The organism is Bacteroides sp. ET489 (assembly GCF_030518095.1).
In the GTDB taxonomy this organism is placed as follows: Bacteria; Bacteroidota; Bacteroidia; order Bacteroidales; family Bacteroidaceae; genus Bacteroides; species Bacteroides ndongoniae.
The window spans coordinates 57,672-173,014 of record NZ_JAULLJ010000002.1 but is presented as its reverse complement, the minus strand read 5'-3'; the positions used below and the strand labels follow the sequence as shown (position 1 = coordinate 173,014).

General features: G+C 49.7%; 89 protein-coding genes and 1 pseudogene (2 of these 90 cut by a window edge). 46 read left to right on the top strand and 44 right to left on the bottom strand.

All coding sequences use genetic code 11. The features are described 5' to 3' along the window. A protein-coding gene (locus Q3C19_RS02160) for a tRNA-dihydrouridine synthase family protein (protein ID WP_071148303.1) crosses the window boundary here: on the top strand, window positions 1–756 show its 3' portion. It extends 189 nt beyond the left edge of the window; 756 of the gene's 945 nt are visible here — the last part of the coding sequence; the start codon falls outside the window, past its left edge; it ends in the stop codon at window positions 754–756. A 291-nt stretch (window positions 757–1,047) separates the two neighbouring features. On the opposite strand, the gene Q3C19_RS02155 is transcribed toward Q3C19_RS02160, so the two are convergent. The 7 genes from Q3C19_RS02155 to Q3C19_RS02125 form a co-directional block, all read right to left on the bottom strand. Continuing rightward, complete coding sequence (locus Q3C19_RS02155) at window positions 1,048–2,592, bottom strand: alpha-L-fucosidase (RefSeq protein WP_302726899.1); 1,545 nt, start codon at window positions 2,590–2,592, stop codon at window positions 1,048–1,050. 10 nt (window positions 2,593–2,602) lie between these two features. After that, window positions 2,603–5,692, bottom strand: coding sequence for a chondroitinase family polysaccharide lyase (locus Q3C19_RS02150; RefSeq protein WP_302726897.1), 3,090 nt, complete (start codon window positions 5,690–5,692; stop codon window positions 2,603–2,605). Between the two features lie 24 nt (window positions 5,693–5,716). Further along, the gene (locus Q3C19_RS02145) at window positions 5,717–6,400 is read right to left on the bottom strand and encodes a DUF6250 domain-containing protein (RefSeq protein ID WP_302726895.1); all 684 of its coding nucleotides are present in this window, start codon (window positions 6,398–6,400) and stop codon (window positions 5,717–5,719) included. A 129-nt stretch (window positions 6,401–6,529) separates the two neighbouring features. Further along, window positions 6,530–7,039, bottom strand: a complete 510-nt coding sequence (locus Q3C19_RS02140) for a DUF4348 domain-containing protein (protein ID WP_071148300.1) — start codon at window positions 7,037–7,039, stop codon at window positions 6,530–6,532. A gap of 167 nt (window positions 7,040–7,206) precedes the next feature. Beyond that, window positions 7,207–8,460, bottom strand: a complete 1,254-nt coding sequence (locus Q3C19_RS02135) for a lipase family protein (protein ID WP_302726893.1) — start codon at window positions 8,458–8,460, stop codon at window positions 7,207–7,209. Window positions 8,461–8,861: 401 nt separating this feature from the next. Then, window positions 8,862–10,169 (bottom strand): DUF2851 family protein, encoded by a 1,308-nt coding sequence (locus Q3C19_RS02130; RefSeq protein ID WP_302726891.1) that lies wholly within the window; start codon window positions 10,167–10,169, stop codon window positions 8,862–8,864. Between the two features lie 111 nt (window positions 10,170–10,280). Beyond that, window positions 10,281–11,528: a sensor histidine kinase KdpD gene (locus tag Q3C19_RS02125; protein WP_277120362.1), complete on the bottom strand. Its 1,248-nt coding sequence runs from the start codon at window positions 11,526–11,528 to the stop codon at window positions 10,281–10,283. Window positions 11,529–11,760: 232 nt separating this feature from the next. On the opposite strand from Q3C19_RS02125, the gene Q3C19_RS02120 reads away from it, so the two are divergent. The 9 genes from Q3C19_RS02120 (at window position 11,761) to Q3C19_RS02080 (ending at window position 19,961) form a co-directional block, all read left to right on the top strand. Beyond that, window positions 11,761–11,937: a hypothetical protein gene (locus Q3C19_RS02120; protein WP_302726888.1), complete on the top strand. Its 177-nt coding sequence runs from the start codon at window positions 11,761–11,763 to the stop codon at window positions 11,935–11,937. A 19-nt stretch (window positions 11,938–11,956) separates the two neighbouring features. Next, window positions 11,957–12,550 (top strand): hypothetical protein, encoded by a 594-nt coding sequence (locus tag Q3C19_RS02115; RefSeq protein WP_302726886.1) that lies wholly within the window; start codon window positions 11,957–11,959, stop codon window positions 12,548–12,550. Between the two features lie 385 nt (window positions 12,551–12,935). Continuing rightward, window positions 12,936–13,697, top strand: a complete 762-nt coding sequence (gene dapB, locus Q3C19_RS02110; RefSeq protein ID WP_302726884.1) for a 4-hydroxy-tetrahydrodipicolinate reductase — start codon at window positions 12,936–12,938, stop codon at window positions 13,695–13,697. Window positions 13,698–13,712: 15 nt separating this feature from the next. Then, complete coding sequence (locus Q3C19_RS02105; protein WP_302726882.1) at window positions 13,713–15,203, top strand: S26 family signal peptidase; 1,491 nt, start codon at window positions 13,713–13,715, stop codon at window positions 15,201–15,203. A gap of 78 nt (window positions 15,204–15,281) precedes the next feature. After that, window positions 15,282–16,214, top strand: coding sequence for a signal peptidase I (lepB, locus tag Q3C19_RS02100; RefSeq protein WP_302726880.1), 933 nt, complete (start codon window positions 15,282–15,284; stop codon window positions 16,212–16,214). A gap of 45 nt (window positions 16,215–16,259) precedes the next feature. Continuing rightward, the gene (locus Q3C19_RS02095) at window positions 16,260–16,901 is read left to right on the top strand and encodes a WbqC family protein (protein WP_287640678.1); all 642 of its coding nucleotides are present in this window, start codon (window positions 16,260–16,262) and stop codon (window positions 16,899–16,901) included. Window positions 16,902–17,056: 155 nt separating this feature from the next. Continuing rightward, on the top strand, window positions 17,057–17,869 hold the full coding sequence (locus Q3C19_RS02090; RefSeq protein WP_022162339.1) for an SDR family oxidoreductase: 813 nt from the start codon (window positions 17,057–17,059) through the stop codon (window positions 17,867–17,869). Between the two features lie 133 nt (window positions 17,870–18,002). Beyond that, entirely contained in the window at window positions 18,003–19,175 is a 1,173-nt protein-coding gene (gene uxuA, locus Q3C19_RS02085; protein ID WP_302726876.1) for a mannonate dehydratase, read from the top strand. A 201-nt stretch (window positions 19,176–19,376) separates the two neighbouring features. Further along, on the top strand, window positions 19,377–19,961 hold the full coding sequence (locus Q3C19_RS02080; protein WP_071148290.1) for an epoxyqueuosine reductase QueH: 585 nt from the start codon (window positions 19,377–19,379) through the stop codon (window positions 19,959–19,961). Window positions 19,962–20,095: 134 nt separating this feature from the next. On the opposite strand, the gene Q3C19_RS02075 is transcribed toward Q3C19_RS02080, so the two are convergent. Both Q3C19_RS02075 and Q3C19_RS02070 read right to left on the bottom strand, forming a co-directional pair. Continuing rightward, on the bottom strand, window positions 20,096–20,626 hold the full coding sequence (locus tag Q3C19_RS02075) for an outer membrane beta-barrel protein (RefSeq protein ID WP_302726874.1): 531 nt from the start codon (window positions 20,624–20,626) through the stop codon (window positions 20,096–20,098). A gap of 260 nt (window positions 20,627–20,886) precedes the next feature. Beyond that, window positions 20,887–22,149 (bottom strand): pitrilysin family protein, encoded by a 1,263-nt coding sequence (locus tag Q3C19_RS02070; protein ID WP_277120354.1) that lies wholly within the window; start codon window positions 22,147–22,149, stop codon window positions 20,887–20,889. 105 nt (window positions 22,150–22,254) lie between these two features. Between Q3C19_RS02070 and Q3C19_RS02065 the strand changes: the two genes are divergently transcribed. The 5 genes from Q3C19_RS02065 (at window position 22,255) to Q3C19_RS02045 (ending at window position 28,044) form a co-directional block, all read left to right on the top strand. Then, window positions 22,255–22,860 carry an SIS domain-containing protein gene (locus tag Q3C19_RS02065; RefSeq protein WP_022162334.1) on the top strand — a complete coding sequence of 202 codons (606 nt, stop codon included), beginning with the start codon at window positions 22,255–22,257 and terminating at the stop codon, window positions 22,858–22,860. Next, window positions 22,848–23,771: a carbohydrate kinase gene (locus tag Q3C19_RS02060; RefSeq protein ID WP_022162333.1), complete on the top strand. Its 924-nt coding sequence runs from the start codon at window positions 22,848–22,850 to the stop codon at window positions 23,769–23,771. The genes Q3C19_RS02065 and Q3C19_RS02060 overlap by 13 nt, the downstream gene beginning before the upstream one ends. Before the next feature lie 240 nt (window positions 23,772–24,011). Next, window positions 24,012–25,076, top strand: coding sequence for a tyrosine-protein phosphatase (locus tag Q3C19_RS02055; RefSeq protein ID WP_302726870.1), 1,065 nt, complete (start codon window positions 24,012–24,014; stop codon window positions 25,074–25,076). A gap of 109 nt (window positions 25,077–25,185) precedes the next feature. Beyond that, the gene (locus tag Q3C19_RS02050; RefSeq protein ID WP_302726868.1) at window positions 25,186–27,093 is read left to right on the top strand and encodes a DEAD/DEAH box helicase; all 1,908 of its coding nucleotides are present in this window, start codon (window positions 25,186–25,188) and stop codon (window positions 27,091–27,093) included. Between the two features lie 24 nt (window positions 27,094–27,117). Continuing rightward, entirely contained in the window at window positions 27,118–28,044 is a 927-nt protein-coding gene (locus Q3C19_RS02045; RefSeq protein ID WP_302726866.1) for a hydrogen peroxide-inducible genes activator, read from the top strand. A gap of 329 nt (window positions 28,045–28,373) precedes the next feature. Here Q3C19_RS02045 and Q3C19_RS02040 read toward each other — a convergent pair whose 3' ends face one another. The 8 genes from Q3C19_RS02040 to Q3C19_RS02005 form a co-directional block, all read right to left on the bottom strand. Next, window positions 28,374–30,506 carry a S46 family peptidase gene (locus tag Q3C19_RS02040; RefSeq protein WP_302726864.1) on the bottom strand — a complete coding sequence of 711 codons (2,133 nt, stop codon included), beginning with the start codon at window positions 30,504–30,506 and terminating at the stop codon, window positions 28,374–28,376. Window positions 30,507–30,532: 26 nt separating this feature from the next. After that, window positions 30,533–31,900, bottom strand: coding sequence for a TIGR00341 family protein (locus tag Q3C19_RS02035; RefSeq protein WP_302726862.1), 1,368 nt, complete (start codon window positions 31,898–31,900; stop codon window positions 30,533–30,535). 49 nt (window positions 31,901–31,949) lie between these two features. Continuing rightward, on the bottom strand, window positions 31,950–33,392 hold the full coding sequence (locus Q3C19_RS02030) for a lipopolysaccharide biosynthesis protein (RefSeq protein WP_302726860.1): 1,443 nt from the start codon (window positions 33,390–33,392) through the stop codon (window positions 31,950–31,952). Window positions 33,393–33,408: 16 nt separating this feature from the next. Further along, window positions 33,409–34,449 (bottom strand): Holliday junction branch migration DNA helicase RuvB, encoded by a 1,041-nt coding sequence (gene ruvB, locus Q3C19_RS02025; protein WP_071148280.1) that lies wholly within the window; start codon window positions 34,447–34,449, stop codon window positions 33,409–33,411. A gap of 258 nt (window positions 34,450–34,707) precedes the next feature. After that, complete coding sequence (locus Q3C19_RS02020; RefSeq protein ID WP_235817035.1) at window positions 34,708–37,092, bottom strand: sugar-binding domain-containing protein; 2,385 nt, start codon at window positions 37,090–37,092, stop codon at window positions 34,708–34,710. A 216-nt stretch (window positions 37,093–37,308) separates the two neighbouring features. Further along, window positions 37,309–41,283: a hybrid sensor histidine kinase/response regulator transcription factor gene (locus tag Q3C19_RS02015; RefSeq protein WP_302726857.1), complete on the bottom strand. Its 3,975-nt coding sequence runs from the start codon at window positions 41,281–41,283 to the stop codon at window positions 37,309–37,311. Window positions 41,284–41,320: 37 nt separating this feature from the next. Beyond that, window positions 41,321–42,325: a M28 family metallopeptidase gene (locus Q3C19_RS02010; protein WP_302726855.1), complete on the bottom strand. Its 1,005-nt coding sequence runs from the start codon at window positions 42,323–42,325 to the stop codon at window positions 41,321–41,323. Between the two features lie 57 nt (window positions 42,326–42,382). Further along, the gene (locus Q3C19_RS02005; protein ID WP_302726853.1) at window positions 42,383–43,123 is read right to left on the bottom strand and encodes a DNA alkylation repair protein; all 741 of its coding nucleotides are present in this window, start codon (window positions 43,121–43,123) and stop codon (window positions 42,383–42,385) included. 108 nt (window positions 43,124–43,231) lie between these two features. Between Q3C19_RS02005 and Q3C19_RS02000 the strand changes: the two genes are divergently transcribed. Both Q3C19_RS02000 and ybeY read left to right on the top strand, forming a co-directional pair. Continuing rightward, window positions 43,232–44,467 (top strand): nucleoside recognition domain-containing protein, encoded by a 1,236-nt coding sequence (locus Q3C19_RS02000; RefSeq protein ID WP_302726851.1) that lies wholly within the window; start codon window positions 43,232–43,234, stop codon window positions 44,465–44,467. 117 nt (window positions 44,468–44,584) lie between these two features. Continuing rightward, on the top strand, window positions 44,585–45,016 hold the full coding sequence (gene ybeY / locus Q3C19_RS01995; protein WP_071148274.1) for an rRNA maturation RNase YbeY: 432 nt from the start codon (window positions 44,585–44,587) through the stop codon (window positions 45,014–45,016). Window positions 45,017–45,160: 144 nt separating this feature from the next. Here the strand turns inward: ybeY and Q3C19_RS01990 are convergent, their stop codons facing one another. After that, window positions 45,161–47,194 (bottom strand): hypothetical protein, encoded by a 2,034-nt coding sequence (locus Q3C19_RS01990; RefSeq protein WP_302726848.1) that lies wholly within the window; start codon window positions 47,192–47,194, stop codon window positions 45,161–45,163. Between the two features lie 300 nt (window positions 47,195–47,494). Here Q3C19_RS01990 and mnmG point away from each other — a divergent pair, with 300 nt between their 5' ends. The 6 genes from mnmG (at window position 47,495) to deoC (ending at window position 53,803) form a co-directional block, all read left to right on the top strand. Continuing rightward, window positions 47,495–49,369, top strand: coding sequence for a tRNA uridine-5-carboxymethylaminomethyl(34) synthesis enzyme MnmG (gene mnmG, locus Q3C19_RS01985; protein WP_277120343.1), 1,875 nt, complete (start codon window positions 47,495–47,497; stop codon window positions 49,367–49,369). Window positions 49,370–49,426: 57 nt separating this feature from the next. Next, a complete protein-coding gene (locus tag Q3C19_RS01980) occupies window positions 49,427–49,960 on the top strand; it encodes an adenine phosphoribosyltransferase (RefSeq protein WP_277120342.1) in 534 nt (177 codons plus the stop codon). Between the two features lie 120 nt (window positions 49,961–50,080). After that, a complete protein-coding gene (gene uvrC, locus Q3C19_RS01975) occupies window positions 50,081–51,907 on the top strand; it encodes an excinuclease ABC subunit UvrC (RefSeq protein ID WP_277120341.1) in 1,827 nt (608 codons plus the stop codon). Window positions 51,908–52,050: 143 nt separating this feature from the next. Further along, window positions 52,051–52,503 carry a D-aminoacyl-tRNA deacylase gene (dtd, locus tag Q3C19_RS01970; RefSeq protein ID WP_022162315.1) on the top strand — a complete coding sequence of 151 codons (453 nt, stop codon included), beginning with the start codon at window positions 52,051–52,053 and terminating at the stop codon, window positions 52,501–52,503. Between the two features lie 44 nt (window positions 52,504–52,547). Beyond that, a complete protein-coding gene (locus Q3C19_RS01965) occupies window positions 52,548–52,874 on the top strand; it encodes a nucleotide pyrophosphohydrolase (protein WP_071148569.1) in 327 nt (108 codons plus the stop codon). A 26-nt stretch (window positions 52,875–52,900) separates the two neighbouring features. Beyond that, complete coding sequence (deoC, locus tag Q3C19_RS01960) at window positions 52,901–53,803, top strand: deoxyribose-phosphate aldolase (protein WP_302726845.1); 903 nt, start codon at window positions 52,901–52,903, stop codon at window positions 53,801–53,803. 324 nt (window positions 53,804–54,127) lie between these two features. On the opposite strand, the gene Q3C19_RS01955 is transcribed toward deoC, so the two are convergent. Next, on the bottom strand, window positions 54,128–55,102 hold the full coding sequence (locus Q3C19_RS01955; protein WP_022162312.1) for a polyprenyl synthetase family protein: 975 nt from the start codon (window positions 55,100–55,102) through the stop codon (window positions 54,128–54,130). 77 nt (window positions 55,103–55,179) lie between these two features. Here Q3C19_RS01955 and polA point away from each other — a divergent pair, with 77 nt between their 5' ends. Further along, window positions 55,180–58,038: a DNA polymerase I gene (gene polA, locus Q3C19_RS01950; RefSeq protein WP_302726842.1), complete on the top strand. Its 2,859-nt coding sequence runs from the start codon at window positions 55,180–55,182 to the stop codon at window positions 58,036–58,038. A 277-nt stretch (window positions 58,039–58,315) separates the two neighbouring features. Beyond that, window positions 58,316–58,699 (top strand): DUF3836 domain-containing protein, encoded by a 384-nt coding sequence (locus Q3C19_RS01945; RefSeq protein WP_022162308.1) that lies wholly within the window; start codon window positions 58,316–58,318, stop codon window positions 58,697–58,699. Between the two features lie 148 nt (window positions 58,700–58,847). Here the strand turns inward: Q3C19_RS01945 and Q3C19_RS01940 are convergent, their stop codons facing one another. Together Q3C19_RS01940 and Q3C19_RS01935 are read right to left on the bottom strand one after the other, a co-directional pair. Next, window positions 58,848–59,792 (bottom strand): DMT family transporter, encoded by a 945-nt coding sequence (locus Q3C19_RS01940; protein ID WP_302726840.1) that lies wholly within the window; start codon window positions 59,790–59,792, stop codon window positions 58,848–58,850. 96 nt (window positions 59,793–59,888) lie between these two features. After that, on the bottom strand, window positions 59,889–60,218 hold the full coding sequence (locus tag Q3C19_RS01935; RefSeq protein ID WP_302726838.1) for a hypothetical protein: 330 nt from the start codon (window positions 60,216–60,218) through the stop codon (window positions 59,889–59,891). Window positions 60,219–60,502: 284 nt separating this feature from the next. Here Q3C19_RS01935 and ychF point away from each other — a divergent pair, with 284 nt between their 5' ends. From ychF to mnmD, 12 genes are all read left to right on the top strand, one after another. Beyond that, window positions 60,503–61,606 carry a redox-regulated ATPase YchF gene (gene ychF, locus Q3C19_RS01930; protein WP_302726836.1) on the top strand — a complete coding sequence of 368 codons (1,104 nt, stop codon included), beginning with the start codon at window positions 60,503–60,505 and terminating at the stop codon, window positions 61,604–61,606. A 132-nt stretch (window positions 61,607–61,738) separates the two neighbouring features. Beyond that, a complete protein-coding gene (locus Q3C19_RS01925; protein WP_302726834.1) occupies window positions 61,739–62,551 on the top strand; it encodes a carboxypeptidase-like regulatory domain-containing protein in 813 nt (270 codons plus the stop codon). Window positions 62,552–62,594: 43 nt separating this feature from the next. Continuing rightward, window positions 62,595–62,741, top strand: coding sequence for a hypothetical protein (locus Q3C19_RS01920; protein WP_287640699.1), 147 nt, complete (start codon window positions 62,595–62,597; stop codon window positions 62,739–62,741). 35 nt (window positions 62,742–62,776) lie between these two features. Beyond that, window positions 62,777–63,691 (top strand): ketopantoate reductase family protein, encoded by a 915-nt coding sequence (locus Q3C19_RS01915; protein ID WP_302726831.1) that lies wholly within the window; start codon window positions 62,777–62,779, stop codon window positions 63,689–63,691. An 88-nt stretch (window positions 63,692–63,779) separates the two neighbouring features. Next, window positions 63,780–64,688 carry a prolipoprotein diacylglyceryl transferase gene (lgt, locus tag Q3C19_RS01910; RefSeq protein ID WP_022162303.1) on the top strand — a complete coding sequence of 303 codons (909 nt, stop codon included), beginning with the start codon at window positions 63,780–63,782 and terminating at the stop codon, window positions 64,686–64,688. A 194-nt stretch (window positions 64,689–64,882) separates the two neighbouring features. Continuing rightward, window positions 64,883–65,782, top strand: a complete 900-nt coding sequence (locus tag Q3C19_RS01905) for a serine O-acetyltransferase (protein WP_302726829.1) — start codon at window positions 64,883–64,885, stop codon at window positions 65,780–65,782. 103 nt (window positions 65,783–65,885) lie between these two features. Continuing rightward, window positions 65,886–67,274, top strand: a complete 1,389-nt coding sequence (locus Q3C19_RS01900) for a class I SAM-dependent RNA methyltransferase (RefSeq protein WP_302726827.1) — start codon at window positions 65,886–65,888, stop codon at window positions 67,272–67,274. A 12-nt stretch (window positions 67,275–67,286) separates the two neighbouring features. After that, entirely contained in the window at window positions 67,287–69,581 is a 2,295-nt protein-coding gene (locus Q3C19_RS01895) for a S9 family peptidase (RefSeq protein ID WP_302726825.1), read from the top strand. A gap of 58 nt (window positions 69,582–69,639) precedes the next feature. Then, window positions 69,640–70,914, top strand: coding sequence for a phosphoribosylamine--glycine ligase (purD, locus tag Q3C19_RS01890; protein WP_022162299.1), 1,275 nt, complete (start codon window positions 69,640–69,642; stop codon window positions 70,912–70,914). A 137-nt stretch (window positions 70,915–71,051) separates the two neighbouring features. Then, window positions 71,052–72,047 carry a hypothetical protein gene (locus Q3C19_RS01885; protein WP_302726822.1) on the top strand — a complete coding sequence of 332 codons (996 nt, stop codon included), beginning with the start codon at window positions 71,052–71,054 and terminating at the stop codon, window positions 72,045–72,047. Beyond that, window positions 72,032–72,508, top strand: a complete 477-nt coding sequence (locus Q3C19_RS01880; RefSeq protein ID WP_022162297.1) for a YqaA family protein — start codon at window positions 72,032–72,034, stop codon at window positions 72,506–72,508. Before Q3C19_RS01885 ends, Q3C19_RS01880 begins: the two co-directional genes overlap by 16 nt. 135 nt (window positions 72,509–72,643) lie before the next feature. Further along, the gene (mnmD, locus tag Q3C19_RS01875) at window positions 72,644–73,306 is read left to right on the top strand and encodes a tRNA (5-methylaminomethyl-2-thiouridine)(34)-methyltransferase MnmD (RefSeq protein ID WP_071148259.1); all 663 of its coding nucleotides are present in this window, start codon (window positions 72,644–72,646) and stop codon (window positions 73,304–73,306) included. A gap of 338 nt (window positions 73,307–73,644) precedes the next feature. Here mnmD and Q3C19_RS01870 read toward each other — a convergent pair whose 3' ends face one another. The 4 genes from Q3C19_RS01870 to Q3C19_RS01855 all read right to left on the bottom strand — a co-directional run bounded on the left by Q3C19_RS01870 (window position 73,645) and on the right by Q3C19_RS01855 (window position 79,929). Next, window positions 73,645–74,871 carry a 6-bladed beta-propeller gene (locus tag Q3C19_RS01870; RefSeq protein ID WP_302726818.1) on the bottom strand — a complete coding sequence of 409 codons (1,227 nt, stop codon included), beginning with the start codon at window positions 74,869–74,871 and terminating at the stop codon, window positions 73,645–73,647. A gap of 82 nt (window positions 74,872–74,953) precedes the next feature. Then, complete coding sequence (locus Q3C19_RS01865) at window positions 74,954–76,165, bottom strand: 6-bladed beta-propeller (RefSeq protein ID WP_277120326.1); 1,212 nt, start codon at window positions 76,163–76,165, stop codon at window positions 74,954–74,956. 123 nt (window positions 76,166–76,288) lie between these two features. Next, window positions 76,289–78,079, bottom strand: coding sequence for a tetratricopeptide repeat protein (locus Q3C19_RS01860; RefSeq protein ID WP_302726815.1), 1,791 nt, complete (start codon window positions 78,077–78,079; stop codon window positions 76,289–76,291). Between the two features lie 755 nt (window positions 78,080–78,834). Further along, window positions 78,835–79,929, bottom strand: coding sequence for a glycoside hydrolase family 105 protein (locus tag Q3C19_RS01855; protein WP_288910396.1), 1,095 nt, complete (start codon window positions 79,927–79,929; stop codon window positions 78,835–78,837). Window positions 79,930–80,521: 592 nt separating this feature from the next. Here Q3C19_RS01855 and Q3C19_RS01850 point away from each other — a divergent pair. The 8 genes from Q3C19_RS01850 to Q3C19_RS01815 all read left to right on the top strand — a co-directional run bounded on the left by Q3C19_RS01850 (window position 80,522) and on the right by Q3C19_RS01815 (window position 91,476). Further along, complete coding sequence (locus Q3C19_RS01850; RefSeq protein ID WP_022162377.1) at window positions 80,522–81,397, top strand: hypothetical protein; 876 nt, start codon at window positions 80,522–80,524, stop codon at window positions 81,395–81,397. Between the two features lie 263 nt (window positions 81,398–81,660). Continuing rightward, window positions 81,661–83,139 (top strand): TolC family protein, encoded by a 1,479-nt coding sequence (locus Q3C19_RS01845; RefSeq protein ID WP_302726813.1) that lies wholly within the window; start codon window positions 81,661–81,663, stop codon window positions 83,137–83,139. Between the two features lie 173 nt (window positions 83,140–83,312). Then, the gene (locus Q3C19_RS01840) at window positions 83,313–84,302 is read left to right on the top strand and encodes an HlyD family secretion protein (protein WP_071148729.1); all 990 of its coding nucleotides are present in this window, start codon (window positions 83,313–83,315) and stop codon (window positions 84,300–84,302) included. A 5-nt stretch (window positions 84,303–84,307) separates the two neighbouring features. Continuing rightward, entirely contained in the window at window positions 84,308–85,489 is a 1,182-nt protein-coding gene (locus Q3C19_RS01835) for an ABC transporter permease (protein ID WP_302726810.1), read from the top strand. Then, window positions 85,489–86,730: an ABC transporter permease gene (locus Q3C19_RS01830; protein ID WP_287641160.1), complete on the top strand. Its 1,242-nt coding sequence runs from the start codon at window positions 85,489–85,491 to the stop codon at window positions 86,728–86,730. Before Q3C19_RS01835 ends, Q3C19_RS01830 begins: the two co-directional genes overlap by 1 nt. Window positions 86,731–86,815: 85 nt before the next feature. After that, on the top strand, window positions 86,816–88,690 hold the full coding sequence (locus Q3C19_RS01825; protein WP_302726807.1) for a thioredoxin family protein: 1,875 nt from the start codon (window positions 86,816–86,818) through the stop codon (window positions 88,688–88,690). 291 nt (window positions 88,691–88,981) lie between these two features. Next, complete coding sequence (locus Q3C19_RS01820; RefSeq protein ID WP_022162369.1) at window positions 88,982–89,347, top strand: BlaI/MecI/CopY family transcriptional regulator; 366 nt, start codon at window positions 88,982–88,984, stop codon at window positions 89,345–89,347. A 128-nt stretch (window positions 89,348–89,475) separates the two neighbouring features. Then, on the top strand, window positions 89,476–91,476 hold the full coding sequence (locus Q3C19_RS01815) for a M56 family metallopeptidase (RefSeq protein ID WP_302726804.1): 2,001 nt from the start codon (window positions 89,476–89,478) through the stop codon (window positions 91,474–91,476). 106 nt (window positions 91,477–91,582) lie between these two features. Here Q3C19_RS01815 and Q3C19_RS01810 read toward each other — a convergent pair whose 3' ends face one another. The 8 genes from Q3C19_RS01810 to mnmA all read right to left on the bottom strand — a co-directional run bounded on the left by Q3C19_RS01810 (window position 91,583) and on the right by mnmA (window position 99,745). Continuing rightward, the gene (locus Q3C19_RS01810; protein ID WP_022162366.1) at window positions 91,583–92,683 is read right to left on the bottom strand and encodes an Mrp/NBP35 family ATP-binding protein; all 1,101 of its coding nucleotides are present in this window, start codon (window positions 92,681–92,683) and stop codon (window positions 91,583–91,585) included. 91 nt (window positions 92,684–92,774) lie between these two features. After that, complete coding sequence (gene trmB / locus Q3C19_RS01805) at window positions 92,775–93,533, bottom strand: tRNA (guanosine(46)-N7)-methyltransferase TrmB (protein ID WP_302726802.1); 759 nt, start codon at window positions 93,531–93,533, stop codon at window positions 92,775–92,777. Window positions 93,534–93,536: 3 nt separating this feature from the next. Then, on the bottom strand, window positions 93,537–94,349 hold the full coding sequence (locus tag Q3C19_RS01800) for an MBL fold metallo-hydrolase (RefSeq protein ID WP_302726800.1): 813 nt from the start codon (window positions 94,347–94,349) through the stop codon (window positions 93,537–93,539). A gap of 5 nt (window positions 94,350–94,354) precedes the next feature. Continuing rightward, window positions 94,355–95,374, bottom strand: coding sequence for a branched-chain amino acid aminotransferase (locus Q3C19_RS01795; protein WP_022162363.1), 1,020 nt, complete (start codon window positions 95,372–95,374; stop codon window positions 94,355–94,357). 52 nt (window positions 95,375–95,426) lie between these two features. After that, the gene (gene xseB / locus Q3C19_RS01790; RefSeq protein WP_071148720.1) at window positions 95,427–95,642 is read right to left on the bottom strand and encodes an exodeoxyribonuclease VII small subunit; all 216 of its coding nucleotides are present in this window, start codon (window positions 95,640–95,642) and stop codon (window positions 95,427–95,429) included. Between the two features lie 115 nt (window positions 95,643–95,757). Continuing rightward, window positions 95,758–97,023: an exodeoxyribonuclease VII large subunit gene (gene xseA, locus Q3C19_RS01785; protein ID WP_302726796.1), complete on the bottom strand. Its 1,266-nt coding sequence runs from the start codon at window positions 97,021–97,023 to the stop codon at window positions 95,758–95,760. A 78-nt stretch (window positions 97,024–97,101) separates the two neighbouring features. Next, the gene (locus tag Q3C19_RS01780; RefSeq protein ID WP_302726794.1) at window positions 97,102–98,469 is read right to left on the bottom strand and encodes a S8 family serine peptidase; all 1,368 of its coding nucleotides are present in this window, start codon (window positions 98,467–98,469) and stop codon (window positions 97,102–97,104) included. A gap of 151 nt (window positions 98,470–98,620) precedes the next feature. Continuing rightward, window positions 98,621–99,745, bottom strand: coding sequence for a tRNA 2-thiouridine(34) synthase MnmA (gene mnmA, locus Q3C19_RS01775; RefSeq protein ID WP_302726939.1), 1,125 nt, complete (start codon window positions 99,743–99,745; stop codon window positions 98,621–98,623). 329 nt (window positions 99,746–100,074) lie between these two features. Between mnmA and Q3C19_RS01770 the strand changes: the two genes are divergently transcribed. Beyond that, complete coding sequence (locus tag Q3C19_RS01770; RefSeq protein WP_071148716.1) at window positions 100,075–101,133, top strand: porin; 1,059 nt, start codon at window positions 100,075–100,077, stop codon at window positions 101,131–101,133. A gap of 265 nt (window positions 101,134–101,398) precedes the next feature. Here Q3C19_RS01770 and Q3C19_RS01765 read toward each other — a convergent pair. From Q3C19_RS01765 to Q3C19_RS01715, 11 genes and pseudogenes are all read right to left on the bottom strand, one after another. Continuing rightward, window positions 101,399–102,460, bottom strand: a pseudogene (locus tag Q3C19_RS01765) (glycoside hydrolase family 27 protein); the annotation flags it as partial. 63 nt (window positions 102,461–102,523) lie between these two features. After that, on the bottom strand, window positions 102,524–102,697 hold the full coding sequence (locus tag Q3C19_RS01760; protein WP_277120452.1) for a hypothetical protein: 174 nt from the start codon (window positions 102,695–102,697) through the stop codon (window positions 102,524–102,526). 26 nt (window positions 102,698–102,723) lie between these two features. Further along, window positions 102,724–104,247 carry a DUF4434 domain-containing protein gene (locus tag Q3C19_RS01755; RefSeq protein ID WP_277120453.1) on the bottom strand — a complete coding sequence of 508 codons (1,524 nt, stop codon included), beginning with the start codon at window positions 104,245–104,247 and terminating at the stop codon, window positions 102,724–102,726. A 65-nt stretch (window positions 104,248–104,312) separates the two neighbouring features. Then, a complete protein-coding gene (locus Q3C19_RS01750; protein ID WP_071148714.1) occupies window positions 104,313–105,416 on the bottom strand; it encodes an SGNH/GDSL hydrolase family protein in 1,104 nt (367 codons plus the stop codon). A 9-nt stretch (window positions 105,417–105,425) separates the two neighbouring features. Further along, the gene (locus tag Q3C19_RS01745) at window positions 105,426–106,811 is read right to left on the bottom strand and encodes a DUF4434 domain-containing protein (protein WP_277120454.1); all 1,386 of its coding nucleotides are present in this window, start codon (window positions 106,809–106,811) and stop codon (window positions 105,426–105,428) included. 14 nt (window positions 106,812–106,825) lie between these two features. Next, entirely contained in the window at window positions 106,826–107,812 is a 987-nt protein-coding gene (locus Q3C19_RS01740) for a metallophosphoesterase family protein (protein WP_071148712.1), read from the bottom strand. 7 nt (window positions 107,813–107,819) lie between these two features. Continuing rightward, window positions 107,820–108,860, bottom strand: coding sequence for a glycerophosphodiester phosphodiesterase family protein (locus Q3C19_RS01735; protein ID WP_277120455.1), 1,041 nt, complete (start codon window positions 108,858–108,860; stop codon window positions 107,820–107,822). An 11-nt stretch (window positions 108,861–108,871) separates the two neighbouring features. Beyond that, complete coding sequence (locus Q3C19_RS01730; protein ID WP_302726787.1) at window positions 108,872–110,548, bottom strand: DUF4434 domain-containing protein; 1,677 nt, start codon at window positions 110,546–110,548, stop codon at window positions 108,872–108,874. 65 nt (window positions 110,549–110,613) lie between these two features. Then, window positions 110,614–112,035 (bottom strand): DUF5018 domain-containing protein, encoded by a 1,422-nt coding sequence (locus tag Q3C19_RS01725; RefSeq protein ID WP_071148710.1) that lies wholly within the window; start codon window positions 112,033–112,035, stop codon window positions 110,614–110,616. A gap of 12 nt (window positions 112,036–112,047) precedes the next feature. Beyond that, the gene (locus Q3C19_RS01720; RefSeq protein ID WP_071148709.1) at window positions 112,048–113,655 is read right to left on the bottom strand and encodes a RagB/SusD family nutrient uptake outer membrane protein; all 1,608 of its coding nucleotides are present in this window, start codon (window positions 113,653–113,655) and stop codon (window positions 112,048–112,050) included. Window positions 113,656–113,667: 12 nt separating this feature from the next. Further along, window positions 113,668–115,343, bottom strand: the 3' portion of a protein-coding gene (locus Q3C19_RS01715) for a TonB-dependent receptor (protein ID WP_277120457.1). Its footprint extends 1,435 nt past the window's final position; the window shows 1,676 of its 3,111 coding nt (coding positions 1,436–3,111); the start codon falls outside the window, past its right edge — the gene reads right to left on this strand; its stop codon occupies window positions 113,668–113,670.

The following is a 115,343-nucleotide window of genomic DNA, read 5'->3' as shown; positions in this document are numbered from 1 at the left end:
CTTGTGCCGCAGCTCATAGCCCCCGATACGGAGAAGTTGGAGCAGATTATGTCCCTTTTCATCGCAAAAGGCTTCACGTGTGCCGACATCAATCTGGGCTGCCCGTTCCCTCTGCTGGCCAAACGCCACAACGGTTCGGGCATGCTTCCCTATCCCGACGAAGTACGTCAGCTACTAGAGTTTGCCGTAAGCCGTTATCCGCAGGTACGCTTCTCTGTCAAGATGCGCCTGGGCTGGGAGAACCCTGAGGAATCCCTGGCACTGCTCCCCCTGCTGAACGAACTTCCCCTGTCGCACATCATCCTGCACCCACGCTTGGGCAAGCAGCAGTACAAGGGCAGTGTCGACTTGGCGGCATTCGAAGCCTTCTACAACGGCTGCCGTCATCCGCTGTTCTACAACGGCGACCTGCTGACCGTAGCCGACATCCAGTCCGTCGCCCTGCGCTTCCCCCGACTGGCGGGTATCGTCATCGGCCGCGGCCTGCTGGCCAATCCGGCCCTGGCAGCCGAATACAGGCAAGGCGAGCCCCTTTCTGCCGATGAAAAGGGCGAAAAACTGCGCCGCTTCCATGCCGAGCTCTTCAGCCAATACGGCAATCTGCTGCAAGGCGGCGATCTGCAACTGCTCAACAAGATGAAGACCGTCTGGGAATACCTCCTGCCCGACGCCGACCGCAAAGTCCGGAAAGCCATTCACAAGGCCACACGCCTTGATACTTATCAGACAGCCGTCAATCAGTTGTTGCGCGGCTAAAAACAGAAAAGGTGTATCAAAACTAAGTAACACTATCCAACTCCCCTCCTTCTGGAAGGAGGGGTGCCCAAGGGGCGGGGTGGTAGGTTAACTCAATGTATCATAAATCAATGCTTTATGTTTTACCTACCACCTCCCCCTATCGGGGACTCCTCCTTCCAGAAGGAGGAGAGTTTCAGATACCTTTATTTTGATGCACCTTCCTTTTCTTTGTACTTTTCTGCGTCATCCGTGCCTAAAAGCGAGTTGTCGGTCGCTCTTCATTCAGGCACTCTTCAACACAAGTCAACATCATTTTTCTCCCGAATTCACCACATTCAGTTCGTAGATAGAAGGCGGCAGAGAAGCATCCAATACTTTCAATCTGATTTTACTGCTCCGGTAAGCCTGAGGGAAACGGATCACTTTGCAATCGCCCATTGGCTCGTCCGATACGTAGATGGTTTCCCAAGTACCGTTCAACCAAGCATCAATACAGTACGAACGGATGCGGTTGGTACGTTTGTTCGAGAATCCGTCTTCCATTGTTTCCGAATCACAGTATTCGAAGATGACAATCTTGTCGAAAGCCTTTGTTTCATCCAGTGGTACGGTCAGTTCGGCCTTCGTGTCGGCAGCTGCCCAGCGCGTCTGCATGCCGCCGTCTACTGCATAACGGGCTCCGTACGACGCCTCATTGTCCTCATATACCGAAGAGGCTTCGGCTTTTGCCTCCAGCGACAGCAGTTTTCCGCCTGTAGGAAGCGGTTTACCCGGCTCAATGTGCAGACGGTCTTTGTTCAGTGCGATAATTGTATTGGCTTCGTTCTCGCGTATCCGCCCCGACTGGTCGGGAGCAATGTTCACTACCAGTGTATTGTCGTTTGCCGTACACCAATAGAAAAGTTCTTCCAGTTCGTCAAGGTCGCGTGCAGGTTTCGGACGTTGTTTCTGGAACCAGTTCCACTCCTTGCTGATGCAAACCGTATGCTCGAAAGGCAGATAATAGGATGCTCCGTTGTACAGGTACTGCTTCTTGTCTGCAAGATGGGCTATCTTCGGATCCCACAGACGGAAATCAGTCGGGAAATACTGCAAGTAGTATTTGTTGTCCACCAGCATTGAGTCGGGCAGAATATGTTTCCGGCTTCCTTCACGGTCCACTACCGTATGATTCACTCCGATAGCGCAGTCGGGCTGCATCTTCTTTACTTCAGCATATACACGAGGCAGGTTCCAGTCCTTCACGGGTCTGTCCCAACCACCGTCGAACCAAAGTTCACAGATAGGTCCATAATTGGTAAACAGTTCCTGAAGCTGGGCTATCATATAGTCTACATACTTCTCCGGATCTTTATCGCGATACGAAGGCGCATGTCTGTCCCACAACGAATAGTAAACACCAAACTGAAGGCCATATTTGCGGCAGGCCTCTGAAACGGCTTTCACCACATCAGTCTTCACAGGCGACGAAGCCACGTCATAGTCCGTATATTGGCTGTCCCAAAGACAGAAACCGTCGTGATGTTTCGTCACAAGCAGCACATAACGAAAACCTGCATCGCGTGCCACCCGTACCCATTGGTCGCAATCCAGCCGCGTCGGATTGTATTTCTCTACGGGGATGGTTCCGTCCGACCATTCTATTTCGTCGAAAGTATTCACTCCGAAGTGTACAAACATGCCGTAACCGCGTTCTATCAGCTTCTGCTGTGTTTTGTTCGGCTTGTTTCCCGGCACAATAGCCTGGCCATATACGGGCAGCACACAGGCTGCAGCCAACAGGCCTGCCCACATTCGCAGCGCATGTCCCCACTTCGTTACCATACGACTGCACATTCTGAATAGTCTGTTCATAGCATTCTTATTATTTTTTCAGTTCAACTTCAAAGCTGGCGGCATCCTTGCAGGCAAAACGAAGTACAGTCTGCTTCCGGTCTGCCGAAATAACTTTGCAATAGGGTGTCTCCTCTACCTGCCAACGTCCTTTCAGTGTAATGGTCAACGGCATTTCCTGACTCTTGTTACCAATCCACGGACGGGAATAAATGCTGCGTTCTATCCGCTTGCCCTGTTCGTCGAAGGCCTCATCGCTGGGACCGCTATATAGTGCCAAGTCGGGTTGAACAACGGTGAGTAACACTTTATCACCTTCCTGACGCACCATGGCCAGACAGGCTGTATCGGCTGCCTGCACCAGTCCTTCCTTGGGCAATGCTTGCGGTGTCTCGAAGAGCACGTAAGAAGTCAGTCGACCGTCGGCTGTACGCACAATGTGCGCATTACGATCCTGTTGCAATACTTTATAGTCCGGCTTGCGGGCAAAACGCTTCAGTGCGGCTTCATCGGTGCGGGGCAGAACAGCATATTCGTAAGACGCGCTTTTCGGAGCCTTGCCGTGTTGCAAGGTAAGTGATACCCAGTCGCCCGTCGTTGGCTTCACGTTACGTTCGCCCACAGTGGTCTGCGGGAAGTTCTTTTCAAATTTAGCCGCTTTCATCGTTGCTTTCGGCAGGTAATAACCTACACCGTTGGGATCAAGATATGTACTTCCATTGTCCTGGAAAGCATCCCAATAGCTACGGAATTCGGGCGTAGTGGCTGCCAGCTGGAAGACGGTAGTTTCCGTCGGATAATCCGTATTCACATTCTCTATGTCCGTACCCAGACAAACAATGGTGCCGTCCAGGAAGTGATAGGACTTGCGGGCACGCAAAGAGCCGTTGTACTTATCGTGCTCGTGCAACTTCATTCCAAAATTACCGTTTTCACCGCTTTGCGAAAGTCCGCCTGCGAAAGTCTCATCGGAATAAAGCATCTCTTCCATACCCGAGTAGGAATCTACGTTCAGAACATTGGCCCGCAACTGGTCGAAAGGCAAATGAATGCTGGTGACACCCGGTATGCGGTTCCAGTCGAAACCGGCTTCCTGCCAGCCGCTGGTGGTGAAAGTAATCATTTCATCGGGCTTTCCTGTCAGTATCTGCATACTTCCGTGAGCCAGGTAACGACCGTAGAAGTTGGCATCCAGGTAGTGCTCGGCTGCCCAGAGGTAACGCGAGTGACCGCGTACGACTGCCGCCCAGTTGTCACGGCGCTGCACACTGACACAACCGTAACCCAAAGCCAGATTGCCTTGCGGATCGGTTTCGGCACGGAATCCCTGCGCTTCCAGTTCCTGCTTCAGCTGCAATTCCTTATTATTCGACGTACGGGGCAAGTAGTCAGGATCGTTATCGTTCACCCGACCGCTGTACTCCATCAGACGCAGATATGCAGCAGCCATGTCGGCATCGTACTTCTGCTTGCCGTCCGGTGTGCCGGACAAGGCCATCATGGCATACTGCACGGGGATAAGCTGTCCTTTTCCGTTGGGATGACGTCCCGACATGGAAAGTGCCCACTGGCGGGTGTTGCAATAGAAACGCATGGTAAGCAACACTTTCTTCACTGTCTGGTGCGCCAGTTCAGACACCCGGAACTGCGTACCGCTCAGCAGATAAATCATATTGGTAGCTCCGTCCAGACCGCCCACGGCGTAGGCCGGATAGTTGTTGCAATGATGGAAGCAGGCACCGTCGCTCTTGAAGGAGCCCATCAGTCCGTCGGCCGGACGGCAACCGTAGTCGAGCCAGCGGGAGAAAGAACGCAAGTACTGCACCTTCTCGGGCGAGTCTTCCATAATAAGAATGCTGGCAATACGGCCTTGCGTCTGGGTGTTGAAGGTATCAATGTCGATGCCGTTCACTGTAGGCATCGGATATACTTCGTTAGTGATGGCATACCAGCGCAACGTACGTTCGGCATCGGCCAGCTTGCCAGCCTCGCGCAACACGTCTTTCATCAGGAAGTAAGCCACGTAAAGACCACGCATGCTGTAACCGTAATGGTGGATATTTCCCCAACAGCTACCGTAAGCCACACCCTGGTCGGTAATATGGTCGTACATGGCCAGGAACTTCTGCCGCAGCTCATCGCGCAAAGCATTGTCTTTGGCATTCAGGTAAGCAGTGGCTATGCGCTTCATCAGGTTGAAATAGTTGTTCATCTCCATGCCCAGCTTGGTGAACATATCCTTGTCCCAGCCGGGTATCATACGCTCGTAAGCCTCGGCCTGGCGCACCATGAAGATGGGCAGACCGCTTACCTTGCCGTTCTTATAAGTGATCTGATAGAAATCGTATGCCTTGCGGATGGCCTGCATTTCCTTATCGGTCAGTTTGCCGGGCGTATAGAGCATGTCGCGGAAGCGGCTTTCCATCAGTCGCATATCTGCCTTCTGTTGCTCGTTGAGAGGTGTCAGGGCTATTTCCGGCTTCCAAAGAGAATGCTCGTAGATGACAAGCCAGTGGTTTGTCGTACCTTTGTTGACGAAAGGCACCTGCACATCAGCCGTCTGCTGGCGGGCATCTACCTTGCTGGCTGTGACAATGTGGTCGAAGTAAAGCTTACCTTTCACGTCGGGAGCCACGATGCGAATCTCGTTCATGCCTTCCTCGGGCGTACCCTGCATGTCGCGTTCGTAGCACACCCATGCGGCACGCCAGCCGGTGAAGTTAATGCCAAAGGGGAAAGATGTACAGAGTTTGCCATCTTTCAGAAATTCGAAACGTATCTGCTTGTCCTGTGCCTGCTCGTTGTATACCCACACGATGAAAGCCGACAGATAAGTGTCCTTGCCCGTAGGGTCTTTCTTTTCGAACATCAGGTCTTTCTTCACGCTGAGTACGGCTCCCGGCTCAAACTCCCAGCCCAGACAGTGCTGACCGTCTTTGTAATGCTCGCTGTTGATGTCCAGCCGCGAACCTTCACCGGTTGTCAGGAAGGCGGGCACTGCTCCGTCTTCGAAAGAAAGCAGCCGCTCGTTCTTCACCACTTGTGCCTCCACTTGCTGTGCAGACAGGAAAAGCCCCAGAAGCGCAGCAGCGCCACGAGACCATTTGCTAAGATTCATCATTGTTCTATCTAAATTTATTTAAGGTTATTCTATCATGGTTACATCAAAGTCCGTAAACCGTACATGGTTCTTCCAAAGGCGCAGGGCAAAATAACCGTCGCCCTTGTCTGCCTCAACAAGCAAACGGAAGAGTTCCTCGCCGTTCATCGCAAAGACAGTCACTCCATCGACTACCTGTATACGTACCTGATACCAGCAGTTGGGCTTCAACAGATGAGTCGCGTCGGTATATTCTTTGATAAGCGGCTTAATCTTTGCTTCGTCCTTTCCATAATATTCACTATGGTACTCGCGGAAACGGGTTGTCTTGTTCTCGTTGCCTCCGTAACCTACGTAATACAGGTCCAGCGTATTGTAACTCTTGAATTCACCGTTCCGCCAGGCACTCCGCTCGAAGAAACGGTCCGGATGCAACGGATCATCTGCTCCCCAGAAACAGTTCAGGTCGCTAAGACGGTCATACGTGCCGCCTTCCATCACCACCTGCACCTGATAGGTAATCTCATAGTCGCCCGTCAGGCGGTGTTTGTACCACAGCGTCAGACCGTCGGGAGAAACAATATCCATCGTATCCTTCCGGCAGGTGATTTCCACTTTTGCAGAAGAGTCTTCCACAACCCAGTCAGTAAGCGAACCGGTTTCTCCAGCCGCTGCCCATAAAGGGAAAGCGAGCAATGCTCCGATAAATGATAGGAATTTCAAGTACATGTTTCGTAAAAGTATTAGTCACCATACAAAGAAACCCCTCTTTCGTGAGAAAGGGGGGCATAAATCGTACGGAAGAGGTGCAAAATGCTTCCACTTCCGGTAAAAGTGCGATGAAAAGGACGGTTTTGGCTACGGATGCTGTTCCTCGAAGGCCTTATTCTCCTCCTGAATGGTACGGATAGTCTCGGCCAACTCGCTGACAGGAAGATCGGGATTGTACCAGTCGTTGTAGCAATCGGTCACGTACCATTTGCCATCTTGCAACTCGAATACCAGTCGCAGCGAAGGTTCCGACTCCTCGTAACCGGCCTCGAACTCCTTATGTGCCGGTTCGTTGACCGAATAACGCGAAATGTAGACACCGCCTTCTTCCTCTTCCACCCGTACTTCCTTCAGCGACTCGGCATCGAGCAACGGCCATTTTTCACGGGTGAAGGGGAAAGTCTGTTCCGTCTCGCCATCATCTTTCAGTAAAGAAATGGGCGATTTCAACGGAAACTTGACACGTGAATACTGGAAAGAAGCACTGGACGTGAACTTCTGGAGAAATGTCTTGAAATCCTCATCGGCGGCCACACCTTCGAATACGGAAAACACCAGGGCCGCACACAGACAAAATACGTAACGGATAGCTTTCATAAATCTACTCCTTTCAACTCTCTTCGATTCTTTATTCGCGTTAATAAGTTAATGGTTCAAGATGGTCTTGATTTTGTTTTCACGGGCAAATATACAAAATGGAACGAAATGTCACAGAGACGGGCATAAGAAATATTGCACAGTCGTATTTCCGCCCTCTCCGCCGGTCATTGAACGCCCAGCATCGGACCCACAATCTCCCACAGTCCCATGTAGCGCAACATGAACTCCATACCGCCCATCACATGATCGGGCATACTAAGGTCGGTCAGCGTAGAGTTCGTCCAAAGGGCGTGGGCACTGACTACGTTACTGTAAGGCACAAAGTCGTCCTGAGGCGAATGATAAAGGCTGACCGTGGCCTGTGGCGCAGTGGAAGCGTTGACCATCGAGTTCTTACGAAGTGCCGACACGATGGCCAGCACATCGGCATTGCCGTTGAAATCGGGAGCGGCAAAGAAGTCGGGATGCAGCACCCGGGTGATGTCCGTGCCCAAAGCCGCGTGCCACCCGGAAAGCGGACGGGTAGAAAACAGTTTGTTCAATCCCTCTTCGATGACTGCCGGAGCATACAGATTCTCATCGCTCACGGTCAGTCCTTCGCCGTAAGCCATGCCCCGAATCAGGTAAGGCAGATAGCCACTGCGCGGATAGGTATCGGGTATGCCATCGTCGTTGAGGAAAGCCTGCAACAGGGTTTCCAGGTCGTAAGGACCGCCTCCGGCCCAGACTTTACGGATGCGACCGGTCCATCCACGGCTCTCCAGTTCCAGTTGGGTAGCCACAGTGGCCTGTCCGCCTTGCGAGTAGCCCAACAGTTCGAGGGCATCATTTTCCTCAGCAATGGACTTGGAGCGCAGATATTCGCGGGCAGCCTCAATCATGTCGGCACAAGCGGTTCCCGTCAGCCGTGCATGCAGGTAAGGATGCTGCCGGTCGGCTGTCTGGCTGGCTCCATATCCCAGGTAATCGGCCATAACGACTACGTGCCCGCTCACTACAGGCATCATCTCGTAATAGAAGAGTTGCAGCGAAGGAGCTTCTTCCATGTCGAGCGTGCCGTGCTGGATGCTCAGCAAATGGTCGTACGAAGTAGTGCCCGCAGGCATGGCTACTACGCCCGATGCCGTGACGGAAGCTCCGTCGGGTCCTGTGGTAGTATAAGTAATAGCGGCCACATCGACATCGCACAGCAGTCCGCTTATCAGGATTTCGGGCAGGTTAATGCCTTGCGAAGCGGCATAGTCCATCACCATGTCGGTAATTTCGCTTTTCGAGATATGCTTTTCAGCAGTCACCCCGGTCAGATACTGATTGGTGACGGCAGGGTCCTCGCCCGGCGTGTCGTCGTCGCTACAGGCGGTCAGAAAAGCCAGCATCAACAACAGCACCAGAAGTTTGTCGGTAATGTTACGGTTCATCTTTCAGTGTATTTAAGTGGTTAATATGGATGCCATCTCCTCCCCACGTCCTATACAGTTCTGCTGTCTGAAAAGGAAGAAATGTGATAAATGTTCTGTACGAAGAACGGGGACAAAGTTATTGAAAAGAGATTGAATAGAAAAAGTCTGTCGTTAACTTTTTTCAGAAAAAGCGGTTATGCACCGCTCCGCTTCCACTCAGATGAAGAGAGTATCCTTTCGATATACCCTTTTCAGACGGTACTAGTATGGCTCGTGAGAGACACTTGTACGGCTCATGAGAGACACTTGTACGGCTCATGAGAGACACTTGTGTGGCTCGCGAAAAACACTTGCACGGCTCGCGAGCCACACTTGCACGGCTCAAACGGGGAAAAGCCGTCAACGTATCTCTCTGTATTTCAGCCGATAGCATCGGACGAAGAACGAACGGTTTTCTTCCCTTTCAGAAACTCGTAGCCGAAACGGCAGCGCAGGCAGTCTTTCCGGTCGCAATACTCTTTCTGAAGCTGGATGAGGGCTTGCGAATCGGCTGCTGTCGAAACGGGCAAGCCAGCTCCCTCCCACATGCGGGTGATGTAGTTGTTTTCGGCACGAAGCGACTCCAGGAAACGGGTGGCACGGTCGCACAATACTTCGTCGGCCTTGTGCAGACCGTAGGCATAAAGGAAAGGAATGACCGTATTGATGAGCATCAGGTTGAGGGCGTTCTCACCTACCCGCTTCTCCTTCTTGGGCGATGTCCGGCGGAAGGTGAAATGCTGCTCCCAATAGGCAGAAGTCGCGGTGGAAAGGAGCTTTTTGGCGGCTTCGGGCGTCTCGGCTTCCATCACTTGCGAGAAGAGCGACCGGTGTGTATGGTACAAGCATGCCAGTTGGGCCAGCCGCACATGGGGGAAGTTGCCCGGTCGGAGCCGGAGGAAACGCCACTGACCAACGGGCAACGACGGCGGCAGTTCAAACTTGCGCTGCAAGTAGCGGAACTCCTTCTGAAGCCGCAGGTAATAGTCGTCGGCGTCTGCCGGTTCTTCATCCAGCAGACCGGCTTGCCCGAAGAAGAAGGCTTCTACCTGAAAAAGGTCGTCGCGATGCTTGTCCACGGCACGGAAGGGCAGACGCTTGGCCCACGCTTCGAAAGCGTCGCTATTCAGACCAAAGCCGTAGTTGCGTGCCAGGGTGATGAAGAAAACGTCCTCCCAATGGTTCTGACAGGCATCGAGGCGGGCACGGATGTCGCGCGCCTTCCGTTCGAAACGCTCTACCTGCAAGGCCGAAAGCCAGGAGTGCACCGTCAGGCGGGGCAACGAGGAAAGGATGGTGTAGCAGGGCGGATAGACATCGGCACGGCGCAACTCGTCGTAGCGACGGGCCACGTCGTCGGGACAAGTCAGTACGAGCTGGGGAATAGGGCTTCCGTCGCGCCGGCATACGGTGCAGTCGGCTTGGGACACCACGTGCAGAATGACGTTGTCGTAAGCCTCATCCGTCTGATGCCCATGCTTCATCCATTGCGAAGCCTGATCGTGAATCTCCACATTGCCCACCCACAGCACGCCGTCCAGCTTCAGCTTGGCATTGAAGAAGTCGGGACCCGCATCGGCATTGGGCAAGCCCGTATCGATGACTTCCACCCGTTGTCCGTCGGTAGTGCGCAGTTCCTGCAAGGGGAAGATTTTGTGTTTCCAAAGGTAGTGTAAAAGGTGTTCCATAATAAGTAGAAGCCTCACCCCCGGCCCCTCTCCCAAGGAGAGGGGAGGAAGGGGGTGGTGATTTAAGTTAGTATTCAGTCTTATTTATCTTTATATCTTTTATATCATTCTCTATTCCGACTCCATTCCTTCTCCCCTCTCCTTGGGAGAGGGGCCGGGGGTGAGGCTTGAGAGGCTTTCGGGCAACGAAATCGTAAACTCGCTGAACCTTCCCTGCACGCTCTCCACACTGACATATCCGTCGTGCTCGCGAGCCACGTTCATCACATAGTTCAGGCCCAGGCCGAAGCCGGAAACTTTCTGCTGACTGCCGTCGCGGGGCAACACCCGCTCGAACTTGTCGAAAATAGTGCGCTGGGCCGAAAGAGGGATGCCAATGCCGTTGTCGCGGACACTGATACGAATGTAACCAGCCTCCTGACACGAGGCAATGCGTACTTCTACCGTGTCTTTGGAGTATTTCAGGGCGTTGTCTATCAGGTTGGAAATGGCTTCCTTCAGAAACTCCATGTCGGCATAGACCGCCTCGGCCTGAAGGTCGGTACTGAAGGTGACGGGCTTCGCCGCCTTTGCCTCGAACACCTGTATCAGTTCGTCCACCACGGGGCGCAGGGGATGCCAGTCCTTGTCGAGCAACAGCTGGTGATGCTCCATCTTCGAGAGGGTCAATACGCGGTTGGTCAGGTCGAGCAAGTGCAGTCCTTCTTTCTCCAGCAGTTCGAAGTGCTCGCGCTTGCGTTCGGGCTTGGCGTCCAGGCGACCACTGCGCAGATTCCTCGCCGCCATCAGAATGGTGCTGATAGGCGTCTTCATGTCGTGCACCATGGCGTAGGAGAAGTCCTCGCGCATCTGCGACAACTTGTCCTGACGACGGATGGTGTCTACCTGTTTGGCAATGCCATAAGCCAACAGCAAGAAGCCCACCACCGTACCCAACAGATAATAGAGCTGTGCCCCGACGGTCTCGGCACGAAGGTTAAGAAGCTGCGCACGCACCCCGTGCAGGCTGTCTATCGGAATGACGAACGTGCGCCGGTATTCCAACTCCCGTTCGTAGTCGTCGAAATAATGCAAGGCAGAGCGAAACACCACGGTCGAGTCGCCCGCCAGCGCCACCGTGTCCAGTCGGAAACGGAGGCGACGCAATCCGTCTTCACGCAGTTGCTGATGAAAAAGAGAGTCCAGTCCGGCCTCGGGGCAAAGGGCGTGACGGTCATCGGCACGGCACCAGGCTTCGTGAACAGTACGCATCACACGCTGGCTGTTGAGTCCCAGGCTCATACCCGTCCAGCGGCCGAGAAAGAAGACGGCTACGGCAGCGGCAACAAGGGTGAGGAGGATGTAGAAGGACTTGGACATCTTTTTTAATGGTTAATGATGAATGGTTAATGATAAATGGTTAGCGGTAAACAACAGGCCATACTTGCTACAGCCTCGCTTATTGAGCATTTACCATTAATCATTAACCATTGACAAAAGTAGTTTCTTTTTCCTTTCCTTCCAACTGTTAACGTAAAGATAACGTAACGTTAACCTTCCGTTTACCAAGGAGGACTTATCTTTGCAACGTCAACCAGAAACGTATATCACAATGAAAACAACTTTCAAGAACCACATGACCGGCTTCCTCGCGAAAGAAGCGGAGTCGCTGACGGGTAACGACCCAGTCAAAAAAATCCTCGTCCTGGCAGCCGTCGGGCTGGCGAGCTTCATCACCTGCTTCGCGGCGGGCTACTATATCGAAAAATATATGGCCATCTTTTATTGAATCATATCATTCACGCTTTATGGAAACAACTGTACAACCCAATCCGAACCCCGCCTCGCAACCGAACGGCATAGAAGTGAAAATCAACCCGGGACGAATCAGCATTTACGTCGTCGTGTTCTACCTGCTGGTCATGTTCGCCAGCTCAGTTCTCTACATCTTCATCTGGGAAGAGTTCTCCGTTTACAACCTGGGCCATTACATCGGGCAGCACTGGGGAAGAGGTATCTTCGGACTGCTGCTCATCATATTTGCCCTTTACATCCTGGCCGGCAGTCTGGTGACGTACTTCATCAGCGGACGCAGTTTGAAAGGTATCCGCTGGCACTGCGACTGGAAATCGGCAGGATTCTATCCCTCCCGAGCTGTTCCCCTGAAGCATTACCGCCTGTTGCTGCTCCTGCCGGGCATCCTGCTGGGCGTACTGCCCATGCTACACGGCTTCTGCACCGGCAATGCCACAGCCTACGTCTTCGGCATCATCACACTGGTGTGCAGCACTGCCGACTTCACAATGTGGTACAAGCTGCGTCCCTTCGACGACGAGGACTTATTTCAAACGGGGAAAAACACGTACGAGGGCACCGTCATCCGACGCAACTATGCAAAGTAAAGGCAAAGCACAGATTCCCAAAAGCCGCTGTACGGTTTCCCCATAGGAGAGCAATATTCTCATCAGTATGAGAAAACAATTCTCATGCTTATGAGAAGACCGTTCTCATCGGTATGAGAATAATCTTCTCATGCCTGTGAGAAAACTATTCTCCCCTTATGAGACGAAAGGAGAATACTGGGAAAACTCCTGCAAACCTTCCTTGGCTGTGCAACCGACAGCATACCTGCCGGCGAACAGCTCCTTACAACGGCTTCCGCACCGGCATTGTTAACAAGAAGTTAATTGTAACGGTTTGTGTAAGAAAAATCCTATCTTTGCGACATTTAATAATAATGTTTGTCGGGAATTAGAGAGACATACACTAAACAAAAGAGCAAAAACAATGAAAATAGCACTTATCGGTTATGGAAAAATGGGCAAGGAGATTGAGAAGATTGCCCTCGGCCGCGGACACGAAATCGTCTGCATCATCGACATCGACAACCAGGAGGACTTCGGGTCCGAAGCCTTCCGCTCGGCCGACGTGGCCATCGAGTTCACCAACCCCAAAGCAGCCTACGGCAACTACATGAAGGCTTTTGAGGCAGGTGTAAAACTGGTGTCGGGCAGTACCGGCTGGCTCGAAGAGCACGGCGAAGAAGTACGCCGCCTCTGCACCGAAGGAGGCAAGACACTGTTCTGGTCGAGCAACTTCAGTCTGGGCGTAGCCATCTTCTCGGCCGTCAACAAGTATCTGGCCCGAATCATGAACCAGTTCCCCGGCTATGACGTCAGCATGAGCGAAACGCACCACGTCCACAAGCTCGATGCCCCCAGCGGCACCGCCATCACCCTGGCCGAAGGTATTCTGGAGAACCTTGACCGCAAAACGCGCTGGGTGAAAGGAACGCTTCAGGCCCCCGACGGCACCGTGACAGGCACTACCGCCTGCGCCAACGACGAACTGCCCGTCAGCTCCATCCGCGAAGGTGAAGTACCGGGCATCCACAGCATCCGCTACGACTCCGAGGCAGACAGTATCACCATCACCCACGATGCCAAAAACCGCAGCGGCTTCGCCCTGGGCGCCGTGCTGGCAGCCGAATACACCGCCACACACGAAGGCTTCCTGGGGATGAGCGACTTATTTCCGTTTCTGAAATAAACAAGAACTATCGTCATGAGAAAAGCTACACGTTCACAATGGATTAAATTCAGTATTGTCACCCTGCTCTATCTGGCCTTCCTGATATGGGTAAGCTGCTGGTGGGGACTGATAGTCGTACCCTTCATCTTCGACGTCTACATCAGCAAGAAGATTCCCTGGGGATGGTGGAAGAAGTCGAAGAACGCCACCGTACGCACCGTCATGAGCTGGGTGGACGCCATCGTCTTCGCCTTGGTGGCCGTCTACTTCGTCAACCTCTACATCTTCCAGAACTATCAGATACCGTCTTCCTCACTGGAGAAATCGTTGCTCGTGGGCGACTTCCTCTACGTCAGCAAAATGAGCTACGGCCCCCGTGTGCCCAATACGCCGCTCTCCATGCCGCTGGCACAACACACGCTGCCCATCTTCAACTGCAAGTCGTACATCGAGTGGCCGCAATGGAAGTACAAACGTGTACCGGGATTCGGCAAGGTGAAACTGAATGACATCGTCGTCTTCAACTTCCCCGCCGGCGATACCGTCGCACTCAACCACCAGATGGAAGACTTCTACGCCCTGGCCTACCGCGAAGGCAAGAGCCTGTATCCCAAACACGTGGACATGGACAGCCTGACACGCCAACAACAGCGAGCCGTCTACGACCTGTACTATAGCGCCGGACGCAACAAGATACTCTCCAACCCGCAGATGTACGGCAAAGTGGTAGTGCGCCCCGTCGACCGCCGCGAGAACTACGTGAAGCGCTGTGTAGGCTTGCCCGGCAACACCCTGCAAATCGTGGACGGACAAGTATGCATCGACGGCCAAGCCATCAAGAACCCCAAGGACATGCAGTTCAATTACTTCGTGCAGACCACCGGACCGTACATCCCCGATGAAATGTTCCGCGACTTGGGCATCAGCAAGGACGACCAAATGCTGATGACCGAAGACCTGAACTGGGAAATGGGACTGATGGAAATGGGACTGGACCGCCGCGACGCACAAGGCCGACTGACACCGGTCTATCACCTGCCGCTCACCCAAGCCATGTACGACACACTGGCTGGAAACACGAAGCTGATCAGCCGCATCGTCAAGGAGCCTGCCATCTACTCGGGCGACATGTTCCCGCAGAATCTCTATACGAAGTGGGACCGCGACAACTACGGCCCCATCTGGATTCCTGCCAAAGGTGCTACCATCACCCTGACCGACGACAATCTGCCCCTGTACGAACGATGTATCGAAGCTTACGAAGGCAACAAGCTGGAGCGCCGGGCCGACGGCATCTACATCAACGGACAGAAGACGGATACATACACCTTCCAGATGGATTACTACTGGATGATGGGCGACAACCGTCACAACTCGCTTGACTCCCGCTACTGGGGCTTCGTACCCGAAGACCACGTAGTAGGCCGCCCCATCGTCGTCTGGCTGTCGCTGGACAAAGACCGTGGCTGGTTCGACGGTAAAATCCGCTGGAACAGACTGTTCAAGATCGTAAAAGATGAATGATACAGAAAGGGATGAAAGGGCGGCAAAGACTGTTCTGTCCTTTCATCCTTTCCAACCCTAACGCAAAGCATCCGCAGCATGAAAGTATGGAAAACCATCGGCCTGATAGCAGGAACAATACTCGTCGTAGTGTTGCTCCGGGGCTGTGTGGCCATTCCTTACTTAATTCCCTCGTCGGGCATGGAAAATTCACTGTACCGGGGCGAACGCATACTGGTGAACAAATGGAGCTATGGCCTCCGCCTGCCCTTCATGGCCTGGCTGGGCTATCACCGCTGGGGCGACAAGCCCGTACGGAAAGACGACATCATCGTCTTCAACAATCCAGCCAATCTGAAGGAACCCGTAGCCGACCGCCGCGAAGTATTCATCAACCGCTGCATCGGCACGCCGGGTGACACGCTGCTGATAGACTCCCTCTTTTCCGTCGTATCGTCCGAGCAGGATGCCCCCGACCAGAAGTTTCTCTATGCCTATCCGCGCAACCGCGAAAAACAGCTCGACTCACTACTGCCGCTGCTCAACATCAAGCCCGGTCCGATACTGGGTCAGGACTCTGTGCGCAACATACGCAGCTTCAGCCGCTACGAAGCCTATCTGCTGGAACAGTCGCTCAACATCTGCCCTTGGATAGAACCGCTGGACCAGACCGACTCTGCCCGTGACCTGAAACCGCTGATTGTACCCGGCAAAGGCAAAGTGCTGCGCGTATACCCCTGGAACCGTACCCTGCTGTGCAACACGCTCGTGATGCACGAACACCGGCAGGCTGAAGTCCGGAATGATACCCTTTTCGTCGACGGTAAGCCCACACAGCACTGCTACTTCACCAAAGACTATTACTGGGTGGTGTCCAACAATCCCGTCAACCTGTCCGACTCGCGCCTCTTCGGGTTCGTGCCCAAAGACCACATCATAGGCAAAGCCTCGCTGATATGGTTCTCCAAACGCGACGATAGCGGTCCTTTTAGCGGTTACCGCTGGGAACGCATCGGGCAGCGGATTCACTAACTCCGTACATACGCTCCATACGATTTAAAAGCATTCTCTACGAAAATGAAAACAATATTTCTGTCCTCCGCCTATCTGGCTCCTGTAGAATATTACGTCAAACTGCTGACGTATGACAAAATCTTCATCGAGCAGTACGACCATTACCTGAAGCAAACCTACCGCAACCGCTGCACCATCGCTGCTCCCGACGGTCCGCTGGCACTTACGGTACCCATTGTGAAGCCCGATACACCCAAATGCTTTATGCGCGACATCCGCATCTCCGACCACGGCAACTGGCGCCACCTGCACTGGAATGCCTTGGAATCGGCCTACAATCATACTCCCTTCTTCGAGTACTACAAGGATGATTTCCGCCCCTTCTACGAAAAGAAATACGAGTTCCTTGTCGACTTCAACGAAGCCTTGTGTCGCCTCATCTGTTCGCTCATCGACCTGCAACCCGACCTGACACGTACTTCCGAATACCGCACTTCGTTCGGTCCCAACGAAGACGATTTCCGCGAACGCATCCATCCCAAAAAAGATTTCCGTACGGAAGACGATGCCTTCTCTCCCTGCTCCTACTATCAGGTATTTCAGGAAAAACTGGGATTCCTGCCCAACCTCAGCATAGTCGACCTGTTGTTCAACATGGGTCCTGAAAGCCTGCTGGTACTCCAGAAAAGCTGTTTACAGGAATAAAAACGGACGGAAATGCGTATAAATGAAACCAGGAAGAAAGAATTTGAGACAAACGTGCAACACTTGTAATGAAATTAATGTGTAACTTTGTTGTTGAAGTAGGACATCCGAACAAAAGAAACAGATTCTAACTAATTATTAAAACATAATTCATCATGAAAAACTTATTCGACATCAAAGACAGAGTAGTAGTCATCACCGGTGGAACTGGTATTCTGGGCAGAGCCATCGCCGCTCATTTGGCAGAAGAAGGCGCTAAAGTTGTTATCCTCGGACGTAAAGCCGAAGTAGGAAACGCCATTGTAGAAGGTATCAAAGCCAACGGAGGCGAAGCCATGTTCCTGACCACCGACGTGATGAACCGTGAAATATTAGAGCAAAACCTGGCCGACATCCTGAAAGCCTACGGACGGGTAGACGCTTTGCTGAACGCTGCCGGAGGCAACATGCCGGGAGCTACCATCGCACCCGACGGTACTTTCTTCGACCTGAAGATTGAAGAATTCCAACGCGTACTCGAACTGAACCTGACCGGTACTGTACTGCCCACACAGGTATTCCTGAAACCAATGGTAGAACAGAAGAAGGGAGCTATCGTCAACTTCTCCAGTATGGCCGCCTTCCGCCCCATGACCCGCGTAGCAGGCTATGCTGCAGCCAAAGCTGGCATCTCTAACTACACCGCCTTCATGGCTACCGAAGTGGCCAAGAAGTTCGGCGAAGGCATCCGCGTGAACGCCATCGCTCCGGGCTTCTTCCTGACCGAACAGAACCGCACCCTGCTGACCAACCCCGATGGCTCATGGACGCAACGCGGACAAGACGTCATCCGTCAGACTCCTTTCGGCCGTATGGGACGCCCCGAAGAACTGTGCGGTACCATCCAGTACCTCATCAGCGATGCTTCCAGCTTCGTAACAGGTACCGTAGCCGTAGTAGACGGTGGATTCAATGTGTTTGCTATGTAAAATTTTCTTAGGAGTTAAGGAGACAGGAATTAAGGAGTTAAGCCGATACTTTTGTTTTTTGAAAGCCTATCATTTGGCTTAACTACTTAACTCTTGACTCCTTAACTCCTCCAACATAAAAAACATACCCATTATGATACTTTGCGAACAAACCTGGCGCTGGTACGGTCCCAACGACCCTGTCAGCCTATGGGATATCAAGCAGGCCGGAGCCACCGGCATCGTCAATGCCCTGCACCACATTCCCAACGGCGAAGTGTGGACTGTAGAAGAAATCATGAAGCGCAAGCAGATGATCGAAGAAGTAGGCCTCACGTGGTCTGTTGTCGAAAGTGTACCCGTTCATGAGCACATCAAGACGCAGACAGGCGACTATCAGAAGTACATCGACAATTACAAGGAAAGCCTGCGCAACCTGGCAAAATGCGGTGTAAACATCGTCACTTACAATTTCATGCCCGTGCTGGACTGGACACGCACCGACCTGGCTTATGAACTACCCGACGGTAGCCGCGCCCTGCGCTTCGAACGTGCCGCTTTCATAGCTTTCGATCTCTTCCTGCTGCACCGCCCTAGTGCCGAAGCCGAATACACCGACGAAGAGAAGGCCAAAGCCCGTGCCCGCTTCGAGCAGATGACCGAAGAAGATAAGCAGAAACTCGTCCGCAACATGATAGCTGGCCTGCCCGGCTCGGAAGAAAGCTTCACGCTGGAACAATTCCAGCACGAACTGGATCGCTACAAAGACATTACCCCCGAACGCCTCCGCCAGAATCTTATCTACTTCCTGAGCGAGATCTGCCCCGTAGCCGACGAAGTGGGTGTGAAGCTCGTCATTCATCCCGACGACCCGCCTATGTCTATCCTGGGCCTGCCGCGCATCATGAGTTGCGCTGAAGACTTCCAGGCACTCATCGACGCCGTACCCAATCCCAGCAACGGACTCTGCCTGTGCACCGGTTCCTTAGGTGTGAGCAGCGCCAACGACTGCGCCGCCATGATGACCCGCTTCGGCGACCGCATCAACTTCGTACACCTGCGCTCCACCAAGCGCGATGCCGAAGGCAACTTCTACGAAGCCAACCACTTGGAAGGCGACGTCGACATGTACGGCGTAATGAAAGCCTTCCTCGAACTGCAACAGCGTCGCGGTGTCTCCATCGCCATGCGCCCTGACCACGGACACCAGATGGTGGACGACCTGCGCAAGAAAACCAACCCCGGCTACTCGTGCATCGGCCGCCTGCGCGGACTGGCTGAACTTCGCGGACTGGAAATGGGGATTGCGAAGACGCTGTATAAATAAAAAAGCCCGAAGCTGAATACATTTTCAGACGCAGACGATACAGATAACATAGAGCTACTTTATCCTCCCGAATATGCGTAACATTTATACGGGAAAAGCTCTCTAAAAAACATGTTATCCGTATCATTTGCGTCTGAACAGTTCTATTCTGCTACACTAATACTTGTATATTCAAACCCTAATTGCAATCATCACACACGTATGCTCAAACTCCTACCACCCAACGGCGAAAACCACGTACTGCTGCACTCCTGCTGCGCTCCTTGCTCGTCGGCTATTATCGAATGTATGCTGGCCAACAATATACGACCTACAGTATTCTACTGCAACCCCAACATCTATCCTCGGGAAGAATACGAAGTACGTAAGAACGAAGCCATACGTTTTGTTACGTCTCAGGGCCTCGATTTTGTCGATGCGGACTACGATTACGAGCATTGGAAAAGTCTGATGCAAGGACTGGAGGATGAACCCGAACGCGGAGCACGCTGCCTGCGTTGCTTCACCCTGCGCCTCACCGAGACGGCACGCTATGCCGCCACGCACGGCTTTACCCTGTTCACGACTACCCTTGCCTCGTCGCGCTGGAAGAGCCTGGAGCAAATCAATGAGGCCGGACGACGTGCCGCCGCACGTTATCCCGACACCCTCTTCTGGGAACAGAACTGGCGCAAAGGCGGCCTGCAGGAACGCCGCAACCAGCTATTACACGAGTACGACTTCTACAACCAACAATACTGCGGTTGCGAATTCAGTATGAGACGACTGACAGAAAAAAACATATAAGACTGTCTTTTGAGGGAACCAATCATATCAAACTAAAAAAACGAACCGTCTGTTATACAGAAAAAGTGCGCCAAGATGAAGTAACTGCTTTCTTCATCCTGGCACACCCACTATTGAGTGAAAGCCACTCCCTATCAGAATGTATAATGGAAACCTATCGACAGGTCTTCACTGCTGAAATTGAAACCGTAGCCATCAGAAGTATCCAGCATATAATCATCCCGATAACCCAGGAAACCATATTTGGCAATCAGACTAAAATGATTTGTCACCTTAAGGGACAAACCAGGTTTCAGTCCCAGTTCAAAACCTGCCTCAGAATCGGCACCCTTATACTTCTGTGATGATACACCAATACAACCGTCAACGAAGAAACGAACCGTTTTATTCTCGAAAAAAGAATAACGAGCATACGGCGCAAAGGCAAAACCCGTCCATTTTGCTTTTACGTGATCGTCCACTTTATACTTGGAATGCGACAGAATAAGCTGGGCACCCACCGACCACTGATCGGAAAACTCATACCCGACTTCGGGAGCTAACGTAAAACTTGTAGCATCGGCATCATCGTTATGCCAAAGGCTGATATTTCCACCTACATAGACTTGCGATTTCGCAGCCAAAGCTGCCATTACTACAAACAGAAATACTACAATTCTTTTCATACTCTTACTAATTTATTAGACATATTAATAATTTCTAAACACACAATACGGACTTTTAGTTTAGCAAAACAAATATTTGTTCACTTGGTACTTACATCCGAGTAATATTCAAGATCTGTAGAAGGAAGCCTTACACTATCACAAGCTCCTTATAATCAGACTAATGATATCAAGTTCTTACTTACCAGAATGAGAATAGTAGTTACGCACATCTTTCAACCCCCATAAATTTCTTTACGAAGCAAAAGTTTAATTTCAAATTACCCCAAATAAACCAACTCCGACAGATAATCCTCGCCCAGCATTTCATTGGCTACTTCGAGCAACTGGTCGGAAGTAAGCTGACTGATGCGGCGGCAAATGGCTTCCTGAGACTCGTAGCGGTTATAGTGGAGGAAAGTCTTGGCCATACCTAGGGCATTGTTCTCGTTGTTGTCCGACGCCACGCCTATCTGGCCTATCAACTGCTTCTGCGCTGCTGCCAGTTGCGAAGTAGTCAAACGGGTGTCGCGCAAACGCCTCAGCTCCTTATACACCAGGCGTGTACAAAGATCCACGTCATCGGGGTCGCAACCAAAGTAGATGCAGAAGGTGCCGGTATCGGTATAAGCAGTCAGATTGGACTCTACGTTATATACCAACCCACGGCGCTCGCGCAACGCTACGTTCAGGCGGCTGTTCATGCCGGGACCGCCCAGCAGGTTGTTCAGCAGATACAGGGCCGTACGTTTCTCGTCGTAGGCATTGTAGCCACGGGCACCTATCATCACGTGTGTCTGGTTCGTACCTTTTTTCATCACCAGTCGGTCGGGCACATAAGGCAAAGGGGGCATCCGTCGGTTGTCCGAAGGATTGCCGGTAGCTGTTCCTCCTGCTACGTTGCCCACCAGCTTCTCGGCCAAGCGGACAACCCGGCGGAAATCAACATCACCCAATACAAAGAATATTGCATTCTCCGGCCGATAGTAACGACGAGTAAAAGCTACGGCATCCTCGGTACGGAACGTGCGGAGTTGTTCGGGATTGCCCAGAATGTTACGCCCCAGCGGATGACCGCGGAAAATAAGGTCTTCGAAATCGTCGAAGATCAGTTCAGCAGGGTTGTCCTCGTACGACTGTATCTCGTCGATAATCACCTCTGTCTCCTTTTCAATCTCGTGTTGCGGAAAAGTGGAATGAAATACAATATCAGCCAACAGCTCAAAAGCCCGGCTGAAGTGCTCGACAAGGAAAGCAGAGTAGATCACCGTCTCTTCCTTGTTGGTGTAGGCATTGAGGTCACCGCCTACGTTCTCCATACGATTCAGGATGTGCCAGGCCCGTCGTTTGTGAGTTCCCTTAAAAATGAGATGTTCCACAAAGTGAGCCATACCTTGCTCATCGGGCATCTCATCGCGTGTGCCTGCATCGACAGCAAATCCACAATAAGCCACCCGTGAAGCCAACGGCTCGTGAATGATGCGCAGACCGTTGGCCAGTGTATATGTGCTATATTTCCCGTTGGTTTCGTTCAAATGCTCCATTCTGACGTTTCAAACTGATTGCAGGTACAAAAATACAATAAAACTTATTGCCGTTTATGGAAAATTATAGATATTTGCAAAACCAGATAACCAAAACCGAAAGAAATGATAGCATCTATTCAAGAGCTTTTGCAGAAAGAGGCACAAGCAGTACTGAACATCCCTGTGACGGACGCCTACGAAAAAGCCGTGTCGCTCATCGTGGAACACGTACACCGCCGTAAGGGTAAACTCGTGACCTCAGGTATGGGAAAGGCAGGGCAGATTGCCATGAACATTGCTACTACCTTTTGCTCGACAGGCATCCCAGCCGTCTTCCTGCATCCCAGCGAAGCCCAACACGGTGACTTGGGCATCCTGCAGGAAAACGACCTGTTGCTGCTCATCTCCAATTCCGGAAAAACGCGTGAAATTGTAGAGCTCACCCAACTGGCCCACAACCTGGACCCCAGTCTGAAATTCATTGTCATCACCGGCAACCCCGATAGTCCGCTAGCTCGCGAAGCCACCGTCTGCCTCAGTACCGGCAGTCCCAAGGAAGTATGCGCACTGGGCATGACGCCCACAACTTCGACCACCGTCATGACCGTCATCGGTGATATCCTGGTGGTACAGACCATGAAACAGACCGGATTCACCATTGAAGACTATTCAAAACGCCACCACGGCGGCTATCTCGGAGAAAAATCACGTTCATTATGCGTAAAGTAATAGGTATCGGCGAGACTATTCTCGACATCATCTTCCGCAACGGACAGCCCACAGCAGCTGTACCCGGCGGTTCTGTATTCAACGGCATCGTCTCTTTGGGACGTGCGGGTGTTCCCATCTGTTTCATCAGCGAGACAGGGAACGACCACGTAGGAGAGATCATCCTCCGCTTCATGCGCGAAAACAACATTCCTACCGACCACGTCAACGTCTTCCCCGACGGGAAATCACCCGTATCGCTTGCTTTCCTCAACGAACACAGTGATGCAGAATATATCTTCTACAAAGACTACCCCAAGCAGCGACTCGACGTAGAATATCCGCAAATTCAGGAAGACGACATCGTGATGGTAGGCTCGTACTATGCCCTGAATCCCGTCTTGCGCGACAAGGTAGTAGAACTGCTGGAACGCGCGCACGACATGCATGCCATCGTCTACTACGACCCCAACTTCCGCTCCTCGCACAAGGAAGAAGCCATCAAACTGGCTCCCACCATCATCGAGAATCTGGAGTATGCCGACATCGTACGCGGCTCGCAAGAAGACTTCTTCTACATGTGGGGCCTGAAGGAAGCCGACAAAATCTACCGCGATAAGGTGAAGTTTTACTGTCGTAACTTCCTCTGCACGGCAGGAGCCCAGCAGGTATCACTACGCACAGCTACCCTTTCCAAAGACTATCCCATTCCTCCGCTTGAGGCAGTCAGCACCATCGGCGCGGGCGACAATTTCAACGCAGGTATCATCTTCGGCCTACTGAAGTATAACGTACGCTACGATGACCTCGCCACGATGGACGAAGCCACATGGGACAAAGTCATCCGTTGCGGCATCGAGTTTGCCGCTGACGTGTGCTGCAGTTTCAACAATTCGGTTTCGAGGGAGTTTGCCGAAGCACATACGCTTTAACAAGACGATTTATATAGGTAAAGAGAAGAGAGAGAAGCCGATATCCCGCATGGCAGTCCCACTGCAACAGCGGAATATCGGTTTATTCTTTTTCTTTACACTCTCCCGTCATTTGCTTAAAGTTCAAAAAAGAAACCTAAATCAATTAACCGGCGAGCATCGTCTGTAACTAAATTACATATATTTGTGAAGTATAGGATACGCTATATTTGTAGAAACGCTTAGAGACAATTACAAATTATGTACAGGAAGCTTTTGATTGGTTTTACTTTGTCTGCGCTGCTGCCTGCATGCAGCGGTCTGACCCCTCACATCGCCGTCGTGTGCGAAGAGAACAATGTAGGCAATTGCATTGTGAAATGGGAAACAGCTCCCCTTATCAAGGGGGACGTCAAAGTCTATGCCTCAACCCAGCCAGAATCTGCTCCCGAAAGCAATCCCGTGGCCATAGCCAACATTTCCGACCAGACAACCACCGTCATCAACAGCGATCCCTCTCAGCGTTATTACTATACATTGGTATTCAACGACAAATACCGGATAAAGACCGCCGCCCGAAATGTCAACATCCCCGGTGTACAGAATTTCCGTGACTTGGGAGGATATGCCTCGTACGGCACCAAAAAACGGGTTCGCTGGGGCATGATCTACCGTTCGGCACAGATAGACAGTCTGAACTGTTTTGCCATCAGGAAACTGAAGAACATCGGCATCAAAACCATCGTCGACCTGCGAAGCCAACGAGAAACAGGTCCACAAGTCGGTTTACGCAAAAACTTCGACGTAGTGAACATCGCTATTCCCATAAACGACATCGAGCTGGTACTGGACAAAGTGGAAAAGCACAAACTCAGAAAAGATTCGGTTCTGCAAATCGTAGAGCAAGCCAACCGTGAGATTGTGAACAAATACACAAGTCAGCTCCGCCAGCTTTTCGACGTGCTGCTGGATGAAACCAAATACCCGCTGGTCATCGATTGCTCTTCGGGCAAGGGACGTACGGGCATTGCAGTCGCCCTTGTTCTCGCTACCCTCGGCGTCAATGCCGACATCATCATGGACGATTACCGCCTCAGCAACTATTTCTTCAACATACCTTCTGCCACGCAATACGCCTACGACTTGCCTGTACGTTCGCAGGAAGCCATCACTGCCATCTACTCGGCCCGCGAGAACTTCCTGAACGCCGCCAAGGACGAGATAGAGAAACGGTACGGCGACGTAGATACCTACCTGAAGAAAGGCATCGGACTGACCAAGGAAGAAATCAAGAAACTGCAAAGCATTCTTTTGGTAAAAAAGTGAACCGGCACACTCGATTTGCCGCGCATCGGGCTACAAATCAGCCTCATCATGCCGCATTCTTCGCCTAAAAGCCTTATCTTTGCGCCGAATTTTTATACAGGATTATTGAATGAAGACATTTGAAGAGCTCGGTGTGTCGCCGGAGATACGCCGCGCCATCGAAGAGATGGGATATGAGAATCCCATGCCGGTACAAGAAGAAGTGATTCCTTACCTCTTAGGAGAAAACAACGACGTCGTGGCCCTGGCGCAGACCGGAACGGGCAAAACGGCCGCTTTCGGCCTGCCGCTGATACAGAAGGTCGATGTGACACGACGCATTCCACAGTCGCTAATCCTATGCCCCACACGCGAATTGTGCCTGCAGATTGCAGGCGACCTGACTGATTACAGCAAATACATCGAAGGCCTACGCGTGCTGCCCGTCTATGGCGGCTCGTCCATCGAAAGCCAGATACGCGCCCTGAAGCAGGGAGTGCACATCATTGTGGCCACACCCGGACGACTGATTGACCTGATGGAGCGCAAAACCGTATCGCTGACCACCATACAGAACGTCGTCATGGACGAAGCCGACGAAATGCTCAACATGGGCTTCACCGACAGCATCAACGCCATCCTGGCCGACGTGCCGCAGGAACGCAACACGCTGCTCTTCTCGGCCACCATGAGTCCCGAGATTGCCCGCATCGCCAAGAAATACCTGCGCAACGCCAAAGAAATCACCATCGGACGCAAAAACGAAGGTACCGCTAACGTAAAACACATTGTTTACGTGGTGCATGCCAAGGACAAATACGAGACTCTGAAACGCATTGTCGATTACTATCCGCAGATATACGGCATCATCTTCTGCCGCACCCGCAAGGAGACGCAGGAAATAGCCGACAAGTTGATGCAAGAAGGCTACAACGCCGACTCGCTGCACGGCGAACTGTCGCAGGCACAGCGCGACGCCGTGATGCAGAAGTTCCGCATCCGCAACCTGCAACTGCTGGTAGCTACCGACGTGGCTGCACGCGGACTGGACGTGGACGACCTGACACACGTCATCAACTACGGCCTGCCCGACGACACCGAAAGCTACACCCACCGCAGCGGACGTACCGGACGTGCCGGAAAGACAGGTACCTCCATTGCCATCATCAACCTGCGCGAGAAGGGCAAAATGCGCGAAATAGAGCGCATCATCGGCAAGAAGTTCCAGCCCGGCGAAATGCCGACCGGTAAACAAATCTGCGAGAAACAGCTGTTCAAGGTGATAGACGACTTAGAGAAAGTGAAGGTGAACGAAGAAGAAATCGAATCGTTCATGCCCGACGTCTATCGCAAATTAGACTGGCTGTCGAAGGAAGACCTCATCAAGCGCATGGTGTCGCACGAGTTCAACCGCTTTCTGGACTACTATCGCGACCGGCCCGAAATCTCCATCGTCGGTGATAGTAGCGCCAAGGGCGAGAAAGCCGGCAAACGACAGGGCGAAAAAGGCGGACGAAACAACAACCGTCAGGCCGAACCGGGCTTCACACGCCTCTTCATCAACCTGGGCAAGGTGGACAACTTCTTCCCCAACGAGCTCATCAGCCTGCTGAACAGCAACACCCGCGGACGTGTAGAGCTGGGACGCATCGACCTGATGCCCAAGTTCTCGTTCTTCGAAGTCGAAGAACAAGAGGCCCGCAACGTGCTGAAAGCCCTGAACCGCGCCAAGTGGAACGGTCGGAAAGTGGTGGTGGAAGTGGCCGGAGAAGAAGAGAAGGAAGCCGGCCGCAGAAACAACCGGAAGGACGACTCCAAGGGCAAGCGCGAAGCCGCCAAAGGCAAAGGAAAAGCCCAGGAAGCCCCTGCTGCCGAAAAGAAGAAAAAGCCCAGCCGCGAAGAGCGTGGCTACACCAAACCCCGTGGCAAGAAAGACGACTGGAAACAGTTCTTCCAGCATAACAACGACCTGAAAGGTCCCGAACCCGACTTCGACGAAGAGGGATGGGCCAAGCCGTCGAAAAAGAAAAAGAAGTAACAGCCAACCCTTACAACCGATACCATGACCCTGCAACAACTGGAATATATCCTCGCCGTAGAGCAGTACCGCCACTTTGCCAAAGCGGCCGAGCACTGCCGCGTGACACAGCCTACGCTGAGCGCCATGATACAGAAACTCGAAGACGAACTGGACACCCGCATCTTCGACCGCAGTCGCCAGCCCATAGCCCCCACTCCCATCGGCCTGCACATCCTTGCCCAGGCCCGGGAGGTGCTTGCGCAGGCAGCCCGCATCAAAGCGATGGTCGAAGAGGCCAAAGGCTCCTTCACAGGGACGTTCAATCTGGGCATCCTACCTACTATTGCCCCCTACCTGCTGCCCCGCTTCTTCCCGCAGCTGATGAAGAAGTACGACGGATTAGACATACGAGTGACAGAGATGAAGACCGCAGACATCAAGCGTGCCTTGCGCGAGAGAAGCATCGACGCAGGTATTGTAGCCAGTCTGGCAGGCATGGAGGAATACGAGCAGACAAGCCTCTTCTACGAACAGTTTTATGCCTACGTAGCGCGCGAAAGCAACCTCAGCAGCCATTCGCTGATACGTACGTCCGACCTCGGCGGCGAACAGCTCTGGCTGCTCGACGAAGGCCACTGCTTCCGCGACCAGTTGGTGCGTTTCTGCCAGCTGAAGGCGGCACAGGCCAGCCAGCTTGCCTACCATCTGGGCAGTATGGAGACCTTCATGCGCATGGTCGAGGGCGGGAAAGGCATCACCTTCATTCCCCAACTGGCCGTGTTGCAGCTCAGCGAGGCACAACAGCAGCTGGTACGTCCCTTTGCCGTACCCAAACCTGCCCGCCACATCGTCCTGCTGACGGGCAAAGACTTCATCCGCCACACGCTGCGCGATGCCTTGGTGAAGGAAATACAAGCCTCCGTCCCGCAAGAAATGCTGGCTCCCCTACCCACACTGCAGGTAGTCTGAAGCCGACAACACAGCCGTTCCGTTTTCCCGCAGCCCCTGCTCTGCCCGCCCAGCACAGGCAGTTCTGTCGCTGCATGCTTGTTGCAGAGTTACTGCAAACAAGGTTGCAGCGACACTGCAAACAGGGATGCAGCAGCACTGCAAACGTGGATGCAGTAGCGCTGCAACGGGCGTGCAGCAGCTCTGCAACGGGCGTGCAGTAACGCTGCAACGAGTGTGCAGTAACGCTGCAGCGAGCGTACAATGACAGTGCAGCGGGCGGTATACAACTCCACCACCCGCAGTAAGGCACGGACAGTCCCGTAACCCACCCGCAAAAAACAAAAGATTTATCCGATTTTAAGCTCCCGTATCAGCTCGCTAGCCTTGCCGTACTTCTCGATAACGAAAAGCACGTAGCGGATGTCTACCCCGATGCAACGCTGCATATCGGGCTCGTACAGGATGTCGCTGCTCATGGCTTCCCAGTTTCCGTCGAAGGCCAGGCCAAGGAGTTCGCCCCGTGCATTGAACATGGCACTGCCGCTGTTGCCGCCCGTGATGTCGTTGTTCGAGATGAAGCACACCTTCATTTCGCCGTTCTCGTCGGCATACCGGCCGAAATCGCCCGACGACAGCAGCGACAGGAACTCGGGCTGTACCTCGAAGTCGGCATCGCCCTCGTGGGCACGCACCTTCTCAAGCACTCCTCGGGTAGTGGTGTAGTAGTCGTAGTGTGCCCCGTCGAAAGGGTCGTATCCGCAGACGGTACCGAAGCTCAGGCGCATGGAGAAGTTGGCATCGGGATAGAAATTGCGCGAAGCATAGAAGCGACGGATGGCCGCATTCAGCAGACGTTCGCCCCGATCTATCTGCACCGAAGGCTCCTGCATCTGCATATTCAGCTCGAAAGCTTTCGTGATCAGGTCGATACCCAGACTGATGGCAGGGTCGTCGAGCAACTGATAGGTCGTGTCGCGCTCAAGGAAACGCTTCAGGCCACGCGGAGTAGCCAGTTGGGTATGGGCATAGAGCGAATCGACAAAAGCCCTGTCATCGCCTCCGTATTGCGTGGCAATGGTGTGGTAAACTTCGGGCAGGTAGGCCGAATCGACCTGCGAGCGGTATTCCTTCAGCATGGCTGTGAAGACTTCCTTATCGATATCGACATCCAGATTCTTGTATGTTTCGACAATCTTCTTCAGGTTGGCCACTACGACGTCGTGTTCGCCTTCGAAGTCGAAGTTCAGGATGGTGAGAGCCTGCTGCACCAGTTCAGGACCGTTCAGAAAGGCTTCCACAAAGTACGACTGTGCCCGGTTCACCTCGCGTCGGTTCTTATAGGCAAGTTCCAGGTCGGTAAACAGTTGCAGCAAGTCGGCACGTTCATCGGGCGTCTGCTGAATCCAGCGGCGCAGTTCCTGCTCCATGGCACGCTTCTTCTTCAGTACCTTCAGCTTGCGGACGGCACGGTTCATGCCAATGCTGTTTTTCCAGTAGTTGGAGCTCTCGTCGTATTTCGAAGCATACTTGATACGGATGGAATCGTTGCGGTCCATTTCGCGCTTCCAGATGGCCTGCTTTATGCCCCGTACGTCAATCTGGGCCTGGTTGGCAGTCTGCGTCATCTCCTCGATGCCATACGACGACAAATAGCGCTCCGTACTGCCCGGATAGCCCAGCGTCATGCAGAAGGAGCCTTCGCGATAACCGTCGAGCGAAATGGGTGCCACGTATGACGGATGATAGGGCACGTTGTCGGGCGAATAGTCGGCGGGGCGGTTGTTCTTGTCGGCATAGATGCGGAAGACGCAGAAGTCACCCGTGTGGCGCGGCCACATCCAGTTGTCGTTGTCCCAGCCGAACTTTCCGATGGACGAAGGAGGGGCAAACACCAGCCGCACATCGTTGAAGTCGCGATAAACCGAGAGCCAGAACTCGTTACCGCCGTAATAGGCATCGACCACACCCACCAGCGTAGAGTCCGCGGCCGAGACTTCCGCACCGATAGCCAGCATCATCGAGTCGACTACAGAAGAACGCTCAGCCTCGGTCATGCGGGGGGTGACGTGTTTCAGTACGCGCTTGGTGACGTCCTCGGTACGCAGCAGGAAACGGACGTACAGTTCAGGATTAGGCAGCTCCTCGCTGCGGTTGCGGGCCACAAAGCCGTCTTTCAGGTAATCGTGCTCGACGGACGAGTGTTGCTGCACGCTGCTGAAACCGCAATGATGGTTGGTCAGCACCAACCCGTCTTCGGACACCACTACGCCCGAGCAAAAGCCTCCGAAACTCACCACGGCATCTTTCAGCGACGGTTTACGGGGGTTATACAACCGGCTGGCAGGCATTTCCAGTCCCAACTCTTTCATGGCTTTCCGGGTCTGCCGGTTCAGGTTACCCAGCATCCACATGCCTTCGTCCGCATGGCTTGCCAATGCCAACAGCAGGCAGAAGGTCATCCACTTCAGTCTCAGCTTCATATCTTTCTCTCTGTTTGTTAGTCGTTTTATTCTGCTATCAGCCTCAGCTTACGCGCACCGGTACGTGCCTTCAGCCAGTCTGTTATCTTACTCTTCTCTCGTGCGTCGGGATACTTGCCAAACTTCAGCACAGCCAGCGTCACCGTATCGGTACGGAGTGAGTCGACCGTTGTCTCGATGGCGTGCGAAATGGATACAGACTTCACCGACGGATAAAGTACTTTCAGTTCGGAAATGATTTTCTTGCCCAATTCATCGAACGACTGGTACCGTTGCAGGTTGCCTTCGAGTTCGGCAATCTTCTGTGTCTGCTCCTGCAAGCGCTGTTCGCTGTTCTTGTAGAAGTCCTCCATCACCATGGCACGGATGGAAGAGATGTCCATCGACTCGTTGTTCATGCCTTGCATGACAATCAGCTTCGTGTTCTCCAGCTGGTAATCCTTCATCTTGCCACGCGCCACGGCTATCGATGCATCGGGCACTTCGTCACCCATCAGCACCACGCGTATCTCGCGCTCCTTGCCCTTGTTCACAATCTTCTTGTCCAGCACCTGGGTATTCTCAAAAGAAAGTTGCTCGTTAATGAACTTGTTGGCCGCGCTCTCGAAGAATGTATTCTGAATGATGTCCACAGTCAGATAAACAGCCGGACACATGGTCAGCACCACAATGCAGATGATGTATTTGCGTACCGTCTTCTCACGGTTCTTGTCCACAAAAGCCTTGCGCTGGAAGTGCATCACCCGCACTCCGACATACGTAGCCAGACTGATGAATACCGAATTGATGAAATACAAGTAAAAAGCCCCCAGGAAGTAAATCAGATTGCCTGTAGCCAGACCGTAGCCGGCCGTACACAGGGGCGGCATCAGCGCTGTGGCAATGGCTACCCCCGGTATCACGTTACCTTTTTCCTTGGTAGAAAGAGCCACTACACCCGCCATACCGCCCAACAATGCGATGAATACGTCGTAAATGGTGGGCGACGTACGTGCCAGCAGTTCCGACTGTCCCTCGGCCACCGGGCTGATGAGGAAGAAAACCGTAGCCGTCACCACGCTGAACAGCGTGGTGATGAGGAAGCTCTTCAACGAACGCTTCATCAGTTCGAAGTCGTTCAGTCCCACCGACAGTCCCACACCCATGATAGGACCCATCAGCGGCGAGATAAGCATGGCACCGATAATCACGGCCGTAGAGTTGACGTTCAGTCCCAGTGAAGCCATAAAGATGGCGAATATCAATATCCACAGATTGGCTCCCTTGAACTCCACTCCCTTACGGATGGATTCTACGGTTTCGAGTTCGTTGTCCTTGTCTTTGCGCAAGTCCAGGTACTCTTTCAAAAACGCCTTGATGGCAAAGGTATTTCTGTGCGGGTCGGTTGTTTCCATAAGTTTCTTTAATTAAGTAATTATAATCGTTGTCGGACCGTAGTCACGGTTATCTGAAAAAGCGGTTCACTACCGGAATATGCCGCAAAGGCAAGTCTTTCTTCACCACATAAGCTACAAACACCAGCAGCAACACTGTGCGATAAGCCAGGCGCAGCCAGATGTTGTCGATGGGAACATATTCTGCCGCCACGTAAAGCACTGCCGCCAGCAGTACGTAGCCGCCTATCGCTTTCAGGTCGTAACGGATGGGATATTTCTTCTGCCCTACGAAATACGACAGCAGCATAGCCACGCCATAGCCCGTAAAGCCGGCCCATGCACAGGCCATATAGCTGAAGCGGGGAATCAGCAATACGTTCATCAGTACCAGCACCGTACATCCCGCCAGCGAGAAGTAAGCTCCCCAACGCGTCTCGTCGATCAGCTTGTACCAGAAAGATAGGTTGAAGTAAATACCCATGAAGATTTCCGCAGCCATCACAATAGGCACCACACGCAAGCCGGCCCAGTAGTCGCGACCGATGATGAACTTCAGCAAATCGAGGTAGAACATCACGGCGAGGAAAGCCAGCAGGGTGAAGATGATGAAGAACTTCATGGCCTGCGCATAAACCTCACGGTTATCCTTGTCGCGACTCTTGCCAAAGACGAACGGCTCGTAGGCGTAGCGGAAGGCTTGTGTCAGCATGGCCATAATCATGGCTATCTTGCTGGCCGCTCCGTAGATGCCCAGCTGTACGGTGGCTTCGGCCTTATCGGGATAGACGTAGGGAAAGATTATCTTGTCGGCCACCTGGTTCAGAATGCCGGCCAGGCCAAGCACCAGCAGCGGCAGACTATAGGAAAGCATGCGTCGCAGCAAGGCCCGGTCGAGCGCATAGCGGAAGCCGCGCAATTCGGGTATCAGGCAAAGCATCACAGTGGACGTACATATCAGATTGAACAGGAAGGCATAGCCCACGTCACTGCCTTTCATCCACACGTAATAGGCCAGGTTGAGCGCAATGTTCAGGAAGATGAACAGCAGCTTCAGCGCGGCAAACTTGATGGGACGCTTCTTGTAGCGAAGATAAGCGAAGGGAATGCTCTGAAATGCGTCCATGGCTACAACGGCCATCATCATACCCACGTATTCGGGATGCTCGGCATAACCCAGCAAGCCGGCAATGGGTTGCAGAAACAGCAAGCCCAACACCAGAAACGTAAGCGCCATTCCGCCTACTCCCAACAGCGTTGTGGAATAGACCCGCATCGGGTCGTCCTTGCCGTTATTGGCGAAGCGGAAGAAACCCGTCTCCATACCGAATGTAAGCAGTACCAGTGCCAACGCCACCCAGGCGTATATGTTGGTCACTACCCCATAGCCTCCCGACTCGGCCGACATGGCAAGGGTGTACACCGGCACGAGCAGGTAGTTCAGGAAACGCCCTACGATGCTACTCAGGCCGTAAATGGCTGTTTCCTTTGCAAGCGATTTTAAATTTGCCATAACCAAATACTTCTTCTTAGTCAAACAGAGACGGCTGTCTACCGTCGCTGCTATACAAACTGCGTCCTAAATGTTTGTATGCCAGCTCCGTCACCTCGCGTCCGCGCGGCGTGCGCTTGATGAAGCCTTCTTTAATAAGGAAAGGCTCGTACACTTCTTCGATGGTGCCGGCGTCCTCGCCCAATGCGGTGGCGATGGTAGTCAGCCCCACGGGACCGCCACGGAACTTGTCGATGATGGTGGTCAGAATCTTGTTGTCTATCTCGTCGAGCCCGTACTTGTCGATGTTCAGGGCTTCGAGGGCAAACTGGGCAATTTCGGTGTCGATGCTGCCCGATCCTTTCACTTGGGCAAAGTCGCGTACACGGCGCAACAGGGCATTAGCGATACGGGGCGTACCACGGCTGCGCGATGCGATTTCGGCCGCGGCTCTGGTAGAGCAAGGCACGTTCAGAATCTGCGCCGAACGGCGGATAATGCCGGCCAGCACGTCGTCGTCGTAATACTCCAGGTGCAGATTGATGCCGAAACGGGCACGGAGCGGCGCCGTCAGCAGACCGCTGCGCGTCGTTGCCCCTACCAGCGTAAAGGGATTCAGATCAATCTGTATGCTGCGTGCCGAAGGGCCCTTGTCGATCATGATGTCGATGCGGTAATCCTCCATGGCCGAGTAAAGGTACTCTTCCACTACCGGACTGAGGCGGTGTATCTCGTCGATGAAAAGCACGTCGTTGGTTTCCAGACTGGTCAGAATGCCGGCCAGGTCGCCCGGCTTGTCGAGCACAGGGCCGGAAGTAATCTTGAAACCCACGCCCAATTCGTTGGCGATAATGTTCGAAAGTGTCGTTTTTCCCAGTCCGGGAGGGCCGTGAAGCAGGACGTGGTCAAGAGCCTCGCCGCGCAGGCGGGCTGCCTTGACGAAGATGCGCAGGTTGTCTACCACCTTGTCCTGCCCGCTGAAGTCCTCGAAACTGAGCGGCCGGAGCGCATTCTCAAAGTCCTTTTCCTTGCCCGAAGCCAATTGCTGGCTGCGTATGTCAAAGTTTTCCTGTTCCATTTCTTATTTCCACATTCTACACGGCATGCCACTGATGGCATACACCGTTCTTGGCACGTGCAAAATAACTAATTAATTTTGGAATAACCGAAAAAGGGAGACGCTTTTCGCAAGCAGAGACCACCGCCTTCTGCCACACTTGCACGGCTCGCGAGCGACACTTGCAATACATTTGTGGGACACTTGTACGGCTCGCGAGCCGTGCAAGTGTCCCACAATCCCCCTTCAGGAGTGCCCTGTGAGGCCTTCGAAAGCCTTTTATCGGGTAGCCTTAATGGACAGCGAAGCCGAATCCAGTCCCTCGCCAGAAACTTTCAGCCGGATAGTGCCACTCTTTGCGGTACTCTTCACGATGACCATAGCCCTACCCTTCCAGGCATTCCGCTCTTTGCCTACATAAGGATCGGTATCTCTCAGATTAGCGTTGCCCACAGCAGCAATCACTCCGGCTCCCTTCACCTCGAACGACAGGCGGTTTGCGGCATCGGGCACTACGCGGCCTTCTTTGTCCACCACCTCTACCGTTACGAACGAAAGATCCTGTCCGTCGGCTTTCAAAGTCTTGCGGTCGGGCGTCAAGCGGATTTTTGCCGGCTCACCTGCCGTAACAAGTACTTTTTCTTCTGCCTCGCGGCCTTCAGCGTCTACACCTATAGCTTTCAGTGTGCCCGGCTGATAAGGCAAGGTGAAGACTGCCATGAAACGCTGCTCAACCCCTACAGCCCGCTCGCCTACCAGCTGGTCGTTGAGGTACAGGCGAACTTTCGGATAACGCGAATAGACTTCGGCCTCGATGGGCTTACCTTCGTGTCCCGGCCAGTTCCAGCTTTCCCACGTAGGCCAGACAGACCAGGCTGTTTCCTTGATTTTACCGTAATAATTGTCCGGCTCTTTCACGGCCAGGTAGAGTTTTTTGTCCGCATTGTAGAGCAGGTCGCGATAATGGGAAATCGGTTTCCGCCAGCCGGTCAGGTCGATGTCGCCACAATAGGCACCGTGCCAAGGATAATGAGGACGTACGTAATGCTCGCCTTCCGAGTCGCCTACGTAATAGTAGCGGCCAATGGCCGACTCACCCAGATAGTCGAGAGCTGTCCACACAAAATCGCCTAGAACGTATTCGTTCGAAGTCACCAGTTTCCAATTGTCGAAGGCACCGCGCGGGAATGACTCGGTCTGGATAATCACACGCGAAGGTACCCGTTTATGGTCGTCCGGCGCACGGTGGAGCATATAGTTGTAACCTACAATCTCGTGCTGGGCAGCCAGCGGATCGTAGATTTCCCAGTCGCTGTCCCAGGCAGCCAGAGCCGAAGTGACCGGACGTGTACCGTCCAACTGACGTACGCGGTCGCCCAGTTTTTTAGCTGTCGTAACCACTTCTATCTTCTTGCGCTCTATCACCTCGTTTCCGATACTCCAACAGAAGATGGAAGGGTGGTTGCGGTCGCGGAGCACCATTGCGTCGAGGTCGCGTTGCCACCATTTATCAAAGTGAACCGAATAGTCGTATTTGTTCTTGCTGTCGCGCCAGCCGTCGAAAGCTTCGTCAATAACCAGCAGTCCCAAGCGGTCGCAGGCATCCAGGAAAGCCTCCGAGGGTACATTGTGTGCCGTACGTGCGGCATTGAAGCCAGCAGCTTTCATCAGCTCTACCTTCCTCTCCTCGGCACGGTCGTAAGCTGCTGCTCCCAGGAAACCATTATCGTGGTGCAGACAACCACCGTTCAGGATGATCTTCTTGCCGTTCAGCAACAGGCCTTTCTCGGCAGAATACTCAATGCTACGGATGCCGAAATTCTCAGTCATACAGTCTTTCACCTCGCCCGACTCTGCTACCGTACAGCGAGCCTCGTACAGATAAGGCGTGTCGGGGCTCCACAAAGCCGGCTGAAGCACTGGGATGGACAAAGACACCTCTTTCGAAGAATTGGCAGGCAGGTCGACAGTTGTTTCGCTTTCGCCTACCGACTGCTTCTTGGCATCGAACAGGGTGGTGGTCAGCGTGATGCGACGGTCGGCCGCAGTCTCGTTCTTCAAAGCTGTCTGCACCTTAACGGTCGCTTTTTCTTTGCTCACTTCGGGCGTCGTAACAAACATACCCCAGTGGTCGATATGCACCTTGTCGGTTACCGTCAGCCAGACGTGCCGGTAAATGCCCGAGCCACTATACCAGCGGCAGTTCTTCTGCTGAGAGTTGTCGACACGTACTGCAACTACGTTCGCCTCGCCTACACGGATATGAGGAGTCAAGTCGTAAAAGAAAGAAGAGTAACCATACGGCCAAACACCCAGCGAAGTTCCGTTGATGAACACTTCTGCATTCATATACACACCCTCGAAATAGATTCCTACTTTGCGGTCACGATAGTCGGCAGGAACCTGGAAGGTTTTACGATACCAACCTATTCCCGCGGGGAAATATCCGCCGTCGTTCCCCATCGGTGCATCGGCAGCAATCGTTCCCTCAATACTCCAATCGTGCGGCAAGTCCAACAACCGCCAGGCCGAATCATCGTAAGCCGCAGCCGAAGCAGCAGTACTGTCACCCAAAGCAAACCTCCAGCCACTATCGAAAAGCTGTTTGCGAACATCACCGGCTTCCGCATACGGAAGCACTCCCCAAAGAAAAATAAACGCCATCAGAAAACCTATTGCACGATGGCCTGCAAAATTCTGTTTCTTTTTCATGTTATTAGCATTAATTCAAGTATGCAAAAGAAGCAAACTACTCCACAAAAACAGGCATCCAAACAAATTATATAGGGAGTAAAATCCTTGCATGCAAAGAATTTACCCCCTAATGAACGATTTTTGCCCCCTGAAAAACCTCTTAATCCACACAGCATACAGCTCCGGTTAAGACGGCTGCATCTGCTGATACTCGGTAGGAGTTACGCCAAACTCCTCTTTGAAGCACTTCGTGAAGTACTTGGGATTATTGAAACCGACGGCATAAGCAACCTCGGATATGGTTACCGAATGTGAAGACAACATCATGCAGGCACGCTTCATCTTGACATTGCGCACAAAGTCCAACGGAGTCAGTCCGGTCATCGACTTGATTTTGCGATACAGCGTAGACTTGGACATGTTCACCTCTTTAGACAACTGATCCAGGTCGAACTCCGACTGCTCCAGATGCGCTTCGATGCTTTCGATTACAGCTTGCAGGAACTGACGGTCGGCTGAAGGATAGGCCAGGTCCTCCAGACTGACATTCTTCTCTTTTCGGAATGCCGCCTGTCTTCTTCGCGAAGCTTTAATCAAGTTGTCGATACGGGCTGACAGCACTTTCATATCGAACGGTTTGGCAATGTAACCTTCGGCTCCTACATTATAACTGGTCACCTGGTCGTCGGCACCGTTCTTGGCAGTCAGGATAATCACCGGAATATGATTGAAACGCAAATCGGCTTTCATTCGGCTGCACAGTTCCCATCCGCTTACATCGGGCAACATTACATCGCAGATTATCACGTCTACCGTATGTGCAGTCAGCTGCTCCCATGCCTGTCCTCCGTCAGCAGCGGTCAGCACCCCATAGCTATCCTTAAACAGCTCCCGCATAATGTAGAGCAGTTCCGTATTATCATCTATCAGCAGCAACGTCGGCCGGTCGGTGTTTTCTTCCGGCAATACAGGTTCGGCTTCTGTGTTAGGTTCAGAAGCGATTTCATCGGCCGGAAGTACGGACACTTCTTCCACCCTCTCATCGGCCGCATAAGCCTCTTTATCGACAGGAATCTCTACCGTAAAACAACTGCCACTGCCTAACGTACTTTCCACATCAATATTGCCATGATGCAGACATACCAGATCCTTTGTCAGCGAAAGCCCGATGCCGTTCGATTCTACTCCTTTGTTCTTCCGATCGCTGTAGAAACGGGTAAAGATCCGGGCAAGCTCGCCCGAAGCAATTCCTACCCCTTCGTCGGCTACTTTAAGTCCCAGAAAACGAACACCTTCCTTATGTACAATATAGGCCGTAATCCTGATTGTTTTCCCTTCCGGAGTGTATTTAACTGCATTCGAAAGAAGATTGTACAGAATCTTATCCAGCTTGTCAAAGTCCAGCCAGGCCTTTATCTCGACTGGTTCTATACTGATTTCGAGCGATATATTCTTTTGGGCAGCCAACGGGCGGAAATTATTATTGCAAAGCGTCTGTATAAATGCGCCGGCATCCCCTTCTGCCACACTCAGCTTCATTTTTCCGACATCTACTTTCCTGAAGTCGAGAATCTGCTGTATCAGGCGCTTTAGTCTGTCCACATTCGACTTCAACACATCGCACTGCTGACGCACGGCAGGAACTTTCTGTTCCATATAATCGGACATGCAGGAAATCACCGTAAGCGGCGTCAGCAGTTCGTGCGAAACGTTTGTAAAGTAATTCAGCTTCGTACGCACCATTTCTTCTTTCAGTTTTGCTTCATTCTTCAGCTTCATCCGCCTGATATAAAAACGCAACATAGAATAAGCACACGAAACAGCGACTATCAGATAGAATGCGTAAGCCCACCAGGTTTCGTAGAAAGCCGGAAGTTTCACCAGCGTCAGCAGGGTCTCTCCAGCAGTCCACCCTCCTTGTCCGTCTTCCATTTTCACCTTAAAGTGATAAGTACCTTTCCTCAAACGGTTGTAGAAAGCCGAACTTTTGCCATAATCCAGATAAATCCAGTCCTTATCAGCTCCCTCCAACCGATAAGCCATCCGGAGCTTTTTCGAATTCAACGCATAGCGTAGAGGAGAAAAACAGATTTCAATATTCTTGGCATCCGAATCGAGTACCACCCGACTGGCCGTATTTCTTCCACCAAACAGTACACTTTGGTTATCCGAACGCACATCTGTAGCCACCGGACGGAAACGCAAGACGTCGATTGCAGAAACCGTATCCGACTGAATATGTACAAATCCGTGATGCCCGCCAACATACAGTCCACCCAAACCGTCTGGGCTGATTGCCTTGTATCGGAATACATCGACCTCGATGTTTTCATCCGTAGTTCCATAGTCTACACAGGTTTCTTTGCGGATATTGTATTGCAGTACTTTTTTATTGGTTGCAATCCACACAAAATCTTTCTCGGCAACCATTCCCAATACCGAACAGTTATCCAGCCTACTGTCCAAAGGCATATTTTTAAAAGTTCTCCTGCCCTGGTCCGACCTGAAGATCCTGCCCAAAGAGGATACCAACCACAAGCAGCCTTCAGAATCCAGACTAATATGCAGAATTTCTTCTTGCTCTGACAAAAGCTGAACCGGAACCCGGTCTTCCAAAACAATCTGTCCGTTGGAATAACGCAACCGATACAGACATTTGTCCGAACCTACTCCCCAGACATATCCATCCGGACCGGCAGCCATGGCATGCATCATCGGTAACTTCTGCCCGGAGACAACGGGCTTATCAACATCCGGTTGTTTGATAAACAATGCAGATTTTGTCAATATCCATAAGTTACCAGCGCTATCTTCTGTCAAATTCTTGATGCTCCCACTCGCTTGTCCAGACAGATTAATATCTTCTTCTACACAAACCGACATATCTCGATATGCCACCCGCACAGCCCTCGGCACATATCTGGGCGTAACCCAAATTCCGTCCTTTGCGCGTGACTTCACCAACAGTTCCACTTCACCAAGTCCTGACACTTCATTATTCTTGTTATCGACCAGCAGATTCCGTTGTAAATCGTAAAGACAAAGCCCATATCGATCTTGACTAATCCACATCAGCGATTCTTTGTCCATGCACAGATTCAATATATTGACATCCCATCCCATCTGTTCTTTCAGTTGCTCCAAAGGATAGTTATCAATCTTCGAATGATCGAAAAAGATCGTATAGGCCATATCATAAGAGCCCAGCCACAAATTTCCTTCCCGGTCTTTTAAGATTTTGGTATACATCATGTGCGTATCTACCCTGTCGTGGATATCGACACTCTCTAACCGGCCATCCTCTGTATACTTCAACGCATATAGTTCATTATAGGAAAGTAACCACAGATAACCGAACGTATCGTCCTGAACCATACTGTAAAAGATAGGTTCCGACAAACCGGTTCTTGTGTTTATGATGTGATGTCTTTTATAACAATCATCCGTTTTATCAGGAAAGAACTGCCACAACCCTTCTCCCCATGTACCAATCCAATAATTACCGGCAACGTCCTGATACATAGTATAAGGAGCATTAGATGCCCCCAGCCGGGGATAGCTGATAAAGGAGTCAGTTTCAGCATCGTATCTGAAAAGCCCAATTCCATTTGTAAGTGCCCACACATTCCCTTCTCTGTCAGCATAGACAGCATTGACAAGATAATCTTTGCGAGAAAGCAGCTCGTACTCTTCGACTTTTGTGGCATCCGGAGAGCATTTGTATATCTTCTTTCCTGTAGCCAGCCAAACCGTACCCGAATGGTCGGCAATCATATAATTGATATTCTTGTCCAAAAGTCTCTCATCCGGGAAAGGCACAACCCGGCAAGTGTGTTTGTCATACAGGTTAAGGCCTTTGCGAGTTCCTATCCAAACATATTGCTCATTATCGGCAATAGAAGAAATGGTATTGTCGGTAAGCAAACTTAAATCCTTATAGTCCGAACGAAAAGACTGCAAACGATATCCGTCGTAGCGCGCCAGTCCGTTTGTCGTACCAATCCACAAATACCCTTCTTTATCCTGATAAATATCAAAAATCTCGTTAGAAGCCAATTCATAGAAGAAAGGCAGCTTTCTGGAAATGATATGTTGAGCGTATAGATTAGAACATGTGCAGAAAATCAACAATAAAACCCCACAGAGCGTAATATTTCTCATCGTACACAATTTATTTTAAACCGGGCATAAATACAGGTCAATAAACAGGTTCATTAGCCAAATTCCAGACATTCAGGAATGAAGCACGGGTGATGTCTGTCAGCTTATCCCAGTTCAACCGGTCTGCATGGTCACTCGGTTGATGATAATCGGGATGTCCGTCCGTATGATACCAGATAATGGGAATATCCAGTAAAGCAAACGAAGCATTATCGCTACCGCCAACGGGACGATCCCAAGGACGGTAATCGGGCTTCAGATCCAGACCATACGTACGAATATCCTGCTTCAGCCATTCGCCAAAGGCTGGATGCGATTCGGTATAGAAATAGACTACATGTTGCGGACAGTCGGGCTTATTGTTACGACCTATCATGTCGAAGTTAAGGTAGCCTTTCACTTTTCCGATGAAAGGGCACGACATAGTGAAATACCTTGAGCCAAGCAATCCTTTCTCCTCGCCATCCCACAAAGCAATGATGACATTGCGCAACGGCTTCTGTCCCGAAACCACAAAAGCACGGGCTATCTGAAGGACAGCCGAAACACCGGAAGCGTTATCGTCAGCTCCATTATAGATAGAGTCTCCGGCCAAGGTTTCGTCCACGCCCAAATGATCGAAGTGGGCACCTACCACTACATACTCGTCCTTCCGCTTACCTGGAATCATTCCCAGTACATTGTTCAGCCGCAAAGAACGATATGCCCCCTGTTTGTAAAGAGCAATAGAGTCCGGATGAACCTGAAAACGTCCCTTTTGCTGCCGCTCGCGGGCACAGGCTTCGAAAGGTTGATAATAACTCTCTCTATCAAGCGGAGCCACACCGATGTCTTTCAGAAAAGCAGCCAGATAGCGTGCTGCCACCCGCGAGCCGTGCATACCTGCCTCGCGTCCTTGCAATTCATCATCGGCCAGAAAACCGACAATGGCTTCTGCCGATGTTCTATTGATACTTTGCAATCCCCTCTCTTTGGCATCTTGTGCCTGAAGCAGACAGGCACTGAACAGAAAACAAAGAATGCCTATAAATTCTTTATACATAACTCCAACGTATTATCATTAACTTACAAAAAACTTGCTTCTATTTATTGTGCATAATCAACGCGCCATAAACTCCAGCCGTTCCTCTTTCGAGAACTTCTCAATGGCATAACGTAACATTGTACGGGGCATTACGACGGCATATTTCTCAAGGAACTGTACCAACAGATCCTTATCTCGCTTGCCCACCTCGCGCAGCATCCAGCCAATAGCTTTCTGCATCAGATCGTGCATACGAACAGCAGGGAGCGAAGGTGCAGCAGCCACATAAGGCTGAAGGAAATATTCCGACAATCGCAAAGTGTCAATGAAGTCATGATCCCGAATCAAAGCAAGAGTCGAAACAATCGCAATGCGCCGGTCCCAAAGCCAATCACTCTGTGCCAGCCGATAAAGTACATCACGGGGATTATCCTTCAAATACTCGCCTACGATATAAGGAGCCGAAAGATCGACCAAATCCCAATTATTGATACGGGCAGTCTGCGTCAGATAGAAATCAAAGATTATCTTCCGTCCATCAGGAGCAGACTTTTTGAAACGTTCTACCATCATCAGCAAAGCACAAAGACGGCATTCGTGCCATTCGTTCTGTAGCAACTCGGCCATCACATCAAACGGTTCCTCTTTGTGACGGCGAGCTACCTGACGGGTATCAGGAACGACAACACCCAAAAAGCGGTCGCCTTCGCCATATTGCCCCTTCCCTGTTTTGAAAAACTTGGGAAGATATTCACGCTTTACAGGATCGACATACAGACGGAGTTCCTGTTCTATTGCTATTGTTTTCTGTAACATCTTTCAAATATGATAAATTTTTCCTCTCGTTCGGGACAAAAATAGCCAAAATTCACGTGCCAAGTAGAAAGATATGCTTACTTTTGCAATTAAAATTACATTTAGTCTATGGTTCTGAATTACATTTGGGTGGCATTCTTTGTCATTGCCTTCATCGTAGCTCTTATCCGGTTGTTGTTCATGGGCGACACAGAAATCTTCACGGAGCTGGTGAACTCGACATTTGATTCTTCTAAAAATGCTTTCGAGATCTCATTAGGACTTACCGGAGTACTGGCTCTTTGGTTAGGAATCATGAAAATCGGCGAAAACAGCGGTATGATCAATTCCCTGAGCCGATGGTTGAGCCCCTTGTTTTGCCGCCTTTTCCCGGATATACCCAAAGGGCACCCCGCAATGGGCAGTATCTTCATGAACCTGTCGGCCAATATGCTGGGACTGGACAATGCCGCTACGCCTTTAGGACTAAAAGCCATGAAAGAACTTCAGGAACTGAATCCGAAAAAAGATACAGCCACGAATCCGATGATTATGTTTCTGGTAATGAATACATCGGGATTGATACTGATTCCTGTCAGTATCATGATGTATCGTGCACAGATGGGCGCAGTCCAACCCACAGACATTTTCATACCGACACTGCTTACCACAACCATATCGACCCTTGTAGGTGTTGCAGCAGTAAGTATCTCGCAACGGTTGAATCTATTCTGCAAACCTGTACTTATTCTTTTAGGATGCATTGCACTTTTCTTTTCAGCCCTTATCTGGCTTTTTGTCCGTGTAGGACGTGATGAGATGGGCACATATTCTACACTGGCAGCCAATATAATCCTGTTCAGTATCATCCTGCTTTTTATCGTGTGGGGACTTCGAAAAAAGATCAACGTTTACGACGCTTTTATCGAAGGAGCAAAAGAAGGGTTCAGCACTGCCGTGCGTATCATTCCTTATCTGGTAGCTTTCCTTGTCGGAATTGCCGTATTCCGTGCTTCGGGTGCAATGGATATGCTGGTAAACGGCATTGGTTATCTTGTAGGCCTATGCGGCATCGACACCAGCTTTGTTGGTGCCCTGCCCACTGCCCTAATGAAGTCACTGAGTGGAAGCGCAGCCAATGGCCTGATGATAGATACCATGAAAGAATACGGAGCTGATTCGTTTGTAGGCCGTATGAGTTGTGTAGCCCGTGGTGCATCGGATACCACATTCTATATTCTGGCTGTGTACTTTGGCAGTGTAGGCATCAGCCGTACCCGCAATGCCGTAACATGTGGACTTATCGCCGACTTTTCAGGGATTATTGCTGCTATTATTATCAGTTACCTGTTCTTTGCCAGATAAACTACAGACAATATTTATCAGTATCCACCACAGACATCAAAAAGGTATGGCACAAGCGAAACAACTCCTTATAAACATTAGTTATTTACAGAACCAATTAAACAAATCAATAAGACTATGATCAGTTACCAAACAGATGGCGTGGAAATGCCCAACATCAAAAAACGTGAGACTACAGAATGGATTAAAGCTGTAGCCGCAACTTATGGAAAGCGTGTAGGAGAGATAGCCTACATTTTCTGTTCAGACGAAAAGATTCTGGAAGTGAACCGCCAATATCTGCAACATGATTATTATACGGATATCATCACTTTCGACTACTGCGAAGGCAACCGTTTGAACGGTGACCTTTTCATTAGCCTAGATACCGTACGTACCAATGCCGAGCAATTTGCCGACAACGATTATGATCGGGAATTGCATCGTGTTATTATTCATGGTATTCTCCATTTGTGCGGCATCAACGACAAAGGCCCCGGCGAACGGGAAATCATGGAGGAAGCAGAGAACAAAGCTTTGAATATAAAAAACTTGCTTCACAAAGAATAACTGCCCACATTAATATTGAATGAAAGAGTTAAGACTATCTCAAGAAACATATATAACCAAAGATTAAAGCCTTAACTCTTTCATTCTTCATCCATGAGCTTTTAACTTACACTCACAATGGCATCTTCTTTTAACACACATCTACTACCGGAGGAAGGTTTCAGCACGCCCTGACGAAAAGAGTTCCCACAAAGAAGCAACCGTCCATCCTGGAGCAAAAATTGTATTATAATATCCCTTTCCATTTTTCCCATAATCCCAATGAGTGTGCTGAACCACTTCGGGATAATAACCGGTTTTGGCTATGCCGCACATGTGCCCTTCATGAGGTAACAATTGACGCATAGAGGTTGATATAACTTCCGCAAAATCTGCAAAACGTTGCTCACTATATTCTTTCGCCAACCATCTCAATACATCGGCAAAGTCGAAGACAAATACATCTATATGATTATTCTCGACCGAAACATTCCCCCATCCACGGGTTTTTAATCCAATATCACCCAACATTTGTCCTTGCGCAAAGGGCACATCCCACGTATAGTACCACGACAAAGCAAAATAAGCAGCCTTCCTGGCCAATGCTGTATAATGAGCACGTTCTTCTCCTTTCGAAACCAGAGCCAGATAATAGGCTGCCGTAGAAGCATACAAGGAAGCCTCCTTATCCTCGCAATTAGCATCAAGCGTAGACGAGAAATAATCAGATTTGGATATAATCTCCATTTCCAAATAGTTTACCGTACGTCGGGCTGCTTCTAAATAACGTTTATCTTTAAAATATTTATACCCCATCACCAACGGTAATGTAGCAGATGGAGTACTTCCTCCTGTCGAATCTACCAGTGATAAATCATCCTTGAACTTACGTGGGAAACTGCCATCAGCTTGCTGAAGAAGCAAGAACATATCCAACATTTTCCTGACACGCTTCTCCCACTCCGGATGTTTCCGCTCACGGGTACGTTCATAATTCAAATAATGCAACACTGCGTATATTCCTTCCGACTGACGACGGATGCTATGATTCTGTTCTATTGCTCCCCGCTTATAATGAATAACTTCATTAAAGAAACCTGCAGACGAAAAGCCATTCTTCAGATAAGAATCAAAAACAAGACGGGCGTTTCCTGCCAAATCGGTTCTTTGCTGTTGCTCGCCATATTCCAAAGCGTTGAAAGCATTCAGTAATGTACGTCCCACAAAACCTACCTCAGCTACATCATTGCATTTGCAGGTAGCTGTACGTAATTCGACTCCCGAAAAATAGTTTACCGATGTATCATCTACAAAGCTTTCCACAAAATAGTTGCTCAATACACTTTTCATTTCTTCAGAAGAATAAGGTGTCTCAACCGGTTGAGGACGATATGTATCATAACAATATTCCCAAGTACGTTGTACGCACTCAGAGAAGTCAGTTGCATCAGCCTCTTTCAACTCCCATGTCAAAGTAAGTGTTTCTCCTTTCTTCAGAAGCTGAAAAGCTTCAACCGAAGGAGCCAGAGTCAATTTACGGACATAGCTTCGTGGTTCCTCCTTATAAGGGAAACCAAAAGAAAGGGATGTTTCACCTGAAATATTTTCAAAGCCTGTATAGCCAATTGAAGTAGAACCAGACAGTATAACCTCACCTTCCTGATGAGTAGTCAATGCATCTGACTCATAATCGTCCAAACGAATCACTGACATTACCGTTTTCTCTTTTTCATTAAATACAGCCGTTAATGGTGTACTCAAGCGGTCTTCCCGCACCACCCAACTATCCGATGTATGAAAAGAAGGAGCTTGTTTGGGTGAACGCAGATTGCGACGATACCAGAAGCCGGGCATATAGAACAGGCAGTCATCGTGTCGATAGCCCGTTTTCACCAGCTCGTCGAAGTGAAAATATACATTCTCCAAAGCTACAATGAACACTGTTACCCGACAAGATTTCTCCGCTTGATCCACATCCTGATAAATCAGCAATGGCATTTTTTCGGGCGAAATGAGCTGATATTTATACAACGGGTTCTCAGAATCCCGAAAAGACAAAGCATACCGTTCAGCACTATTCCCCGGCGTTTTCAATGAAACAGAAGCACACACCCTTTCCGGCGTATAATTGACGCCATAAGCACAAGCCAGCACTACCGCCAGCAATAACATACTACAAAATGTTCTTTTGAATAACATACCTGCTCTATTTTAAAATAACCAACATTTCTAACGAAGCTAACATTTCCTCTACCAAGAGGAATTAAAAGTCTTATTAGAAAACAATTTCAGATTAGAAAACCTACACAAATCAATGATGCAAAAATAGTCTATCATCCGAACATAAGATAAAAGAATCTGTTCAATAAATAGAACGATAAAACCAAACTGCAATTCCTGACCAGTTTTTCTTATAATTCATAAGTAATAAGCAGCAGAAAGTAAAACCTTAACCTAACTTTTTAGTAACTTTGCATCAGTAATAACAGTTTTAGACGAATGGAATTTAAATACGATGTAATTGTAATCGGTGCCGGGCATGCTGGATGTGAAGCCGCAGCAGCTGCTGCCAATTTAGGATCCAAAACGTGTCTCATCACTATGGACATGAATAAAATCGGGCAGATGAGCTGTAATCCGGCTGTGGGTGGTATTGCCAAAGGACAGATTGTGCGCGAAATCGATGCACTGGGTGGATACATGGGATTAGTAACAGACAAAACCGCTATCCAATTCCGGATTCTGAACCGATCAAAAGGACCGGCCATGTGGAGTCCACGTGCCCAATGCGACCGTGGCAAATTCATTTGGGCCTGGCGGGAAATTCTGGAGAACATACCCAACTTACATATTTGGCAGGACACCGTAAACGGAATTCTCGTTGAAAACGGAAAAGTAACAGGAGTAAAAACCGTGTGGGGGGTAACTTTCCACGCCAAATGTGTAGTTCTGACAACAGGTACCTTCCTGAACGGACTGATGCACGTAGGACGAACCATGCTGCCTGGCGGACGAATGGCCGAACCCGCTTCTTACGAATTGACCGAATCTATCGCACAGCACGGCATTACCTATGGCCGTATGAAAACAGGTACGCCGGTACGCATCGATGGACGAAGCGTTCACTACGACTGTATGGAGATTCAAGATGGCGAAGCAGATTTCCACAAGTTCTCATTCATGAATACAGGCACACGTCATCTGAAACAGTTGCCTTGTTGGACATGCTTCACCAACGAAGAAACGCACCAGATACTGCGTGAAGGTTTACCTGAATCTCCCCTTTTCAACGGACAGATCAAAAGTATAGGGCCACGCTACTGTCCAAGTATCGAGACCAAGATTGTAACCTTCCCCGACAAGGAGCAACACCAATTATTTCTGGAACCGGAAGGAGAAACAACCCGCGAACTGTATTTGAACGGTTTTTCATCGTCTCTTCCCATGGAAATACAGATTGCAGCACTTAAAAAGATTCCTGCATTCAGAGACCTCGTCATTTATCGTCCTGGTTATGCTATCGAATACGATTACTTCGACCCGACCCAACTGAAACACACGTTGGAAACAAAAAAAATAAAGAATCTGTTCTTTGCCGGACAAGTAAACGGAACGACAGGATACGAAGAAGCTGCCGGACAAGGAATCATAGCCGGCATCAACGCACATATCAATTGCCACGGAGGAGAACCTTTCACATTGGGACGCGATGAAGCATATATCGGCGTACTCATCGATGATTTGGTTACTAAAGGTGTAGACGAGCCTTACCGAATGTTTACCTCACGAGCAGAATATCGCATACTGCTTCGTATGGACGATGCAGACATGCGCCTGACAGAGAAGTCATGGAAACTGGGACTTGCCCAAAACGATCGCTATGAGTTATTACGAAAAAAACGTGAAGCCATCGAAAGTTTGGTTCAGTTTACTCGCAATTATTCCATGAAACCTGCATTGATTAATCCCACATTAGAGTCGTTAGGTACTACTCCACTCCGACAAGGATGCAAACTAATCGACTTAATAAATCGCCCGCAAATAACAATCGAAAATATGAGTGAACACGTAAGTGCCTTGAAGCGGGAATTGGATAAGATAACAGAGCGGAAAGAAGAAATTATCGAAGCTGCTGAAATCTTAATCAAATACGAAGGATATATTGGTCGAGAGCGTATCATAGCCGACAAGCTGGCTCGTTTGGAAAGCATCAAGATCAAAGGAAAGTTCGACTATAACTCAATCCAATCTCTATCTACCGAAGCCCGGCAGAAGTTAGTGAAGATAGATCCGGAGACTATCGCCCAGGCAAGTCGTATACCGGGAGTATCACCGAGCGATATCAATGTTCTCTTAGTCCTTTCGGGCCGCTAAGACGAACGCGTTCCACGTGAAACAAATAATTCAATAAACGCATTAAAATATCTGATTATGAACAAAGAAACAATTATCAAAAGTATCCGAGAAATACCTGATTTCCCGATACCGGGAATCTTGTTCTATGACGTAACAACCATGTTCAAAGACAGTGAAGCTTTAAAGAGCATCCTGGACATACTCTACGAGACATACAAGGATAAAGGCATCACAAAAGTTGTCGGACTCGAATCAAGAGGCTTCATTATGGCACCTGCCCTCGCCATCCGATTAGGAGCAGGATTTGTTCCAATCCGCAAACCCGGGAAGCTTCCGGCTGAGACAATTGAGCTAAGCTACGATAAAGAGTATGGAAAGGACACTATACAGATACACAAGGATGCCATCAGCGAAGATGACGTTGTCCTGATCCACGACGATTTACTGGCTACGGGAGGCACCATGGCTGCAGCCTGCCAATTAGTACGACAGCTGAACAAAAACAAGCTATACGTCAATTTCATCATCGAATTAAAGAATCTGCACGGAAGAGAGAAAATAGCTCAAAATGATGTTGAAATAGAATCCATATTGACTTTCGACAGATAAGTATACATAAAAGAGTTTCTTTGCTTCCTTTTCATCGCAGATAGAAAAGAACGGAGCAAAGAAACTTCAGCATATGCCCTACCCCCAGCCATACGTCCATCGAACGAAAAGCATACTAAAATGGAAGAGTTAAAAATCAACGATTATCTGAAAGGCATTGTCTCCAACCTACCCGAAGGCCCTGGCATTTACCAATACCTGAATGCTGAAGGCACCATTATATACGTAGGAAAGGCCAAAAACCTGAAACGCCGTGTATCGTCTTACTTCAACCGAGAACACGAGCCGGGAAAGACACGGGTACTGGTCAGCAAGATTGCCGATATACGATACATCGTGGTCAATACTGAGGAAGACGCCCTATTGCTCGAAAACAACCTGATCAAGAAATACAAGCCACGCTACAACGTCTTGTTGAAGGACGACAAGACCTACCCTTCCATTTGCGTTCAAAACGAATATTTTCCACGTATTTTCAAGACGAGAAGAATCATACGAAACGGCTCTTCCTACTATGGGCCCTACAGCCATATACCTTCGATGAATGCTGTGCTCGATCTGATTAAGCACCTCTACCCGCTACGCACCTGCAACCTGAACCTTTCGCCCGAAAACATCCGAAACGGAAAGTTCAACGTCTGCTTGGAATACCACATCAAGAACTGCGCAGGTCCATGCATAGGGAAACAGAGCATGGACGAATACATGAAGAATATCGATGAAATCAAGGAAATACTAAAAGGGAATACGCAATACATCGAACGGATGCTTTTCCAGCAGATGCAGGAACTGGCAGCCGAAATGAAGTTTGAGGAAGCGCAAAAGGTGAAAGAGAAATACATGCTGCTGGTAAACTACCGCTCCAAGTCGGAAGTAGTAAGCAACATACTGCACAACATCGATGTTTTCTCCATCGAGGAAGACAACGATGCCAGCTCTGCTTTCATCAACTACCTGCACATCACAAATGGTGCCATCAACCAAGCTTTCACCTTCGAATACAAGAAACGCCTGAACGAAACCAAAGAAGAGTTGCTGGCACTGGGCATCATCGAAATGCGCGAACGTTACAAAAGCCTTTCACGTGAAATCATCGTTCCTTTCGAGCTGGACATTGAGCTGAAAGATGTCGTTTTCACCGTGCCGCAACGAGGTGACAAGAAGAAACTGCTCGACCTTTCCCTACTCAACGTCAAACAGTACAAAGCCGACCGACTGAAACAGGCCGAAAAGCTGAATCCGGAGCAACGAACCGTCAGACTGCTGAAGGAAATACAGGACGAACTGCACCTCAAAAGACTTCCCATGCAGATAGAATGTTTCGACAACTCGAACATACAAGGCTCCGACCCCGTGGCCGGATGCGTCGTATTCATCAAAGGAAAACCGTCGAAAAAAGACTATCGGAAGTACAACATCAAGACCGTAGAAGGACCGGACGACTATGCTTCCATGAAAGAAGTCGTCAGGCGGCGTTATCAGCGCGCCATTGAAGAGAAACAGCCCTTGCCCGACCTGCTTATCACCGACGGAGGAAAAGGGCAAATGAGCGCCGTAAAAGAGGTGATAGACGAACTGCAAATCGATGTTCCCATCGCAGGACTGGCCAAGGACGGGAAACACCGCACTTCAGAGCTGCTTTATGGCTTTCCGCCACAGACCATCGGGCTGAAACAGAACACGCCCCTCTTCCACCTGCTGACAAGGATTCAGGACGAAGTACACCGCTATGCCATCACTTTCCATCGCGACAAACGCAGCAAACGGCAGATTGCATCGGCGCTGGATGACATCAAAGGAATAGGCGAAAAGACGAAGACCGCCTTGCTGAAAGAATTCAAGAGCGTAAAGCGGATCAGGGAAGCATCGCAAGAAGCACTGAGCGCCGTTGTAGGCGAAGCAAAAGCGAAAACCATCAAAGAGTTCTTCGAGACAGCCAACTCGTAAAGCGCAGCTGCCTCAAAACACTCCTTTACCCAAAACAGACAGACAGGAAAAAGGGCTAATATCATGCAGGATTTTGGCTCAGTCTGTTTTTTATAATTCGGATAATCTGTATATTTGTAACCCAACTGTAAAATAAAAACAAAATGAGAGTAGTGATACAACGTGCCGGACATGCCTCCGTCACCATCAACGGACATTGCAAATCGGCCATCGGAAAAGGACTGATGATACTGGTAGGCATCGAAGAAGCCGACAACCACGAAGACATCGACTGGCTGTGCAAGAAGATAGTCAACCTGCGTATTTTCGACGATGAAAACGGCGTTATGAACAAATCTGTTCTTGATATTGACGGCGAAATACTTGTCATCAGCCAGTTCACCCTTCATGCCTCGACCAAGAAAGGAAACCGCCCCTCGTATATCCACGCTGCCAAACCGGACATCTCCATACCGCTATACGAAGAGTTTTGCCGCTGCCTGACTGAAGCATTGGGCAAGGAAATCGGTACAGGCGAATTCGGAGCAGACATGAAAGTAGAGCTGCTGAACGACGGACCGGTAACCATCTGCATCGACACCAAAAACAAAGAATGAAAGGAGTACAGACGATGAATACGGAAGAAAACAATCCCACAGGCATCACCCTGCACGATGCCCAGCAGCAAGTAGACAACTGGATAAAACAATACGGTGTGCGCTACTTCAGCGAACTGACCAACATGGCCGTATTGACCGAAGAAGTTGGAGAACTGGCTCGCGTGATGGCCCGGAAATACGGCGACCAGTCGTTCAAACAAGGCGAAAAAGACAACCTGGACGAAGAGATAGCCGACATCCTCTGGGTGCTTCTATGCATCGCCAACCAGACAGGTGTAGATGTCACCGAAGCCTTCAGACAAACCTTGGAAAAGAAGACACGCCGAGATAACCAGCGGCACCTGAATAACGAAAAACTAAGACAATAATAACCCTACCCTAAAAGAGAAACATCATGGATAAAAACGAACCGAACAAGAGCAAGTACGATGCCGCTCTGGCCAAGTACAACACCCAGCTGGACGATGCCGAAGTAGCTGCCCAGGTAGCCAAAATCATGACAGAAAAAGTTCCTGCAAACGATACCCTGGACGTCAAGAAGTTTCTGTTCAACTGCATCGATCTGACCACACTGAAGAGTGAAGACAGCGATGAAAGCGTAATGAAATTCACCCAAAAAGTCAACCAGTTCGACGAACTGCACCCCGACCTGAAAAACGTAGCAGCCATCTGCGTATACCCCAACTTCGCTGAAATAGTAAAAGACACGCTCGAAGTGGAAGACGTGAAAATTGCCTGCGTATCGGGCGGATTCCCCTCCTCGCAGACATTCATCGAGGTTAAAGTGGCCGAAACAGCCATGGCCATCATGGAAGGTGCCGACGAGATAGACATCGTTATTTCAGTAGGCAAGTTCCTCAGTGGAAACTACGAAGAAATGTGCGACGAAATACAGGAACTGAAAGAGACTTGCAAGGATCATCACCTGAAAGTCATTCTGGAAACAGGTGCCTTGAAGACGGCTTCGAACATCAAGAAAGCCTCTATCCTGTCCATGTATGCTGGTGCCGACTTCATCAAGACTTCTACCGGAAAACAGCAGCCTGCCGCCACTCCCGAAGCCGCTTACGTTATGTGTCAGGCTATCAAAGAATATTACAAAGAGACGGGTATAAAGATCGGTTTCAAGCCCGCCGGAGGCATCAACACAGTGAACGATGCATTGGTATACTACACCATCGTTAAAGAAATACTGGGCGAAGAATGGCTGAACAACAGCCTGTTCCGCTTGGGCACAAGCCGCCTGGCCAACCTGCTGTTGAGCGACATTCTGGGTCAGGAGACAAAATTCTTCTAATTGTCGCCAGTCACTTGCTATCGCCGCCCAACGCCCCTCTTCCGCAAAAGGAAAGGGAGAAACAGCTTTCAATAAGGAACGCTTTTCGGACAACCGGAAGGCGTTTTTTATACTCCTTTTTTCCACGAAAACAGGCAATAAGCGATGTGTCCGAGCCACACAAGCGTTGCTCATGAGCCGTGCAAGTGTTGCTCGCGAGCCGTGCAAGTGTCTCTCACGAGCCAGGCAAGTGTCCTGCAAAGCCCGATAAAACCAGCTGTGTTGAATGAATAAAAGGGAATAATAAAGGTCTCTGCCCAGACCGATGTAGCGACGGGAATGCGCTTATTTCTCGCGTTCTACCACGTAGTTCAAGTAAGCAGTAAGAGCTTGTTTAACGTCCGCATGCCCTTCGGCAGGCAACAAAGCAAAAGCTTTCTCACGATAGTCGTTCATCACCTTTTCAGCGTACTCGATGCCTCCGTTTTCCTTGGTGAAACGCACCAAATGCCCGATTTCATCGGCCGAAGCACTACCTTCCTTCACTTTCAGGGCCAGTGCGCGAGCCTCTTCATCGTGGGTAGCGTTCAGTGCATAAAGCACCGGAAGCGTCAGTTTGCCTTCGTGCATGTCGTTACCCGTAGGTTTGCCTATCTCCTTGCTGTCGTAGTAATCGAAGATATCATCCTTTATCTGGAAGCAAATACCGATGTATTCACCGAACAGACGGGCATTCTCGACTTCTTCATCGGTTGCTCCTACCGACAAAGCCCCCGCTTTGGTACAGGCAGCAAACAAAGCCGCCGTCTTCTTGCGGATAACGTCGAAATACACCGACTCGGAAAACTCAAGATTGCTAACGTTGGAAAGTTGTAGCAGTTCACCTTCGGCCAAGTCCTGCCCCAATGCAGAAACCACGTCAATAATGTCGTGATTGCGGGTCAGAGCCACCTGTACCAAGGCTGTAGCCAACAGATAATCGCCCGACAAAACAGCTACCTTATTATTAAACACCGCATTCACCGACAGCTGTCCGCGCCGCTCGCTACTTTCGTCTACCACGTCGTCGTGCACCAGACTGGCCGTATGAAGCAGTTCCAAAGCTGCTGCCGCATGAAGCGTAGACTGGTTGACTTCGCCAAACAACTTGCCCATCAGCAACACCAGCATCGGACGCATCCTCTTCCCACTCCTTTGCCGGATATGCTCAATGACACTCTTCAACAAGGGGTTAGAACTGGAAAGGGAGCTGTCAAATAGCCTATTGAAGTCGCCCAATTCGGTAGAAATAGGATTTTTAATTATCGATATACTGTTCATGCACTGCTATTTGACCGCAAAAATAGTAATAAACAGTATTTTTTTGTACTTTTACCATGAAAAAAAGGATTAAATGTATGAATTCAACCAATAAACTATTCCTTCTCGACGCTTATGCCCTGATATATCGGGCCTATTATGCGCTTATCAAGAACCCGCGAATCAACTCCAAAGGCTTCAATACATCCGCCATACTGGGCTTTGTAAACACGCTGGAAGAAGTCCTGAAGAAAGAGAACCCTACCCACATCGGAGTCGCCTTCGACCCCGCAGGTCCCACCTTCCGACACGAGGCCTACGAACAGTACAAGGCGCAGCGCGAAGAAACGCCCGAAACCATCCGCCTCTCCGTACCTATTATAAAAGACATCATCCGTGCCTACCGCATCCCCATTCTGGAGGTGCCGGGCTACGAAGCCGACGACGTGATAGGCACACTGGCCACCGAAGCCGGACGACGCGGCATCACCACCTACATGATGACGCCCGACAAGGACTACGGACAACTGGTCAGCGAAAACGTCTTCATGTACCGTCCCAAGCACACGGGCGGCTTCGAAGTAATGGGTATCGACGAGGTAAAGGCTAAATTCAGCATCGATTCCATTCCGCAGGTCATTGACATGCTTGGCCTGATGGGCGACGCATCGGACAACATACCGGGTTGCCCCGGCGTAGGAGAGAAAACCGCCCAAAAGCTGATTGCCCAGTTCGGCAGCATCGAAAATCTGCTCGAACACACCGACCAACTGAAAGGAGCCTTGAAGACCAAAGTAGAGGCGAACCGCGAAATGATCACTTTCTCCAAATTCCTGGCCACCATCAAGACCGATGCTCCCATCGCACTCGACATGGACAGCCTGGTACGCGAAGAACCCGACGAGCAGGAACTCCGCAAGATTTTCGGTGAACTGGAATTCCGCACACTTATCGACCGCGTCCTTGGCAAAGGCAATACTTCCGCTCCGACTACAGGTCAATCGGCAGCAGGCACACCCGACCTTTTTGCCGGAACTCTGTTTGCACAGCCGCAAGCCAGCCCCGCCACCAACACCCTACCCCAGCAAGGCGATTTGTTTGCCGAAATTGCGGACGAGGGGGCGAGCGCTCCGGAAAAAACGAATCTGACGCGGTTAGAAATGCTCGATTACGACTACCAACTTATTGATACAGAAGAGAAAAGAGCAGAATTTATTCAAAAGTTACTTACAACAGAAATTCTTGCAATAGATACAGAGACTACAAGCACCGAAGCCATGGAGGCCGAACTTGTGGGAATGAGCTTCAGCGACAGCGAAAACAAAGGTTACTACGTACCCGTACCAGCTAACCGTGAAGAAGCGTTAAGAATTGTAAACGACCTTCGCCCGCTCTACGAAAACGAAAAATCGGTGAAAGTCGGCCAGAACATCAAGTACGACATGATCGTTTTACAGAATTACGGAGTCAAAGTGCAAGGCCCGTTGTTCGACACCATGCTTGCCCACTACGTGCTTCAGCCCGAGCTGCGACATAACATGGACTACCTGGCCGAAATCTACCTGCACTATCAGACCATCCACATCGACGAACTGATAGGCCCCCGCGGGAAGAACCAGAAAAGCATGCGCGACCTCGCACCCGAAGAAGTCTATCGTTACGCCTGCGAAGACGCCGACGTCACCCTGAAGCTGAAAAACGTCCTTGAAAAGGAACTGAAAGCACAAGGAGTAGAACGCCTCTTCTACGAAATCGAAATGCCCCTTGTCCCCGTACTGGTGAACATCGAGACCAACGGCGTGCGCATCGACACCGAAGCCCTTAAGCAAACCTCGGCACACTTCACAGCCCGTTTGCAGGAAATCGAGAAAGCCATCTACGAGCTGGCCGGCGAAACCTTCAATATCGGCTCGCCCAAGCAAGTAGGCGAAGTACTCTTCGACAAACTGAAAATCACCGGCAAGGCCAAGAAGACAAAAACCGGACAGTACGTCACCAGCGAAGAAGTGCTCGAAAGCCTGCGCAGCAAGCATCCTATCATCGACAAGATACTCGAACATCGCGGACTAAAGAAACTGCTCGGCACCTACATCGACGCCCTGCCCCAGCTCATCAATCCGCGCACGGGACGCATACATACGTCCTTCAACCAGGCAGTCACCGCTACAGGACGGCTCAGTTCGAGCAATCCTAACCTGCAGAACATCCCCATCCGCGACGAGGACGGCAAGGAAATACGCAAAGCCTTCATCCCCGACGACGGTTGCGAGTTCTTCTCGGCAGACTACTCGCAGATAGAACTGCGCATCATGGCGCATCTGAGCGGCGACCCCAACATGATCGAAGCCTTCTGTAGCGGCCACGACATTCACGCTGCTACGGCCGCCCAAATCTATAAGACCGATATAAAAGAAGTAACATCGGACATGCGCCGCAAGGCCAAAACGGCCAACTTCGGTATCATCTACGGCATTTCAGTCTTCGGACTGGCTGAGCGTATGAACGTAGACCGTAAGGAAGCCAAAGAACTGATCGACGGCTATTTCGAAACCTATCCCCAAGTAAAGGAGTATATGGACCGAAGCATCGAGGTGGCACGCGAACACGGCTATGTGGAGACCATCTTCCACCGCAAGCGTTTCCTGCCCGACATCAACTCAAGAAATGCCGTCGTGCGTGGCTATGCCGAGCGAAATGCCATCAATGCCCCCATACAAGGCAGTGCCGCCGACATCATCAAAGTAGCCATGGCGCGCATCTATCAGCGCTTTATCAGTTACAATCTGAAAGCAAAGATGATTTTGCAGGTGCACGACGAACTGAATTTCAGCGTTCCGGCCGAAGAAAAGGAGCTCGTGCAGAAAATTGTAATCGAGGAAATGGAAAACGCCTATCGCATGCAGGTGCCCCTGAGAGCCGATTGCGGATGGGGAAAGAACTGGTTGGAGGCGCACTAAGCAGGTCTATAACTTTATTTAACTTACAATCAGAAAGCAACAAAAGCATTCCTTTCGAAATGCAGTTTGCACCATAGAATATCCGGCAACCTTCCTGCCGGATATTTTTTATTTATAAAGATTGCCAAAAAGAAAGTCATACCCAGCATAGAGAATTGACATTTTGACATTATTTTCACCCGTTTTTGTTTTCATATCAATAAAATCACTACCTTTGCAGCCGTTTTCGAGAACATAATGATAGAAATTTGAAATATAACTTAAAAACATAGCAATCATGAAAACTTTAAAAACTTTGATCTTATCTTCTATTCTCGCTGTATGTGGAATGAACGTTAACGCTTTCAATTCGAACAATCTCGTTTACAATTCGCAAGAAGTAGACGGACTGATGGTGGGACAGACTGTTTACAAAGCAGACGGCGCTTTGCTGGCCAACTACATGAAGTATAACTATAAGTACGACGACCAGAAACGCATGATCGAAAACGAAGCTTTGAAATGGAACAGCGAACAGAACAAATGGGAAAAAGATATTTGTATCCATTATACTTACCAGGGTAAGACCTTGACTACAGAGTACTACAAATGGAACAAAAAGAAAGGAGCTTATGTAATCGTTCCGGAACTGACCGTTACAATGGATAATCCCAACATGTAACAACCGGACGGCCCTGCCAATTCTCTCTTAAAAATACTCTCATAAATAACCAAAAACCTTTTTTACATAACAGAAAAGCCGGAGTGCGCGATGCATTCCGGCTTTTATTTTTATCGGCTGTCTGTCGGCTAAACGACAGACAGAGGGGTTAAGCGTGTTTCTTGCGATGCAACGGCAACCGCGGGAAAAGCTTGCGGAAGCGCACCAAATGCGACGTTATGTTTCCGCCTGCCACAACAAATGTCACGGCTACGATAATCAGCACCAGTCCGCAGAACACACGCAGCGTGATTGTCTCGCCAAAGACCATCACACCGATGATGACTGCCGTCACCGGCTCCAAAGCGCCCAAAATGGCGGTAGGGGTAGAACCGATATACTGAATGGCGCTCGTAGTACAAAGGAACGAAATGGCCGTAGGGAAAACTGCCAGTCCCAGCAGATTGCCCCAAAGATACCACTGGCTGGCTTCCGGCGTATGCCACTCGCCGCTATTCCACAGGCGAACCACAAAAAGCGACACACCGAACAGAAGCACATAGAAAGTGACCTTCAGCGTAGCCACTTCCTTAAGCGATCCCTGATTGACTCCTACAATATATATAGCATACGAAAGCGACGAAGCAAACACAAATGCCGTGCCCACCAGACTCAGCGTAGCACCGTCGCCGCCCTTATACAGCAGACCGATGCCGCTCAGGGCAAGCACCATACACAAGGCCAGTTGCCACGTCAGCTTCTCCTTATAGACAAAAGCCATAATCAGCGTCACCATGATAGGGTAGACAAACAGCAGGGTCGAGGCAATGCCCACGTCCATGTAGTTGTAGCTCTCGAACAGCGTGAGCGAAGATATGGCCACCAGCAGTCCCATCACGATGAGCGGGAAGACCTGCCTGCGCTCCAGCCGGAAGTTACGTCCGCGTGCCTTCAGCATGATGCCCAGCAAAGGGATGGCGAACAAATACCTGTAGAACAACACCGAATCGGGATTCATTCCCACCTTGTAAAGGGGCAAAGCAAACAGCGGGTTCATGCCATAAGATGCCGCCGCCACTGCTCCCAGAAGATAACCTTTCGCTTTTGAATTCATAACAATTTAGATTTTGCGCCTGCAAAAGTAATACAGAAAAAGCAATCCGCCAACACCCGCCACCTCCCTATCTTCAGCCCCTCGGACAAGGGTAAGTTACATTTTGACACTTTGCTTTTCCAAGCCCTTCAGAATCCGTTTTTCCGGCCCGATGCCAAGGTTGGCCGTCGTTCCGAAAGCAAAAATCCGTAGTTGGCAGAAGCACAGTGCGATAGCAAAATACTTACAAAGAAAATAGAGAAAAAGCACTCCGAAAAGGGTGTGGAAACGACGTTTTCCGTCACGAAAAGCCATGTTTCCGCAGGCAACAAGCATTGCTGCCGAGCCGCACAAGCAATCCGGCCGAACCGCACAAGCATTCCAGCCGCAGCACACAAGCATTGCAGACAAAGAAAATAAGCAACTTTTCGCATAAACATACGCCATGCTGGCTATTTATGCACATATTCATGCAATTTACCTAACGAAATCGCCCTCTTTCCACGCTATTTTCCGTTAGCCGAAGAAATGCTTCGTCAGCCAAAATCGCCAAATGCTATCATTCCGAAAGCACAATTCCCTGTTTCCCGACACCGTGCTTCTCGTTCTTCTTCCGTTTTCGCCCCGCCCCATACAAACGTTTATTACCTCTAAATAATAGAAGGAAACGAAGAAAAAGCATTATCTTTGCAGCCAATTAACTGAACAATAACTAAAAACAAGATAGACTTATGGCATTAAAAGCAGGTATCGTGGGCCTTCCCAACGTGGGAAAATCCACCCTTTTCAACTGCCTGTCCAGCGCAAAGGCACAGGCAGCCAACTTCCCCTTCTGTACCATCGACGCCCAAATGGGCCAGGTATCCGTGCCCGACGAGCGTCTGACCCGCCTGGCCGAGATTGTACATCCGGGACGCATCGTTCCCGCCGTGTGCGACATTGTCGACATCGCCGGCCTCGTCAAAGGTGCCAGCAAGGGCGAAGGCCTGGGCAACCAGTTCCTGGGCAACATCCGCGAGTGCGACGCCATCATCCACGTGCTGCGCTGCTTCGACAACGGTAACATCGTCCACGTAGACGGCTCCGTCAACCCCGTGCGCGACAAGGAAATCATCGACACCGAGCTCCAGCTGAAAGACCTTGAAACCGTAGAAAACCGCATCAAGCGCGTAGAAAAGGTAGCCAAGGTAGGCGGCGACAAGATGGCCAAGATAGAATACGGCCTGCTGCTGCGCTACAAGGAAGCCCTCGAACAGGGTCTCAGCGCCCGCACCGTGACTTGTGAAAATGAAGAAGAGGAAATCTGCGCCAAGCAGATGTTCCTGCTTACTACCAAACCCGTCCTCTACGTGTGCAACGTCGACGACACCTCTGCCGCCACCGGCAACGCTTACGTCGAGCAGGTACGCGAAGCCATCAAGGGCGAGGACGCCCAGCTGATGATTATCTCCGCACAGACCGAAGCCGACATTGCCGAACTGGAGACTTACGAAGAGAAACAGATGTTCCTCGAAGACCTCGGTCTGAAGGAAAGCGGCTGCAACCGCCTCGTCAAGGCCATCTACAGCCTGCTCAACCTGGAGACCTTCATCACCGCCGGCGAAATGGAAGTGAAAGCCTGGACTTACCACAAGGGCTGGAAAGCTCCGCAATGTGCCGGTGTCATCCACACCGACTTCGAGAAAGGCTTCATCCGCGCCGAGGTCATTAAGTACGACGACTACATCAAGTACGGTTCCGAAGCCGCCGTGCGCGAAGCTGGTAAGCTCAGCATCGAAGGCAAGGACTACGTGGTGCAGGACGGCGACATCATGCACTTCCGTTTCAACGTGTAAAGTTGAGTTGACGAGTTGACAAGTTAACGAGTTGACAAGGTTATAAGAGAATAGACGGAGAAGGCTTTGCGGGAGATATGCCCGAGCCTTCTCCGGTCTGTAATCCCCAATTAGAAAAACAAGCGCAAGCCAATGAAAGCAATCTTTTTATTCCTCCTCGCCTTTCTGGTTCTCCCCCTACAGGCACAGAGCGCAGCCGACAGTGTGACCATCAGCGGACGGGTGACCGACTACGAAGGACACCCCATCGACAGCTGTTCACTCTTCTGGCAAACACCGTCGTTCGACGATGTAGTCCAAGGCATGACAAATGCCGACGGACGTTACACGGTGCGCCTTCCCCGTGGGAAATACCAAAGCATGGGCGCTCTGCGCATGGATACCTATCCGCACACCCCAAAAGGTTCGACCCTGCCGGCCGCCGACCAACGGCTCGAATTCTGGGCATGGGATTTCATTGCCGACCGCGACACTACGCTCGACATCCGCTACCACCGCATGGAAGTCTACGGCCTGCGCGTGTTCCGCATCCCCGGCGCCATGCCCTGCTATCAGATATTCGTCCGCCCCATGAGCCTGACCCGTTTCCAACAGATGGAAGCGGATAAAGCCCAACATGCCCAAGACGTAAGCAACATCGAACAAGGAGCAGCACGCGACGATGCACGCGCCGTCCGCCTGGCTCCCACCCTCGACCGTCTGAAAGCTACCGTCTGGATAAACGGCGAAGAAGTCCCCATCCTGATGAAACAGGAAATCAAAGAATACTTTTCGGCCGACGAATGGGGAAACGCCTACCTGCTCACCGTAGACCGTCCCAAACAAGACACCGCCCTGCCCTATCACGTCTTCAAAGTAGAGTTGGAGGACTTGGACAACGGCGACCGCGGCGAAGGAATCTACTATATGGAGAAAGAACAGTATGTGACAGGGAAAGACTGTTAAACCCTCGAATCATAACAGAATAGCAAACCTCATTCTTACAGATATGGAAAAGCAGGAAGGAGAAATCAAAACAACAGGTAAGCATATAGGGAATACACTAAAAGAAGAACTTGCCAATCTGACAGTTGTCGCAAAATTTGCGACAACTGCCGAAAAGACTGTAGTTCGGTATGACGGAACGAATAAATAACGACTAAAATATCAACCCTCAAAAACAAATACATCATGAAGAACTATCTTATTGCAGGTACCGGCGGCGTAGGCGGAAGCATCGCTGCCTTCCTGGCACTGGCAGGTAAAAACGTCACCTGCATTGCCCGCGGCGAACATCTGGCCGCCATTCGCAAACACGGACTACGCCTTCACAGCGACTTGAAAGGCGAACATACCCTGAACATCCCCGCCTGCACGGCCGAAGAATATCAGGACAAAGCCGACGTCATCTTCGTCTGCGTCAAAGGTTACTCCATCGACTCCATCACCGACCTCATCCGCCGGGCTTCGAAACCCGAAACCGTTGTCATCCCCATCCTCAACGTCTACGGCACAGGCCCTCGCATCCAGCGACTGGTACCCGGCGTAACGGTGCTCGACGGCTGCATCTACATCGTAGGCTTCGTCAGCGGTAAGGGCGAAATCACCCAAATGGGACGGATATTCCGTCTGGTATTCGGTGCCCATCAGGGAACGGTTGTTCCCCGTGAAACACTGGAAGCTGTGCAACGCGACCTACAGGAAAGCGGCATCAAGGCCGAACTGTCCGACGACATCAACCGCGACACCTTCGTCAAGTGGTCGTTCATCTCGGCCATGGCCGTCACCGGAGCCTACTACGACGTGCCCATGGGCGAAGTACAGAAGCCCGGTCCCGTACGCGACACCTTCATCGGCCTCTCGCGCGAAAGTGCTGCCCTGGGCCGCAAGCTGGGCATCGAACCGAAAGAAGACCTGGTGGAGTACAACCTGAAAGTGATGGACAAACTCGACCCGCACAGCACCGCCTCCATGCAGAAAGACCTGGCCCGCGGACACGAAAGCGAAGTACAAGGATTGCTGTTCGACATGATTGCCGCCGCCGAAGCACAGGGCATCGACATCCCCACCTATCGCATGGTGGCGGAAAAGTTCCGAAATCTGTGACACGCAGATTTTGTCCTTTGCCGAATAAAAGCTACTTTTGGCAGCTGTAAACAAGAACAATAATCTAACTAACGAATAAAGATACGTCATGTTACCACTACTCAGCATCAACTGGAATCCCGATCCCGAACTGTTCAACCTTTTCGGCATCTCCATCCGCTACTACGGACTCTTGTGGATTATCGGCCTGGCCTTTGCCTATTTCATCGTACGCCGGCAGTACCGCGACCGTAAAATAGCCGACAGCCTCTTCGACCCACTGTTCTTCTACTGCTTTTTCGGCATTCTGATAGGTGCGCGTCTGGGGCACTGTCTGTTCTACGAGCCCGAATACTACCTGCACCACTTCTGGGAAATGGTACTTCCCATCAAGTTCCTGCCCGACGGCGGATGGAAGTTTACCGGCTATGCAGGCCTTGCCAGTCACGGCGGAACGTTGGGCCTCATCATTGCCCTGTGGCTCTACTGCCGCAAGACGAAGATGCACTACATGGACGTACTCGACATGATTGCCGTAGCCACCCCCATTACTGCCTGCTGCATCCGTCTGGCCAACCTGATGAACTCCGAAATTATCGGTATGCCTACCAACGTCCCCTGGGCGTTCGTATTCGAGCGGGTAGACGCGGTTCCCCGTCATCCGGCACAGCTTTACGAAGCCATCGCCTACTTCATCTTTGCGCTGGGCATGTTCTACCTCTATAAGAGAGGACAGAAAAAGCAGGAAGACAAACTGGAGACCGACTTCAGCACCACGCAACGCAAGTCGTCGTCCATGCAGCTCGATGCCTCGTTGCCCTATCCCCGCGGCTTCTTCTTCGGCCTTTGCCTGACGGAAATATTTGTCTTCCGTTTCTTCATCGAATTCCTGAAGGAGAATCAGGTAGCCTTCGAAGACAGCATGAGGCTGAACATGGGACAATGGCTCAGCATACCGTTTGTCATCATCGGCATTTACTTCATGTTCTTCTATCATAAGCACACTGCCACCCGGTAATCACCGGCGACAAGCGCATACTCATCCCAATCCGGATGCCAACGGCACAGGCGTTTCATCAGCAACACACGCCCGATTGTACCGTTTGCACCCGGATTTCTTACAATTACCTAACTATAAATGAGGGATATTTAGGAAATTTGCTGAATACTTTGTACCTTTGCCGACACTTTATTAACATAAAGGATAGCATAATGAGTCCACTCAACTTTACTCACATCTTGACACAGGCAGTCGATGAGCTATCGGAAAGCGAATCATACAAAGGACTGTTTCATCAACACACCGACGGCAATCCCTTGCCATCAGCCCAAGCCTTGCGCGACATTATCGAACTGGCACGAGCCATCATCTTCCCCGGCTATTTCGGCAATTCAACGGTCAACAGCCGCACTGTCACCTATCATATCGGCGTCAACGTAGAGCGTCTCTTCGACCTGCTGACCGATCAGATTCTGGCAGGACTCTGCTTCGGAAGCGACGGCGAATGTAGCTGCTGCACCGAAGTGCAACGGGAAGAAGCCGCCCAGATTGCAGCCAAGTTCATCAGCCACCTGCCTCAGTTGCGGCGCATACTGGCTACCGACGTCGAAGCTGCCTACAACGGCGACCCTGCCGCCCACTCGTTTGGCGAAGTCATCAGCTGCTATCCTGCCATCCGTGCCATCAGCAATTACCGCATAGCCCACGAACTGCTTGTTCTGGGAGTTCCCCTCATCCCGCGCATCATCACCGAAATGGCGCATAGCGAAACGGGAATCGACATCCATCCGGGTGCACAAATCGGAAGCCACTTTACCATCGACCACGGCACAGGCGTCGTAATCGGCGAAACCTGCATCATCGGCAACAATGTGAAGCTGTATCAGGGAGTAACCCTCGGAGCCAAGAGCTTCCCGCTCGACGAAGACGGAAAGCCCATCAAAGGCATCCCCCGCCACCCCATTCTGGAAGACGACGTCATCGTCTACTCCAACGCCACCATCCTGGGACGTATCACCGTAGGTAAGGGAGCCACCGTAGGCGGCAATATCTGGGTAACGGAAAACGTTCAGGTCGGTGCACGCATTGTACAGACCAAAGCCAAAAGATAAAGAACACAGTAGACGAGAGACAAGTAGACGAGAAACAAACAAGAATATGCCTTGTAGCCTGAAGCCTCGTCAACTTGTCAACTAAATCTAAAACAACATAGCAATGAGCGAACAACCTTTTGAAATGATTGCAAAAACCTTCCAGGGATTGGAAGAAGTCCTGGAAGCAGAACTGACTGCATTAGGAGCCAATGACATTCAGATAGGACGCCGTATGGTATCCTTCAGTGGAGACAAAGAAATGATGTACAAGGCCAACTTCTGCCTGCGTACCGCCATCCGCATTCTGAAGCCTATCAAGCACTTTACAGCCCAGGATGCCGATGAAGTATACGAGCAGATCAAAGCCATCCATTGGGAAGACTATCTGAGCGTAGACAACAGCTTCGCCATAGACGCCGTAGTCTTCAGCGAAGAGTTCCGCCACAGCAAATTCGTTTCATACAGGATAAAAGATGCCATCGTCGACTATTTCCGTGAAAAAACAGGAAAACGTCCCAACGTACGCATCAACAAGCCGGATGTACTGCTCAACATCCACATTGCCGAAAACAACTGTACGCTTTCGCTCGACTCCAGCGGCGAGTCGCTTCACCGCCGCGGATACCGTCAGGAAGCTGTCGAAGCACCGCTGAACGAGGTACTGGCAGCCGGTATGATTCTGATGACAGGCTGGCATGGCGAGTGCGACCTCATCGACCCCATGTGTGGTTCGGGAACCATCCCCATCGAAGCGGCACTCATTGCCCGCAACATTGCTCCGGGAGTCTTCCGCAAGGAATTTGCTTTCGAGAAGTGGCCCGATTTCGACCGCGACCTTTTCGACGAAATCTACAACGACGACAGTCAGGAGCGCGAGTTTACCCACAAAATCTACGGCTACGACAACAATCCCAAGGCCAACACAATAGCCATGCACAACATCAAGGCTGCCGGTGTCAGCAAAGATGTAGTTCTCAAGCTGCAACCTTTCCAACAATTCGAGCAGCCGAAGGAGAAGAGCATCATCATTACCAATCCGCCCTACGGCGAACGCATATCCAGCAACGACCTGCTCGGACTTTACGAAATGATTGGCGAACGGCTGAAACATGCCTTTACCGGAAACACAGCCTGGATTCTGTCCTACCGTGACGAATGCTTCGACAAGATCGGGCTGAAAGCCACCAAACGCATACCGCTGCTGAACGGAGCACTCGATTGCGAGTTCCGCCAGTACGAAATATTCGACGGAAAATACAAGGATTTCCGTGCCGAAGGAGAAGAACTGAGCAAGGAGCCCAAAGACTTCAAAGAACATCGTCCGGCCGCTCCCCGCAAGGACTTCAAGCCCCGCGAACGCCACAGCTTCAACGAAGGCGAACGGAAAGACTTCAAACCCCGTGAACGGAAAGACTTCCAGCCACGGGAGAAAAAAGAGTTCAAGTCCGACCGCAAACCCCGCTCCGGCGAATCGTATCCCGAACGGAAAAGAAGAGAAAAACACCAATAACCCCATAAAGATATGAGAAGAATCAGTAAAGGCATCGCCACCCTGTTATTGGCTGTGGCCACCTTGTCAGAGACACCCATTATGGCACAAGAAAACGTATCGAACGAACAGAAATACCCCACGCTGGAAGACCTCATCCCCGGCGGTGAAACCTATCGCTATGCCGAAAACCTGTACAGCGTACAGTGGTGGGGCAACCGTTGCATCAAACCGGGTGTCGACTCGCTTATGACCGTCGACCCAAAGAACGGTAAGGAGACCCTGATTGCCACCCGGGCAAAGGTAAACGAAGTGCTCAGCGCACAGACCGGAACTGATAGCAACAAGAATTACGGCAGCCTGCAACACTTCTACAATACCCAGTTCCCCTGGGCCGACAAACCTTATATGCTCATCAAGAGTGCAAAAGGTTACATTGTCTACGACTTCGAGAAAAACGAGATTGTAAAAGCCTATCCCCAAGCCGCAGAACAGAAAGGAGCCAATATCGACTTCACTGCCGAAGGCGGACACATCGCCTACACCGTAGGCAACAACCTCTACGTGGACAACCACGCTGTAACCAACGAGCCCGAAGGCATCGTCTGCGGACAATCGGTTCACCGCAACGAATTCGGCATCAGCAAAGGTACCTTCTGGAGTCCTACGGGCAGCCTGCTTGCCTTCTATCGCATGGACGAGTCGATGGTGACCCAATATCCGTTGGTCGACGTCACCGCCCGCATCGGCACCGTAGAGAATATCCGCTACCCGATGGCCGGCATGACCAGCCACAAGGTCAGCGTAGGTATCTACAACCCTGCCACGCAGAAGACTGTCTATCTGAATACAGGTGACCCGACGGACCGTTATTTCACCAACATTTCGTGGGCACCCGACGAGAAGAGTCTTTTCCTCATCGAAGTGAACCGCGACCAGAATCACTCCAAGCTGTGTCAGTATAATGCCGAGACAGGCGAACTGATGCAGACGCTCATCGAAGAGACGCATCCCAAATATGTGGAGCCGCAAACTCCTATCGTCTTCCTGCCATGGGACAGCAACAAGTTCATCTATCAGAGTCAGCGCGACGGCTATAACCATCTGTACGTGTACGACTTAGCTAAACTTTCAGCCAACCAACCCCAGAAACTCGATGCCAAAGCCATCGAAAAGATGTGGAGCCTGGTACAGAAAGTTGGCAGCGGAAAGAACATCAAAGAAGCCGCAGGTGTGCAACTGACGCAAGGTGAATGGCTGGTACAAGGCATTCTGGGTTTCAACGCCAAGAAGAAAGAAGTCATCATCACAGCTACCAAGGAATCTCCTCTGCAGAGCAATGTGTACAAGGTGAACGTGAACAATGGCAAGATAACACTGCTGGACAACGGACAGGGCGTACACAATGCACAACTCTCCGCATCGGGCACATACCTGCTCGACAACTGGTCGGCTCCCGACGTGCCGCGCATCATCGACATCGCTTCGACAGCCAACGGCAAGGAGACCGTACGCCTGCTCACGGCTAAGAATCCCTTCGAAGGCTTCATCATGCCCCGTGTAGAAGTAGGTACGCTGAAAGCTGCCGACGGCAAGACCGACCTGTACTACCGTCTCATCAAGCCGGCCGACTTCGATCCTGCCAAGAAATATCCCGCCATCATTTACGTATACGGAGGCCCGCACGCCCAGATGCTCGTAAACAACTGGAATTATGCCGCCCGCGGCTGGGACATCTATATGGCCAACAGAGGTTATATCATGCTCACCCTCGACAACCGTGGCAGTAGCAACCGTGGTCTGGAGTTCGAAAACTGCACTTTCCGTCACCTGGGCATCGAAGAAGGTAAAGACCAGGTGAAAGGTGCCGAATTCCTTCAATCGCTGCCGTATGTTGACGCCGACCGCATCGGTGTGCACGGCTGGAGCTTTGGCGGACACATGACTACCGCCCTGATGCTCCGCTACCCCGAAATCTTCAAGGTAGGCGTAGCCGGCGGACCGGTCATCGACTGGAAATTCTACGAAGTGATGTACGGCGAACGTTATATGGACACGCCGCAGGCCAATCCGGAGGGTTACAAACAGTGCGACCTGAAGAACCTGGCCGGACAGCTGAAGGGACACCTGCTCATCATCCACGACGACCACGACCGCACTTGTGTGCCTCAGCACACTCTGTCGTTCATGAAGGCCTGTGTGGATGCACGTACCTATCCCGACCTGTTCATCTATCCCACACACGACCACAACGTGTTGGGACGCGACCGCGTACATCTGCACGAAAAGATTACCCGCTACTTCGACGATTACCTGAAAAAGAAATAAACCACAACGGGAATATTCCCACTTTACAAAGAACTGAAATTCAAAACAATAAAGAAAGATGAAAGTATTACTATTAGGCTCTGGTGGCCGCGAACACGCTTTGGCTTGGAAGATAGCCCAAAGTCCGAAAGTTGAGAAACTGTACATCGCTCCCGGCAATGCCGGCACCTCACAGGTAGGCGAAAACGTAGACATCAAAGCTACGGATTTTGCTGCCCTCAAGGTTTTTGCACTGGAACGTGCCATCGACATGATTGTCGTTGGTCCCGAAGACCCGCTGGTACAAGGCATCTTCGACTACTTCAAGAATGACATTACCACACAGAACATTGCCATTATCGGCCCCTCTGCCAAAGGCGCACAACTGGAAGGCAGCAAAGAGTTTGCCAAAGAGTTCATGAAGCGCTACAACATCCCTACCGCCCGCTACAAAAGCGTGACGGCCGAAACACTGAACGAAGGTCTCGCCTTCCTGGAGACACTTTCCGCTCCCTACGTGCTGAAAGCCGACGGCCTCTGTGCAGGTAAGGGCGTACTGATTCTCCCCACCCTGGAAGAAGCCCAGAAAGAACTGAAGGAAATGCTCGACGGCATGTTCGGAAACGCCAGTGCTACGGTAGTCATCGAAGAGTTCCTGAGCGGTATCGAATGCTCCGTATTCGTCCTGACCGATAGCGAACACTACAAAGTGTTGCCCGTAGCCAAGGACTACAAACGCATCGGCGAAGGCGACAAAGGCCTGAATACCGGCGGTATGGGTAGTGTGACTCCCGTTCCGTTTGCCAACGACGAATTCATGGAGAAGGTACGCGAACGCATCATCGAGCCCACTATCAACGGTCTGCGCGAAGAGGGTATCCTCTACAAAGGCTTCCTGTTCCTGGGACTGATCAACGTACAGGGCGAACCGATGGTTATCGAATACAACGTACGCATGGGCGACCCTGAAACCGAAAGCGTCATGCTGCGTCTGCAAAGCGACATCGTAGACCTGTTCGAAGGTGTGTACAACGTCAACCTCAATACGAAATCCATGATCTTCGATCCGCGTACGGCAGCCTGCGTCATGCTGGTCAGCGGCGGTTACCCCGGCGAGTACAAGAAGGGACTGCCCATCACCGGCTTTAACCTGGTAGAGACGACCGACAGCATCCTGTTCCACGCCGGCACAGCGATGAAAGACGGACGTGTCGTTACCAACGGCGGACGTGTCATTGCCGTATGCTCATACGGTGAGACCAAGGAAGAAGCTTTGGAAAAGAGCTATAAAGTAGCCGACATGCTGAGCTTCGAAGGTAAATACTTCCGCCGCGACATTGGGTTCGACTTATAAGTGTATTGGAACTTAGCTATAGTATCTGACTCCCCTCCTTCTGGAAGGAGGAGAGTTTCAGATACCTTTGTTCTGACACCCCCTCACGCTGAATAACAAAGTAAACCCATTCATTCTCATTCCTCCGTCGCCCTTTTATGTACAACCGAAGATTCCAAAACAAAGTGACGGCAGGCCATTTCACGCTTCCTGTCGCCATTTTTATTTCTCTCTTCTGCTGGGCGCTGGCTGCCCTGCTGCTCCCCGAAGACAGTACCGGAAGAAGCATCGCTTCCTTATGGAGCACTTTCGGGCACTTCGACCTGCCTGCATGGGCCGACCGCCTGTCCAGTTTCCTGCTGTATGTCGTCATCGGATATTTCCTCATCGAGCTGAACAACACGTTTGCCATCATCCGCCTGCGTGCTTCGGTGCAGACTACCCTCTACATCCTGCTTATATCCGCCTGTCCCAGCATGCACCTGCTTTATGCGGGCGACGTGGCTGCCGTCCTGTTCCTGATAGCCCTGTTTTTCCTGTTCCGCAGCTATCAGAAGCCTCACGCCTCGGCCGACCTGTTCCATTGCTTTGTCTTCATCGGACTCGGAAGCCTGTTGTGGCCACAACTCACTCTGTTTGCTCCTGTCTTCTGGATAGGTGCCCGTAATTTCCGCTCGCTCCATCTTAAAAGCTTTTTCGCATCGCTCGTCGGCTGGAGTCTGCCCTACTGGTTTCTGCTGGGCCATGCGTTCTATCACGGGGACATGCCGTTGTTCTACCGTCCGTTTCAGGAACTGGCCACCTTTCAACCCATCCGTTTCGACTTCCAGCCCTGGGAGCTGGCTACGGTTGGCTATCTGTTCATCCTCTTCTCCGTCAGTGCAGGACATTGCCTGGCTATGGGCTACGAGGACAAGATACGTACCCGCAGTTACCTGAACTTCCTGCTGTTGCTATGTTTCTGCACTTTCGTGTACATCGTATTACAGCCGTCGCAGTGCGTCCATCTGCTGTCGCTGCTGCTGATTGGTACCAGCATTCTGGCAGGTCATCTGTTTGCCCTGACCCACAGCCGCAGCTCCAACATCTTCTTCACCTGTTCGCTCGTATTGTTATTCCTGTTATTCATCTTCAACGTATGGACGCTTTTATAGACACACTGATACAGCTGCTTATCGACTGGGGCTATGTCGGACTGTTCATTTCGGCCCTGCTGGCCGGCAGTATCATTCCCTTCAGTTCCGAACTGGTGCTGGTGGCGCTGGTCAATGTCGGGCTCAGTCCTGCCGTCTGCGTACTGTCGGCCGCCTTGGGCAATACGGTGGGCGGCATGACGTGCTACTACATGGGCCGATTGGGACGCATCGACTGGATTGAGAAATACTTCAAGGTGAAGAAAGAGAAGATAGACCGGATGCAACACTTCCTGCAGGGCAAAGGTGCCCTGATGGCTTTCTTTGCCTTCCTGCCTTTTGTGGGCGAAGCCATTGCCATCGCCCTAGGCTTCATGCGCAGCAACCTGATGCTGACTACCGTTTCGATGTTCATCGGCAAGCTGCTCCGCTACATGGCCATGCTTTGGGCATTGCAGGGGGCACTGACGGTTATTGGTTAGTTGACGAGGGGACGAGTTGACAAGGGAACGAGTTGACAAGTTGACGAGGGGACAAGTTAACGAGTTAACGAGGGAACAAGGAGGAAAGAACTTAAAAACTTAGAAACTCAAAAACTTAAAAACTCAAAAACTTAAATGCAAAGAATCATTGAACAGACTGCCGACGGAAGCGCCACGCTGTTCGTCCCCGAACTGAACGAACACTACCACTCGGTGAAAGGGGCGCACACCGAATCGCAACACATATTCATCGACATGGGGCTCAATGCCACTGCCGCCGTTTTTCCGCATGTTTTAGAGGTAGGCTTCGGCACGGGGCTCAATGCCCTGCTGACGCTCGAAAATGCCGGGAAAACGCAAAAAAAGGTGCACTACACGGGCATTGAGCTTTATCCCCTTGCCTGGGAGGAGGTGGACACCCTGCACTACAGCGACAATCCGCTGTTTCGGGAGCTGCATGCCGCCCCCTGGGAAACGGATGTCGAAATCACTCCCTGGTTCACCCTCCGGAAAACGCAAATCGACGTAGCGAACCCCGCCGCTGTCCTTCCCGCCGCGAGTTACGACGTAGTCTATTTCGATGCCTTTGCGCCCGAAAAGCAGCCGGAAATGTGGGACGAGTCCGTCTTTCGCCGCCTCTTTGCCGCCATGAGTCCCGACGGCATCCTCACTACTTACTGCGCCAAGGGGGTAGTCCGCCGTCTGTTGCAATCCATCGGATTCACAGTAGAGCGTCTGCCCGGCCCTCCGGGAGGAAAAAGAGAGATACTTCGGGCCAGAAAAACAGCCGCCCTGTAAGCACGGAAAAGGCCCCGATTTTTTCCCAGTTAGGAAAAAATTACTGCCCAGTTAGAGAAAAATATTTTCCTAACTGGGGAAAAAATATACCCAAACTGAACAATATTTCTTTATTGAGTCCACACTTTAAAAGTCCGTTCCCTATGAGTCTCTTCATAACCGCTATCACTTTGCTCTGTCATCCTGAACGCAGTGAAGGATCTCTTTCGAAAGCTATGTGATAACAGATCCTTCACTGCGTTCAGGATGGCAGAATGATAACTATGTTATGTGCCAAAATAAAAAGTGTACTTTTTAAAGTGGACGCTTTATTTAAAAAAGCCTACTACCTCCCCCCTTCACTTCCGATAACAGATCAGGACAGGATTCGTCTCTTCGTCCAACCGGCTTAAGGCGGCTTTATCGTCCGGCTGACACGCAATTTCTCCACTCTTCAGCATGACTACAAAGCGACTGACTTCCATCGGATGGATGTAGAAATAGACATTCTCGTCGTCTTCCCAGACGGGTATCGGGACGACGGACTGATCCATCAACTTGGGCGAAACCTTGTCGTGCAAGAAGATACCGACACGACATTCCTGTGTCTTCTTGTCATAAATGAAGTGATTGAGGTAATTTCCCCGAGAGAAAAAGAACAGTATAAACCGCTCGCCTTCAGTATAGTGTTGGATGTTATGCACGCCTCCCAACCGGGTCAGCGACTTCAGGATGTCTTTCTCGCCGCTACGCTCCGCGTGCTCTTTCACCGCCGCGCTGGTGGGACGGTCGCGGTAGCTGAACGACAGATAAGGATAGATGCCGTTCTTCCCGATTGCCAAGACACTGTCCGAGGCAAGGTGTTTGAAGCGTATGCCGACAGAAGTCTTGCTGAAAAAGCTTTCTCCGGTGAAATAAGTGTCCGAATGATAGCCCCGGTTGTATGCGTCCTTCGATATCCATTTGTTGACAACTTGTGCAGCACTGTCCAACTCCTGTATCAAGTACGAAGGCGACGTGCCGGGGAAATAGACATCTGCGTATATCCGGTTAGCGTCGATGCCTATATAACGGCTCCGGGCATTCTGCTGTTGCTTCAGCGTGACCGCATGACTAAACTTCATGTCGGGCAATCCGTAATACAAAATGCACTGCTTCCTGCTGTCGAAGATGTAGAATAGGTTTCCCGCAATGCCACAATCCGTTGGCGCTACATACTCGGACGGGCCTTCTCCCCTACTGCCGACCATACCGATATAGCTGCCGTCCTTACGGAACATAAGTACCGACCTGGCCATGACGCCATCCAAAACAAAAATGGTATCTCCCTGCATACAAAGCTGGTTGATGCGCCCCAACAGAGACTCACGGGTCGTCTCCAGCGGAATATACCGCACATCCTTGAAGAAAGCAGACAGAGGCATCTGCTTTTCGTATGCAATGGAATCCAAATCGACAGTCAGCACATCCTGACCGGGCAGAACAGACGATACACCTGTTTCTTCCTGAACAACAGTCTTTTGCTTCGGCCCTTGACAGGAGATGAAGCATAAAGCAGTCAAAAGTAAAACAAATCTGTAGGACATAATGATACAATTCTTTTTAAGTAAAACCTATCAAAAGGAATTTAAAACAAAATACAAATAAGAGACCTATTACGTCAGCACGTTATTCCTTCAACTTCTGAATAATAACAACCGGATTGGATTCCTCGTCCATCTGGCGGAACTTCTTGAACATGCTGCGTACATATTCGGAATGGAAATCGCGTTCGTCATAATTCCAATCCGCAAGTTCGCCCTCCAAACACCATGCATCCATCGCGCGATACGATATCATATATCCGTCCTGCATGTATAGCTGACGGGGCGAACAAGCCAATCCTCCCAAATATTTGTTATACAGCTCATGTGTCGTATTCACTTTACCGGTTTCCCTGTCGTAAATACTTATCATCTTACCTTTTGCATCTGAATATGAAAAGAGGAGACGCTTCTCTGATTGTACCATCCATTCTATTCCTGTGATATAGTTATCGCGTATGGCTGTTTTCAAGGCAGTCGCTCCATCGGCTTTGATGTATTGCTCGGGCAACCGTCTGTCTCCGAAATCCACTTTATAGACAGCACCCACTTCCCCTTCTTTTACACCGTATAGAACATCAAAAGGCCAAATGGTAAACATGGCTTCATCGGCGGAAGCACTGGTGTATCTGTCAATTCCCCAGCCAGTATTTCCAGGATCATCGAAAGGCAGAAAAGCTTCCACCTCATCATTTCCCTCAGCTACGGGAAGCTTATATAGGGAATAATACCCCATATCACTGATACTACCAACATTTACAATATAAATATCTTTCCCCTGAATAAACATATCCATGCCCCAAATCCTGGAAGCATCTTTCGAATATACAAACTGGCCGTTTTCGTCATAAACCATGATTTTCCCTTTCATTTTGTCGTAAATGAACATACGGCTTTCCTGAACGGCAAAAGCTGTTATTCCCAGATATTCCTTCGGTCCGTTTCCTACAGAACAGACTTTGGACTGCAAACGTCCTGTTTCGTCGAACACATACACTGCATTACTCATGTTGTCAACGACGTAAATCCGGTGGTTCTGATAAATCAGATTGGATATTTCGCCTATCAGACAATCCTCTCTCGTTTCTAAAGGTACCACCAGTACACTGTCTTCCACCCACGAAGAATAATCCAGGTTATCCGAGATATTATCCCAATCTATAACAATGGAGGTAATCTCCTCCTGACCTTCGCTCCGCTTTTCGGTGCATCCTACCATTAAAAATGCCAATAAAACGCCCAACAGGCAACGATTCGGCAATAACGCTCCTCTCAATAAAATAAGAAAATGTTTCATGTGTATTATTTTCGGTTTATAGTTTATACTCCAAAAGTCTGCAAAAGCCTCCATACAGCCAAGAAAATGAGCGTGCAAAAACGTGCATTTTGCTTCGCAGTGTGCAAACAGCCGTCAAACAGCCTACAACGACCTCACAAACTCGTCCCACGCCTGCGGAGAAGACTCGGGCAACGAGAACTTGACACTGAGGCGACGGCGGATACTGGTCACGGCCGTAGGAGTCAGATGGAGGAAAGCGGCTATCGACTTGATGGAGAAGTCGGCACGTATCAGCAGGCTGACGCGGAGCTCCTGGCGGCTGACACGCACAGGGCCTGTCGTCAGCTTGCGCAGGAAGCCGTCGAGCAACTGGTCGGCCTCGGTCTCCAACTGCTGCCAGTCGTCTTCGGTGACGGGCGCGGCTGTCGTTTCCTTCTTGCGGAAAAGCAGGCAGGCATCCGAAACGGAAAAGCGTTGTTTCATCAGACGGCGGCGCTGCTCTTCCTCTTCCAGGCAGCGCAAGGTGTGTGCCAGCAGCTGTTTTTCGTCAGTCAGTTGCCGGCAACGGCTTTCGCTGTCGGTCAGCTGATGGGAAGCCGACTGAAGCTGTTCTTCCAGCTGGCTGATGCGACGGCGCGTATCTTCCTGGTACTGAACGCTGTTGCGATAGGCCTCGGCCTGCAACTGCTCGGCCACCTGCAAACGCAGACGCATGACCTTACGCCGATGCAAATAATAGAGTGTACCACCACACGCAAACAGGACAAACACCACCAAGATGGCGACATTCGTCTGACGCTGACGCAGGTTCTGAAGCTTCAAACGCTGGTTCTCCTGTTCACGAAGCTGGTAATTGTAATGTGAATGAGCGCTTCGGACTTCATCCGTTTTAGTCAACTTACGGATGGAATCGCCCAGCAATAATGCCTGATAAAGATATTGGGCAGCAGGAACCGTTTTTCCCTGCGATAAAGCGATGGAAGCTAAACCCCTGTTAGCCATTTCCTTGACATCCAATGAGCCATACAATAATAATTTATTATAGTAACATTCTGCAGAATCTTTTTCATTAATAAAATGATAAAATCGTGCTGCAGTATAGTAAGTACCACTCCTCTCACTTTTTGGGACATCCTGTAAAGCGATTTGCAACGAACGGCGAGCTGCTTCGTAATTCCCTTCTTCCGTATATAAACGTGCTATCAAAGATTGTATTCCATTCCCTAAAGCCTTCTTACCCAATAAAAGACTTAACTGATAGGCACGCTGATAATAATATAAAGCACTGTCCCGTTGTTCCAAAAGCACAAAAGTATGACCGATATCCCTGTTACTATATATCATGCCCACACTATCCTGAAGTAAGATTTTGCACTGGAAGCTTTGCCTGTACACTTCCAACGCTTCGGGATAAAGATTCTGCCTTTTGAACAACGTCCCCATCTGCGAAAGGACCAGCTTTTTCACCGTCATATTCACCCGATCCTTATCCTCGCGCACCGCGTCGAGTGCCCGCTGAAAATAGGCCAACGCCTGTGGCGCATCGCCCAAGTCGCTATACACGCGGCCGGCATAATAGTAGGCTTCGGGCAGGTGGGGAAGGCGTTTGTGATGCTCGTAGTAGGCCACTACGGGCAGGATAGCGCTGTCCGACGTATGCACGATGTAGGCCTTGTCCCTCGCCTTGATGCAAAGCAGACGGTAGTACATGCGGACGTACAGCGGTTCGTCCGCCGTGTCGGCGGCATAGGAGGCAAGCAGGGTACAGGCACTGTCCGGCAGCACGGACGCCAGACTGTCCGCCGCAAGCAGCAGCGACGGATAGGGCTTGGGGCGGCAGCCGCTCAGGCACAGCAGCACGCACAGGGCGGCAAACAGAACGGGCAGGCTTTTAAGCGACGTACCCGGGTGTGTTTTTTCGATTGCATTCATGTTCGTTTGTACGTATAAGGTCTGCATGCAAATATCCGACTTATCGACTACACACCCAAAACAATTTGTATCAAATACCTTCGATGACGTAACATCGCGTGTTAAAAATTCAGGCTTCACCCTTGCAACGGGTTGCAAAAGTTACACAAATGTTACATCAGACTTGCACGTACGTTACATAAACTTGCACATACGTTACATCCTTCACCACATCATCTTGTTTATCAACAGATTAACAAACACCCATCGAACAGGCTTAAATCCCGAAGAAATAGAAAAATCCGGAAAGGTGAAAGCAAGAGGTGAAACTTCCGTGAAACCGGATGTTTCATCCTATCTACCTGACTGCCAAGACCCTGGAAGCTAAGTGAAGGCGTGAAAGCAATTTCCCTCTTTCCCACTCTTCATCTGTGTAAATCCGCCTCATCAGTGTAGTCCGCGTATCCATCCTTCACCCACAAAGTAGCACTTTTCATTCCCAACCATCCACTTTAGCCGCGTAACATCCATAGTTAGCCGCCGCAACAAGCAATGTCCGGCCAAACGACAAGCAATCCCGCCGCATATTGCAAGCAATGCCGCCGGGTTCTGCCGACAAAGCCCACGAGTATGACTCACAAACCTGCCAAGTATTGCCTGCAATCCCCACGAGTATTGCTTGCATGGCTCGCGAGCCGTGCAAGTGTTGCTCGCGAGCCGTGCAAGTGTCTCTCAAGAGCGATGCAAGTATGGCACAGGTATAGTCAAGAAATCATCTAATCCTTATCGCTACACAATTTATAAACTTCGCATGCAGTCATCAGGAAAGCACCCGGTCCATAAAGTTCCGTCATATCGCGAGTCACTTTCTTAGGATCGGCCCCAATGGGCTGTACCCAGCACAACTTCCCATCCGGATCTACAGCCTCAGCCAAAGCCTGCCAGCCTTTTTTGACTATAGGCAGAAAATCGGCAGCCGGTAAATAGCCGTGGTTGATGCCATAGGCCAAACCATAAACGATGAAACCTGTCGAACTGGTTTCGGGCGAAGGATAGCTGTCGGGGTCGAGCAGACTGGCATGCCAATATCCGTCCTTTCCCTGAAGTCCGGCCAAACGGGTGGCAAACTCTGTGAACAGCGCCTCATAGAAGGGACGGAATTCAGTATCAGCCTCGGGCAGCGTTTTCAGTATTTCGGCCAGACCGGCAATTACCCAACCGTTGCCTCTGCCCCAAAATACCTTTTTGCCATTGGCCTCGCGCTGGTCGAAGTAACGGCTGTCCCGATAAAACATTTTCTCTTCCTTGTCATACAGATGATTGTAGGTAGCCTTAAACTCGGCATCCATGAAATGCATGTATTTGCGATTGCCGGTCAGACGGTACAGGCGGGTGTACACTGCAGGAGCCATAAACAAAGCATCGCACCACGTCCAGCGTTCCAGACGAAGCTGGGGTACACGGAAATCGACACTACCGTTCGAAGGATGATTCACCACCCACTCCGTACGTGCCAGCGTAGGTTCAAGCATATTTTTATCCCTAAATTTCTCGTACAGGTCAATGTAGGTCTGAGCTACACAGAAGTCATCGGCATGATACATCCGGTTGCCCAATTGCCAACGCTGCCCGGAGAAAGTTTTCTTCATCCATTTATAATAGGTAGAATCGCCCGACAGTTCTGCCCAATCGCATAGCCCCATATACCATGCACCTGCCACCCAGCCACGCTGGTCTTTCGCCCCATGCGAAGTGTTAGGAAACTCCTTGATTTGCCAGTCGGCTACTTTCTTGCCCAAAGTTTTCACGGCCTGACAGCTCCAGAACTCCTCGGACTGAGCCACGGAAACCGTAGCTTTATTATTGACCATGTTTCCTTCTGCATAAGCAGAGATCACACCTGCGGACAAACACAATGCCGCACCATACAATTTAATCCATGTTTTCATGATACAAAAAAATCGTTTATTTAAAATTATTTAAGTTTCGCAAGTTTATTAATCGGTTGTAGTTAAGGAGTTAAGAAGTTAAGGAGTTAAGGAGTTAAGCCAGTACCTTTGTGAAAAGGATACAGGCTATTGGCTTTAACTCCTAGCCCACCTTGGTGGGCGATAACTCCTTTTAACTTCTTTAACTCCTGAAAGTTTCGCATTTGCGAAACTTGAGTTAATTAACCTGAACAAAAATAGTGATTTATGCATATACTTTGCATCAACAGCCCCAATTATCCACTAGAAAAGCAGAATTAAATCTGCCCTCAAAACATGCCGATTCACTTTTAATGATTATTTTTGCAACCGGATAAAACCTTTATGGCCTCAGGCTGTTAATAAAAAAATGAAGAATGAAGAACAAGAAAATGAAGAATGAGGAATGAAGAATTAGTTATCATTTACCATTAATCATTCATCATTAACCATTCATCATTCACCATTAACCACTTACCATTATTCTATTAATAATATGGCGAACAAAAAGAATGCGCTTGTCATCATGGTTATAGCACTGCTGGTGCTGCTGGTAGGAGTAACCATCCTGCTGTTTACAGAGAAAAAGACCAATAGCGAACTCGTACAGGAATTCCAGCTGGAAAAGGAAGACCTGGAAAACGAATACACCCGATTTGCACAGCAATACGACGAACTGAAGCTGACCGTCTCGAACGACTCGCTGGCTTACCTGCTGGAACAGGAACAGCTGAAGACACAACGGCTGCTGGAAGAACTGCGCACCGTAAAGAGCAGCAACGCCAGCGAAATACGCCGGTTGAAAAAAGAACTGGCTACCCTGCGCAAAGTCATGATAGGCTACATCAACCAGATTGACTCACTGAACCGCCTCACGGCTCACCAGAAAGAAGTGATAGCCGAGGTGACGCAGAAGTATCATGCCGCCTCGCAGCAGATCAGCAGCCTGTCGGAAGAAAAGAAAAACCTGAACGAGAAGGTGACCCTTGCCGCCCAGCTGGACGCAACCGGCATCACCCTCGAAGCCCAGAACAAGCGTGGAAAAAAGGCACGGAAGATAAAAGATGCCGTAAAACTGAAAATAGACTTCACCATCGCCAAGAACATCACGGCCGAAACGGGCGAACGGACCCTGTACGTACGCATTGCCAAGCCTGACAACTCCGTGCTGACACAAAATTCATCGGACACCTTCACTTACGAAAACCGCCAGCTACCCTACTCCATCAAGAAATACATCGAATACAACGGTGAGGAACAGAACGTGACCGTCTACTGGAATGTGGAAGAATACCTCTACGCAGGTACTTATCAGGTCTACATCTTCACCGACGGCACCATGATAGGGTCGAAGGAATTTACGTTGAAGTAAGAAGTGGAAAGGGGGACGGGAGAGAAGAGAAGTTAAAGAAGTTAGAGAAGTTAAAGAAGTTAAAGGCCGATAGATTTCAAACCCTAAACCCTAAACCCTAAACCCTCATCCCTAAACCCTAAACCCCCAAAACCATCCCCATATAAAAAAGTTTAAAGAATTTTGCCGTATCAACGAAAGCACATACATTTGCATCGTTGCCTATGCAATAATTGTTGCTATAAAAAGCTTTATTCTATCACTTACATAAAGGTATGTACAAAATGAAAAAAGTATTCTGTATCATCTACTTGGCACTGATCACCCTGCCGGCGGGCGCACAGCGTGTCCTCAGCCTGGATAGTTGTCGTGCATTGGCCATCGCCAACAACAAAGAATTGCTGATAAGCCAGGAAAAAATCAATGCCGCACACTACCAGAAGAAAGCGGCATTCACCAACTACCTCCCCAAGCTGTCGGCAACAGGCGGATATATGCGCAACCAGAAAGAATTCTCCCTGCTGAGCGATGCACAGAAAGGCGCACTCGGATCGGTAGGTACACAGGTCAGCGGCGCCATGCAGAGCGGCATACAGGGATTGCTGACACAGCACCCCGAACTGATACAGAATCCGCAATTCATGGCATTGCTGCAAGCATTGGGAAGTGCCGACATCGCCACCCCGCTCAACAATCTGGGCAACGCGCTCGTTGATGCCTTCCGCACCGACACCCGCAACATGTATGGCGGAGCACTGACCCTGACACAACCCCTCTATATGGGTGGAAAGATACGAGCCTACAACAAGATTACCCGATATGCCGAAGAGCTGGCACGCCAGCAACACAACAGCGGCATGCAGGACGTCATACTGAGCACCGACCAGGCCTACTGGCAGGTGGTGTCGCTGGCCAATAAGAAAAGGCTGGCCGAAAGCTACCTGCAACTGTTGCAGAAGCTGGACGGCGACATGCAGAAGATGATAGCCGAAGGAGTGGCTACCAAAGCCGACGGACTGTCGGTAAAGGTAAAGGTGAACGAAGCCGAAATGACCATGACCAAGGTAGACGACGGACTGAGCCTGGCACGCATGCTGCTGTGTCAGTTGTGCGGTCTGGACTTGAGCAGCCCCATCACCCTGGCCGACGAACAGGAAGAAGACCTGCCCCTATCCTCCATAGCTGCCAACGGAATCGACCTGGAGCAGGTGTACAGTCTGCGCCCCGAAGTACGCAGTCTGGAGCTTGCGGCAGAGATATACAAGCAGAAGGTAAACGTAGAGCGCTCGGCCTACCTGCCCTCCATCGCCCTAATGGGAAACTACATCGCTACCAATCCGTCCGTCTTCAACAGCTTTGAAAAGAAGTTCAAAGGCATGTGGAACGTAGGCGTAGTCGTATCGATGCCGATATGGCACTGGGGTGAAGGCATCTACAAAGTGAAAGCTGCCAAGGCGGAAGCCCGCATCGCCCGCTACCAACTGGAAGAAGCCAAGGAGAAGATAGAACTGCAAGTCAGCCAGTCGGCCTTCAAAGTGCGCGAAGCGACCAAAAAGCTGGCCATGGCCGAGAAGAACCTGGAAAAAGCCAACGAAAACCTGCGTTACGCCAATCTGGGCTTTGAAGAAGGAGTAATACCCGCCAGCAACGTGCTCGAAGCACACACGGCATGGCTTTCGGCACAGTCGGAAAAGATTGACGCACAAATCGACGTGAAGCTGACCGAAATCTATCTGAAGAAGGCGACGGGAGTGTTGCAGTAAGGGGAGCCTCACCCCCGGCCCCTCTCCCAAGGAGAGGGGGGAAGGGAATGAATATTCAAAAACTTAAGAACTTAAGAACTTAAGAACTTAAAAACTTAAATCCCCCTCGTCAACTCGTCAACTTGTCAACTAAAAACTTATAAACTTAAAAACTCAAAAACTCATAAACTAAAATGGATACAAAATCACAAAACAGCAATATGCTGTTGGCATTCCTCACGCTGACCGGAGTGATTGCCATTGTTGCCGTCATTGGCTTCTTTATGCTGCGCAAAGGTCCTGAAATCGTACAGGGACAGGCAGAAGTAACCGAATACCGCGTGTCGAGCAAGGTACCCGGACGTATCCTGGAATTCCGTGTCAAGGAAGGACAAACCGTCCGTGCAGGAGACACACTGGCCATACTCGAAGCACCCGACGTGCAGGCCAAACTGGAACAGGCACGTGCTGCCGAAGCTGCCGCACAGGCACAGAACGAAAAGGCGCTGAAAGGTGCCCGCCAGGAACAGATTCAGGCTGCCTACGAAATGTGGCAGAAGGCACAGGCAGGAGTGACCATCGCCGAGAAGTCGTACAAACGCATCAAGAACCTGTACGACCAAGGAGTGGTATCGGCACAGAAGCTGGACGAAATCACTGCCCAGAGAGACGCTGCACTGGCTACCGAAAAGGCTGCCAAGGCACAATACACCATGGCCAAGAACGGTGCCGAACGTGAGGACAAGGCTGCCGCCGCCGCACTGGTGAATCGAGCCAAAGGAGCTGTAGCCGAAGTGGAATCGTACATCAACGAAACGTACCTCATCGCACAGAAGGACGGAGAGGTGTCTGAAATCTTCCCCAAACAGGGCGAACTGGTAGGTACCGGCGCACCCATCATGAACGTTGCCGTAATGGACGACATGTGGGTGACCTTCAACGTACGCGAAGACTTGCTGCAAAGCCTGACCGTGGGTACGGAGTTCGAAGCCTTTGTACCTGCACTGGACAAAAACATCCGACTGAAAGTGAACTACATGAAGGACCTGGGTACGTATGCTGCCTGGAAAGCTACCAAGACAACCGGACAGTTCGACCTGAAAACCTTCGAAGTAAGAGCCCTGCCGACCGACAAGGTGGAAGGTCTGCGACCGGGCATGAGTGTGATACTGGATAGAGAATAACGACGATGATCAACAGCCAGTCCAAACATAAAGCCCTGTTGGCCGTGATGAAGCGCGAATGTCGCCGCCTCGTCGCACGGCCGCTGTACCTGTTCTGCATGGTAGTGGCACCGCTGTTCTGCTACGTGTTCTTCACCACGCTGATGGACTCGGGTCTGCCCATCAATCTGCCCGCCGGTGTCGTGGACCAAGACATGAGCAGCACCTCGCGCCAGCTGGTACGCAATCTGGACGCTTTCGAGCAGACGGCCATCGTGGCCCACTATCCTACCTTCAACGAAGCACGGACAGCCATGCAGCGGGGCGAGATCTACGGATTCTACTACATACCCGAAGGACTGTCGGCCAAGGCACAGGCGCAACGCCAGCCCAAAGTGTCGTTCTACACCAACAACACCATGCTGATAGCCGGCTCCCTGCTGTTCAGGGACATGAAGATGATGAGCGAGCTGGCATCGGGCGCCGCCGCACGCACCGCCCTCTATGCCAAAGGCGCTACCGAAGACCAGGCCATGGCCTTCCTGCAACCCATCGTCATCGACACGCACCCGCTGAACAATCCCTGGCTGAACTACTCCGTCTATCTGTGCAACACGTTTGCACCGGGAGTGCTGATGCTGCTCATCTTCATGGTGACCGTTTACTCCATCGGTGTGGAGATAAAGGACCGTACCGCCCGCGAATGGCTGCACATGGGCAACAACTCCATCTGGATTTCACTGGCGGGGAAGTTGCTTCCGCATACGGCCATCTTCTTCCTGATGGGTATATTATATAATGTATATCTCTACGGATTCCTGCACTTCCCGTGCAACAACGGCATCCTGCCCATGCTGTTTGCCACCCTCTGCTTAGTGCTGGCATCGCAAGGCATGGGCATCCTGATGATAGGCACACTGCCTACCCTCCGCTTAGGGCTGAGCTTTGCCTCGCTGTGGGGAGTGCTTTCGTTCTCGATGTGCGGTCTGTCGTTCCCGGCCATGGCCATGCACCCTACGCTACAGGCATTAGCCAACCTGTTCCCGCTGCGCCACTACTTCCTGATCTACGTGGATCAGGCACTTAACGGCTATCCCATGATCTATTCGTGGACCAACTACGTGGCACTGCTCATTTTCATGATGCTGCCCTTCCTGATAGCCCACCGGCTGAAGGCTGCATTGATTTACTATAAATACATTCCCTGATGAAACAGCTGACGTTCAAACAAAGAGTCGTACAAGGCATTTACGACATGTTCTATATATGGAAACAGGAGTTCCGCACGACCTTCCGCGATCAGGGCGTGCTCATCTTCTTCATACTGGTGCCGTTAGTATATCCGCTGATATATGCCTTTATCTATACCAACGAAACCATACGCGAGGTGCCTGCCGTGGCTGTGGACAACTCGCGCTCGTCGCTGAGCCGCGAATACCTGCGCAAGGTAGACGCTACCCCCGACGTGAACATCGTGACCTACTGCGCCGACATGGAAGAAGCCAAACTGATGATGAAGGACCGCAAGGCATACGGCGTCATCTACATCCCCGCCGACTTCAGCGACAACATCGCACGGGGCAAGCAGACACAGGTCAGCCTGTACTGCGACATGAGCGGACTGCTGTACTACAAAGCCCTGCTGCTGGCCAACACCAACGTATCACTGGCCATGAACGCCGACATCAAGGTAGAACGTGCCGGCAACAGCACCGAACGTCAGGACGAAATCACCGCTTATCCCATCGAGTACGAGGACGTGGCACTGTATAACCCGACCAACGGCTTTGCTGCCTTCCTGATTCCGGTGGTGCTGATGCTGATTATCCAACAGACGCTGCTATTAGGCATCGGACTGTCCGCCGGAACGGCACGCGAGCACAACCAGTTCCGCGACCTGGTTCCCATCAACCGACACTACAACGGTACGCTGCGCATCGTCATGGGCAAGGGGCTGAGCTACTTCATGGTCTACTCGCTGGTGTCGGTCTACATCCTCTGTGTGGTACCCTGGATTTTCAAACTGAACCGTATCGCCATACCGGGCGAACTGGCCCTGTTCATCCTGCCCTACCTGGCTGCCTGCATCTTCTTCTCGATGACGGCATCCATCGCCATCCGCAATCGCGAGACGTGTATGCTGCTGTTTGTCTTTACCTCCGTGCCGCTGCTGTTCCTTTCGGGCATCTCGTGGCCGGCGGCTGCCATTCCTCCGTTCTGGAAGTACTTTTCGTACATCTTCCCGTCGACGTTCGGCATCAACGGCTATGTACGCATCAACAGCATGGGGGCGACACTGAACGAGGTGGCTTTCGAATACCGTGCCTTGTGGTTGCAGGCGGGTTTCTATTTCATCACCGCCTGCCTGGTATATCGCCGGCAGATCATCCTGAGCCGCAGACACATGATAGAGGCTTACAAAAAGATGAGACAAAAGCGAGGCCTGTAATGCTTTTCCGGGATTTCAGTTACTTTAACTATCCATACAACCGAAATCTCGGAAACATTCGTACTTTTGTCAAAAACAACATCTTATGAAACACACTCTTATTTCTATCGCATGTATGCTGCTCTGCCTTTGCGCTCCGCTGAAAGCCAAAGAAAAAGTAATAGACCGGCCTCCGTTCTGCGTGCGTAACACTACCTCCATCGAAGTCAGCAAAGTAGTACTGAACGACACAGCTACCGTACTGCACATCTACGCCAAGTACCACCCCAAATTCTGGATAAAGATTGCATCGAGTAGCTATCTGAAAGACAACAATGGCGAAACCTATCCGCTGCGTTCGGGTATCGGCATCACACCCGACCGGGAATTCTGGATGCCCGAATCGGGCGAAGCCGAGTTTCAGTTAGTGTTTCCGCCCCTGCTGGCAAACGCTACTTCCATCGACTTCAGCGAAGGCAGCGAAGTGGAACAGGGATTCAGCATCTGGGGTATTCAGCTGAAAAGCAAGAAACTGCCCGAACTTGAATTGCCCGAAGGGGCAACCATACATCCGGTAGACAAAAACCTCGAACTGCCGCAACCCGTCTCCCAATACGGCACAGCCACGGTGAAAGGCAAGCTGCTGGACTACCATCCGGGAATGACGAAGAAAATCAGGTTCATCCTGCTCGACCCTATCAAGTCTTATACAGAATTCGAAGCCAACGTTGGAGAAGATGGCAGCTTCAGTACCACCCTTCCTGTCTGTGGCACTACACCCGCTATCTGCGCCTCCTTCGGATCGCCCATCTATTTCTACGCCGAGCCGGGCAAGACGAGCGAACTGTTCATCAACCAGCGCGAACTCTCGCGCCTGCAGTCTAAGTTCCATCAGAACGCAAAGCCTTACGGCCCGCGGGTCTACATCAACGGCCCCTTGCAGGAAATAGCACAGGAACTCTCCACACATTCCTTCCACACGAACCTGACAGAAACGGCAATGGAGAAAGAAGATCTGGCATCATTCAAGACCGCGGTACTGGAAACCTTCGCCCAAAAGGAAAAGCAACTGGAGGCGCTGCCCATCTGTCGTGCCACACGGGAACTACTACGCTTCGAACTGGACTTCAACTGTTACAACGCACTGATGCAGGCTCCCAGCATGTTGACCCAACAATACGTAGAAAAGAACAAGCTGGACAGAGAAGCCGGTTATAAATATTTCGAGAAACTGATGCAATCGAAACCGACCGACTATGCCCCGACCAACCTCCTGAAGTCGCTGAACAATGCCCGACTGACGCAGGCTCCCTCATACTGCCTCGGCATCATCTACGCATCGGCTATCAAAGACCAGCTTGCCAAGGACTGGGGAACGGACAAAGGTGTATTCTTCGACACAGGACGTGCAGCAAAACTCTACCGTAACATCAACGAATTTGTTCCGCTCACAGCCGAACAGACCGCCGCACTCGACTCGCTGCCTGCCGCTTACAAGCAACTACTGACCGAAGCCAACAACCACCTGCTGCAGACCATCGAAGCCAACAAAAAGAAAACAGGCTTCAACATCAACGAAGTGGGCGAAGTGAGCAACGAAGACCTGTTTGCCTCCATCATCAGCAAGTTCCGCGGCAAGCCGTTGCTCGTGGACTTCTGGGCTACGTGGTGCGGACCGTGCCGCATGGCCAACAAAGTCATGAAGCCGATGAAGGAGCAACTGAAGGACAAGGACATCGTTTACCTCTACATCACCGGTGAAACCTCGCCGCTGGAAACCTGGAAGAACATGATTCCCGACATACACGGCGAACACATCCGACTGACCAACGAACAGTGGGCTTACCTGAACGAACACTTCCAGATAAGAGGCGTACCGACGTACTTCATCATCGACCGCGAAGGCAACATCAAGTTCAAGCAAACCGGATTCCCCGGCGTGGACAAGATGAAGGAAGAACTGCTGAAGGTGACCGACTGATGCCCCGCAGGCTTCGGCCTGTTCCGACATCCTATATATTATATCTCCCCTTTATGGGACACAAGTACGGCTCGCGAACCACACTTGCACGGCTCGCGAGCCGCACTTGTGTTCTGTACGAGCCGTGCAAGTGTCCTGTAATCGCCTCACTCAAGAGACGCATTCCGGCACTGCTCCGTCCGCCCTCTTTCCTCAAAAGAAGCAAGCTTTTACAATAATTAACCCGTTGTCATTTGCTATATTACGAAATATTCGTAGATTTGCAATGAATTCAAACTAAAACTGTATTCCATGGAAAAGTTAACAATGCAAGAAGAAGAAGTGATGTTGTACATCTGGGAACTGAAAGAATGCTTCGTAAAAGACATCCTCGCCAAATTCCCCGAACCGAAGCCCCCCTACACCACCGTGGCCTCGATCGTGAAAAACCTGGAACGGAAGCAATATGTGAAACCCACACGCATGGGAAACACATACCGCTACACACCGCTGATCCGCGAAAGCGAATACAAACGGACGTTCATGAGCGGCTTTGTCCGCAACTACTTTGCCAATTCGTACAAGGAGATGGTCTCGTTCTTCGCCAAGGAACAGAAGATCTCGGCCAACGACTTGAAAGATATAATTGATATGATTGAGAAAGGAAAGGAGAAGTGAAAAATTCCTTTTCAACGAAGAATGAAGAATGTCCGCCTTGCGGACAAATGAAGAATTTCTCCATCGCACAAGAAAAGTTCTTCATCCGCCATTTTTAATTCTTAATTCTTCATTTTTAATTGAAAGATATGGTCTATTTTTTGAAAATCAACGTAGCGATAGCCTTGTTCTATGCCTTCTACCGGCTGTTCTTCTACAAGGACACGTTCTTCACCTGGAGGCGAACGGCTCTGCTGTGCTTCTTTGCCGTATCGGCTATTGTACCACTGTTCAACATCCAGACCTGGATTGAGCAACAGGAACCGATGGCAGCCATGGCCGACCTGTATGCCACCGTGGTGCTGCCCGAACTGACGCTGACACCACAGCCCGAAACGGACTGGAAGCAACTGCTGGCCGACGGCATCGGGATCGTCTACTGGCTGGTGGTAGCCTTGCTGACGGCACGCTTCCTGGTGCAGCTGACAGGCATTATCCGCCTGGGCCGACGCTGCCCCACACAGAAAATAGACGATACCACCGTACATCTGCTTCCACGGCCGGAAGGTCCGTTCTCGTTCTTCCGCTGGATATTTGTCTATCCCGACGCACACACCGGCGAAGAACTGCACGAGATACTGACGCACGAGCGCACCCATGCCCGCCAATGGCACTCCATCGACGTGATGATAGGCGAACTGGCGTGCATCGTCTGCTGGTTCAATCCCTTTGCCTGGCTCATGAAGCGGGAAATACGTACAAACTTAGAGTACATGGCCGACGAAAAGGTACTGGAGACCGGCCACGACTCGCGTACTTACCAATACCACCTGTTGGGTTTGTCACATCATAAGGCTGCAGCAACCATCTATAACAGTTTCAATGTTTTACCCCTAAAAAAGCGCATCACTATGATGAACAAAAGAAGAACCCGAGCAATAGGGAGAACCAAATACCTGATGTTCCTCCCGCTGGCCGCCCTGCTGATGATAGTCAGCAACATCGAGGCCGTGGCACGCGCCACACAGAAGATTACTGCTGAAGTTATGGAAGCTGTCACTCCCGCCGAAACACCCGAAGTACAGCCTCAACCTGAAAACATCGTTCCATCGTCTCAATCAGAAATGAATGTTGCTCCTATACCCCAGCAGGAGAAGGATAAAAAGGTGACTTACAAAGGAAAGATTGTGGACGACGAAGCGGGTAATCCGATTAGCGATGTAAAAATCATCATTGACCATAAGTATCAGTCAATTACCAAAAGTACAGTCAACGCCCAAGGAGAATTCCGTATAGAGACGTCGCCCGAAGCAAGTATTCTGTTTGAATATAGCGGCAAAGACGGTAAGACGTTGGCACGGATGTGCAGACCTGCTGAATTGGCCAAGATGGATCCTGACAACATGGTCATTGAACTGATACCGGTAAACATCATCAAGTCCAACGTGACAGACGACGACGTATATGAAGTCGTAGAGAACATGCCGGAATTCCCCAACGGAGGAATGGGAGAACTGATGAAGTACCTGTCCGCCAACATCCGTTACCCCGAAGCTGCTCATAAGGCCGGCATACAGGGACGTGTCACCGTGCAGTTTGTGGTTGGCAAGGACGGAAGCATCGGAAACGTAAGCATCCTGAGAGGTGTCAACGCCGACCTGGATGCCGAAGCCATCCGCGTCATCAGCAGTATGCCGAAATGGAAACCGGGCACACAGAAAGGGGAACCGGTCAAAGTGAAATACACCGTCCCCGTCATGTTCCGCCTAGCTCCTGAACCGGTGGAGAAAATAGACGAAACTACTGTGGTAGGCTACCACACACCCGTAGCAGGCGAAGTATATGACGTTGTGGACAAGATGCCCGAATTCCCCGGCGGCATGACCGGCCTGATGCAATACCTCAGTAAGAACATCCGCTATCCGGCCGAAGCCCAAACCAAAGGTGTACAAGGAAGAGTGACAGTAGCGGTCATCATCAACACCGAAGGTAAGGCTGTCAACGCCAGCATTATCCGAAGCGTCGACCCCAGCCTGGATGCAGAAGCTCTGCGCGTGGCCAGCACCATGCCCGACTGGGTACCCGGCACCAAGGACGGAAAACCCGTGAACGTGAAATACACCTTCCCGGTGACCTTCCGCCTGCAATAGATAATTCTCTCTTTACATAATTGATTCACTACAGAGTGACACAGCGTAACACGGAGTTTATATTTCTTGAACTCTGTGGGACTCTGTGTCACTCTGTGGTGAATGCTTATTTCTTCACCTGCACAATCCGTGTCGGCTCCATCTCAATGTTGCGCTTGTCCACTTGGCGCACCACAGCAGCGGCCAGCTGAAGGAAGGCGCGACCGGTGAGGGTATCAGAGTCGAGAGCCACAGGTGTACCCTTGTCGCCGCTCTCGCAAATGCTCTGCACGATGGGGATTTGTCCCAGCAAAGGCACCTTCAATTCCTCGGCAAGCTGTTTGCAACCGTCCTTACCAAAAATGTAGTACTTGTTCTCCGGCAGTTCGGCTGGAGTAAACCACGCCATGTTCTCTACCAATCCCAGAATAGGCACGTTCACCTTGTCGTTGGTATACATATCCACACCCTTGCGTGCATCGGCCAGAGCCACCTGCTGCGGTGTGCTGACAATGACGGCACCCGTGATGGCAAGCGTCTGGAGCAGTGTCAGATGGATGTCGCTCGTGCCCGGAGGAGTGTCAAGGATGAAGTAGTCGAGGTCGCCCCAGTCAGCATCACCCACCAGCTGCTTCAGGGCGTTGCTGGCCATACCGCCACGCCACAGGGTAGCCTGTTCTGGATTGACAAAGAAGCCGATAGACAGCAGTTTCAAACCGTACTTCTCGATGGGGATGATGAGGTCGCGGCCGTCGATACGCTCGGCATACGGACGGGCATCCTCTACCTGGAACATTTTAGGGACGGAGGGACCGAAAATATCGGCATCGAGCAGACCTACCTTGTACCCCAGCTTCACCAGGGCTACGGCCAGATTGGCAGCTACGGTACTCTTGCCTACCCCACCCTTGCCGCTCGATACGGCAATAACGTTCTTCACACGGGGCAGCATCTTGCCCGGCTCGGGACGGGCTGCCTGACGGCTTTCGGTAGTGATGGTCACCTCCACGTCGGGCGACACATAAGTATGAATGGCCGTCTCGGCCGACTTCAATATAGATTTCATGAAGGGGTCGGTAGGCTTCTCGAAGATGAGCGAGAAGCTGACCTTCATACCGTCGATACGCAAGTTGTCGGCCACCATTTCGGCTTCGACAAGGTTCTTGCCGTTGCCCGGATAGCGCACGGTGGCCAGTGCGTCGAGAATGAGTTTCGGATAAAGAGTCATAATTGTTATTTATAAGGCGTTAAGAAGTTAGAGGAAGTTAGAAGGGTAAAGGGCGATACCCCCTTCTAACTTCTTTAACTTCCAATTCATATTATTTGCTTGTCTGAAGCCCGCTCCGCTTGCTGCGGTTGTAGCTTCGGTATTCATCGAGTTCTATCGCCACATCGGGCTCGGCGAGCACACCTTCGTGAGGCAAGCGGAAACGGATGTACTTGATGTTCAGCCCGCGGTCCAGCCATTGCTGCTCGTAGTAGGTGCGGATGCTAAGTATCTCGTCGGCCAGTCCCGAGTGATACAGGTCTTCGGTCATCACTTCGACGGGCAGGTGATTGTGCTCCACCATGTACTTGGTGTAGGTGAACATGAAGTTACTGTCCGTCTTCAGATGTACCAGCCCACCATCTACCAGAAAACGGCGATAACGCTCCATGAAGTAGGTGGAAGTAAGCCGCTTCGTAGCCTTCTTCATCTGTGGGTCGGAGAAGGTAAGCCAGATTTCGCTCACCTCGCCCGGTGCAAAGAAGCGGTCGATGATTTCGATGTTGGTACGCAGGAAGGCGACGTTCGTCATACCCGCCTGAAGCGATTCAGTAGCCCCTGTCCACATACGTGCACCCTTGATGTCGACGCCGATGAAGTTCTTCTCGGGGAAGAGACGACCCAGGCCGACGGTGTACTCGCCCCGGCCACAACCCAGTTCGAGTACGATGGGGCGGTCGTTCTTGAAAAAGGTTTCTCCCCAGTGGCCTTTCATGTTGAAAGGTACGTCATCGACTACCGAATAGGGGTATTCAAACACGTGCGGGTACTCCCGCATATCTGCAAATTTCGCTAATTTTCCTTTTCCCATAATTTAGAAAGTCTCCACCCAACCGGTGTGGCAATAAAACGACCGGTCGGCGAAGGATTGGTGAAACAATGCATATTGGTCGACGCCCGTACAGTGGCACACCCCTAACCGTTGCGGCAGGCAATCTGACAAGTAACGGGCTATCACGTTGTATTTTCCGGTTCCTGCCGTGCGGATATGAAAACCACCCAGCACCAGCTTCAACACTCCCTCCGGAAATGCCTCGCGCACCGTGCGGAGGATATTGGTGATGCCCCGGTGCGAGCAGGCACTCAGCACAGCCAAGTCGAGGTCGCGCTTCAACACCAGCGCCAGTTCGTCGTCGAAACGGTCGGGACGTTTCTGTCCGTCGGTCAGCGTGTAGAAATGTTCGAAATGCGTGTCAGCCTCATCGGCTACAGGCAATTGAGGGAAGACAAAGACACCCGGCAGAATCTCTTCGGTCTGCCCGACAAAACGGAAGCGGGCAAGATCAAGGTCATCGGGGTGCATCAGGCCGTTTTCGCGCTCGTCCTTGTATTTGGGACGGAGAGCCTCACGCTTGCATACCACCGTAGCGCGGTCGTTCAACCGCAGGAAGTGATGCAGACCGCCCGTGTGGTCACGATGTCCGTGAGACAGGACAAGGCAATCCACTTCGCGCAGGTCGATGCCTAACTGGCAGGCATTGCGGATGAAGAGGTCGGACGCACCGGTGTCGAACAGCACCTTATGCCCTGCCACATCAACAAGCAGGGAAAGCCCATGCTCTCCCTGCAAGCCCTTGCCATAGACCGTATTCTCGACAAGGGTGGTTATCTTTATGTCTCTGTTCACGCCGGTCATTCCACAACGGTTACCCATCCGTGCACGTCGGGCTCGTCGCCGTACTGGATGGCACGCAACTTGTGATAAAGTTTAGAGCAGACCTCACCCGGCTTGCCGTCTTTCGAGATGACGTACGAACGGTTGTTCTCGGGGTCGTCGATGCGCTGGATGGGGCTGATAACAGCTGCCGTACCGCAAGCACCGGCTTCCTCGAATGTAGCCAGTTCTTCTTCGGGGATGGGACGACGCTCTACCTTCATACCCATGTCTTCGGCCAGTTGCATCAAACTCTTGTTGGTGATGGACGGAAGGATGGAAGTAGACAACGGCGTGATGTACGTATTGTCCTTGATGCCGAAGAAGTTGGCGGCACCACACTCGTCCATGTATTTCTTCTCCTTGGCATCGAGGTAGAACTCTGCCGAATAGCCGGCGTCGTGAGCTTCCTTGCTGGCACGCAGGCTGGCCGCATAGTTACCGCCCACCTTGAACGTACCGGTGCCGAGCGGAGCCGCACGGTCGTACTTGCGGGTGATGACGTAAGGAGTAGTGGCAAACCCGCCTTTGAAGTACGGACCTACAGGCGTAACGAATATCAGGAAGAGATACTCATTGGAGGGTTTCACACCAACCTGTGCACCCGTACCTACCAACAACGGACGGATGTAGAGTGATGCACCACTCTCGTAAGGCGGAATGAAGCGTTCGTTCAGTTTCACCACCTTCAGCACAGCCTCGCGGAAACGTTCTGTCGGGAGTTCGGGCATCAGGATGCCACGGCAGGTGGATTGCAGACGGGCAGCGTTTTCCTCCAGACGGAAGATACGCACCTTGCCGTCCTTACCCTTGAAAGCCTTCAAACCTTCGAAAGCTTCCTGTCCGTAGTGCAGACAGGTAGCCGCCATGTGCATGGGGATGGTTTCCTCGCTGCATACTTCCAGCTCGCCCCACTGACCGTTACGATGATAAATTCTCACGTTGTAGTCTGTCTTCATGTATCCGAAGGACAGATTTGACCAATCAATTTCTTTCATATCTTTAAAGTTTTGAATATTCCTGCTTTGCTAATTGCAACAAAAATAATCTTTATTCTTCACTTTCTTGCTTTTCAGCCAGTATTTTTTCGATTTCCTGGTCAGCTTTGGTCAGTTTGCTCTCGCAGAAAGCGATGATTTCATTGGCTTCCTTTATTCTCTCGGCCAGTTCATCAATCTCCAGTTCGTTGTTGTCAATCTGGCTGACTATCTTCTCCAGGCGGTTCATGGCCTGGCTGTAGGTTTCTTTTTTCTTGGTTGACGGCATATGATTCAATTTATACGAGTTAAGAAATTAAGGAGTAAAGCCGATAGTCTTGTAATGGAGAATGGATAATGGATAATGAATACACGCAACTTCATTCTCAGTTCTCAATAATCAATTATCCATTCTCCATTCTTCGTTCAGCAGATTCTTGATTCACTACCGACTGCACTTCGCCCCGATAGAGCCGGGTTACGAGCCTGTCGCCCGGGCTTAGCAAAGCGGCGTCTTTAACGGCCTTGCCATCCTTCAGCGTGATGCTGTAGCCACGGGCCAGCAGCTTGTCGGGCGAGGCATCGGCAAGGCGTTGCTTCAACAGCTCCAGCTTGTGGCGGTGGCGGGCAAGCACAGCCTCCACCGAACTGTGCAAGTCCTTACGGGCGGTGAGCAGTTCCAGCTTGGCAGACGATACCCGGCGGACGGACGCTGTAGGGATGCGGTTGCGACACTGTTGCAGGCGGTTGCGCTCCCACTTCAGGCGGGCAGTGACTCCTTCGTACAGGCGGACAGCGAGGTCGTTCAGACGGTCGGCTGCTTCGTCCATGCGGGCAATGAGGTATTCGGCGGCGGCAGTAGGCGTCTTCACACGGGCGTGTGCCACGGAGTCGAGCACCGTATCGTCGCGCTCGTGCCCGATGCCGGTGATGATGGGCAGCGGGAACTGGGCACAGGCAGCAGCCAGCAGGTAGGTATCGAAGCAGGAAAGGTCGGACGTGGCTCCTCCACCACGGATGATGACTACCACGTCGAAGGCGTCGGCGCGACTGTTGATACTGTCGAGCGCGGCAAGCATCGATTCCTCCACACGGTCGCCCTGCATGGCGGCGGCGAAGAGTTCGGTATGGAAGTAATATCCGCGCGGATTGTTCGTCAGCTGATGACAGAAGTCACCGTAGCCAGCAGCCGTAGCCGAGGAGATGACGGCTACGCGTCGGGGCAGTTCGGGCATGGGCAGTTCCTTGTTCAGTGTCAGCACGCCTTCTTCCTCCAACTGCTTCAGTATCTCGCGACGGCGGCGGGCCATGTCGCCCAGCGTATAGGTGGGGTCGATGTCGTGCACGGTCAGGCTGAAGCCGTAGAGTTCGTGGAAGCCCACAGAGACCTGCACCAGCACCTTGATGCCTGCCGTGAAAACCTGCCCCGTACTCTCTTCGAAGTAGGGACGGAGCAAACGGAAGACGTTGTTCCAGATGACGCCACGTGCCTTAGCCACGAGGTTGTTGCTACGCGAGTCCTTCTGCACGAACTCCACATAGCAATGGCCTGTAGCGGGGTGTACGCGCACTTCGCTCAGTTCGGCCTGTACCCAATACTCGTCGGGCAGGCACTGCTCTAGGCTGCGTCGCACCAAGGCATTGAGGTCGTATAAGGATAATGCATCCATCTTTGCGGATTCTGATTTTAAGTAAGACAAACAAATCGTTTCAAACGACGGGAACTTCCGGCAGACGAGTGGGCAGAATCAGCGGCTGGCTGTAGCCTGATATTCCTGATAAGCCTTCCACATGTCGGGCACGCCATAACCGTAAATGTTGTCGGGGAAGTCGGCGCGGTCGCCCGAACGGCGAACCAGTTCGATGACTTCCTTGGCCGTCAGCGTGGGACAGGCTTGCCACAGACAGGTGACCATGCCGCACATGATGGGCGAAGAGAAAGAGGTTCCGTTGGCTCTGCCCTGATTGCCATCGGTACGGATGACGTCGGCTCCCAGCCCCACCGCCATGACATCGGGCTTCACACGACCGTCGGCCGTATTACCGATGGAAGAGAACGGTGCCAGCAAGGCTTTCTTATCGATGGCACCCACGGTCAGGACATTGTCGGCATCGCCCGGAGGGGTAATCTTCTTCCACGAGCCTTGTCCCGAATTGCCGGCGCTGCACACCAGTATCATGCCCTTGTCGGCCACGCGCGATGCCTGACGCGACATCAGGGAGTAGTGTCCGTCGAGGTCGCGGAAGCGGTAATTCTTCGACGGGTCGTCGAAGGAATAGTAACCCAGCGAGGTGTTGATGACGTCCACGCCCACACTGTCGGCAAACTCGACCGCCGCTGCCCAATAGTCCTGCTCTACCAGGTGTTCGGAATACTCGTCTTCGCTGCGCAGCAACCAGAAGGAGGCTTCGGGTGCGGTACCTATCATCACGTTGGGACGGTTCATTCCGATGCACGACAGTACGCTCAGGCCGTGGCTGCTCTCGGCATAGATGTCGGCCGCGGGGTTCACAAAGTCCTTTACCCCCAAAATGCGGATATTCTGCATGGCCGTTATACTGTCGACGTTATGATAGCCGGCGTCTATCACGGCTATCGTCATGCCTTGCCCGCGGAAGCCTGCCTGGTGCAGCTTGTCGCCCCGGCTCATCTGTATCTGCGTGATGGCAGCTCCATAGATGCTGTCGCGATAGACGGTAGGACGATTCACCAGCGAGTCGCGCCGTTCGGAGAAGGAAGGGCCTTTGGGAGCCGTCCATACCTTCTCGGCCATGCGGACAAAGGGGAGCGAAAGAATGCGCCCGATAAGTGCTGTGTCGTTGCACGAGACGGTGACAAAGTTATCCCACTTGCCCGTCACCACCACGTTCACGCCCTGCCGGCGTATTTCGTCGACATATTTGCGGCAAACGGGCAGGTCGGTCGAGTCGATGGGCAAATGCTGTTTGCTCCGGCGTTCGATGGCCTTCGGCGAAAGGAATTCTTCGGGCCGGTCCAGCCTGTACTCCGTGGCAGCCTTGTCTTTCAGACTGATGCGATACTTCAGCGTATCCTGCTGTGCCCCTGCCGTGAGTACGGCAAAAGCACAGGTCAGCAACAAAATCATTCGTTTCATTATAAATAAGTATCAGTTTTTAAGTTTATAAGTTGTTGAGTTTTTGAGTTCATGAGTTTTTGAGTTAGCGAGTTTTTAAGTTAGTGAGTCGGTAAGCGAAAGCATTATAAACTTATAAACTCAAAAACTCACGAACTTAAAAACTCACCATTCACCCCTCGGTCACATACATACCTATCCCCCGCTGTGAGGCGATAAACGAACCGCCCACTACCCGGCGGCCGATGTAAAACACTGCCGACTGCCCCGGCGCAATGGCCGATGCCTCTTCGTGGAAGTGTACCAGCAGGCGACCGTCGTCGAGCCGGCGCAGCGAACAGGGAATGGGACGGCTGCGGTAGCGGATGCGCACCGTCAGAGAGTCGCTGCCCATCACCTCGGCCTCATCGGTCAGTTGCTCCTGCTCGACCAGCATGTAGCGGGTACGCAACTGTTCGGCATCGCCCAGCATCACGGTGTTCTTCTGCGGATTTATCTTCAGCACATAGGCAGGCTTGCCGAGGGCAATCTCCAGCCCCCTGCGCTGCCCGATGGTGTAGTAAGGGAAGCCCTTGTGTTCGCCCAGCTTCACGCCTTCGGAGTTGACAAACCATCCTTTGCCTACCTCGGCGTCTATCTCGGGACAGTGCTGGCGCAGGAAGTCGCGATAGTCGCCCTGAATGAAGCAGACTTCCATGCTCTCGCCTTCGTCGGCCTTCAGCGTATAGCCCTTGTCGCGCAGATAATCGCGCACTTTCAGTTTGGTATATTCGCCCAAGGGGAAGATGCAGCGGCGCAACACGTCCTGCCCCAGCCGCCAGAGGAAGTACGACTGGTCTTTCTTGTCGTCGTCGCCTGCCACGATATATATTTTTCCGTTCCGTTCTTCCAGTCGGGTATAGTGCCCCGTAGCTATGTAAGCGCAACCCAGACGGTCGGCCCACTCCGTAAGGATGCGGAACTTGAACAGAGGATTGCACATCACGCAGGGGTTCGGCGTACGTCCCTGCCGGTATTCGTCGATGAAGTTCTGCACGATTATCTGCCGGAAAGCTTCACGCTCGTCGGCCACATGATGCTCGATGCCCATACTTTCGGCCAGCCGACGGGCCTCTACCGGTTCGTCGCCCCATACCCACATGGTCAGGCCTACTATGTCATACCCCTGTTCTTTCAACATCAGGCACGTGGCGGTACTGTCGATGCCTCCGCTCATGCCTACCAACACTTTCTTCTGCGTTCCTTCCATACTTCTATTCATAATAAAATTGCATGCATAAGTCCAACATTCTTGAATCAAATCTGTGTAAACAGTACATCAATAATGAAATACCTGCCCCGTATGTTCAGTCACGGCACAGAAAAAGGACTTCATCCTGCATCCGCCCGCCTCCCGACAGCCAGCAACGCTACTGCCCGCAAGGCCGGACCTTAAAGTCTGAAATGCAAAAGTAGGTGTTTTCTAGGAAACTACACAGCGTTTATTCCTTTTTATGACATCCGACAAGCACCGGCTACCTGCCTGCAAAAGCCGGACACTGTAACACAAATGAAACAAGTATGACACACAGACATAACACATGTTTCCGAACTTTGCCGCCGAAAACCTACAGACAACAAGAAACAATGAAGAAGAACATCCTGCTCCTGCTCATGGCCCTGTTGCCACTGGCTACTCAGGCTCAAGAAAAAGCCATCAACGAAGACGGAAAGAAAATCAATAAGGAAAAACTGGAAGGCAAGGACTACCTGCCCGAAGTGCACGGAACCATCCGCGCCAAATACGAATATCAGACGGGCATGAATGCCGGACGCTTCGAGGTACGCAACGCCCGCGTCAGCCTGACGGGCAACATCCTGCCCAGCGTGGCCTATAAAGCCGAAATAGATTTGTCGGACGAGGGACAGATCAAGATGCTCGACGCCTATGCCCGTATCTTCCCGCTCAAGGGCCTGGCCGTAACGGCCGGACAGATGCGTGTGCCTTTCACCATCGATGCCCACCGCTCGCCCCACCAGCAATACTTCGCCAACCGTTCGTTCATCGCCAAGCAAGTAGGCAACGTGCGCGACGTAGGTCTGACGTTAGGCTATAAGCTGCCTACCGACATGCCTGTCACCATCGAAGGAGGTCTGTACAACGGTACGGGACTGACCAACCAGAAGGTATGGCACAAGGAAGTGAACTACTCGGCCAAAGCAGCCATGTTCCTCACCCAAGGACTGAACCTGACCCTGAGCGTACAGGCCATCCAGCCGGAAGACATCCGGATGCAATCGTACGACATCGGCGCGTACTACGAATTCGGCCGCTTCCACATCGAAGGCGAGTACCTGTACAAAACTTACTCGAAGAATGCTTTCGACGATGTGCAGGCCGTAGATGCCTTTATCAACTACGACCTTCCGCTGAAGAACGGTCCCTTCACCAAGATGTCTTTCCTGGCACGCTACGACATGATGACCGACCAAAGCGACGCCAAAACCACCGACGAGACTACCGGCGCCCTGGTTACCACCGACTACAAGCGCCAACGTCTGACCGGCGGTATCACCTTCAGCCTCAGCAAGGCCTTCCGTACCGACCTGCGACTGAACTTCGAAAAATACTTCTACGCCAAGCACAGCATCGCCAAAGAATCGGAACAAGACAAAGTGGTGCTGGAACTGATGGTACGCTTTTAAACACACAGAAGGCGGTGCGGGACCGAATGCCCCACACCGCCATTCCTGCCTCCCGTTTCGGCATCAGCCCAACGGATCTTCGCCCGGCTCGCCGGTGCCGCCACCTTCTTCCGTACTGCCACCTCCGGAAGACGGTACGCCGCCCCACTCATTTTTTTACAAAAAACTCTCGATCTACGACTTTCACTTTCAGGATATTAAATTATAATTTTGCGTAAAAAGTGGAATCATGTATAATACCAGTCATATTATCACCCGGCCCGGATTATGGTAAGGGAATTACCTTTATCAGTTGTACTCCATGATAAGGGACCTCGGCAGTGTATTCCCCATCATATATACCGATGTCTTTCTGCCTCCACAAGTCCCTGATCAAGACCTTTCCACTCAGTCCCATTTGCTTCAAATTCAATTTCAAGTCATAGTTAACGGTTTGGATTTTCTCTGCTTCATCTTGATTCCATAATACAAAATAAGGATCCATCTGGAACAGACCTATTGCCCAAGAGCCATCACAAAGTTTCTTATACCAGATCTGCCCGTTCTCTACCGGGATCTTCACAGCCGGACTGACTAAAGGATCCTGGTTAACAGCAATCACCTCACTGTTAGTCAGCAAATTCAATGTAAAGTCATCCAAAGAAGCCATATCGCAACCGATTAATAACGGAGCCGACAGAAGGCACCACAATGATATATGAGCATATTGTTCGTCCGGAGTAAGAGCAGACTCTTGCACCTCGTTTCTCCATGCTTTCCCCAATTTACCCACTACCAGCATGTCCGGGTCATTGTAATATCCCGGAGCCGTAGCCCGAGCACAAACATCCTGGAAGCACCCGATAGCCGTAACTACATTCCATTCATCGGTAATGTCGCGTGTCGTACGCCACAAATCACCTCCTGCTTCTTTACCCCAATTCCAAACATTGGGAGCTCCATAGCCTACACAGTAGACAATATCCCGCTTAACCTCATCCAAAGCATTACGCATGACAATATAAGGTTCCTGGATGTTTTTTTCTTCCGTATTCTTCTGAACATCCATATATCCACAGTGGTCATACTTCAAATAATCAACTCCCCACTTAGCCCACGTTTCTGCATCAAGCCGCTCAAAACGGTAACTTCCCAAATAACTGCCGCAAGTGGTTGGACCGGGAGAGGAATAGATACCAAACTTCAGTCCCAATGAATGGATATATGCAGACAGTCCCTCAATATCCGAAAACTTCTCATTTGCCGGAAGCACACCGTCCGCCAAACGATCAGCAGCCTGCTAGCCATCATCAATATTGACATAAGTCCAACCATATGGCTGAAGTTTTGATAGAATGCCCCCCACTCCACGCTTATACGTAACTCCATTTACAGTCAAGAGAGAAGGGGTTCAAACTACCGCTTGATTTTTTTGTGGCATCCCCCAATCCTGTACACAATAAGAAGCCTGATATACTTCATCAAGCCAGTATTCCTTGTTTTGTGCATCCACATGCCCACAAAGACACAACAGAAAACACAAAATATACCATTTTCTCAATAATACGACTTCCATTACAGCCATTTTACCTATTCTTAAAAAAATTACCTTCACTCTTTTATAACCGTCGGATTAAAAAATATTTCATCCAGATATACTTGATACGATGATTCAAATGCAACTTTTACATAACGGGATTTTAAGTTCAGCTTATCAAACAAGACGCCTTCGATCCAAGCGTCATGCTTTGCATTTGGCCAATGTTCTACCGTTTTCATTGATATCAGATGATACTGTTTCCCATCATCGGAAACAGACAGACTGACAGTTTCCGGCAAACCGATATTTTCCGGAACATAATTCAATCCTCGTAGCATAACTTTATCCAAAGGAGAATCATCTGTCCCCAAATCGAACAACAATTCATGATAGCCAGGGGTAAAAACAGCCCAACAGGGATCTTTGGGATTTTCTTCGGACAGCCTACTGTCTACCAGCATCCCGAATTCTTTACTCTCGGTGCAGACCGAATTCTTGCTTTTCAGTGTACCCATGAAAGAAGCGCCTAACAATCCCCAATATGTTTCTCCCCGGCTCCAATCCATATAATTCATATAAGCTTTATTGGAACAGCCTGACTGACCTAACTGAAACGAAGAGGACGGCTTGTCAAACAGACTATACATCATAAAAGAAATGATAGTCTCAACCTCTGCGGCAGAAGCAGCAGCTTGTTGTGACAAAAGACGCGGATAAGCAGCCGGTATCAAGGCCGAAGAACGGTCGTTTGTATGGTTCTCCCAAGTAAAAGTCTCACAATTGGCCCATAATGCGATGTCCAGTCTATCATGAATGGCACGCAACTTCTTCCAATTACGTTTTAAACGTGGAAGGGGGAACTGCTCACGCACACAGCCTACCTCATCCTGATAAGCTATGATGTCGACCTTCAACTTAGCCAGCTGTTTCTCATAAGCCGGATCGTCAAAGGCTGAATCCACAATGCCATAAGGAGAAATCAGCGTCTTCTTCCCCGGAGTCAATGCTTTAGCTTTTTCGACCAACGTATTGACAGCCTGTACGGCATGTTCGGCAAAAATCGGACAAAGACAATCTTCTACCGGCAAATACCAACCATAAAAAGCAGTATGATTCTTATACAAAGCAGCCAGTTCCTCCATCATCTGAAGCTGACGCTGCTTGATAGCCGGATCCTGTAGATTATCATCCTGATTTTTGGCCCAACCCGTACTCATAAATACTTTAAGCCCCAATTCACCCGCCATATCCATAATAGCATCTACGGGACTTTCTTTCCCGGAAGGATATACATGAGGCATCAACTTGGAAGGATAATAGGCTTTCCCTTCATTGGCTACAGCCATGAATACAAGATATTCGATACCCATTTCCGAAAGCTCTTTTACCTTCTGACGCCACAACGCAGGGTCGGTATGGTCAAAATGCTGTGGATTGGTATACTTATTACGCACATCCTGATAAGCCAGATTTATCCATGTTCCAGTAATAGGTTTGACTCCCATTATTGCCTTATTCTGCCCATGGCAACCCAATGGAGATAGTCCAAACAAAACATACAGACATATAGTCAAAATCAAAAAAAGTCGTTTCATAGTTTTATAGTCTATTCATTAAAAAGCATTATCTCATCAACCTCGTCTTTTCCTCATGCACGATACTAAACAACAGGTTCGTCCGTCAAATCCCAGCCCATAACCGTAGCAATATAAGGAATAAGCCACATTGCCATTTTTTTATGAGCAGAATAGCCCGGATGCCATGCAGCTCCCATATCCGTAGTTCTATTATAAAGGTTCTTATCCAGTCTCAATAAGAAAACATTCGAATCATTAAGCTCATCGATAACAGCCTGATAATGTTCAAAGACAGGTGCTTGCATAGCCACCGGATAAACACAGATGATGGGAATATCTCCGTAATACTTCCGCAATTGCATAACCAGTTGCGTATATCCCTTTACAAACTCTGATTTGTAAGGATGAGGTTCCGTCGAAAAATCGTTTGAACCTAAATTGACCACAACCAGATCGGGATGATAATCCGTAAAGTTCCACTTAATCGTAAGATCTTCATCAAATGTATTCAACATCCGGTCTTTCATCGTCACTTCCGACACCCGTACAGAATCTCCATAATTGCGTACAACCCCTCTGCCAGAATGCGCTATTAATGTGTAATCCGCATTGAAATAGCGTGCAACCATAGCAGCAAAAGCCATATTACAGTTTTCTGTTTCCAACAAGAACGGTTCATTACGGTCCTTTCCCTCCACCCCGTATCCACACGTCAAAGAGTTTCCGATAAACTCAATGTGGCGGGAACGCTTCACCGGTTCTTCTTTCAAATAGCCCGAATCGGAAAGGAGAAACTGATGAACAGTAGTCCGTCCGAATTCTCCTTCCGTCCGCTTCTGAACTCTCAGACGATGAAGGCTTTTATCTATCCCCGATACCAAATTGACCAGTGTGTCCGTTCCACTTATTTTAACAACCCTATGCAACCGGTCATCAACAAACACATTATAATAACTCTCTCCTGTTTCAGAGACCTTGATTGAAACATGTCCACCTGTAAAACGGGTTTCAAAATATGTCCCTACCCAATCGAAAGCTACCGAACCATCATGCGCAACCCAGGTCCGGCCAATATACCTCACAGCAGGATTATCCCCATTGAAAACATTATCGGAACCTTTGGCATCCAGTGCCGGAATCCCACCAACCAACAGCAAAAACAACAGGTATAGATAATAGCACTTCATCTTTTTCTTCTATTTATTTTTAGCTTTGGCCTTCAACTCTTTCAAATACTTCATATATCCATTGAACAAGTCAATCGTACGTTCCTCGCCTACACGAATGGACATATCCGGGTCATTGAAGACGCCTGGGAACTGATAACAAAGAATCTTTTCAAAATTAGAGAATAGATTCAGATCATGAATGATTTCTTCTATCGGACGAGGATACAACGAATTATCAGGATTAAACAGGAAAGCTTCCAAATCAAACCACAAATGAGACTTTGCTTTGTTACATGCTTCCTGAAGCATATCTGCCGCCTCTTTCCCCGTCAAATCACCAGCCGGCATACGGGCAAAGCCAAACGGACAAAGAATATCCAAATACTCCAATAATGCAGGATAAGTATCCATTCCATTGGGAACTTCAAAACTATTAGTAGCCAGCATGATAGGTTTCCCCGGTGCAAAGCTGTTGCAATAAGACTTAAATTCCTTAAAGAAGTTCACAATGTCTGCCTTCCTCTTTTTACGCATGTCCGGTTGTTGTTCCCAATTATCCAATCCTCCTCCGCTTTCCTCGGAAACATAAAAAGCATAAAACGATTCGTGATGGCCATACATATCCCACAATTCTTTAGCTACCCGTTTATGCCACTCCAAAGATTCCGGAGTAAAATCAAACCATGCAAATATGCCCACACCAACTAAAACATTCATTCCCAATCTGTCGGCTTCGGACAAGATGGCTTCTATAGGGTCTTCAGCCGTAATATCCATACGCCCCGGATATAATTCTGAAGGATAAAAAGCTTTTCCTGCATAACTATCTACTGTCGTATTATGCTTGCCCACATACTGTTCGTTACGAAAGACCTCTTGAATGACAATCATATCCATTTCAACCTTATGCATTGAACGTACCAATTCCTTCCATTGCTCGTCGGTCATTTTCTTTATATCTTTGTTCCAATGCTTGCCTTCAATTTCACTCCAATGATAAATGCCAGCCCAAGCTCCGGATATTTGTTGGATTGAACGGATATCCGACTCCACCACTTCAATATCCTTCGTTTTACGGTATGTTCTATTTCCATCAGTAACTTTCAGAATAACCTTGTGCTTTCCTAACCGCTGCTTGGTAGGTACCACAATCTTCACAGTTTCCGATTTTCCAGCCGGAACTGTTACAGATGACTCGTACAACAAAGTATTCCTTTTTTCTCTCCCCCAGTATATGGAAACCTCAAAAGTCCGTTGCTGATCACTTTTATTAATAATACCTCCCCGGATGTCTAAGTCAACTTTATTTGTGATTTTTCCTGGAGGAATCAGTGTCAGACTGACATTATTCTCATCAGCCCATAAGCCTGTAAAAAACAAAATAGAAATAACTAATAACAAAATACGTTTCATATCAATTTCCTTCTTTAGTAAAAACTACCTGGATAAATAATGTGCGATTCTACTTTTCCGCCAGCAGAACGAATATAAGATTCAAATGTACGCTCGCCGTCTTTCAAAATAATGATACGAGCTCCATTAGGCAGATTATTGTATACCGTATTTCCACCGGTGTACCGTCCGTATGCCAATACAACTTCCCGATAAGCTACAGCATAATCGTTATCATGATCATGCCCCACAAAAATCCCCATCACATCTCCACATTCTTTCATCGAAGCAAACAGACCGGAATTCATCGTAGGACAGCATACAGCCTCGCCTCTGATCCCAAACAATCTGTTTTTGTCTTCCGTGACAGCATCTTTATACTCGGGTAACGGGATATGAAAAAAAGCCAACGCAGGAAGAGGAGCACCATCATTTTGTTTTGTAAACTCCATACTTTGAGCCCTATACCAAACTATCTGATTAAACTTTATCCAGTCATATCCGGGTACCGATTTCAGTTTTGTGTACGAATGAGAATCCATGCAATATAATAAAGCTGCTCTCTTATCCTGTTCTTTCGAAGACATAACTGTCAAAGTATAATCGGGAACATGGTTCCCTGTACGAGCCGGCATCATGCAGCCCTGTTTCCCGGCAATATAATCGTAAAGTTCCACACGAGTCCGATCATACTCATCATCATGATTTCCAAACACAACAGCAAAAGGTACGCCACGCTTCATACATGGTTCCAAAACGATATCTAATCCTTTATAAGCTTCATTAGAAACCACAACATCTCCGGTAAATATTACAAAATCAGGATGTTCTGCATCTAACACCTCGTTTATCCGGTCTAAAGCAATCTGAGAATTCGCCTGATCATCGTATTTATAATGAACATCGGTAAATTGGACAATTTTAAAATAACCGTCTTTATTAAACACCAATTTCTTTTCCTGCGCATAGCTTATAAAAGCTGTAGATAACAGGATGATACATAATAGTAATTTCCTATACATATTTTCTTTATTTCAAACTTTTTATAATCTTCAATAATAATTCCGGTTCATCCGTCGTAATATAATCAAGTCCCAACTGATAATACAAGAACAATTCTTCCGCATTGTTTACAGTCCATACATTTGTCAGCAACCCCTTTTCTTTAGCCTTCTGAAACAAGTTCTTGTCTTGCCGATATGCATAATAGGAATAGTCAATGCCAGAAATAGAATCATTAACCAAATCCTGTAATTCTTTCTTTCCTTCCATCAGATAAAGGATTTTGGCTGTCGGATCCAATTGCCGAATACGTTTTAGAACATCATAATTGAAACTGATATATTCTACATATCCCTGCATCTTCATACGATGTACAATGCTAACAACAGAGTCCGTCAATTGCAATGTACGAAACAATCCTTTCTGGGAATCTTTTATTTCTATTATCGGACGAGTCGTATTTTGTCTTCTTGCAACCAGCAGCAATTCTTGCAAAGATGGAACTGGATCATCCTTATGAACCGTATTCTGAAATAATTCGGCCAGATTTGTGTTCTCAACTTCCATACCATACACATGAGGGTCATGTGAAAGCACAACTCTATTGTCTGCCGTCAGCCAAACATCCAACTCCGAGCCTTGGCAACCTAATGCAACAGCATTCTGAAAAGAACGAATAGAATTTTGTAATACTCCACTCTGTTTCCATGCTCCACGATGAGCTACGATTCTGTTTCTGCTAAAATCATCTTTCAACAATTCAAATTCGTAAATCTGGCCATCAATCTGTAGACTAATACCAAATCTGTATGCACTCTGTCCCTGTGATAAAGCTTTGTTCTTCTTTAAACAAATAGACTTACTTTCCGTATCTATTCTAAAAAGAGAAGACGTATCAGATATCAAACAAACATCTGACGGAAGCGGATAAATTCTTCCAATTGTTACTCCTGGCTTATTGACAGGGATCAGATAGTTGTCTAATGTATATGCTGAAATGCCCCAAAGTTGCAGACAATTACTACAAATCAAAAGAATTAATAAAAAATTTACTTTTCCTATTTTCATATCAAATATCTTTATAGCAGTCCATTTTCTTCCAAATATTTTTTATAACCATCATAATTATCTGTTCCTTTTTTAAATGTTACCCAACTGAAGTTTGTTATATACTCAGTAAAAAGCCCTGCAACAAAAAGTTGCTCTTTCAATTCTTCCCAATCTTTTGCATGATAAGGAACATCTGGGCAACCACAACTCTTAAAAGACTCAATATCCACTCCAAATGTTACTCCATTGGCATCACATGCTTTCTTTATTTCTGCATACCAATTAGGCAAATCAACATCAAAATCGACAAGACAACGTCCTCCACAATCTTGAAGATATAAATAATCAATATTAGGTGTTTGAGTAAATATACGTCCAAACCATTCTCCACAAATATCTGCAGGCATACCACGCCACAAAGCTGGAGCTATCGAAACAGATTTATTTGACTTAGTTTTAATATAGGAAGCTACCCCTTCAAGATACTGTGCTAATAAAGAAAGAGCAGGTTCTTGTTGCCAACCGACAGGATATGATCCATCATGAAATTCCTCTGTAATATACCATCCGGCTAAACAAGGATGATTACCAAATTGCTCATAAACTTCATCAAAAAGCATTTTATTACGTTGCAAATTACTATCATACTTTGTTGGATCATTCGTATTCGTTTTGCTGTAATCTCCTGGATATAACCCCAAAATGAGTTTCATTCCATTACGCTCCGCCGCCTCAAACATTTTATCAATAATATCACATTTTACAGTAACCCATGGTAGGTTTGTGTTCTTATAGAAAGAGATATTGGTCGTTTCATCTGCCCCCGTAAACTGTTGAGCATATTGAATAATCCAAGTATCCAATCCAATAGCTTTGCTATCCTTAAATTGTTGATCCCAATTTTCATTTTCATAAGCATCTTTATTTAATTGAATAAAGATACTGGAGAATTTAGGAAGCCCCGGCTTTAATTCATATGAAGTCAACTGTTCCAAATTATCAATGCCAACCTCTCCATTTCCTGTCTCATGTTTTGTATTAACAATCTCTATTCTATAACCCTCACATCGGTTTAATTCCAGTTTCTCCGAAACCTCCCCTTCACCTTTTTTGTAAAGTTTAAAAGCGCTATAGGGCATTATTAATCGGTTCCATCCATCCTTTGACAAAATATCTTTATCCTCAAAAACATAATAAGACCAACGTTTACGAGTATTGTCATGAGGAGCCTCTGCCGAAAATTGCATTTTATCTTCTAAAAGAACAAAACGGAAAACTCCTTTATTATCCTTATTGCCTTTTACCCAGATTGATAAACCTAACGGATAAAAAGATAAATCAAAACGCCAATCTCCCCACGTCTGCTCAAAATAAACTTTTTCAGGTGCAGCAGTTAAAGAACTGCCTGTAAACATATACTTCAAGCGGAAACTTCCATTTCCTTCCATCTTATCATCTCCCAACTCGTAATTTATTGTAGCATTGGTCGGCTCAGCTGGTTCCGGATCTGTCAACGTTGTATGATAAATCTCACAATTTAGTTCATCGAAAGGATTAATAATTTTAGTCGCTTTAGTTTCATTAAGAACCTTCTGAATTTCTTCTGCCAAATTTACATCATTCTCAAGTTTATTCTCTTTTTTATCGTCAGAACATGAAAAAAAGAAAAACACTAATGAAAAAATATACATCATAGATACTCTCATAACACTAAAAATGTTTATATGAGGATGTACCACTGTGATACATCCCCATTGATTAAATTAAGATCTTATTGAGGATTATAACTCATCTTATACATTCTAATGACAGACTCATTTGTATCAAATCCAACCGTTGCAGCTGCGATATATACATCATATCCAGAAGAGGTAGATTTTGAATATACAGCGACATCTCCCCACACATTATAATTTGTAGGAGCTATTTCTTCTCCTGAGAACAAATTAAACTTGTCATATCCATTCTCACCAGGTTTCAATTCCATCATTGAACGATCTGTTATTTCAAATACCTGCACCTTAGAATTTCCCCAAGCAGAGTAGTTTTGTTCATTCAATACCAAGAACTGATCTTGCTCTACATTGAATACTTTAAAATCAAGGATCTTATAAGCATGGTTCGACGGTTCCAATTCAACAACTTCCATAGCGGTAGAGAAAATATTAAAACGACTGCCTTGCTTTACTGATGAATTCTCATTCTCAGCATCATCTGCTGAAGGACGATAATAAGAAATATAATGTTCTGAAGAATCATCTAAAGTAGCACGTTGAATTTGAGCGCGAGACCAATTTCCTTTCGCAGCACCATAACGTAGTTTATTAGGCTGATTTGCAGGAGTAAGCAACGTACCATCTTGTAATTCCCAGTAATAAATATACATATCATCAGGAGCCATTCCATAAATAAATGCCCTTCCTTTTGTCACATCTCCAATAACACTCATCTCATATCCCATATCAGCTGGACAACCATCAGCATCTGTATAATCAAGCAAAAGTTTATGCTCGTTTTCTGTTTCAGAATAATAATAGACCATGAAACCTGCACCATAAATATTCTCACGTGCCGTAACAAAATGTCCTGCCGCATCTACATCAATCTTCATCATAAAAGTCCTTGCAGCATCAATTTTCTTGATAAATTCGCCACTATCCTTATCGAACAAATATATAGGTCCATCATATTCTTGCACAGCCAAATACTTCTCATTCATCGCAACACCTGTATTATTACGAGTAGCAAGCCCTAAATCCAAGCATGACTTCTTCCACAAATTAATAAATCTAGTTTTAGGATACACAGGTTCAACACGAATTGTATTATGATGTAGTGTACCATTTACATCTATAACCGTTATTTTACGAGGCTCTGTAAAGTCCAGTTCTCCACCTAAAGGAGGATCAACATAACAATTATGTTCCACGCTAACTGTACAAATAAGTCGGGTCAGATCCAGAGGAGCTTCATCACTGGTTGGAACTTTGACAACAATTTCTTCTCCTTCATTATATGGACCTTTTTTTTCAGCATTATATTCTATTGCATTTCCTGGTATACGAATAGTAACATTCAACAGACCATTAACCTGATCATTCCTTCCTTCTGATAAATCCGGAGACTCACAAGAAGCCAAAGGAAGAATAAATACACAAACAATTATTATTGCTATTTCACTAAAGATCTTCATACGCTATATTTTTTATTTCCATTCATCAAACTGTTCACATAATATATTTTGCTGTATTTCTGAAAGTGGAATAGGAAAACGATTATATTTTTCAAGATAGACACGCGTTTGCCCTGCATCACAATCAACAATTTCATATTCAAACCCATCTGAAACTTGAACAGGTTTTACTCCTTTCATATGGGTTCCATTCAATAATGTCGTTCCCAACCCCCAACGGCGGATGTCCCAAAAACGATGACCTTCGAAAGCCAGTTCAATCATTCTTTCACGACGTAACAATCTCATAAATTCAGTCTTAGTCGTAGCATGCACCTCAGGCATATCAACACGTGCACGAACTTCGTTTAACGCCTTTAATGCTTCATCCAGATTATTCTGTTGAGCCATAGCTTCGGCATAAATCAATAACACCTCGGCATAACGCATATAATAAAAAGTCAAATCAGTAGAACGCATTCCATCCTTAGGCAGTGTTTCATCAAACAGTTTACGCATATAATAGCCCGTACAAGTAGTACCACCTCCCATTGCATAACCATCTTTACTCCCTTCATAAGTATACAGTGTCTCACCCTTCCACTGGCATCCATTATATAGTATAGAAGCATAAAAACGAGGATCGCGTCCTTTATACGGATCTGCTACCATCTCTGGATCACTCCAATCGAAATCACGCCCATCAACCAACTGATATGCAGAAACCAAATCTTCTGTAGGACTCACCTCTGCATAGCCTCCATCGCTGGGAGGACAATAAAAATAATCAAATGAATAGTCCATTTTATTATCATAAGAATAACCAAATTCAATAATACTCTCTGAATTTGACAGAGGAGAACTTCTTCTATTCATAAACAATTCACCGTACCCTTTATCTTCTCTAAGAGGATTCTTATATAAAGTGTATCCCAATTTTTTTACTTCCAACGCTGCATCTGAGGCTTCTTTCCAGCGTTCTGCATAAAGCATCGCACGCGCTTTCATTCCATAAGCAGCACCTTTTGTCAACCTTCCGGAAGGAACTTTATCCGCATCTGGTAAATAAAGAGCTGCAAAATCCAAATCTTCTGCAATAAAATCCCAACATTCCTCTGGAGTACAACGCGCATGTTCTTTCTGTCCCAATTCCGGCAACTCTTTATAAAGGATAAAACTGGCTCCGTAGCGCTTAGCCAAATCAAAATTAGCTAAAGCACGAAAAAAACGTACTTCCGCCTCAGCCTCTAATGCAACAGATTCTGAAAAATTGTCCTTATGCTCGGCTAAATCACGCAGAAAACGACAACATGATAACTGCCAAGTATGTCGATTCTCCCACAAATCAAAACGATTAGACGCAGGAGTAATAGGAACAGAGCCAAAAACAAAAAGGTTTTCTTCATCCCTAGGACCATTCATTTTCAGAATGTCTGTACAAGCATCATTGCTAATTGCATCACCATAATATCCCCCAATAAGAGAATAAAATCCATTCAAATTTAACCTTAAATTATCTTCATTAGACCAAGCGATATCTTCCGGATAACTATCCGTCAACACCGGATCTATATTACAACTCACCACTGACAGACTTGTTGAGAAGACAAATATTTTAAAGAATCTATAAAAGTATTTCATTGCAATAGTATTTTAGAAAGAAAGATTTAAACCAAATTCATAAGTTCTCTGCTGCGGATAATAACCTTGATTAACACTTGGCATTTCCGGGTCTAGATGCTTCAAATGGGACAATGTAAACAAGTTTCCACCCGCAAAATATATACGAACTTTCTTCAAACCCGCAGTTTCAGCCCACCTACTGGGGATAGTATAACCTAATTGAAGACTTTTCAAACGTACATATGCACCGTTTTCAACCCACCAAGACGACATTTTACCACCATTATCCCGAGAAACGATACCTAAACGAGGATATTCCGCATCCGTATGATCAGGTCTCCAAGCACCTTCCACCAAATAATAGGGTGAATTCCCATCACAATAAAAAGGTTTAGTATAAAAAGTATTATCATAGCCAACACCAGAATATATTCCGCACAAGTTTACATCGAACAAGGCCGCACCCTGGAGCAACATAGAGAAGTCTATTCCTTTCCAATCAGCAGCAATATTTAAACCGTACATCATTTCCGGTGTACTGCTACGGCCTATGGGAACCATATCCTGATCCATCGTAATTTTCCCATCACCATTTATATCCTTCAATTTTATATCTCCCGGTAAAGTCGGACCATAAATTGCACTTTGAGCTATTTCCTCTTCTGACTGAAACAATCCTTCTGCTACAAATCCCCAATACTCACCCATAGGACGTCCCGTACTACGACGATAATTAGGGACATTAGGATCCTCTGTCATTTTCAATATTTTATTCCGTGCCCACGAAATATTTCCCCTAACACTATAATTAAAGTCCTTAATGCGATTACGATGTGTCAATACCAATTCAAAACCACGGTTATCATGCGAACCATAATTTATATATGCAGGATAATAATTTCCTAAAGAAGGAGGGAAACTTCCTGATTGTGATTCGAGCGAACGTGTTGTTTTCATATAAAAGACATCCAGTTCAACACCCAAAAGTCCATTCCACATACTTGATTCAATACCCACATTATATGTATCTGTCAATTCCCATTTTAACAAAGGATTAACAGGACGACTTGTACCTAAATATTTTTGAGGTTCTGAGCCAAATATTACTATGGGATCAGCAGACAAAGTTGCCGTAGAAAAATAGGTCATTGTATTACTAATGGCCCGATCACTTCCTAAACGTCCAATAGAAGCACGCAGCTTCAGATTCTCAACGAAAGGAACAGATTCTCTGAAAAAATCTTCCTGAGAAATTCTCCAACCAACAGAAATACCGGGAAATACTCCCCACCTATATTTTTTCGGCAAAGCTGTAGAAGCATCTATTCGGCTTGTTATCTCCAACAAATATTTGTCATCATATGCATAGTTAAGACGCATTACATAACCAGCCCTTTTATCCAATCCGTGCCCGCCTTTAACCAAATTTTCATTTACTGTCAAACCATAACTCATATCCATAATATCTGTAATAGGAAAATCTTCCCTTCCCGCCGAAAGACTTGATTCATCAGCTCTTGAAAATTCATACAAGAACAGTCCCGAAACAGCATGTTTACCAAATTTATTCGAATATTCAACTGCTGGTTGAATTGTATAACCTTGATTATCCGTAAACCATTGATTTAACTGTACCTTATTAGCAACACGTCCATTCTGAACATCCCAAGAACGAGTAGACTGATTCCAACATGCTAAATCATACG

What these genes read in the sequence shown, in the direction of transcription:
- Q3C19_RS01860 (WP_302726815.1), bottom strand. Translation starts at nt 78,079, where the DNA reads ATGAATGCAATCGAAAAAACACACCCGGGTACGTCGCTTAAAAGCCTG.
- Q3C19_RS01770 (WP_071148716.1), top strand. Translation starts at nt 100,075, where the DNA reads ATGAAGAAGAACATCCTGCTCCTGCTCATGGCCCTGTTGCCACTGGCT.
- Q3C19_RS02125 (WP_277120362.1), bottom strand. Translation starts at nt 11,528, where the DNA reads ATGTCCAAGTCCTTCTACATCCTCCTCACCCTTGTTGCCGCTGCCGTA.
- Q3C19_RS01720 (WP_071148709.1), bottom strand. Translation starts at nt 113,655, where the DNA reads ATGAAATACTTTTATAGATTCTTTAAAATATTTGTCTTCTCAACAAGT.
- Q3C19_RS01735 (WP_277120455.1), bottom strand. Translation starts at nt 108,860, where the DNA reads ATGAAAATAGGAAAAGTAAATTTTTTATTAATTCTTTTGATTTGTAGT.
- Q3C19_RS01835 (WP_302726810.1), top strand. Translation starts at nt 84,308, where the DNA reads ATGATCAACAGCCAGTCCAAACATAAAGCCCTGTTGGCCGTGATGAAG.
- Q3C19_RS01760 (WP_277120452.1), bottom strand. Translation starts at nt 102,697, where the DNA reads ATGGCTGTAATGGAAGTCGTATTATTGAGAAAATGGTATATTTTGTGT.
- Q3C19_RS01955 (WP_022162312.1), bottom strand. Translation starts at nt 55,102, where the DNA reads ATGAACAGTATATCGATAATTAAAAATCCTATTTCTACCGAATTGGGC.
- lgt (WP_022162303.1), top strand. Translation starts at nt 63,780, where the DNA reads ATGTTACCACTACTCAGCATCAACTGGAATCCCGATCCCGAACTGTTC.
- deoC (WP_302726845.1), top strand. Translation starts at nt 52,901, where the DNA reads ATGGATAAAAACGAACCGAACAAGAGCAAGTACGATGCCGCTCTGGCC.
- Q3C19_RS02080 (WP_071148290.1), top strand. Translation starts at nt 19,377, where the DNA reads ATGCTCAAACTCCTACCACCCAACGGCGAAAACCACGTACTGCTGCAC.
- Q3C19_RS02140 (WP_071148300.1), bottom strand. Translation starts at nt 7,039, where the DNA reads ATGAAAGCTATCCGTTACGTATTTTGTCTGTGTGCGGCCCTGGTGTTT.
- Q3C19_RS01870 (WP_302726818.1), bottom strand. Translation starts at nt 74,871, where the DNA reads ATGTCCTACAGATTTGTTTTACTTTTGACTGCTTTATGCTTCATCTCC.
- Q3C19_RS02130 (WP_302726891.1), bottom strand. Translation starts at nt 10,169, where the DNA reads ATGGAACACCTTTTACACTACCTTTGGAAACACAAAATCTTCCCCTTG.
- Q3C19_RS02090 (WP_022162339.1), top strand. Translation starts at nt 17,057, where the DNA reads ATGAAAAACTTATTCGACATCAAAGACAGAGTAGTAGTCATCACCGGT.
- dtd (WP_022162315.1), top strand. Translation starts at nt 52,051, where the DNA reads ATGAGAGTAGTGATACAACGTGCCGGACATGCCTCCGTCACCATCAAC.
- Q3C19_RS02150 (WP_302726897.1), bottom strand. Translation starts at nt 5,692, where the DNA reads ATGATGAATCTTAGCAAATGGTCTCGTGGCGCTGCTGCGCTTCTGGGG.
- ychF (WP_302726836.1), top strand. Translation starts at nt 60,503, where the DNA reads ATGGCATTAAAAGCAGGTATCGTGGGCCTTCCCAACGTGGGAAAATCC.
- xseB (WP_071148720.1), bottom strand. Translation starts at nt 95,642, where the DNA reads ATGCCGTCAACCAAGAAAAAAGAAACCTACAGCCAGGCCATGAACCGC.
- mnmG (WP_277120343.1), top strand. Translation starts at nt 47,495, where the DNA reads ATGGAATTTAAATACGATGTAATTGTAATCGGTGCCGGGCATGCTGGA.
- Q3C19_RS01820 (WP_022162369.1), top strand. Translation starts at nt 88,982, where the DNA reads ATGGAAAAGTTAACAATGCAAGAAGAAGAAGTGATGTTGTACATCTGG.
- Q3C19_RS02015 (WP_302726857.1), bottom strand. Translation starts at nt 41,283, where the DNA reads ATGAGAAATATTACGCTCTGTGGGGTTTTATTGTTGATTTTCTGCACA.
- Q3C19_RS01840 (WP_071148729.1), top strand. Translation starts at nt 83,313, where the DNA reads ATGGATACAAAATCACAAAACAGCAATATGCTGTTGGCATTCCTCACG.
- Q3C19_RS01885 (WP_302726822.1), top strand. Translation starts at nt 71,052, where the DNA reads ATGTACAACCGAAGATTCCAAAACAAAGTGACGGCAGGCCATTTCACG.
- Q3C19_RS01850 (WP_022162377.1), top strand. Translation starts at nt 80,522, where the DNA reads ATGGCGAACAAAAAGAATGCGCTTGTCATCATGGTTATAGCACTGCTG.
- xseA (WP_302726796.1), bottom strand. Translation starts at nt 97,023, where the DNA reads ATGGATGCATTATCCTTATACGACCTCAATGCCTTGGTGCGACGCAGC.
- mnmD (WP_071148259.1), top strand. Translation starts at nt 72,644, where the DNA reads ATGCAAAGAATCATTGAACAGACTGCCGACGGAAGCGCCACGCTGTTC.
- Q3C19_RS01825 (WP_302726807.1), top strand. Translation starts at nt 86,816, where the DNA reads ATGAAACACACTCTTATTTCTATCGCATGTATGCTGCTCTGCCTTTGC.
- Q3C19_RS01915 (WP_302726831.1), top strand. Translation starts at nt 62,777, where the DNA reads ATGAAGAACTATCTTATTGCAGGTACCGGCGGCGTAGGCGGAAGCATC.
- Q3C19_RS02045 (WP_302726866.1), top strand. Translation starts at nt 27,118, where the DNA reads ATGACCCTGCAACAACTGGAATATATCCTCGCCGTAGAGCAGTACCGC.
- Q3C19_RS02050 (WP_302726868.1), top strand. Translation starts at nt 25,186, where the DNA reads ATGAAGACATTTGAAGAGCTCGGTGTGTCGCCGGAGATACGCCGCGCC.
- Q3C19_RS02000 (WP_302726851.1), top strand. Translation starts at nt 43,232, where the DNA reads ATGGTTCTGAATTACATTTGGGTGGCATTCTTTGTCATTGCCTTCATC.
- Q3C19_RS02075 (WP_302726874.1), bottom strand. Translation starts at nt 20,626, where the DNA reads ATGAAAAGAATTGTAGTATTTCTGTTTGTAGTAATGGCAGCTTTGGCT.
- Q3C19_RS01880 (WP_022162297.1), top strand. Translation starts at nt 72,032, where the DNA reads ATGGACGCTTTTATAGACACACTGATACAGCTGCTTATCGACTGGGGC.
- Q3C19_RS01750 (WP_071148714.1), bottom strand. Translation starts at nt 105,416, where the DNA reads ATGAAGTGCTATTATCTATACCTGTTGTTTTTGCTGTTGGTTGGTGGG.
- polA (WP_302726842.1), top strand. Translation starts at nt 55,180, where the DNA reads ATGAATTCAACCAATAAACTATTCCTTCTCGACGCTTATGCCCTGATA.
- lepB (WP_302726880.1), top strand. Translation starts at nt 15,282, where the DNA reads ATGAAAGTATGGAAAACCATCGGCCTGATAGCAGGAACAATACTCGTC.
- Q3C19_RS01725 (WP_071148710.1), bottom strand. Translation starts at nt 112,035, where the DNA reads ATGAAGATCTTTAGTGAAATAGCAATAATAATTGTTTGTGTATTTATT.
- Q3C19_RS01815 (WP_302726804.1), top strand. Translation starts at nt 89,476, where the DNA reads ATGGTCTATTTTTTGAAAATCAACGTAGCGATAGCCTTGTTCTATGCC.
- Q3C19_RS02020 (WP_235817035.1), bottom strand. Translation starts at nt 37,092, where the DNA reads ATGGCGTTTATTTTTCTTTGGGGAGTGCTTCCGTATGCGGAAGCCGGT.
- Q3C19_RS01830 (WP_287641160.1), top strand. Translation starts at nt 85,489, where the DNA reads ATGAAACAGCTGACGTTCAAACAAAGAGTCGTACAAGGCATTTACGAC.
- Q3C19_RS02055 (WP_302726870.1), top strand. Translation starts at nt 24,012, where the DNA reads ATGTACAGGAAGCTTTTGATTGGTTTTACTTTGTCTGCGCTGCTGCCT.
- uxuA (WP_302726876.1), top strand. Translation starts at nt 18,003, where the DNA reads ATGATACTTTGCGAACAAACCTGGCGCTGGTACGGTCCCAACGACCCT.
- uvrC (WP_277120341.1), top strand. Translation starts at nt 50,081, where the DNA reads ATGGAAGAGTTAAAAATCAACGATTATCTGAAAGGCATTGTCTCCAAC.
- Q3C19_RS02115 (WP_302726886.1), top strand. Translation starts at nt 11,957, where the DNA reads ATGGAAACAACTGTACAACCCAATCCGAACCCCGCCTCGCAACCGAAC.
- Q3C19_RS02145 (WP_302726895.1), bottom strand. Translation starts at nt 6,400, where the DNA reads ATGTACTTGAAATTCCTATCATTTATCGGAGCATTGCTCGCTTTCCCT.
- Q3C19_RS02005 (WP_302726853.1), bottom strand. Translation starts at nt 43,123, where the DNA reads ATGTTACAGAAAACAATAGCAATAGAACAGGAACTCCGTCTGTATGTC.
- Q3C19_RS01900 (WP_302726827.1), top strand. Translation starts at nt 65,886, where the DNA reads ATGAGCGAACAACCTTTTGAAATGATTGCAAAAACCTTCCAGGGATTG.
- Q3C19_RS01745 (WP_277120454.1), bottom strand. Translation starts at nt 106,811, where the DNA reads ATGAAACGTATTTTGTTATTAGTTATTTCTATTTTGTTTTTTACAGGC.
- Q3C19_RS02065 (WP_022162334.1), top strand. Translation starts at nt 22,255, where the DNA reads ATGATAGCATCTATTCAAGAGCTTTTGCAGAAAGAGGCACAAGCAGTA.
- Q3C19_RS01780 (WP_302726794.1), bottom strand. Translation starts at nt 98,469, where the DNA reads ATGAAACGAATGATTTTGTTGCTGACCTGTGCTTTTGCCGTACTCACG.
- Q3C19_RS02105 (WP_302726882.1), top strand. Translation starts at nt 13,713, where the DNA reads ATGAGAAAAGCTACACGTTCACAATGGATTAAATTCAGTATTGTCACC.
- Q3C19_RS01990 (WP_302726848.1), bottom strand. Translation starts at nt 47,194, where the DNA reads ATGTTATTCAAAAGAACATTTTGTAGTATGTTATTGCTGGCGGTAGTG.
- Q3C19_RS01755 (WP_277120453.1), bottom strand. Translation starts at nt 104,247, where the DNA reads ATGAAACGACTTTTTTTGATTTTGACTATATGTCTGTATGTTTTGTTT.
- Q3C19_RS01920 (WP_287640699.1), top strand. Translation starts at nt 62,595, where the DNA reads ATGGAAAAGCAGGAAGGAGAAATCAAAACAACAGGTAAGCATATAGGG.
- trmB (WP_302726802.1), bottom strand. Translation starts at nt 93,533, where the DNA reads ATGGGAAAAGGAAAATTAGCGAAATTTGCAGATATGCGGGAGTACCCG.
- Q3C19_RS01980 (WP_277120342.1), top strand. Translation starts at nt 49,427, where the DNA reads ATGAACAAAGAAACAATTATCAAAAGTATCCGAGAAATACCTGATTTC.
- Q3C19_RS01905 (WP_302726829.1), top strand. Translation starts at nt 64,883, where the DNA reads ATGAGTCCACTCAACTTTACTCACATCTTGACACAGGCAGTCGATGAG.
- Q3C19_RS02135 (WP_302726893.1), bottom strand. Translation starts at nt 8,460, where the DNA reads ATGAACCGTAACATTACCGACAAACTTCTGGTGCTGTTGTTGATGCTG.
- Q3C19_RS01865 (WP_277120326.1), bottom strand. Translation starts at nt 76,165, where the DNA reads ATGAAACATTTTCTTATTTTATTGAGAGGAGCGTTATTGCCGAATCGT.
- Q3C19_RS01740 (WP_071148712.1), bottom strand. Translation starts at nt 107,812, where the DNA reads ATGTATAGGAAATTACTATTATGTATCATCCTGTTATCTACAGCTTTT.
- Q3C19_RS02035 (WP_302726862.1), bottom strand. Translation starts at nt 31,900, where the DNA reads ATGGAAACAACCGACCCGCACAGAAATACCTTTGCCATCAAGGCGTTT.
- dapB (WP_302726884.1), top strand. Translation starts at nt 12,936, where the DNA reads ATGAAAATAGCACTTATCGGTTATGGAAAAATGGGCAAGGAGATTGAG.
- Q3C19_RS01845 (WP_302726813.1), top strand. Translation starts at nt 81,661, where the DNA reads ATGAAAAAAGTATTCTGTATCATCTACTTGGCACTGATCACCCTGCCG.
- Q3C19_RS01945 (WP_022162308.1), top strand. Translation starts at nt 58,316, where the DNA reads ATGAAAACTTTAAAAACTTTGATCTTATCTTCTATTCTCGCTGTATGT.
- ybeY (WP_071148274.1), top strand. Translation starts at nt 44,585, where the DNA reads ATGATCAGTTACCAAACAGATGGCGTGGAAATGCCCAACATCAAAAAA.
- Q3C19_RS01895 (WP_302726825.1), top strand. Translation starts at nt 67,287, where the DNA reads ATGAGAAGAATCAGTAAAGGCATCGCCACCCTGTTATTGGCTGTGGCC.
- Q3C19_RS01855 (WP_288910396.1), bottom strand. Translation starts at nt 79,929, where the DNA reads ATGGTCAATAATAAAGCTACGGTTTCCGTGGCTCAGTCCGAGGAGTTC.
- Q3C19_RS01940 (WP_302726840.1), bottom strand. Translation starts at nt 59,792, where the DNA reads ATGAATTCAAAAGCGAAAGGTTATCTTCTGGGAGCAGTGGCGGCGGCA.
- Q3C19_RS02010 (WP_302726855.1), bottom strand. Translation starts at nt 42,325, where the DNA reads ATGTATAAAGAATTTATAGGCATTCTTTGTTTTCTGTTCAGTGCCTGT.
- Q3C19_RS01925 (WP_302726834.1), top strand. Translation starts at nt 61,739, where the DNA reads ATGAAAGCAATCTTTTTATTCCTCCTCGCCTTTCTGGTTCTCCCCCTA.
- purD (WP_022162299.1), top strand. Translation starts at nt 69,640, where the DNA reads ATGAAAGTATTACTATTAGGCTCTGGTGGCCGCGAACACGCTTTGGCT.
- Q3C19_RS02060 (WP_022162333.1), top strand. Translation starts at nt 22,848, where the DNA reads ATGCGTAAAGTAATAGGTATCGGCGAGACTATTCTCGACATCATCTTC.
- Q3C19_RS02155 (WP_302726899.1), bottom strand. Translation starts at nt 2,592, where the DNA reads ATGAACAGACTATTCAGAATGTGCAGTCGTATGGTAACGAAGTGGGGA.
- Q3C19_RS02120 (WP_302726888.1), top strand. Translation starts at nt 11,761, where the DNA reads ATGAAAACAACTTTCAAGAACCACATGACCGGCTTCCTCGCGAAAGAA.
- Q3C19_RS02095 (WP_287640678.1), top strand. Translation starts at nt 16,260, where the DNA reads ATGAAAACAATATTTCTGTCCTCCGCCTATCTGGCTCCTGTAGAATAT.
- Q3C19_RS02030 (WP_302726860.1), bottom strand. Translation starts at nt 33,392, where the DNA reads ATGGCAAATTTAAAATCGCTTGCAAAGGAAACAGCCATTTACGGCCTG.
- Q3C19_RS01810 (WP_022162366.1), bottom strand. Translation starts at nt 92,683, where the DNA reads ATGACTCTTTATCCGAAACTCATTCTCGACGCACTGGCCACCGTGCGC.
- Q3C19_RS02070 (WP_277120354.1), bottom strand. Translation starts at nt 22,149, where the DNA reads ATGGAGCATTTGAACGAAACCAACGGGAAATATAGCACATATACACTG.
- Q3C19_RS02040 (WP_302726864.1), bottom strand. Translation starts at nt 30,506, where the DNA reads ATGAAGCTGAGACTGAAGTGGATGACCTTCTGCCTGCTGTTGGCATTG.
- Q3C19_RS01795 (WP_022162363.1), bottom strand. Translation starts at nt 95,374, where the DNA reads ATGAAAGAAATTGATTGGTCAAATCTGTCCTTCGGATACATGAAGACA.
- Q3C19_RS01935 (WP_302726838.1), bottom strand. Translation starts at nt 60,218, where the DNA reads ATGGCGTATGTTTATGCGAAAAGTTGCTTATTTTCTTTGTCTGCAATG.
- Q3C19_RS01730 (WP_302726787.1), bottom strand. Translation starts at nt 110,548, where the DNA reads ATGAGAGTATCTATGATGTATATTTTTTCATTAGTGTTTTTCTTTTTT.
- ruvB (WP_071148280.1), bottom strand. Translation starts at nt 34,449, where the DNA reads ATGGAACAGGAAAACTTTGACATACGCAGCCAGCAATTGGCTTCGGGC.